General features: G+C 68.7%; 107 protein-coding genes and 16 pseudogenes (2 of these 123 running past the window's edge). 73 read left to right on the forward strand and 50 right to left on the reverse strand.

Going from position 1 to position 113,109, the window contains the following annotated elements; genetic code table 11:
• Together CCN51_RS57220 and CCN51_RS11230 are read right to left on the reverse strand one after the other, a co-directional pair.
• Positions 1–8: pseudogene (locus CCN51_RS57220) on the reverse strand (hydrolase); its annotated part reaches 100 nt to the left of the window's first position; the annotation flags it as partial.
• 167 nt (positions 9–175) lie between these two features.
• Positions 176–1,267: pseudogene (locus CCN51_RS11230) on the reverse strand (transposase family protein).
• Positions 1,268–1,521: 254 nt separating this feature from the next.
• Between CCN51_RS11230 and CCN51_RS11235 the strand changes: the two are divergent.
• The 4 genes from CCN51_RS11235 (at position 1,522) to CCN51_RS11245 (ending at position 4,099) form a co-directional block, all read left to right on the forward strand.
• Positions 1,522–1,938 (forward strand): MmpS family transport accessory protein, encoded by a 417-nt coding sequence (locus tag CCN51_RS11235; protein ID WP_014182434.1) that lies wholly within the window; start codon positions 1,522–1,524, stop codon positions 1,936–1,938.
• Positions 1,939–2,069: 131 nt separating this feature from the next.
• Complete coding sequence (locus tag CCN51_RS11240) at positions 2,070–2,810, forward strand: helix-turn-helix domain-containing protein (protein WP_319637704.1); 741 nt, start codon at positions 2,070–2,072, stop codon at positions 2,808–2,810.
• Entirely contained in the window at positions 2,800–3,162 is a 363-nt protein-coding gene (locus CCN51_RS59605) for an integrase core domain-containing protein (RefSeq protein ID WP_319637705.1), read from the forward strand. Before CCN51_RS11240 ends, CCN51_RS59605 begins: the two co-directional genes overlap by 11 nt.
• Positions 3,163–3,535: 373 nt before the next feature.
• Positions 3,536–4,099 carry a DinB family protein gene (locus CCN51_RS11245; protein WP_014182433.1) on the forward strand — a complete coding sequence of 188 codons (564 nt, stop codon included), beginning with the start codon at positions 3,536–3,538 and terminating at the stop codon, positions 4,097–4,099.
• Between the two features lie 176 nt (positions 4,100–4,275).
• On the opposite strand, the gene CCN51_RS11250 is transcribed toward CCN51_RS11245, so the two are convergent.
• Positions 4,276–5,076, reverse strand: coding sequence for a transposase family protein (locus tag CCN51_RS11250; protein ID WP_014182432.1), 801 nt, complete (start codon positions 5,074–5,076; stop codon positions 4,276–4,278).
• Between the two features lie 91 nt (positions 5,077–5,167).
• Positions 5,168–5,368 (reverse strand): hypothetical protein, encoded by a 201-nt coding sequence (locus CCN51_RS57225; protein WP_014182431.1) that lies wholly within the window; start codon positions 5,366–5,368, stop codon positions 5,168–5,170.
• 417 nt (positions 5,369–5,785) lie between these two features.
• Between CCN51_RS57225 and CCN51_RS11260 the strand changes: the two genes are divergently transcribed.
• Positions 5,786–6,109, forward strand: a complete 324-nt coding sequence (locus CCN51_RS11260; protein WP_014182430.1) for a hypothetical protein — start codon at positions 5,786–5,788, stop codon at positions 6,107–6,109.
• Positions 6,110–6,987: 878 nt separating this feature from the next.
• Here the strand turns inward: CCN51_RS11260 and CCN51_RS54865 are convergent.
• Together CCN51_RS54865 and CCN51_RS11270 are read right to left on the reverse strand one after the other, a co-directional pair.
• Positions 6,988–7,158, reverse strand: coding sequence for a hypothetical protein (locus tag CCN51_RS54865; RefSeq protein ID WP_014182428.1), 171 nt, complete (start codon positions 7,156–7,158; stop codon positions 6,988–6,990).
• Positions 7,159–7,296: 138 nt separating this feature from the next.
• On the reverse strand, positions 7,297–7,557 hold the full coding sequence (locus CCN51_RS11270) for a hypothetical protein (RefSeq protein WP_014182427.1): 261 nt from the start codon (positions 7,555–7,557) through the stop codon (positions 7,297–7,299).
• An 811-nt stretch (positions 7,558–8,368) separates the two neighbouring features.
• Here CCN51_RS11270 and CCN51_RS11275 point away from each other — a divergent pair.
• The 4 genes and pseudogenes from CCN51_RS11275 to CCN51_RS11285 form a co-directional block, all read left to right on the forward strand.
• Positions 8,369–8,788: a hypothetical protein gene (locus CCN51_RS11275; RefSeq protein WP_014182425.1), complete on the forward strand. Its 420-nt coding sequence runs from the start codon at positions 8,369–8,371 to the stop codon at positions 8,786–8,788.
• Between the two features lie 191 nt (positions 8,789–8,979).
• A complete protein-coding gene (locus CCN51_RS11280) occupies positions 8,980–9,327 on the forward strand; it encodes an IS5 family transposase (RefSeq protein WP_014182424.1) in 348 nt (115 codons plus the stop codon).
• A gap of 156 nt (positions 9,328–9,483) precedes the next feature.
• Positions 9,484–9,651 carry a hypothetical protein gene (locus CCN51_RS54870; RefSeq protein WP_158104660.1) on the forward strand — a complete coding sequence of 56 codons (168 nt, stop codon included), beginning with the start codon at positions 9,484–9,486 and terminating at the stop codon, positions 9,649–9,651.
• 38 nt (positions 9,652–9,689) lie between these two features.
• Positions 9,690–10,268 (forward strand): annotated as a pseudogene (locus CCN51_RS11285) (MFS transporter); the annotation flags it as partial.
• On the opposite strand, the gene CCN51_RS11290 reads toward CCN51_RS11285, so the two are convergent.
• Genes CCN51_RS11290 through CCN51_RS11300 form a run of 3 tightly spaced genes read right to left on the reverse strand, consistent with a single transcriptional unit; the run spans position 10,222 to position 13,234 of the window.
• Entirely contained in the window at positions 10,222–10,980 is a 759-nt protein-coding gene (locus CCN51_RS11290; protein WP_014182421.1) for an SDR family NAD(P)-dependent oxidoreductase, read from the reverse strand. The pseudogene CCN51_RS11285 and the gene CCN51_RS11290 sit on opposite strands and share 47 nt — an antisense overlap.
• A 29-nt stretch (positions 10,981–11,009) precedes the next feature.
• The gene (locus tag CCN51_RS11295; protein WP_014182420.1) at positions 11,010–12,035 is read right to left on the reverse strand and encodes a phosphotransferase family protein; all 1,026 of its coding nucleotides are present in this window, start codon (positions 12,033–12,035) and stop codon (positions 11,010–11,012) included.
• Positions 12,032–13,234: an acyl-CoA dehydrogenase family protein gene (locus CCN51_RS11300; protein ID WP_055414373.1), complete on the reverse strand. Its 1,203-nt coding sequence runs from the start codon at positions 13,232–13,234 to the stop codon at positions 12,032–12,034. The genes CCN51_RS11295 and CCN51_RS11300 overlap by 4 nt, the downstream gene beginning before the upstream one ends.
• A gap of 133 nt (positions 13,235–13,367) precedes the next feature.
• Between CCN51_RS11300 and CCN51_RS11305 the strand changes: the two genes are divergently transcribed.
• Positions 13,368–14,036: a TetR/AcrR family transcriptional regulator gene (locus CCN51_RS11305; RefSeq protein ID WP_014182418.1), complete on the forward strand. Its 669-nt coding sequence runs from the start codon at positions 13,368–13,370 to the stop codon at positions 14,034–14,036.
• 188 nt (positions 14,037–14,224) lie between these two features.
• Complete coding sequence (locus CCN51_RS11310) at positions 14,225–15,535, forward strand: MFS transporter (protein WP_014182417.1); 1,311 nt, start codon at positions 14,225–14,227, stop codon at positions 15,533–15,535.
• 37 nt (positions 15,536–15,572) lie between these two features.
• Here the strand turns inward: CCN51_RS11310 and CCN51_RS11315 are convergent, their stop codons facing one another.
• On the reverse strand, positions 15,573–16,322 hold the full coding sequence (locus CCN51_RS11315; RefSeq protein WP_014182416.1) for an SDR family oxidoreductase: 750 nt from the start codon (positions 16,320–16,322) through the stop codon (positions 15,573–15,575).
• A 57-nt stretch (positions 16,323–16,379) separates the two neighbouring features.
• Entirely contained in the window at positions 16,380–17,420 is a 1,041-nt protein-coding gene (locus CCN51_RS11320; RefSeq protein ID WP_043492847.1) for an NAD(P)-dependent alcohol dehydrogenase, read from the reverse strand.
• Between the two features lie 232 nt (positions 17,421–17,652).
• On the opposite strand from CCN51_RS11320, the gene CCN51_RS11325 reads away from it, so the two are divergent.
• Positions 17,653–18,798, forward strand: coding sequence for an acyl-CoA dehydrogenase family protein (locus tag CCN51_RS11325; RefSeq protein ID WP_014182414.1), 1,146 nt, complete (start codon positions 17,653–17,655; stop codon positions 18,796–18,798).
• A gap of 93 nt (positions 18,799–18,891) precedes the next feature.
• On the opposite strand, the gene CCN51_RS11330 is transcribed toward CCN51_RS11325, so the two are convergent.
• Complete coding sequence (locus CCN51_RS11330; RefSeq protein WP_014182413.1) at positions 18,892–19,755, reverse strand: 3-hydroxybutyryl-CoA dehydrogenase; 864 nt, start codon at positions 19,753–19,755, stop codon at positions 18,892–18,894.
• 189 nt (positions 19,756–19,944) lie between these two features.
• Between CCN51_RS11330 and CCN51_RS11335 the strand changes: the two genes are divergently transcribed.
• The 17 genes from CCN51_RS11335 (at position 19,945) to CCN51_RS54875 (ending at position 34,518) form a co-directional block, all read left to right on the forward strand.
• Positions 19,945–20,733 (forward strand): enoyl-CoA hydratase/isomerase family protein, encoded by a 789-nt coding sequence (locus CCN51_RS11335; RefSeq protein WP_043488367.1) that lies wholly within the window; start codon positions 19,945–19,947, stop codon positions 20,731–20,733.
• A 5-nt stretch (positions 20,734–20,738) separates the two neighbouring features.
• On the forward strand, positions 20,739–21,119 hold the full coding sequence (locus CCN51_RS11340; protein ID WP_043492845.1) for a Zn-ribbon domain-containing OB-fold protein: 381 nt from the start codon (positions 20,739–20,741) through the stop codon (positions 21,117–21,119).
• Complete coding sequence (locus CCN51_RS11345; RefSeq protein ID WP_014182410.1) at positions 21,116–22,261, forward strand: thiolase family protein; 1,146 nt, start codon at positions 21,116–21,118, stop codon at positions 22,259–22,261. Before CCN51_RS11340 ends, CCN51_RS11345 begins: the two co-directional genes overlap by 4 nt.
• Before the next feature lie 31 nt (positions 22,262–22,292).
• On the forward strand, positions 22,293–23,495 hold the full coding sequence (locus CCN51_RS11350) for an acyl-CoA dehydrogenase family protein (protein WP_014182409.1): 1,203 nt from the start codon (positions 22,293–22,295) through the stop codon (positions 23,493–23,495).
• A complete protein-coding gene (locus CCN51_RS11355; RefSeq protein WP_014182408.1) occupies positions 23,492–24,466 on the forward strand; it encodes a phosphotransferase family protein in 975 nt (324 codons plus the stop codon). Before CCN51_RS11350 ends, CCN51_RS11355 begins: the two co-directional genes overlap by 4 nt.
• A gap of 26 nt (positions 24,467–24,492) precedes the next feature.
• Positions 24,493–25,734, forward strand: coding sequence for an acyl-CoA dehydrogenase family protein (locus tag CCN51_RS11360; RefSeq protein ID WP_043488365.1), 1,242 nt, complete (start codon positions 24,493–24,495; stop codon positions 25,732–25,734).
• Positions 25,731–26,507 (forward strand): SDR family oxidoreductase, encoded by a 777-nt coding sequence (locus tag CCN51_RS11365; RefSeq protein WP_014182406.1) that lies wholly within the window; start codon positions 25,731–25,733, stop codon positions 26,505–26,507. The genes CCN51_RS11360 and CCN51_RS11365 overlap by 4 nt, the downstream gene beginning before the upstream one ends.
• The gene (locus tag CCN51_RS11370) at positions 26,504–27,283 is read left to right on the forward strand and encodes an SDR family NAD(P)-dependent oxidoreductase (RefSeq protein WP_014182405.1); all 780 of its coding nucleotides are present in this window, start codon (positions 26,504–26,506) and stop codon (positions 27,281–27,283) included. The genes CCN51_RS11365 and CCN51_RS11370 overlap by 4 nt, the downstream gene beginning before the upstream one ends.
• Positions 27,280–28,074 (forward strand): enoyl-CoA hydratase/isomerase family protein, encoded by a 795-nt coding sequence (locus CCN51_RS11375; RefSeq protein ID WP_043492842.1) that lies wholly within the window; start codon positions 27,280–27,282, stop codon positions 28,072–28,074. Before CCN51_RS11370 ends, CCN51_RS11375 begins: the two co-directional genes overlap by 4 nt.
• 28 nt (positions 28,075–28,102) lie before the next feature.
• Positions 28,103–29,251, forward strand: a complete 1,149-nt coding sequence (locus CCN51_RS11380) for an acetyl-CoA C-acetyltransferase (protein ID WP_014182403.1) — start codon at positions 28,103–28,105, stop codon at positions 29,249–29,251.
• A 91-nt stretch (positions 29,252–29,342) separates the two neighbouring features.
• Complete coding sequence (locus CCN51_RS11385; RefSeq protein WP_014182402.1) at positions 29,343–29,966, forward strand: TetR/AcrR family transcriptional regulator; 624 nt, start codon at positions 29,343–29,345, stop codon at positions 29,964–29,966.
• A 226-nt stretch (positions 29,967–30,192) separates the two neighbouring features.
• Positions 30,193–30,567, forward strand: a complete 375-nt coding sequence (locus CCN51_RS11390; protein ID WP_014182401.1) for a nuclear transport factor 2 family protein — start codon at positions 30,193–30,195, stop codon at positions 30,565–30,567.
• Positions 30,564–30,941, forward strand: a complete 378-nt coding sequence (locus CCN51_RS11395) for a hypothetical protein (protein ID WP_014182400.1) — start codon at positions 30,564–30,566, stop codon at positions 30,939–30,941. Before CCN51_RS11390 ends, CCN51_RS11395 begins: the two co-directional genes overlap by 4 nt.
• Positions 30,942–30,998: 57 nt before the next feature.
• Positions 30,999–31,319 carry an EthD family reductase gene (locus CCN51_RS11400; RefSeq protein ID WP_014182399.1) on the forward strand — a complete coding sequence of 107 codons (321 nt, stop codon included), beginning with the start codon at positions 30,999–31,001 and terminating at the stop codon, positions 31,317–31,319.
• Between the two features lie 74 nt (positions 31,320–31,393).
• Positions 31,394–32,911 carry a class I adenylate-forming enzyme family protein gene (locus CCN51_RS11405; protein WP_043488363.1) on the forward strand — a complete coding sequence of 506 codons (1,518 nt, stop codon included), beginning with the start codon at positions 31,394–31,396 and terminating at the stop codon, positions 32,909–32,911.
• Between the two features lie 79 nt (positions 32,912–32,990).
• The gene (locus CCN51_RS11410) at positions 32,991–34,031 is read left to right on the forward strand and encodes an MBL fold metallo-hydrolase (RefSeq protein ID WP_014182397.1); all 1,041 of its coding nucleotides are present in this window, start codon (positions 32,991–32,993) and stop codon (positions 34,029–34,031) included.
• A gap of 172 nt (positions 34,032–34,203) precedes the next feature.
• Positions 34,204–34,518 carry a hypothetical protein gene (locus tag CCN51_RS54875; protein ID WP_014182396.1) on the forward strand — a complete coding sequence of 105 codons (315 nt, stop codon included), beginning with the start codon at positions 34,204–34,206 and terminating at the stop codon, positions 34,516–34,518.
• A gap of 280 nt (positions 34,519–34,798) precedes the next feature.
• On the opposite strand, the gene CCN51_RS11425 is transcribed toward CCN51_RS54875, so the two are convergent.
• Positions 34,799–35,893, reverse strand: a complete 1,095-nt coding sequence (locus tag CCN51_RS11425) for a hypothetical protein (protein ID WP_014182395.1) — start codon at positions 35,891–35,893, stop codon at positions 34,799–34,801.
• 234 nt (positions 35,894–36,127) lie between these two features.
• On the opposite strand from CCN51_RS11425, the gene CCN51_RS11430 reads away from it, so the two are divergent.
• A complete protein-coding gene (locus tag CCN51_RS11430) occupies positions 36,128–36,307 on the forward strand; it encodes a hypothetical protein (protein WP_014182394.1) in 180 nt (59 codons plus the stop codon).
• Positions 36,307–37,413 (forward strand): IS21-like element helper ATPase IstB, encoded by a 1,107-nt coding sequence (gene istB / locus CCN51_RS59185; RefSeq protein WP_014182393.1) that lies wholly within the window; start codon positions 36,307–36,309, stop codon positions 37,411–37,413. Before CCN51_RS11430 ends, istB begins: the two co-directional genes overlap by 1 nt.
• Positions 37,414–37,430: 17 nt before the next feature.
• On the opposite strand, the gene CCN51_RS11440 is transcribed toward istB, so the two are convergent.
• From CCN51_RS11440 to CCN51_RS11450, 3 genes are read right to left on the reverse strand one after another with little or no spacing between them, the layout of a single operon-like run.
• Positions 37,431–39,071 (reverse strand): site-specific integrase, encoded by a 1,641-nt coding sequence (locus CCN51_RS11440; RefSeq protein ID WP_043488361.1) that lies wholly within the window; start codon positions 39,069–39,071, stop codon positions 37,431–37,433.
• Between the two features lie 15 nt (positions 39,072–39,086).
• Entirely contained in the window at positions 39,087–39,401 is a 315-nt protein-coding gene (locus CCN51_RS11445; RefSeq protein WP_014182391.1) for a helix-turn-helix domain-containing protein, read from the reverse strand.
• Positions 39,398–40,462: a tyrosine-type recombinase/integrase gene (locus CCN51_RS11450; protein ID WP_014182390.1), complete on the reverse strand. Its 1,065-nt coding sequence runs from the start codon at positions 40,460–40,462 to the stop codon at positions 39,398–39,400. Before CCN51_RS11450 ends, CCN51_RS11445 begins: the two co-directional genes overlap by 4 nt.
• A gap of 130 nt (positions 40,463–40,592) precedes the next feature.
• Here CCN51_RS11450 and CCN51_RS54275 point away from each other — a divergent pair, with 130 nt between their 5' ends.
• The 3 genes from CCN51_RS54275 (at position 40,593) to CCN51_RS11460 (ending at position 42,525) form a co-directional block, all read left to right on the forward strand.
• A complete protein-coding gene (locus CCN51_RS54275) occupies positions 40,593–40,760 on the forward strand; it encodes an ATP-binding protein (protein WP_014182389.1) in 168 nt (55 codons plus the stop codon).
• Positions 40,761–41,047: 287 nt separating this feature from the next.
• Positions 41,048–41,212, forward strand: coding sequence for a hypothetical protein (locus CCN51_RS54880; protein ID WP_014182387.1), 165 nt, complete (start codon positions 41,048–41,050; stop codon positions 41,210–41,212).
• Positions 41,213–41,832: 620 nt separating this feature from the next.
• Complete coding sequence (locus CCN51_RS11460; protein ID WP_014182385.1) at positions 41,833–42,525, forward strand: DUF4232 domain-containing protein; 693 nt, start codon at positions 41,833–41,835, stop codon at positions 42,523–42,525.
• Between the two features lie 180 nt (positions 42,526–42,705).
• Here the strand turns inward: CCN51_RS11460 and CCN51_RS11465 are convergent, their stop codons facing one another.
• Positions 42,706–42,936 carry a bacteriocin immunity protein gene (locus CCN51_RS11465; RefSeq protein WP_043488360.1) on the reverse strand — a complete coding sequence of 77 codons (231 nt, stop codon included), beginning with the start codon at positions 42,934–42,936 and terminating at the stop codon, positions 42,706–42,708.
• Positions 42,937–43,084: 148 nt separating this feature from the next.
• On the opposite strand from CCN51_RS11465, the gene CCN51_RS11470 reads away from it, so the two are divergent.
• From CCN51_RS11470 to CCN51_RS11510, 8 genes and pseudogenes are all read left to right on the forward strand, one after another.
• Entirely contained in the window at positions 43,085–43,621 is a 537-nt protein-coding gene (locus tag CCN51_RS11470; RefSeq protein WP_143675769.1) for a hypothetical protein, read from the forward strand.
• A gap of 262 nt (positions 43,622–43,883) precedes the next feature.
• Positions 43,884–44,087: a hypothetical protein gene (locus tag CCN51_RS11475; RefSeq protein WP_014182381.1), complete on the forward strand. Its 204-nt coding sequence runs from the start codon at positions 43,884–43,886 to the stop codon at positions 44,085–44,087.
• A gap of 335 nt (positions 44,088–44,422) precedes the next feature.
• Positions 44,423–44,893, forward strand: a pseudogene (locus CCN51_RS59915) (single-stranded DNA-binding protein); the annotation flags it as partial.
• The gene (locus tag CCN51_RS11485; protein ID WP_014182380.1) at positions 44,886–45,383 is read left to right on the forward strand and encodes an SET domain-containing protein-lysine N-methyltransferase; all 498 of its coding nucleotides are present in this window, start codon (positions 44,886–44,888) and stop codon (positions 45,381–45,383) included. The pseudogene CCN51_RS59915 and the gene CCN51_RS11485, both read left to right, overlap by 8 nt.
• A gap of 164 nt (positions 45,384–45,547) precedes the next feature.
• Complete coding sequence (locus tag CCN51_RS11490; RefSeq protein ID WP_086859516.1) at positions 45,548–46,561, forward strand: DNA-directed RNA polymerase subunit alpha; 1,014 nt, start codon at positions 45,548–45,550, stop codon at positions 46,559–46,561.
• Positions 46,562–46,704: 143 nt separating this feature from the next.
• Positions 46,705–47,010 carry a hypothetical protein gene (locus CCN51_RS11495; protein WP_014182378.1) on the forward strand — a complete coding sequence of 102 codons (306 nt, stop codon included), beginning with the start codon at positions 46,705–46,707 and terminating at the stop codon, positions 47,008–47,010.
• A gap of 169 nt (positions 47,011–47,179) precedes the next feature.
• Positions 47,180–47,401, forward strand: coding sequence for a hypothetical protein (locus tag CCN51_RS11500; protein WP_014182377.1), 222 nt, complete (start codon positions 47,180–47,182; stop codon positions 47,399–47,401).
• A 1,072-nt stretch (positions 47,402–48,473) separates the two neighbouring features.
• Positions 48,474–48,941: a PH domain-containing protein gene (locus CCN51_RS11510; RefSeq protein WP_014182376.1), complete on the forward strand. Its 468-nt coding sequence runs from the start codon at positions 48,474–48,476 to the stop codon at positions 48,939–48,941.
• On the opposite strand, the gene CCN51_RS11515 is transcribed toward CCN51_RS11510, so the two are convergent.
• Positions 48,942–49,244, reverse strand: a complete 303-nt coding sequence (locus CCN51_RS11515; protein ID WP_162097959.1) for a hypothetical protein — start codon at positions 49,242–49,244, stop codon at positions 48,942–48,944.
• On the opposite strand from CCN51_RS11515, the gene CCN51_RS11520 reads away from it, so the two are divergent.
• Positions 49,228–50,070 carry a quinone oxidoreductase family protein gene (locus CCN51_RS11520; RefSeq protein ID WP_014182374.1) on the forward strand — a complete coding sequence of 281 codons (843 nt, stop codon included), beginning with the start codon at positions 49,228–49,230 and terminating at the stop codon, positions 50,068–50,070. The genes CCN51_RS11515 and CCN51_RS11520 overlap by 17 nt on opposite strands.
• A 461-nt stretch (positions 50,071–50,531) precedes the next feature.
• Here CCN51_RS11520 and CCN51_RS11525 read toward each other — a convergent pair.
• The 6 genes and pseudogenes from CCN51_RS11525 to CCN51_RS11550 form a co-directional block, all read right to left on the reverse strand.
• Positions 50,532–51,338, reverse strand: a pseudogene (locus CCN51_RS11525) (NAD(P)-binding domain-containing protein); the annotation flags it as partial.
• Between the two features lie 184 nt (positions 51,339–51,522).
• Positions 51,523–51,948, reverse strand: a complete 426-nt coding sequence (locus CCN51_RS11530) for a nuclear transport factor 2 family protein (RefSeq protein WP_043488359.1) — start codon at positions 51,946–51,948, stop codon at positions 51,523–51,525.
• A gap of 7 nt (positions 51,949–51,955) precedes the next feature.
• Positions 51,956–52,642, reverse strand: a complete 687-nt coding sequence (locus CCN51_RS11535; RefSeq protein WP_014182372.1) for an SDR family NAD(P)-dependent oxidoreductase — start codon at positions 52,640–52,642, stop codon at positions 51,956–51,958.
• Positions 52,643–52,708: 66 nt separating this feature from the next.
• On the reverse strand, positions 52,709–53,101 hold the full coding sequence (locus CCN51_RS11540) for an ester cyclase (protein ID WP_014182371.1): 393 nt from the start codon (positions 53,099–53,101) through the stop codon (positions 52,709–52,711).
• 115 nt (positions 53,102–53,216) lie between these two features.
• Positions 53,217–53,876 (reverse strand): NADPH-dependent F420 reductase, encoded by a 660-nt coding sequence (locus CCN51_RS11545; protein ID WP_014182370.1) that lies wholly within the window; start codon positions 53,874–53,876, stop codon positions 53,217–53,219.
• Between the two features lie 15 nt (positions 53,877–53,891).
• The gene (locus CCN51_RS11550; RefSeq protein ID WP_014182369.1) at positions 53,892–54,632 is read right to left on the reverse strand and encodes an SDR family NAD(P)-dependent oxidoreductase; all 741 of its coding nucleotides are present in this window, start codon (positions 54,630–54,632) and stop codon (positions 53,892–53,894) included.
• Between the two features lie 93 nt (positions 54,633–54,725).
• Here CCN51_RS11550 and CCN51_RS11555 point away from each other — a divergent pair, with 93 nt between their 5' ends.
• A complete protein-coding gene (locus tag CCN51_RS11555) occupies positions 54,726–55,334 on the forward strand; it encodes a TetR/AcrR family transcriptional regulator (RefSeq protein ID WP_014182368.1) in 609 nt (202 codons plus the stop codon).
• A 998-nt stretch (positions 55,335–56,332) separates the two neighbouring features.
• Positions 56,333–56,818 (forward strand): transposase family protein, encoded by a 486-nt coding sequence (locus CCN51_RS11570; RefSeq protein WP_086859518.1) that lies wholly within the window; start codon positions 56,333–56,335, stop codon positions 56,816–56,818.
• 446 nt (positions 56,819–57,264) lie between these two features.
• Here CCN51_RS11570 and CCN51_RS11575 read toward each other — a convergent pair whose 3' ends face one another.
• The 3 genes and pseudogenes from CCN51_RS11575 to CCN51_RS57235 form a co-directional block, all read right to left on the reverse strand.
• Positions 57,265–58,158 (reverse strand): alpha/beta fold hydrolase, encoded by an 894-nt coding sequence (locus CCN51_RS11575; RefSeq protein WP_014182366.1) that lies wholly within the window; start codon positions 58,156–58,158, stop codon positions 57,265–57,267.
• An 815-nt stretch (positions 58,159–58,973) separates the two neighbouring features.
• Positions 58,974–59,600, reverse strand: a complete 627-nt coding sequence (locus CCN51_RS59920; protein WP_078610819.1) for a tyrosine-type recombinase/integrase — start codon at positions 59,598–59,600, stop codon at positions 58,974–58,976.
• 276 nt (positions 59,601–59,876) lie between these two features.
• Positions 59,877–60,413, reverse strand: a pseudogene (locus tag CCN51_RS57235) (glycoside hydrolase domain-containing protein); the annotation flags it as partial.
• A 258-nt stretch (positions 60,414–60,671) separates the two neighbouring features.
• On the opposite strand from CCN51_RS57235, the gene CCN51_RS11590 reads away from it, so the two are divergent.
• The gene (locus CCN51_RS11590; RefSeq protein WP_043488355.1) at positions 60,672–61,505 is read left to right on the forward strand and encodes a PIG-L family deacetylase; all 834 of its coding nucleotides are present in this window, start codon (positions 60,672–60,674) and stop codon (positions 61,503–61,505) included.
• A 652-nt stretch (positions 61,506–62,157) separates the two neighbouring features.
• On the forward strand, positions 62,158–62,406 hold the full coding sequence (locus CCN51_RS11600; RefSeq protein ID WP_238545555.1) for a transposase: 249 nt from the start codon (positions 62,158–62,160) through the stop codon (positions 62,404–62,406).
• Positions 62,407–62,490: 84 nt separating this feature from the next.
• On the opposite strand, the gene CCN51_RS11605 is transcribed toward CCN51_RS11600, so the two are convergent.
• On the reverse strand, positions 62,491–63,387 hold the full coding sequence (locus tag CCN51_RS11605) for an aminoglycoside phosphotransferase family protein (RefSeq protein WP_014182363.1): 897 nt from the start codon (positions 63,385–63,387) through the stop codon (positions 62,491–62,493).
• A 168-nt stretch (positions 63,388–63,555) separates the two neighbouring features.
• On the opposite strand from CCN51_RS11605, the gene CCN51_RS11610 reads away from it, so the two are divergent.
• Positions 63,556–63,753 carry an integrase gene (locus CCN51_RS11610; protein ID WP_202948326.1) on the forward strand — a complete coding sequence of 66 codons (198 nt, stop codon included), beginning with the start codon at positions 63,556–63,558 and terminating at the stop codon, positions 63,751–63,753.
• Positions 63,754–64,023: 270 nt separating this feature from the next.
• Here the strand turns inward: CCN51_RS11610 and CCN51_RS59610 are convergent.
• From CCN51_RS59610 to CCN51_RS11625, 3 pseudogenes are all read right to left on the reverse strand, one after another.
• Positions 64,024–64,119 (reverse strand): annotated as a pseudogene (locus CCN51_RS59610) (AAA family ATPase); the annotation flags it as partial.
• A gap of 14 nt (positions 64,120–64,133) precedes the next feature.
• A pseudogene (locus CCN51_RS57240) lies at positions 64,134–64,241 on the reverse strand (integrase core domain-containing protein); the annotation flags it as partial.
• A 165-nt stretch (positions 64,242–64,406) separates the two neighbouring features.
• A pseudogene (locus CCN51_RS11625) lies at positions 64,407–64,734 on the reverse strand (ABC transporter substrate-binding protein); the annotation flags it as partial.
• Between the two features lie 83 nt (positions 64,735–64,817).
• Between CCN51_RS11625 and CCN51_RS11630 the strand changes: the two are divergent.
• The gene (locus tag CCN51_RS11630) at positions 64,818–65,834 is read left to right on the forward strand and encodes an acetylxylan esterase (RefSeq protein WP_014182360.1); all 1,017 of its coding nucleotides are present in this window, start codon (positions 64,818–64,820) and stop codon (positions 65,832–65,834) included.
• A gap of 223 nt (positions 65,835–66,057) precedes the next feature.
• Here the strand turns inward: CCN51_RS11630 and CCN51_RS57245 are convergent.
• From CCN51_RS57245 to CCN51_RS11645, 3 genes and pseudogenes are all read right to left on the reverse strand, one after another.
• Positions 66,058–66,246 (reverse strand): annotated as a pseudogene (locus CCN51_RS57245) (LacI family transcriptional regulator); the annotation flags it as partial.
• 342 nt (positions 66,247–66,588) lie between these two features.
• Positions 66,589–67,653: a hypothetical protein gene (locus CCN51_RS11640; protein ID WP_143675770.1), complete on the reverse strand. Its 1,065-nt coding sequence runs from the start codon at positions 67,651–67,653 to the stop codon at positions 66,589–66,591.
• Positions 67,654–67,701: 48 nt separating this feature from the next.
• Positions 67,702–69,711 (reverse strand): beta-galactosidase, encoded by a 2,010-nt coding sequence (locus CCN51_RS11645; protein ID WP_014182358.1) that lies wholly within the window; start codon positions 69,709–69,711, stop codon positions 67,702–67,704.
• A 1,072-nt stretch (positions 69,712–70,783) separates the two neighbouring features.
• On the opposite strand from CCN51_RS11645, the gene CCN51_RS11650 reads away from it, so the two are divergent.
• From CCN51_RS11650 to CCN51_RS11710, 13 genes and pseudogenes are all read left to right on the forward strand, one after another.
• Positions 70,784–72,319: an ABC transporter substrate-binding protein gene (locus CCN51_RS11650; RefSeq protein WP_014182357.1), complete on the forward strand. Its 1,536-nt coding sequence runs from the start codon at positions 70,784–70,786 to the stop codon at positions 72,317–72,319.
• 44 nt (positions 72,320–72,363) lie between these two features.
• Complete coding sequence (locus CCN51_RS11655) at positions 72,364–73,368, forward strand: ABC transporter permease (protein ID WP_043492825.1); 1,005 nt, start codon at positions 72,364–72,366, stop codon at positions 73,366–73,368.
• A gap of 6 nt (positions 73,369–73,374) precedes the next feature.
• A complete protein-coding gene (locus tag CCN51_RS11660) occupies positions 73,375–74,274 on the forward strand; it encodes an ABC transporter permease (RefSeq protein WP_014182355.1) in 900 nt (299 codons plus the stop codon).
• Positions 74,275–74,332: 58 nt separating this feature from the next.
• On the forward strand, positions 74,333–75,412 hold the full coding sequence (locus tag CCN51_RS11665; protein WP_014182354.1) for an ABC transporter ATP-binding protein: 1,080 nt from the start codon (positions 74,333–74,335) through the stop codon (positions 75,410–75,412).
• Complete coding sequence (locus tag CCN51_RS11670) at positions 75,409–76,512, forward strand: ABC transporter ATP-binding protein (protein WP_014182353.1); 1,104 nt, start codon at positions 75,409–75,411, stop codon at positions 76,510–76,512. The genes CCN51_RS11665 and CCN51_RS11670 overlap by 4 nt, the downstream gene beginning before the upstream one ends.
• The gene (locus CCN51_RS11675) at positions 76,509–77,552 is read left to right on the forward strand and encodes a LacI family DNA-binding transcriptional regulator (RefSeq protein ID WP_043488352.1); all 1,044 of its coding nucleotides are present in this window, start codon (positions 76,509–76,511) and stop codon (positions 77,550–77,552) included. The genes CCN51_RS11670 and CCN51_RS11675 overlap by 4 nt, the downstream gene beginning before the upstream one ends.
• A gap of 141 nt (positions 77,553–77,693) precedes the next feature.
• A complete protein-coding gene (locus CCN51_RS11680) occupies positions 77,694–79,295 on the forward strand; it encodes an FAD-dependent oxidoreductase (protein ID WP_014182351.1) in 1,602 nt (533 codons plus the stop codon).
• Positions 79,296–79,405: 110 nt separating this feature from the next.
• A complete protein-coding gene (locus CCN51_RS11685; RefSeq protein WP_014182350.1) occupies positions 79,406–81,577 on the forward strand; it encodes a glycoside hydrolase family 3 N-terminal domain-containing protein in 2,172 nt (723 codons plus the stop codon).
• Positions 81,578–81,799: 222 nt separating this feature from the next.
• Positions 81,800–83,503 carry a right-handed parallel beta-helix repeat-containing protein gene (locus CCN51_RS11690; RefSeq protein WP_043488350.1) on the forward strand — a complete coding sequence of 568 codons (1,704 nt, stop codon included), beginning with the start codon at positions 81,800–81,802 and terminating at the stop codon, positions 83,501–83,503.
• Between the two features lie 341 nt (positions 83,504–83,844).
• Positions 83,845–84,285, forward strand: a complete 441-nt coding sequence (locus tag CCN51_RS11695; protein ID WP_014182348.1) for a hypothetical protein — start codon at positions 83,845–83,847, stop codon at positions 84,283–84,285.
• A gap of 5 nt (positions 84,286–84,290) precedes the next feature.
• A complete protein-coding gene (locus CCN51_RS11700; protein ID WP_043488348.1) occupies positions 84,291–85,856 on the forward strand; it encodes a multicopper oxidase family protein in 1,566 nt (521 codons plus the stop codon).
• Between the two features lie 93 nt (positions 85,857–85,949).
• The gene (locus CCN51_RS11705; RefSeq protein WP_014182346.1) at positions 85,950–86,480 is read left to right on the forward strand and encodes a TetR/AcrR family transcriptional regulator; all 531 of its coding nucleotides are present in this window, start codon (positions 85,950–85,952) and stop codon (positions 86,478–86,480) included.
• 67 nt (positions 86,481–86,547) lie between these two features.
• Positions 86,548–86,856, forward strand: a pseudogene (locus CCN51_RS11710) (transposase); the annotation flags it as partial.
• A gap of 25 nt (positions 86,857–86,881) precedes the next feature.
• On the opposite strand, the pseudogene CCN51_RS11715 reads toward CCN51_RS11710, so the two are convergent.
• Both CCN51_RS11715 and CCN51_RS11720 read right to left on the reverse strand, forming a co-directional pair.
• A pseudogene (locus tag CCN51_RS11715) lies at positions 86,882–87,313 on the reverse strand (ATP-binding protein); the annotation flags it as partial.
• 97 nt (positions 87,314–87,410) lie between these two features.
• Positions 87,411–88,430, reverse strand: coding sequence for a LacI family DNA-binding transcriptional regulator (locus CCN51_RS11720; protein ID WP_238545752.1), 1,020 nt, complete (start codon positions 88,428–88,430; stop codon positions 87,411–87,413).
• A gap of 203 nt (positions 88,431–88,633) precedes the next feature.
• Here CCN51_RS11720 and CCN51_RS11725 point away from each other — a divergent pair, with 203 nt between their 5' ends.
• Complete coding sequence (locus CCN51_RS11725) at positions 88,634–90,838, forward strand: alpha-galactosidase (RefSeq protein ID WP_014182343.1); 2,205 nt, start codon at positions 88,634–88,636, stop codon at positions 90,836–90,838.
• 6 nt (positions 90,839–90,844) lie between these two features.
• Here the strand turns inward: CCN51_RS11725 and CCN51_RS11730 are convergent, their stop codons facing one another.
• Positions 90,845–91,858: a hydroxyacid dehydrogenase gene (locus tag CCN51_RS11730; RefSeq protein ID WP_014182342.1), complete on the reverse strand. Its 1,014-nt coding sequence runs from the start codon at positions 91,856–91,858 to the stop codon at positions 90,845–90,847.
• Between the two features lie 277 nt (positions 91,859–92,135).
• Here CCN51_RS11730 and CCN51_RS11735 point away from each other — a divergent pair, with 277 nt between their 5' ends.
• A complete protein-coding gene (locus tag CCN51_RS11735; protein ID WP_014182341.1) occupies positions 92,136–92,444 on the forward strand; it encodes a beta-xylosidase family glycoside hydrolase in 309 nt (102 codons plus the stop codon).
• Positions 92,445–92,796: 352 nt separating this feature from the next.
• Positions 92,797–94,113, forward strand: a complete 1,317-nt coding sequence (locus CCN51_RS11740; protein WP_014182340.1) for a hypothetical protein — start codon at positions 92,797–92,799, stop codon at positions 94,111–94,113.
• A gap of 38 nt (positions 94,114–94,151) precedes the next feature.
• Here the strand turns inward: CCN51_RS11740 and CCN51_RS11745 are convergent, their stop codons facing one another.
• Positions 94,152–94,730 carry a beta/alpha barrel domain-containing protein gene (locus tag CCN51_RS11745; RefSeq protein ID WP_014182339.1) on the reverse strand — a complete coding sequence of 193 codons (579 nt, stop codon included), beginning with the start codon at positions 94,728–94,730 and terminating at the stop codon, positions 94,152–94,154.
• On the opposite strand from CCN51_RS11745, the pseudogene CCN51_RS11750 reads away from it, so the two are divergent.
• The 6 genes and pseudogenes from CCN51_RS11750 to CCN51_RS11780 all read left to right on the forward strand — a co-directional run.
• Positions 94,714–95,401 (forward strand): annotated as a pseudogene (locus tag CCN51_RS11750) (ATP-binding SpoIIE family protein phosphatase); the annotation flags it as partial. The gene CCN51_RS11745 and the pseudogene CCN51_RS11750 overlap by 17 nt on opposite strands.
• A gap of 169 nt (positions 95,402–95,570) precedes the next feature.
• Entirely contained in the window at positions 95,571–98,417 is a 2,847-nt protein-coding gene (gene uvrA / locus CCN51_RS11755) for an excinuclease ABC subunit UvrA (RefSeq protein ID WP_014182338.1), read from the forward strand.
• On the forward strand, positions 98,414–99,424 hold the full coding sequence (locus CCN51_RS11760; protein WP_014182337.1) for an RNA polymerase sigma factor: 1,011 nt from the start codon (positions 98,414–98,416) through the stop codon (positions 99,422–99,424). Before uvrA ends, CCN51_RS11760 begins: the two co-directional genes overlap by 4 nt.
• Positions 99,425–99,743: 319 nt before the next feature.
• A complete protein-coding gene (locus tag CCN51_RS57255) occupies positions 99,744–100,067 on the forward strand; it encodes a WCX domain-containing protein (RefSeq protein ID WP_014182336.1) in 324 nt (107 codons plus the stop codon).
• A 182-nt stretch (positions 100,068–100,249) separates the two neighbouring features.
• Positions 100,250–100,507: pseudogene (locus CCN51_RS11775) on the forward strand (2Fe-2S iron-sulfur cluster-binding protein); the annotation flags it as partial.
• A 34-nt stretch (positions 100,508–100,541) separates the two neighbouring features.
• Positions 100,542–100,691 carry a carboxymethylenebutenolidase gene (locus CCN51_RS11780; protein ID WP_014182334.1) on the forward strand — a complete coding sequence of 50 codons (150 nt, stop codon included), beginning with the start codon at positions 100,542–100,544 and terminating at the stop codon, positions 100,689–100,691.
• A gap of 247 nt (positions 100,692–100,938) precedes the next feature.
• On the opposite strand, the gene CCN51_RS11785 is transcribed toward CCN51_RS11780, so the two are convergent.
• The 9 genes and pseudogenes from CCN51_RS11785 to CCN51_RS11835 form a co-directional block, all read right to left on the reverse strand.
• On the reverse strand, positions 100,939–102,081 hold the full coding sequence (locus tag CCN51_RS11785) for a hypothetical protein (RefSeq protein ID WP_014182333.1): 1,143 nt from the start codon (positions 102,079–102,081) through the stop codon (positions 100,939–100,941).
• An 83-nt stretch (positions 102,082–102,164) separates the two neighbouring features.
• Positions 102,165–102,367, reverse strand: a pseudogene (locus tag CCN51_RS57260) (integrase); the annotation flags it as partial.
• 272 nt (positions 102,368–102,639) lie between these two features.
• Positions 102,640–102,864 carry a translation initiation factor IF-1 gene (infA, locus tag CCN51_RS11800; protein ID WP_014182332.1) on the reverse strand — a complete coding sequence of 75 codons (225 nt, stop codon included), beginning with the start codon at positions 102,862–102,864 and terminating at the stop codon, positions 102,640–102,642.
• Positions 102,861–103,652: a GNAT family N-acetyltransferase gene (locus CCN51_RS11805; RefSeq protein ID WP_014182331.1), complete on the reverse strand. Its 792-nt coding sequence runs from the start codon at positions 103,650–103,652 to the stop codon at positions 102,861–102,863. Before CCN51_RS11805 ends, infA begins: the two co-directional genes overlap by 4 nt.
• A 1,531-nt stretch (positions 103,653–105,183) precedes the next feature.
• Positions 105,184–105,399, reverse strand: a complete 216-nt coding sequence (locus CCN51_RS11815) for a hypothetical protein (RefSeq protein WP_078610815.1) — start codon at positions 105,397–105,399, stop codon at positions 105,184–105,186.
• A 234-nt stretch (positions 105,400–105,633) separates the two neighbouring features.
• Positions 105,634–106,317, reverse strand: coding sequence for a DUF169 domain-containing protein (locus CCN51_RS11820; RefSeq protein ID WP_014182328.1), 684 nt, complete (start codon positions 106,315–106,317; stop codon positions 105,634–105,636).
• 10 nt (positions 106,318–106,327) lie between these two features.
• Positions 106,328–107,872, reverse strand: a complete 1,545-nt coding sequence (locus CCN51_RS11825) for a linalool dehydratase/isomerase domain-containing protein (protein WP_014182327.1) — start codon at positions 107,870–107,872, stop codon at positions 106,328–106,330.
• 38 nt (positions 107,873–107,910) lie between these two features.
• Positions 107,911–108,528, reverse strand: a complete 618-nt coding sequence (locus CCN51_RS11830; protein ID WP_148276957.1) for a hypothetical protein — start codon at positions 108,526–108,528, stop codon at positions 107,911–107,913.
• A complete protein-coding gene (locus CCN51_RS11835) occupies positions 108,525–109,403 on the reverse strand; it encodes an alpha/beta fold hydrolase (RefSeq protein WP_014182325.1) in 879 nt (292 codons plus the stop codon). The genes CCN51_RS11830 and CCN51_RS11835 overlap by 4 nt, the downstream gene beginning before the upstream one ends.
• Positions 109,404–110,033: 630 nt before the next feature.
• Between CCN51_RS11835 and CCN51_RS11840 the strand changes: the two genes are divergently transcribed.
• Positions 110,034–110,720, forward strand: coding sequence for an SDR family oxidoreductase (locus CCN51_RS11840; RefSeq protein ID WP_014182324.1), 687 nt, complete (start codon positions 110,034–110,036; stop codon positions 110,718–110,720).
• A gap of 329 nt (positions 110,721–111,049) precedes the next feature.
• Positions 111,050–111,274: pseudogene (locus CCN51_RS11845) on the forward strand (integrase); the annotation flags it as partial.
• 270 nt (positions 111,275–111,544) lie between these two features.
• Here CCN51_RS11845 and CCN51_RS11855 read toward each other — a convergent pair.
• The 3 genes in view from CCN51_RS11855 to CCN51_RS11865 are tightly spaced (at most 51 nt apart) and all read right to left on the reverse strand, a layout consistent with a single transcriptional unit that may run on beyond the window.
• Entirely contained in the window at positions 111,545–112,288 is a 744-nt protein-coding gene (locus CCN51_RS11855) for a cation efflux transmembrane domain-containing protein (RefSeq protein WP_014182321.1), read from the reverse strand.
• Positions 112,288–112,623, reverse strand: coding sequence for an ArsR/SmtB family transcription factor (locus CCN51_RS11860; protein ID WP_014182320.1), 336 nt, complete (start codon positions 112,621–112,623; stop codon positions 112,288–112,290). The genes CCN51_RS11855 and CCN51_RS11860 overlap by 1 nt, the downstream gene beginning before the upstream one ends.
• A 51-nt stretch (positions 112,624–112,674) precedes the next feature.
• Positions 112,675–113,109, reverse strand: partial view of a cation diffusion facilitator family transporter gene (locus tag CCN51_RS11865; RefSeq protein WP_014182319.1) — the 3' end only. Its footprint extends 579 nt past the window's final position; the window shows 435 of its 1,014 coding nt (coding positions 580–1,014); the start codon falls outside the window, past its right edge; the stop codon is at positions 112,675–112,677.

Raw genomic sequence — 113,109 nt, forward strand, 5'->3', positions numbered from 1 at the left:
GGGGCGGGCCTGCCCGATCCTGTTGCCTATTTACTTTTGGGCTGGTCGGGGTGTTGATCGTTGCGGCAGGCTGGTCTGGTGGCCGCTCCTTCTCGTTCCCGGTCACGGAGCGGGAGGGGCCCGGTGTCGATGGAGCCGCAGTCGTTGTAGGTGCCAAGAACCTCGTCCGTGCTGGTCACGCGACATGTTGGTACTCGTGCAGGATGCCGCTGAGGCGGTCGCGTCGATGGATGTGGAGATGGGCGAGCTGGTCGGGGTCGGTAATCGGTTCGGGTAGTGGGTGGAGCGGTGCGGCGCTTGCGAAAGTGCGGTGAGGCCTGTGCTCGTTGTAGAACGCCTCGTACTCGCGTGGCGCGTGGTGGAGATGGGTCTGGTTCCAGATGAGGGTGCGGCCTGGGAGTTCGGTTCGGCATGATCGCACCCAGCGTTTCGTGGTCGTGTTCATGCGCGGTATCTGGACGCCGGTCTGGATGACCTTGATGCCCTCGGCTTGCGGGACGGTGTCGAAGGATGCCGGGTAGCGAACGTCACGGTCCCGGATCAAGAACTTCGTTTTGATGCCTGCGGCTTGGAGGTCCATGGCCATATTGCGGGCAGCCTGGGTGACGCAGGCCGCGGTGGGGTGTGCGGTTGGGCCGAGAATTCGCACGCGGCGGGTGGCGTGCTCGATCACCGCGAGGACGTACGGTGTCGCTCCGGTCAGGGTTTTGGTCTCGAAGAAGTCGGCGGCGAGGATGGCCTGGGCCTGGGAGTGCAGGAAGGTTGCCCAGGTGGTGTGTTGGCGTTCGGGTGCGGGGTCGATGCCGTGGTCCTTGAGGATGTTCCACACGGTGCCGGCGGCGACCTTGATACCGAGGACGGTGAGTTCGCCGTGGATGCGCCGGTACCCTCAGCTGGAATTCTCTCGTGCCAGCCGTAACACCAGGGCGCGCACGGATCGTACAGTGCGGGGTCGTCCCGGCCGTTTGGGGCGGGAGGCCTTCGCGTGGCGGCGGCGCTGCAGCTCACGGTGGAGGCGCAGCACGGGGTCGGGCGGGACCATCAGTGGTGGTTGACGAAGATGGACCTGGGGGAGGCGGTGCAGGAGGGCGGCGAGCAGCGCATGGTCTGGCCAGGTGAGTTTTGGTTTGTCGGTCTGTCGCTGCAGCACGGCCAGTTGATGGCGTAGCGCCAGGATCTCGGCGTCTTTGTCACGATCACGCATAGGCCGAAGCCGTGGCGGCGTGAACACGTTCGTCAAGGCCAGGTAGGACAGTCGCAGCAGCACCGGACCATGCTGGTATCGGGGAGGTCGCGTCGGCAACGGGGGATGGATCCTCTACCGTCACGGTTGACCGGCGGGCCCCGCTGCAGCGCTCAGGCTCCCTGACCAGCACGGACGAGGTTTCTGGCACGTGCAACGCCCCCGGCGCGCACCGAGGGTGTGTGACCTGCGGATTCGTTAGGTCTCATGACGGTTTGACTTTACTTTCTCTTTGCGATTGGCTGCGGATCCAACCTTCACGATCCGGGGGGATCCCTTTGAACCGCACTATCCGCACCGCCGTCTGCGCCGTCGCCGTCGCCGTCGCCGGCCTCGCGCTCGGCCTCATCTCCTGTTCCGAGGCGGTTGACCAGGTCGACAAGGCAGTGGACGAGACGTACGAAGTCACCTACGAGGTCACGGGGAAGAACGTCGACTCGATCGACTTCCACGGCGGCGGTGGCAAGGCCATGGAGCCGAAGATAGAGTCGGTGTCGAAGCCCAAGCTGCCCTGGACGAAGACGGTCACGCTGCGCGGCATCATGCCCGCGGCGGTCATGCCGGTCGCCGCAGACCCCGAAGGCGCCCAGGTCGCGTGCAAGATCACCTACAAGGGCAAGGTGCTCGAGGAACAGAGTGCCGATGGCCTGGCGGCCGCTGGCGGCTGCATCGCGGAGTCCCCGATCACGGGATAACCCTGAGGCCGGCACAGCGCTTGTGCAGGAGGTCCACTGCCTTGCTCCCTCCCGGCGTACGGCCCAGCGGTCTTGTGCGCTCGAAAAGTCATCGTCGCAGGTGAGCGGGGTGCGGTCAGTCCGCTGGGATCATGTCCTCCGTGATCGTGTCCTTGTTGTACAAGGTGATCCGGAAGCTGCTGACTGTTCCAGCGGTGCTCCTGCGTCGTGGGACGGTGAAGGACGCGGAACTGCTGGTGTTGCGGCAGGAGAACGCGGTCCTGCGCCGCCAGTTGACCGTACCGGTCCGCTATGGGCCCGCCGACCGGTTCTGGTTCGCCGCCCTGTCCGGGCTGATACCCCGGCGCCACTGGTTCAGGGTCTTCCCTGTCGCCCCCGGCACCCTGCTGGCCTGGCATCGCAGGTTCATCGCCGCGCAGTGGGACTACACCGCGCGCAGGCGCACCGGACGCCCACCCACCACGGCAGCGATCAAGAAGCTCGTCCTGCGGTTGGCCCGGGAGAATCCGCGGTGGGGGCACAGGCGGATCCAGGGGGAGCTGACCCGACTCGGGCATCGGATCGCCGCCTCGACGGTCTGGGAGATCCTTCAGGCAGCCGGCGTCGACCCCGCTCCACGTCGCTCAGGCCGCACCTGGCGCGAGTTCCTGACCGCGCAAGCCGAGGGCATCATCGCGGCAGACTTCTTCCATATCGACACAGCCCTCGGCGGGCGGTTGTACGCGCCGGTTCTTTCTCGAGCACGGCACACGGCGGCTGCACATCACCGGGGTCACCGCCCGCCCGACACACGACCGGGCGGTGCAGCAGGCGCGGAATCTCACCGCCGCCCTGGGCATACGCATCGAGTCTCTGCGCTTCTTGCTGCGTGACCGCGATGGCAAGTACGGCGAGGCATTCGATGCCGTCTTTGAGGCCGAGGAGATGGAGATCGTCAAAAGTGCGCCGCAGGCTCCTCGTATGAACGCGCACTGCGAACGCATCATCGGCAGCATCCGACGCGAAGGCCTCGACCACGTCTTGATCATGAACGAGGCCCACGCCTGCCATGTCCTCGCGGCCTACGAGCAGCCCTACAACGAGCACCGACGCCACCAGGCGCGCAATCAGCTACCACCCGGCGCTCATAAAGAACCCGCCGCGGCGTATGCCCTCAGCACCAGCAAAGTCCTGCGCACCCGGATCCTCGGCGGCCTCATCAACGAGTACAGATGTGCGGCATGACATGCAGCGCTGACTTTTCGAGCGGCACAGGTTCACCGAACTGGGGATCTTCACTGAGTCTTCGCCATCTTCGAACATGCAGGTCGGAGGCTCTGGCGTGGCGCTCGCTCGGGATACTCATGCTGATCTCGGGCGGGAGTCTGCGGTCTTGATCATCCGTCATGTCATCGGTCGAGGCTGTCACATTTGGGTCATTGAACCCAACCCAGCCAGCCGGGTTGTTAATGTCAAACAGCCGCTCGCGGCGGCGCGGCCCGAAGGGCACATCAGCCCCCAGCGTCATCTCCCGGTGCGGTATGCTCTCGCGGCCCACGGCCGGCGACGGCGTCCGCGAGGGGCGCAGCCAGGTCTCCGTTGTATGTAGTGTGCGGAAATGACAAGAAGCGAGCGACTCGCGGACCAGCTGGACCGGCACTGGCACAAGAACCTGCGGCCGCGGCTGCACGGTCTTGCCGATGAGGAGTACTTCTGGGAGCCGGTGCGCGGCTGCTGGAGCATCCGCCCACGTGGCACGTCGGCCGCACCGATGTCGGCAGGTTCGGGGGAATGGACGATGGATTCCGCGTCCCCTGACCCGGTGCCGGCGCCGGTGACCACGATTGCCTGGCGGCTGGCGCACATCATCGTCTCCTGCCTGGGCTATCGGGTCGGATGGCACTTCGGCGGCCAGGACGTCGACTCCCAGACATTCGCCTACGCGGGGACCGCTGACGAGGCGCTAAAACAGCTCGATGAGATGTATGGGAGATGGAACGCGGGGGTCCGCGAGCTCTCGGACGCTGACCTGGAGAATCCGCCCACGGTGGGTCCCGAGCGGTTTCCCATGGAGGGCATCGTCCTGCACGTCAACAGGGAGCTGATCCATCATGGCGCCGAGATTTCCCTGCTGCGCGACCTCTACCGCTGGCAGGACGGAGCCGTACCGCGCCGAATATGACTTTCCGGTAACCGGCGAACGAGCTTCGGAAACCTACGTGGACTCCGTGACGCTCCGTGGCTGCGAGCTTCAGTGAAGCTGCGCCCTCTTGAAGTAGCTGGTCAGGGTGGTGGCGTGAGGGTCGTTCGGGGTGGTCATGCTGGTGTTGGGCGGATGTCTCGGGTGTAGATCATCTGTCAGCGGGCTCCTTCGAGGTTCGTCAGGACGAACAGGGCGCGCAGCAGGCCGGTCGCGCGGGCGGGATCGGTGCGGAGCTTGGTGAGGATCCGCCAGTTCTTGAGATGGGCGAAGCCGTGCTCGACCGGGGCGCGTGCGGCGGCGAGCGCCCGGTTCGCTTCCTTTTCGCTGGTGGTGAGCTTGCGGGCGCGGGTGGCCTTGAGGCCGGTGACGACTACGGGGTCATCCGGGTCGTCGTCCAGGCCGAGGAAGCCGAGATCGACCAGGGCGCCGAGGCCGGCGGCGCGTAGGTGGGACAGGATGCGGTCACGGCGGGCGGCGGTGATGTCGTGAGTGCGGCCGGGCCGAGCCGCGGAGATCCAGATCATCCGGCCCCGTTCGTCGGTCAGGCGAGGATGTGCAGGCCGTGGCGGTGGTGTTTGCCGGAGTAGTTCGGCCGGTTCGCCGTCCCGGTGCGGCGGCTGGGTGGGGATCAGGGTGCCGTCGATCAGGACGACCTCGCCGCCCCGCCGGGCGATCTTCTTCAGGGCGCGGTCCAGCCGTGGGGCCTTGGCGGCCAGCAAGGTGATCAGCTCGTCGCGCCAGCGCCGGATGGTGGTGGCGGAGACGTCGTTGCCGCCGGCCATGTCGGCCAGGCGCTGATCGTGCCGCAGCACGGCCAGCACGATGGTCGCGATCCTCCCGGCCGGCAGTGCCCGCCACCTGGACCGTATCGACTTCAGGTGGCCGCGCAGCAGATCGGCGAGGTAGTTCACGGTGCGCGTGGACAGCGGCAGGCGGCACTGGTAGACCAGGGACACGGTGTCCCCGGCATGTTTATTGGTTTTCGTCGCACAATTCCAACAGCCGCCGGGGGCACCTTGGTTACGCCCTGCCGTCCGTGCGGGCCGGTCACGGGCGGACGGTGAACTTCCCGTCGGGCCGTTTGTGCAGCCAGCCGCGGTCGGCCAGCTTCGTCAGCTTCCCGCGCAGCGGCTCCAGCTTGCCCCGCACCCCGGTGTCCACGCCCAGCGCCTCGCCGATCTGCCGGGTAGCGACCGGACTGCCGGCCGCCCGCACGGCAGCCAGGATGCGCTGATACTCCGCCGGCAACGCGGACTCCAAAACTCCCGGCCCACGCCCGGGACCACCCTCACTGCCCGACCCGCCACCTGAACCACCGGCGATCCGGCCTGGGCCCGCTCGTCGGCGAGCTGCTCACTCATCCGCTGCCACACCCGCTCGGCCACGGCAAGCTCATCCCGCTCGGCCCGCACCGCCGCCAGCTGCTTGACCAGCTGTTCTTCGAGTCCGTCCAGCTCCGCACGACGCGCGGCGATCCGTTCCTGTATCTCGGGGTCCATCATGCGCCGGAGCGTACGAGCGGCGCCGATCCCGACGGACGAGAACCCGCAAAACCAACCCTGCCAGACGATCTACACCTCGACTGCCGCCCACCACCAGCACGAGCACCCCGAACGACCCTCACGCCACCACCCTGATCAGCTACTTCAAGATGGCGCAGCTTCTATGATGTTCAGCGAGGACCGTACGCCGCCCGGTCCGCTCCCGTCGTTCAGTGACCGGTCCATCGACTTCGTGGTGGAGCACGGCCGAGCCGTGGATCTGGCGAGGACAAAGCCTCTCGCCAGCCGGGTGGTCCGGCCGATCCTGGAGATTGATCTCCCCTTCATCAACGGGCTCAGCCTCAGCGACTTCGTACAAGTCACCAGCGAGGAGTTCGACTCCTACAGGCAGTACCGCGACTTCATGCGCTCCCGGCTCCTCGAACTCGACGACGCACTCGAAGCGGTCGACTCCCAAGTAGCTCTGGTCCAGTGGGGCAGCCGTTAACGGCTGGACCCCACGGCCGGTAAGCACGGACTGGGCGATCAATGCGGCGGAAACCAAGGCACAACCGCCCCGCGAAGTCCATGTCAACCTGTTGCAAGAGTCGGCCACAGCCCGATACGGCATGACCAGCAGAACTGCGCTCCCACCGAGAAGCACAAACAACAGGTAAAACATGCGCGAGAACCTTGGGCACCGGTCCTCGTCTCGGTGAGCCGGAGTCGTCGCCGACTGGGGATGACCGTGAGCGCGCCCATACGGTTGCGGAGCGCGCCGCTGTCGAGCCTCCTGTCCCGTTCCTCGAGGACCAGATGGAGACGCGGCCGCCGGGCCGCCGTCGGCTGGGCACCGGCGGTCCCCCTCAACAAGGGAGCCGGGGCCCGCGGTGCTGTGCTGCTGCACCGCCGTGACCCTCAAAGTGAGGGTTCTTTCTGCTGGTCATGACGGGCCGCCTCGAGGTCTCCGCGGCGGCCTTGGGTCACCTTCGGGCAGCGGCCAGGATTTGGGCGAGTCGGATGAAGAACATGATGGCCGCCATGACGAGTCCCGCGAGTATGCAGGCGCCTGGCTGGAGGCCGCCGCCTGCGATCCAGGCGCCAAGGGCGCCAACGGCGCCGAAGACGATCCCGAACAGAGCGGCCCTGCCGACACTGGATGTGGTGCTTTGGGACACCTGGACTCCTCCCCGGCCCCGGCGCACCGCCCGGGGCTTCTTCACTCCAACTGGGCCCGCCCATTGTGGCGGCGCGGCCGACGGGCGGGCCCATTTTGGCATGGGAGGCGCCGGCCCCTGAAAGTCCAACTCGCCCGGCACCAGGGGATATCCGTACCATCACGATCAGGAGCGGCGTACGTCGGCCGCTGGGCCGTGGACCGCATCTTCAGCCCCCGTTGTCCAGCAGTCCGGCACGGGCCCGGTCCACCGCGTCAGCGCGGCCGAAGCCGACGTCGAGGCGGCACCGCTGTACCGGCCTGGCGGACTGGAGCACCTGACCTTGCTCCGCGAACGCGGTGTACTCGGCTCCCCGCCCCAGTCCGCTTGAGTGAGCCAAGCGTTCCGCCAGTTCCGGTGTCCTCCTGTTCCGGCCCCTGCGGGATGCCCCAGCGGAGGCACCCCGCAGGTACGACGTCAGCGGCCGACGCCATCGGCGACCCGCTGTATCCCGCCGCCTGCTCCTGCCTTGCGAGGCTCAGTCGAGGATGCTGGCGAAGAGCATGTAGGGGATGAGGGCCGAGGGCGGAGCAAGGAAGGCCAGCCACAGCCGGGCGGCCTCGCGCCGCCGCCACGTCGCGATGTAGTCGGCGAGCAGCAGGCCGACCGGCAGTGCGAGGCCGAGCCGGTAGACAGTCCAGGCGACACTGAGGCTTTCCTCGAAGCGTTTGAGCTGGGCGCCCTTCCACCCTCGGTACGTGCGTGTTTCCGGAGGCTCCTCGGTCATGTCCTCGGCCATGTCCGACATCCAAGGGCGCAGGAGTTGAGGGGCGCATGGGCGGTCCTACTCAGATGTGCGTGGTCTTCCGGAACGCCGCCGCCACACTCGGTAGCGATCGGTCAGCCGAACTCCGCCGCTACATGGAGTGGTACGTCGGCCGACCCGGCGCCGAGCTGCCTCAGCGTCCCGATAAGACCGAAGCTGAGACCAAGGGCTCGGGCGAGTTGCGCGAGTCCTTCCGCGCCCAGCATCGCGCCGACGACGTCCTGCTGCCGGGCCTCGGCGTCGGCACAGAAGCCGGCACCGTTGCACGGCGATCGATCAGCGGCTGCGCCTGGCCTTCACCGCGGCCGCGAGCGCGGCTCGGCGTCGAGCAGCGGGTGCAGCTCGACGCTCAGCGCCTCGGGCCTGCTCGCCCTCGATCTCCCTCGCGCCGGGTGGGAGCCCGAGCTTCTGCGTGCCCTGGACCGCGCAGCCCACCTCACCCCGCTGTGCAGGCCCCGGTGATCTGCGGACTACTTCCTGGCCGACGCCCCGGCGGAGTATTCGGGTGGCTGGGCGGCGAACACGTACATGCGGCAGCGCTGCCTCGATTGGCTGATCCGATCGTGATAGCGATCGGGTGCGCATGGGCTGCCATCAGCAGATTCGAGGTTTGTTCCAGGTTTCTGCAAACCCGGTCGTGCATGGTCGTTCCACCGCCGAACGGCGAGGACCACAGGGGGAACAGATGCATTTCCGTAATGCCATGGTCTCCGCGGGACCGGGCCAGGGGCCGAAGGGATCGTGCAGGCCGGTGACAGTCGCCAGGGCCAGCATCCAAGACAACATGGGAGCCACCGTGCGCCTACGCACCGCTGTGACAGCACTGACCGGGGCCGCAGCCCTCACCGTTGCCCTGGCCGGATCCGCCCAGGCGGCTGACGGCTCGATCTTCGGGGGGCAGTCGACTAACAACGCTTCCTACGCGTCTGTGCGCTACCACTACGAGAAAGTCGGCAGCAGCTACACCGCCTTCCTGCAAGACATCAAGGTGGGGGACCTGAACGACGGCGACGGCTGGGGCTCCAGCCTCGTCGTGCACAGCGACCAGGGCGTTCTCCGGGAGTACCGCGTCCACGACAGTCAGTTCTATTCGTTCGGCGACGAGCCCTTCTACCGCGTCAGCGGGGTGTGGTTCTCCATCTGCAACTGGAACGAGGCCACCGACGCCCTGAACTCCTGCGCGCGCCTGACCAAGGGCGGCTGACAGGAACGGCCATCGCGCCAACGGCCGCGCCCCCTTCACGCGGGCGCGGCCGTTGGCATGTCCGGCGCCTGGACTCGCCACTCTGCAGGACTCTGTCGCCCGATTCTTGAGTATCGGCTGACCTGCGGGTTCTCGGGGGTGGGATGGTGTTGGGGATCGGTCTGTTCGCGGGGAAGTGAGGAGGATCGGCGGTGTCGCTGCGTCCTGTCCCCGTTCCCGAGACCCCTGAGACGACCGCTCGGGTGGCCAGGGCGGCGTTCCCCAAAGGCTGTCTGGCGATGCGGGTCCGCAACGAGCTGGGTGTGCTGTTCCAGGACGCGGACTTCGCGGCAGCGTTCCCGGCCCGGGGCGGGCCGGGTCTTGCACCGGGGATGCCGGCCATGGTGTCGGTCATGCAGTTCGCTGAGCAGCTGACGGACCGCCAGGCTGCTGATGCCGTCCGCTCCAGGATCGACTGGAAATATCTCCTCGGGCTGGAGCTGGAGGATCCAGGGTTTCCACTTCTCCGTCCTCTCCGGCTTCCGGACACGCCTGGTTGAGCACAGCCACGAGCAGGTGCTCCTGGACCGGCTGCTGTCCCAGCTGTCCGGGCTGGGTTTCCTGCGCGCGGGCGGACGTGTGCGCACGGACGCCACCCATGTCCTGGCTCTGGTGAGGGACGTGAACCGGCTGGAGTTCTGCGCAGAGACCCTGCGGTGCGCGCTCGAGGCCCTGGCGGTCGCCGCCGTGACTGGCTGCGTGCGGCCCGGATCGCGGATGTGTCCTGGCAGGAGCGTTACGGACAGCGTGCGGACTCCTACCGGCTGCCGATGGGCGATGTGGAGCGCGGGGCGTTCGCGGTGCAGGTCGGAGTGGACGGCTGAAGCCCTCGACCACATCCTGATCACGAACGAGGCACACGCTGCTGGTCTACGGCGTCGCCACCTGGCTGCCGACCCTGATGCGCGGCGAGGGCTACGAGCTGGGCTCCACGCTGACCTTCGTCGTCCTGTTCAACCTCGGCGGCATCGTGGGGATGCTGGTCGCGGGCCGAGCCTCCGACCGCTTCGGCGCGCCGTGCATCTCGGCGATCTGGTTCGCGCTGACCGCCGCCGGTGTCTTCCTGCTCAGCATCCACATGCCACTGGCGCTGACGTTCACGGTCGTCTTTCTCACCGGCGTGTTCCTCAACAGCGCCCAGACCATGGTCTACGCGACGGTCTCGATCCGCTCCACCTCGGAGAACCGCGCCACCGCCGTCGGCTGGACCTCCGGCACGGGCCGCCTCGGCGCCGTCTTCGGGCCGTGGCTCGGCGGCCGGCTGCTCGCGGCGGGCAATGGCGACTGGGGCTTCACCGCCTTCGCACTGGCAGGTGTGTCGTCCATGATCTTCATCGGCCTCGCCGCGGTGCGCGGCTCGAAGCAGGCGGCGCGCGGCAGCACCGATTATTCGGTCAGCGTGCCGTCCAGCCGCCGTCCACGTACAACTCGGAGCCCGTGACGAAGCTCGCGTCCTGGGAGGCGAGGAACGCGACCGCCCCCGCGACCTCTTCCGGCCTGCCGAGCCGCCTCATGGGGGTGCCCTCGACCATCGCGGTGTGGCGGGGCGTGCCCCGCCACAGTTCGCGGGAGAGGGGCGTTTCGATGAAACCGGGGTGGATCGAGTTGACCCGGACGCCGCGCGTGGCCCAGTGCAGGGCGGCGTTCTTCGTCATCAGCCGGACCGCGCCCTTCGCCGCGTGGTAGGAGAACTGGCTTCCGAAGCCGCCGACCGTGCCGAATATCGACGCGATGTTGACGATCGAGCCGCCACCGGAGCGTTCGATCGCGGGTCCACCGTGCTTCATGCCGAGCCAGACACCGCCTTGGGTCACCGCGATGACCTTGTCCCACGACTCCTGGGTCTCCGTCTCCACAGTGCGCATCTCGGCGATACCCGCGTTGTTGACGAGCACCGACAGGCCACCCCATGCGGAGACCACGCGCTCGACCGCGCCGCGCCACGCCTCCTCGTCACTCACGTCCAGCGCGAGGCCCAGTGCCCGCGCTCCATCGGCCGTCAGCTCTGCCGCCAGTCGGTCGCAGCGCCCGGCGTCCACGTCGGTCACCACGACCGTGGCGCCCTCGGTGGCCAGTCGGCGCGAGACGGCGGCGCCTATGCCGCCGGTCGCTCCGGTGACCAGGGCGATCTGTCCGGACAGTCGGTCTCGCACGGGCTTTCCTTCGTTCGGTGTGTCAGTGGTCATGGCAGCAACTCCAACCCCGAGCCCAGCAGCGCGGGCACCGCGGAGCCGACCCGTTCGAATCCGGTTCCGACCGTCTGTCCCGCGCGGTAGCGGGCGTGGATGCCCTCCGCGATGACGGCGAGCTTGAAACAGGCCATCGCCTGGTAGTAAGGCAGGAGGCCGATGTCCCGGCCGGACTTCTCGGCGTATCGCTCGGCCAGCTCGGGGCCCGAGGGAAATCCGGGGTTGGCCGTCGGGACGTGGCGCGCCCCGAGGACCGGTTCGCAGGTCCGATCCCAGTACATGAGCAGCATCCCGAGGTCGGCCAGAGGATCGCCGAGCGTGGCCATCTCCCAGTCGACGACCGCGGCGATCCGCCCGAAGTCGGGCGCCAGGATGGTGTTGTCCAGGCGGTAGTCGCCGTGCACGATGGCCGGGGTGCCGCTCTCGGGCAGGGCGCGGGCCAGTCTGCCGTGCAGTTCGTCGAGGTCGGGCAGGGGCCGCGTGGCGACGTTGTCCCACTGTCCGCGCCATCGCCGCACCTGGCGCTCCAGATAGCCGTCGGGACGGCCGAACTTGCCGAGCCCGACGGCGGCGGCGTCCACGGAGTGCAGCGTGACCAGGGCGTCCACCAGCGCGTCGGTGGCGCGCCGTGCGTCGTCGGGCGGCAGTGCGGCTGCCTTGTCGCCGTCGCGCAGCACCGTGCCCTCCACGAAGCCGACGACGCAGAACGGGGCTCCGATCACCTCCGGGTCCGTGCACGACAGCACGGCCCGGGCGACCGGCACCCCGGTGCCGCCGAGCGCCGCGACGACGCGGTGTTCGCGGTCCATGTCGTGCGCGGTCGGTGTCAGCACCCCCAACGGCGGTCGGCGCAGCACCCACCGGCGTGTCCCGTCGGTCACCTCGTAGGTGAGATTGGAGCGACCGCCGTGCAGGGGCGTCACCTTCAACGGGCCCGCGCACTCGGGTACGTGGCGTTCGAAATAACGCCGCAGCGCGGCCACGTCGACTCCGGCCACCGGCGTCTCGGAGGTGGTCACCGAATGGCCCTCCGCTCCCGCGCTGCCCGCACCGCGCGCTTGGCGATGGCCCAGCGGTGGGTCTCCGAGGGACCGTCGTAGATACGGAACGGACGCACCTCCCGGTACAGCCGCGACAGCGGGGTGTCCCCCGAGATGCCGAGCGCACCGCAGATCTGCACGGCCCGGTCGACCACCCGGTTCACCGCCTCGGAGACATAGGTCTTGGCGATCGAGGTGTGCTGGGCGGCCGGGCGGCCCTGGTCCAGTTCCCAGCAGGCCCGCCACAGCACTGCCCGGCCGGTCTCGATGTCGATCTCGGAGTCGGCCAACAGCTGCTGCACCATGCCCAGTTCGGCCAGCGGCTTGCCGAAGGCCGAACGGTCCGCCGCGCGCTCCAGGGCGATGTCCTGCGCTCGCCGAGCCACTCCGAGCCAGCGCATGCAGTGGGTCATGCGCGCGGGCCCCAGGCGCACCTGGGCATACGCGAATCCCTGGTCCACCTCGCCCAGCACGGCGGTGTCCTCGACCTCGCAGCCCTCGAAGACGATCTCGCTGTGCCCGCCGAAGAGCCCCTGGTCCAGAGTGTCGATATTCCGGACGATCTTCATGCCGGGGTTGTCGGCGTCGACGAGGAACATCGTCGCGCCGCCCGCGTCGCCGGGGCCGCCGCAGGTGCGGGCCATGCAGATGGCGAAGGCCGCCCCGTCGGCGCCGCTGATGAACCACTTGCGGCCGTCGATCCGCCAGCCGCCGTCGGTCTTCGTCGCGGTCGTGGTGAGCGCACGCGGGTCGGAGCCGGCGCCCGGCGCCGGCTCGGTCATCGCGAAGCACGAGCGCACCTCACCGGCAGCCAGCGGGCGCAGGTACCGCTCCTGCTGCTGCTCCGTGGCCACTACCTCGAGCAGATGCGCATTGCCCTCGTCGGGCGCCGCGCAGTTGAGCGCGAGAGGTCCCAGAAGCGAGTACCCGGCCGCTTCGAACACCACTGCCTGCCCGCACAGGTCCAGCCCGAGTCCGCCCCACTTGGCGCCGACATGCGGCGCGAACACCCTCGCCTCGCGGGCCGCGCCCTGAAGGCGGCGGCGCAGCGGCTCGGGTCCGGCATGGACATTGCCGTCGCACGCCTGCTCCTCGGATATCACCACATCCCGTACGAACTCGGTGGTGCGCCGCGCGATCTCCGCGACCCTCTCGTCGATCTCGAACCCGATGGACACCTTCACTCCCGAGCTTGGCTACTGGGCATTAGCCATCTCATGGGCAGAAGGGCGGGCGTGTCAAGGGAGCGGGCTAGGGTGAACAGCTCGGCAAAGTGGAATAGGCTAACCATCGATAGCATCAGGAGTCCGTATGAGCTCAGCCCAAGGCGGGGCATACGAGCGGCCGCATCGGCCGGCGCGGCCGGAGGCCGCGCTCGCGGCCAACCGCCGTTCGGCCATCCGGCAGGCCGCGCTGCGGCTGTTCGCCGCGCAGGGCTACCGGTCCACCACCATGGCCGATATCGGGGCCGCCATCGGCATCCGCGGTCCGAGTCTCTACAAACACGTGGCCTCCAAGCATGAGTTGCTGGCCGAGATCATGATCGGCACGATGGAGCAGCTCATCGCCGGCAACATCGCGGCCGTCGCCGGCGCGGACGACGTGCGGGAGCAGCTTCGCCGCTCCGTGGAGGCGCATATCCGTTACCACGCCCGCCACCGCCTGGAGGCATTCGTCGGCAACCGCGAGATCGGCAGCCTGGAGCAGCCCGCCCAGGATCGGGTCCTCGGCCGCCGCAGCGACTACGAGCGCCGCTTCCGTGAACTCATCGAGCGGGGTGCCGCCGAGGGGGCCTTCCGTGTGCAGTCGGCCAGGATCGCCTCGTACTCGATCCTCGACATGGGGATCGGCGTCTCCAGCTGGTTTCACGAGGGTGGCGAGTTCACCGTCGATCAACTCGCCTACCAGTACGGCGACATCGCGCTCCGCGTCGTGGGCGCGCGACCGCTCGGCGGCTCGCCCGATCCCCTGTGTGAGTAAACCGAATCCAATTCAAATCCTCAAGGGGTAGGCGCCGCTTTCGGCCGCGCGCACGTCATTCCACCGGGTATCCGTCGCGCACTCCGAGGAAACCCTTGCTCAAAGGCTAGCTGTACTGAGTTCAGTTCTGTACCGTCCCGGGCGTCGGCAGGGTTACGGGACCGTGCCGTCGGAAGGAGGGCCGGATCGTGAGCACCACACAGCAGCCCGCCCCGCCGGGGTCGGAGTCGGCGCCGTACGCTCCACGTACAGTGCGCCGCGCGATGCTCGCCGGAAGCATCGGCACCCTGATCGAGTACTACGACTTCAGCGTCTACGGCTATCTCGCCGTGGCGATCGCTCCGCAGTTCTTCCCCAGCGACGATCCGGCGGCCTCGACGCTGGCGGCGCTTGCCGTGTTCGCCACCGGCCTCGTGGTACGACCGGTCGGCGGTGTCTTCTTCGGGTGGATCGGCGACCGATGGGGGCGTCGCAAAGCGCTGGTCTCCTCCGTGCTGTGCATGGGAGTGGCCAGCAGCATCACGGGACTGCTGCCGACCTACAGCCAGATCGGCGTGGTCGCCGCGGTGCTCCTGTTCCTCACCCGGCTGGTGCAGGGCGTCTCCTCGGGGGGCGAGTCGGTCGGCGCCTACACCTACATCTACGAGTCGGCGCCGCCCCGGCGCAGGGCCTTCCTCGGTGCCGTCACACCCATCGGGTCCAACCTCGGGTTCATGTTCGCGGCCGCCACGGCCGGGGCGATCTCCGCCCTCACCACCAAGGAACAGATGGCCGACTGGGGGTGGCGGCTGCCGTTCCTGATGGCCGTGCCACTCACCCTGGTCTGTCTGTGGGCCCGGCTGCGGATCGAGGACACTCCGGAATTCGAGGAGGCCGCACGGCGTGCCGACATCCCGGCGGCTCCGATCCGGGAGGTCCTGTCCACCCACCGCGTCGCGCTGCTGCAGTCCATCGGCCTGGCCATGGCGCAGGGCGGCGCCATCTTCCTGGGGCTGACGTACATCGGTATCTACCTGTCCACCAAACTGGGTTACGACCCCACGCTGGTGTTCTGGCTGAGCGCCGGTGTCGTGCTCGTCACCGTGCTGCTCATGGTGCCGGCCGGCTGGCTCGCCGCCCGGTTCGGGTGCCGTCGTGTCCTGATGGGCGGGCTGCTGGGCTTCCTGGTGACCGCCTACCCCGCGATGATGCTCATGGGCCGGCACAGCCTGGCCCTGGCCGGCCTGGCCTATCTGCTCTTCATGCTGAGCAGCGCGTTCGTACAGGTCCCGGCGGCCAGTCTGTGGCCGCATCTGTTCGAACGCCGGGTCCGCTACACCGGCATGGCGATCGGGTACAACATCGGCACCGTCCTCGCGGGCGGTACGGCTCCGTACATCGCGGCCTTCCTGGTCGAGCGGACCGGGAACCTGCTCTCCCCGGCGTTCTTCGTCATGGTGGTCTGCCTGATCGGGATCGGTGTCCTGTTCACCGTCCGCACGGATGTGACGGATGTGTAGGGCGTCGGTTGCGGTGACCCCCGGTCACCGCATCGCGCTAATCCCCTGTCGTAGGGGAGTGGCTGCTGTGGCCGATGGTCTGGCCGCCGTCGACGAGGAACTCTCCGCCTGTGGTGTAGGAGGCGTCATCACTGGCGAGAAAGAGCACCATGCGGGTGACCTCCTCGGGCTCCCCGATGCGGGGCACCGGCTGATGGGCGAAGAGTCCGGGTGAGGCGTCCTCACCCATGGGCGTGCGGATGACGCCCGGGTGTACGGAGTTGATGCGTACCCCAGTGCCTGCCATGTCCAGTGCGGCGGCCTTGGTCATCCCTCGCACCCCCCACTTGCTCGCCACATAGCCGATGCCGCCGGCGAAACCCACGAGGCCGGCGGCCGAGGAGACGTTGACGACCGCCCCGTGGCCGCGGTCGCGCATGCCGGGGAGGACGGTGTGCATGCCGATGAAGGCGCCCACCAGGTTGACGTCGAGGATCCGGCGGAAGTGTTCGGGCGACTGCTCCACCACGCCGCCGAAGTGAATGATCCCGGCGTTGTTCACCAGGACGTCCACGGGGCCGAAGGTGTCCTCGACTGTGCGGACGACGGATTGCCACTGCGCTTCGTCGGTGACGTCGAGGTGGCAGTACCGCGTGTGGGGGAGCTCATCGGCCAGGGCCTCTCCCTCGTCGTCCAGCAGATCGCAGACGGCGACCCGGGCGCCTTCGGCGGCCAGGCCGCGTACGTGCGAGGCACCCATGCCCCGGGCCCCGCCGGTGACGATCGCGACCTTTTTGTCGAAGCGCATCTGGGGTTTCCCTTCCGTGTCCATGAGTCAAAGTCGCCAAGCCGTCTGTGCGTGTGGTCAGTCGGGGACGAGCACGGTCCGGCCCCGCACCTGGCCCCGCCGAAGCCGGCCGATCGCTTCCGGTGCCGCGGACAGCGGGAACCGTTCCGATTCGACGTGGAGGGCTCCCGAGCGTGCCAGCGTGACGACCTCGGCGAGCTCGGGGCGGGTTCCCCAGAAGGGCAGCGAGAGCCGGAAGCCGGGTGGGAGAACGCCCGGTTTGGAGACCGTCAGGCAGCCGCCTCCGCTTCCGACGAAGGCGAGTTCACCGCCGGGGCGCAGGACGCCGGTCGCGAGTTCCAGGGTCTTTGCGGTGCCGACGAAGTCGAGCACGGCGTCGGCTCCCGCGTCACCGGTCCGTGCCCTCAGCACGCGGGCGGTGTCCGGCCGCATCAGGGTGCCGAAGTCCGCGCCGGAGCGGTCCGCGAGAGCCAGGGCATCCTCCCGGACATCGACCGCCAGTACGCGGCTCGTGGTGGTCGCGCGGAGGATCTGGACAGCCAGGTGACCGAGCCCGCCGACACCGATGACGACAGTGGAGGTGCCCTCACGGAGTGCGTGCCGGAGCCCGGCCACGGCGTGGTAGGACGTCAGACCCGCGTCGGAGAGCGGGGCCGCCTGATCGGCCGGCAGGTCGCCGATCGGCACCAGATGGCGGGCGGACGGGACGAGGAGGTACTCGGCCATTCCGCCGTCCCGGCCGAGTCCGGCCCCATGCCATGTGAGGGTGTCACGCCGGTCGCAGTAGTTGTCCCGGCCCGTGGCGCAACGGTCGCAGGCGCCGCAGCCCCACGGTCCGTAGAGCACCACGCGTTCACCGACCGCCACCCCGTCGGCGTCGGGACCCAGGGCCGCGGCCCGCCCGGCGACCTCGTGGCCGAGGGTGAACGGCAGACGGTAGGGGAGCGACCCAGGGGCCCCGTCGATGACGTGCAGGTCGGAACGGCACAGCCCGGCGGCTTCCACCTGCACCAGTACCTCGGTGCCACGGGGCGTGGGCCGCTCGACTTCGGCCGGTGCCGGGGGCTCGCCCCACGCCGTCAGCCTCAGTGCCCTCATCTTCACCGTCCCAGGTCTCGTCAGTCCCGAGGCCGCCACGTTAACAGAGGTGAAATTGGTTCAGTAGATGGGGAGGGCGATCGGCGTGACGCGTGGAGGCGTCCGGACGGGGTCGGAGATGCACGAATCGGCCCGTGTGGAGGTCTTGCCCGCGCGGGGCTCGGTGTCTACGGTCATGAATTGAGTTCAATTCTCAGATGCCACCCCGTCGTACGAGCACGATGGAGACCCCATGCACCGTCGCCACCCCGAGATCGACCCTCAGCTGCTGTCCGAATCGGACGAACAGCGGCAACTGCGTACCGTCCTGCGGGACCTCTTCACCGAGGCCAGTGGCGCCGAGGACGTACGCAAGCATCTGGCCACCGCGCGCGGATACGACGAAGCGCTCTGGGTGCGGCTCGCGGGCGAGATCGGGGTCCATGGGCTGGCCGTTCCGGAGGAGTACGGCGGGTCGGGTTTCACCTTCGCCGAACTGGCCGTGGCCCTGGAGGAATCCGGGCGCGCCCTGTACTGCGCGCCGCTGCTGCCCACGGTGGTCCTGGCCGCACACGCCCTGCTGTACAGCGCTGACCGTACGGCATGCGAGCGCTATCTGCCCCGGATCGCGGACGGCACGCTCACCGCGACCGTGGCCGGGTTCGGAGCCGACGAGCCCGGTGTCACCGCGGAACAGGAAGGCAAGGGCTGGGTGCTGCGTGGGCGGGCGGATTTCGTGCTCGACGGCGCCGGCGCGGATCTCATCGTGGTGCGGGCCGGAACACCCGCCGGACCTCGGCTGTTCGCCTGCGAGCCCGCCTCCGGCGCCTGTCGGCGAACTCCGCGCCGTGTCCTGGACGAGACGCGGCGCCAGGCGCTGGTGGAGTTCCGAGGCGCCCCGGCCACCGCCGTGGGCATGGCGGAGGGCGCCGAGGACACGGTCTCGGCGACTCTGGACGCCGGGCGGGCCGCACTGGCGGCCGAACAGGTCGGCGGCAGCGGGCACGCGCTGGACGCCACGGTCGAATTCGCCGCACAGCGCCACCAGTTCGGGCGCCCCATCGGCTCCTTCCAGGCCGTCAAGCACCGGCTGGCCGACGTGCTGGTCGCGCTGGAAGCGGCGCGCTCGGCGTCCGCGTACGCGACTGCCTGCGCCGCCGTCGCCTCGCCCCAGTTGCCGGTGGCCGCCTGCGCCGCCGCCGTGGTCTGCTCCGAGACCTTCCGTCTGGCGACAGCCGAGTACGTCCAACTGCACGGCGGTATCGGCTTCACCTGGGAGCACCCGGCCCATCTGTACATGCGTCGCGCACGCGGCGGCGAAGTGCTGTTCGGCACGGCGGACCGGCACCGGGTCCGCCTCGCCGGACTCATCGGTCTCGCCACCCGGGCCGCCGCCTGAACGGCGGCGGCCCGGCACCGGTTTCGCGATGAGTCCGTCTCCGGAGAAACGACGTCATTCCGGCCGCCCGCCGGACCGTCGGTGCGGAGGGTGTCATCCGTCGTACACGTAGAACCCCCGGCCGCTCTTGCGGCCCAGATGTCCCGCGGCGACCATGCGCCGCAGCAGCGGGGGAGCGGCGTACAGCGGTTCCTTGAATTCCTCGTACATCGACTCGGCGACGGCCTGGGCCGTGTCCAGGCCGATCAGGTCGAGCAGCCGCAGCGGACCCATCGGGTGGGCGCAGCCGAGTTCCATGCCGCTGTCGATGTCGTCCGCGCGCGCCATTCCGGACTCGACCATGCGGATCGCGGAGAGCAGGTACGGCACCAGCAGCGCGTTGACCACGAAGCCGGATCGGTCGGGCGCCTGGATGACCGTCCTGCCCAGCCGTTCGGCGGCGAAGTCGCGGGTGCGGGCCAGGGTTTCGGCGCCGGTGGTGAGGGCGGGGATCACCTCGACCAGCTTCTGCACCGGTACGGGGGTGAAGAAGTGCAGCCCCACGACATGGGAGGCCCGGCCGGTGGCCACGGCGAGGTCGACGACGGGTATCGAGGACGTGTTGGTGGCGAGGACGGCCTCCGGGTCGGTGACCACCTTGTCCAGTCGGCGGAAGACTTCCAGCTTCACCTCCCGGTTCTCGGCGACGGCCTCGACGACGAACTGCCGGTCGGCCAGTTCGCCCAGGTCGTGGGTGAAGGAGAGCCGGGCCAGGGCCTGATCCCGGTCGGACTCGGTGAGCTTGCCGCGCCGCAGGCCGCGGTGGAGGGAGGCGGTGATGCGTGCGCGGCCGGCGGCGGCCAGCTCCGGGGTCGATTCGGCGACGGTCACATCGAGACCGCGCAGGGCGGCGACCTCGGCGATGCCGGAGCCCATGAGGCCGCAGCCGACGATGCCGAGACGGGAAATGCGGGGCATGGAGGTCCTTCCTCAGCGATCTGGACGGCAGGGGGTGCCGGCGCGAGGCGCTCCGTCATATTGAACTGAAGTAGGTGATCTCATCAAGAGCGAGTCTGAATCCATAAACCTGCCTTGGTGAAGGGGTTGACAGGGTCTCTTCGTGGTTCCAGTGTTGTAGTGAATTCAGTTCAGTTTGAGGGGTGAGAGATGACAGTGGAAGACGAGATCCAGTTCGAGCGTGACGGCCACGTCGCCCGTGTGTGGCTCAACCGCCCATGGAAGAAGAACTGCGTTACCGTGCCGATCCTGGACCGGCTCGACGAGATCATCACGGAGGTGGACGAGGACCCCGGGCTGCGGGTCCTGGTGGTCCGCGGCCGCGGCGGCACCTTCTGCTCGGGCTTCGACCTCGACAGCCTGAAGGCCGACTACGTCGGCAAGTCGAACGCGATCGACGTCGCGGTGAAGTCCGCGAAGGTGTGCGACCGCCTGTACTCGATGAAGACCCCCTCGGTCGCGGTCCTGGAAGGCCACGTCACCGCCGGCGGCTTCGAGATCATGATCTCCTGCGACTTCGCCATCTCCGCGGACGACGCCAAGATCGGGGACTTCCACATCCGCCGCGCGCTGTTCGGCGGGGCCGGCCCGATCTACCGGGTGCCGCGCATGATCGGCATACGCAAGACCAAGGAGCTGATGCTCACCGGCAAGCTCCTCTCCGGCGTCGAGGCCGCCGAGTTCGGGCTCATCAACAAGTCGGCCCCGGCCGACAAGCTGGACGAGACGGTCGAGGACTTCATCGGCGACCTCGCTGACAAGAGCCCCTTCACGATGTGGCTCACGAAGATGACGATCGACCGCAGCCTGGATGCCGACACCCAGTCGTTGATGGTGATGGAGCACCTCGCCGTGGGCGTGGCGCTCAACTCCGAGGACGCGAACGAGGGCGTGTCGGCGTTCCTGGAGAAGCGCGAACCCAAGTGGCAGGGGCGCTGATCCGGATGGCCACGGATCCGCGGAGTCCGGCCGCCGGGCTCCAGGGCTCACGCTGCTCCGGCTGCTCGGTGGCGGTCTACCCCGCGGACGACGCGTGCCCGCGCTGCGGGGGGCCCGCCCGGCCGGCGGCCCTCCAGGGCACGGGCACGCTGTGGACCTGGACGGTGCAGCGGTACGCCCCCAAGTCGCCGCCCTACCGGGCCCCGGCCGGAGGCTTCGTGCCGTTCGCGCTCGGCTACGTCGAGCTGGCCGAGGGCGTGCGGGTGGCCGCCGTCCTCGACGTCGACGACTTCGAAGACCTCCGCATCGGCATGCCCCTCACCGTGACCGCGGGTGCCGGTGTCCCGAGGGCCAGGCCCACGACCCCGGGCGAGGAGGGTTCATGAGCACCGACGTCCTGATCTGCGGCGCCGGGCGAACCCCGTTCGGCCGGTCCGAGGCGACCGGCCGGCAGCTGGCCGTCGGCGCGGTGAACGCGGCCCTGGCGGACGCCGGGATCGAGTGGTCGCGGGTGCGGGCCGCGTTCGGCGGCAGCGACAGCGCGGGCCTCGCCGACACCCTGGTGGCCCAACTCGGCCTGACCGGACTGCCGTTCGTCAACGTCAAGAACGGCTGCGCAACCGGCGGCAGCGCGCTGGTCTGTGCCGTGAACGCGATCCGCTCCGGCATGGCGGACGTCGTCCTGGCCGTCGGCTTCGACAAGCACCCGCGCGGCGCCTTCGACCCGAGGCCGGAGGACTGGGGCCTGGGATCGGAGTACGGCAGCGACGGGCTGATGGTGACCACCCAGTTCTTCGGCATGAAGATCCAGCGCTATATGCACGACCACGGGATCACCCCGCGGACCCTCGCCCTGGTCGCCGAGAAGGCGTACCGCAACGGCGCCCTGACCCCCGAGGCGTGGCGCCGCACACCGCTGTCCGCCGAGGAGATCCTCGACTCCGGCATGGTGAGCGATCCGCTGACCCGGTACATGTTCTGCTCCCCGGGAGCGGGTGCCGCCGCGCTGGTGCTCTGCTCGCCCGAGGCCGCCCGCACCATGGACGGCCCGCCGGTCACCCTGCGCTCGGCGGCCGTTCGCACCCGGCGCTTCGGCTCCTTCGAAGTGTTCAGTCCCTGGATTCCCGGGGGCGAGCCGACCAGTGTCAGCCGGGATGCCTCGGCCGCCGCCTTCGAAGAGGCGGGGATCGGCCCCGGTGACGTCGACATCTGCCAGTTGCAGGACACCGAGAGCGGCGCCGAGGTCATGCACATGGCCGAGTGCGGATTCTGCCAGGACGGCGAGCAGGAGCGGCTGGTCGCCTCCGGTGGCACCGGAATCGGTGGGACGCTGCCCGTCAACACCGACGGCGGCTGCATCGCCAACGGCGAACCCATCGGCGCCTCGGGACTGCGCCAGGTCTACGAAGTCGTCCAGCAACTGCGCGGACGGGCGGGTGAACGCCAGGTCCCCGGCGAACCCCGGGTCGGCTTCACCCATGTGTACGGCGCCCCCGGCGTGAGCGCCTGCACGGTGCTGTCCCGCTGAAACGTCCCGCCGATCGGAGGTGGAAGAAGAGATGAGCGGCATCCCGGGACCTAAGGAGTTCCGCGCCCAAGCCCGGCAGTGGCTCGCCGGCGTCGGCAGACCCCGCGCCGCCGACGGGGAGTGGGGCAGCGGCTCCGACTCCGTCGCCGTGTTCGAGAACTGGACCGAGGAGCAGGAGCGCGAGCACACCGCCCGTGTCCAGGAGTGGGAACGCACCCGCTACGACCAGGGGTGGTCCGCGCTCGACTGGGAGGAGACATACGGAGGGCGGGGTCTGCCCGCGTACTACGAGCAGCTCTACCGCGCCGAAGAGGCGGCCTTCGACGTGCCGCACCGCACCGAGATCTTCCCTGTGACGCAAGCGCTCGTCGCCCCCGCGGTCGGCATCTGGGGCACCGAGGAGCAGAAGCGGCGCTGGCTGCGGCCCATGCTGCGCACCGACGAGCTGGCCTGTCAGCTGTTCTCGGAGACCGAAGCCGGCTCCGACCTCGCCGCGGTGCGGACCAAAGCGGTGCGCGAGGGCGACGATTGGGTGCTGACCGGGCACAAGGTGTGGACCTCCGGAGCCCGCGTCGCGACCTGGGGCGTGGCGGTGTGCCGCACCGATCCGGAGGTACGCAAACACGCCGGCATCACCGTCTTCCTGGTCCGCATGGACGCGCCGGGCGTCACCGTACGGCCCATCCGGCAGATGACCGGCGGCACCAGCTTCAACGAGGTCTACCTCGACGGCGTGACGGTGCCCGACACCGACCGGCTCGGGCCGGTCGGCGAGGGCTGGCGGGTGACACTCAGCGTGCTGGCCGCCGAGCGGCTCGACTCCGGCGGCCTCGGCCTGGACAACGCCGACCGGGCGCTGGAACTGGCCGGGCACCTGCCGCGCCCCCTCACCGGCAGCGAACAGCAGCGGGCCGCCGACCTTCACATCCGCACCCTCGTCCAGCGGCTCATCGGACTGCGGGTGACCGCGGCCCTCGTCGCCGGGCGCGAGCCCGGCGCGGAAGCCTCGGTCGGCAAGCTGTACGCCACCGAGACCATGCGGCGCACCAGCGACCTGGTGTCCGAGCTGCTGGGCCCGAGCCTCGTGGCGGACACGGGGGCATGGGGCAGCTTCGCCTGGACGGAGCACCTGCTCGGCGCCCCCGGCTACAGCATCGCGGGCGGCACCGACGAGATCCAGCGCAACATCCTCGCCGAACGCGTACTCGGCCTGCCCAAGGAGCCCGTCCGATGAACACGGCCACCCAGGCGCCGGAGCCGGCCGCCCGGGTCCGCGACCGGCTCGCGCGCCGCCACCCGGGGGCGCTGATCGGCGAGTTGACGGTGTTGCCAGGCGGCCACTCGGGGCTGACGTACTCGGTCGCGGCGGGGGGCGCCCGGTATGTCGTCAAGGCGGTGCCCCCGGGGCAACGGCCCGTAGGACGCAATGACGTACTGCGCCAGGCACGGGTGCTGCGAGCGCTGGCCGGGTCCGCGGTGCCGGTTCCGGGCGTCGTGGCCGTCGACGAGAGGCCACCCGCCTGGTTCGCCATGGACTTCGTCGCCGGGGAGGCCGTCGAGCCGGTACTCGACGAGAACGAGGTGCCCGCCGCGACGGCTCGGGCCCGGATGCTGGAGATCGCATCCGTCCTGCGGCGGCTGCACGACACCGATGCCGACACGCCCGGGCTCGACGCGCCCGAACCGCTCGACCCCGTCGGCGAGCTGGAGCGCTGGAGCCGCACCCTGCACGCCGTCCCCGCCGAACTGCGCCCCGGTGGCCAGGAGCTGCTGGCACGCCTCGCCGACGACGTGCCCCGCGGCCTCCCGCCGGCGCTGCTGCACGGGGACTTCCGGCTCGGCAACGTGCTGTGTGCGGGCGAGCGCGCGGTGGCCGTCATCGACTGGGAGATCTGGAGCGTCGGCGACCCGCGCATCGACCTCGGCTGGTTCCTGCTCTTCGCCGACCACCACAACTTCCCCGAGCTGGGACACGCCGTGCCCGGCCTGCCCGGCGAGGCCGAACTGCTGGACGCCTACCGTGACGACCGGCCCGCGCCGCCCGCGATGGACTGGTTCCGGGCGCTCGGCCGCATGAAGATGGCCGCGATCATGGGCCACAACCTGCGCCGGCACCGCGAGGGCAAGCACCACGACCCGGACCAGGAGCGTCTGCCGCCCACCATCGCCGCCATGATCCGCACGGCACGCGACATCCTCGGCTGATCCGGCCCCACCGAACAGGAGCAATCGTGGATTTCGGATTCTCGCCCCGGGCGAGTGAACTCCTAGGCCGCATGCGGTCGTTCATGGACAGCTATGTCTTTCCCGCGGAAGGGGTCTACGACCGGCAGCTCACCGAGGCGCATGACCCGCATGCCCTGCCGCCGGTGATGGCCGAGCTGAAGGAGAAGGCCCGCGCCGAGGGCCTGTGGAACCTCTTCATGGCGCACGGCGACTGGGGCGCGGGGCTCAGCAACCTGGAGTACGCGCCGCTCGCCGAGCTGGCGGGCCGCTCCGTCATCGGCCCCGAGGTGTTCAACTGCTCGGCGCCCGACACCGGCAACATGGAGCTGCTGGCGCTGTACGGTACGCCCGAGCAGCAGGAGCGCTGGCTGCGTCCCCTGCTCGAGGCGGAGATCCGCTCGTGCTTCGCCATGACCGAGCCGGAGGTCGCCAGCTCCGACGCCCGCAACATCCGCACCCGCATCACCCGCGACGGCGACGTCTACGTCGTCAACGGCCGCAAGTGGTACACCTCCGGGATCCTCGACCCCGACTGCAAGCTGATCATCCTGATGGGCAAGACCGACCCCAAGGCGCCCACCTACCGGCAGCAGAGCATGCTGCTCATCCCCCGGGACACCCCGGGCGTCACGGTTCTGCGCGACCTGCCGATGTTCGGCTACACCGACCGGCTCGGACACGGCGACGTGCTCTTCGAGGACGTCCGCGTGCCGGTGGAGAACATCCTCGGCGGTGAGGGCGAGGGCTTCGCGCTCGCCCAGGGACGGCTGGGTCCGGGGCGGATGCACTACGCGATGCGCGCCGTGGGCTTCGCCGAGCGCGCCCTGCGGCTGATGTGCGAGCGCGTCACCGAACGCGTCGCCTTCGGCGCGCCCCTCGCCGACCGGGGGGTGGTCCGGGAGTGGATCGCCCGTAGCCGCATCGAGATCGAGCAGGTGCGTCTCCTCGTCCTCAAGTCGGCCTGGCTGATGGACACCGTCGGCAACGCCGCCGCCCGCATGGAGGTCGCCGCGATCAAGGTCGCGGCGCTGGAGGTCGCGCACAAGGTGGTCGACCGCGCGGTGCAGGCGCACGGCGCGGCGGGGGTCAGCGACGACACCGTACTGGCCCGGCTGTACGCCATCACACGGGCGCTGCAAATCGCCGACGGCCCCGACGAAGTGCATCTGCGGACGGTGGCCCGCCAGGAACTCGCGAGGTACGAGAAGACCGGCACGAAGACCGACACGAAGGCGGGGGCAGTGTGAGCGCCAACAGCCTCGACGGCAAGGTCGCCGTCATCACCGGCGGATCCCGCGGCATCGGCCTGGGCATCGCCACCGCCTACCGGGCGGCCGGCGCGCATGTGGTGCTCGCGGCCCGTAAGCCGGCCGGACTCGCCGAGGCGTGCGAGGAGTTGCTGCGCGTCAAGGGCGACGGCGACGTTCACACGGTGGTGGCGAACGCTGGTGAACCGGAGCAGGCCGAGGCCTGCGTCGACGAGACCATGTCCCGCTTCGGCCGGGTCGACGTGCTCGTCAACAACGCGGCGACCAACCCGTACCACGGCGATCTGCTCGACCTGGACCTGCCGCGCGCGGAGAAGACCGTCCGCGTCAACCAGTACGGCATGATCTCCTGGACCCGGTACGCCTGGCGGGCCTGGATGGCCGAGCACGGGGGAGCGGTGGTCAACATCGCCTCCGTCGGCGGGCTCATCGTCGATCCGCATATCGGCTACTACAACGCCACCAAGGCCGCCATGCTGCACATGACCCGGCAGCTCGCCTACGAACTCGGGCCACGCGCCCGCGTCAACGCCATCGCCCCCGGACTGATCAAGACCGAACTGGCGCGGGCGGTGTGGGAGGTCCGCGAGCCGATCCTCACCGCCAAGCTGCCGTTGCGGCGCCTCGGCACGGTGGAGGACGTGGCACAGGCGGCGCTGTTCCTGGCCTCCGACGCCTCCTCATGGATGACCGGCCAGACCCTGGTGCTCGACGGCGGTGCGACCGCTCTGCCGATCGGGGTGGATGGATGACCGCGCCACGACCCGCCGCGGAGCTGTTCTCGCTCCAGGGCAGGACGGCCCTGGTCACCGGCGCCTCCGCCGGGCTCGGCGCACGCTTCGCCGCCGTCCTCGCGCGGGCCGGCGCCACCGTGTTCGCCGCCGCCCGGCGTGTCGACCGGCTGAAGGAACTCGCCGACGGAGGCGAGCGCATCCACCCCGTCGCCTGCGACGTCTCGCTTTCCGCCGACCGTACGCGGCTGGCCCGGACCGCGCGGGCCGCCACCGGCCGCATCGACATCCTGGTCAACAACGCGGCCACCTCCGGCGAGACCCGCGCCGAAGACGAATCCCCGGGCGCCTTCGCGGATGTCCTCGGCGTCAACCTCACCGCGCCCTTCCACCTGGCACGTCTCGTGGCGGAGGCACCCGCCGGGGACCACGCGCCGAGCAGGAGCGTCATCAATGTCTCCTCCATCCTCGGCCTGGTCACCGCCGCCCCGCTCGGCGGCGCGAGCTACGCGGCGTCCAAGGCCGGACTGATCGGGCTGACCCGGGAGCTGGCCGGACAGTGGGGCCCGGAGGGAACCCGGGTCAACGCGCTCGCCCCGGGCTGGTTCCGCACCGAGATGACCGCGGACCTCTTCGGCGACGAGCGCTCCAGCCGCTGGGTCGAGCGCAACACCCTGCTGCGGCGCGGCGGCGGGGAGCATGAACTCGACGGCGCGCTGCTGTTCCTCGCCTCGGACGCCTCCTCGTACTGCACCGGGCAGGTCCTGACCGTCGACGGCGGATGGACCGCGCGATGAGGGTCGGCATCGAGATCGACGACGGCGGCCTGGCCCGCGTCACCCTGCGCCGAGGTGAGGCGGGCAACGCCATCGACCTGGACATGGCGCGCGGACTGCTGGACGCGGCACGGACCTGCGCCGCCGAGGCCGTACGGGCCGTGCTGCTGACCGGGGAGGGGAAGTCCTTCTGCGTCGGCGGCGACCTCAGGGAGTTCTCCCGGCTCTCCGGCGAGGCACTGCACCAGCACCTCACCACGGTGACCGCCGCGCTCCACGACGCCCTGCGTACGTTCGCCGCGAGCGACGCGCCCGTGGTGGCCGCCGTGCAGGGAGCCATCGCGGGTGCGGGCATCGGCCTGGCCGCGTCCGCCGATGTGACGCTCGCCGCCGCCGACGCCTCGTTCACCGCCGCCTACACCGGCATCGGTTACTCACCGGACGCCGGGGTCAGCTGGTTTCTGCCCCGTCTCATCGGCCCCAAGCGAGCACTGGACCTGCTGCTGACCAACCGCCGCATCCCGGCGGCGGAGGCCGCGGACATCGGACTGGTGAGCCGGGTCGTCGCCGCCGACCGGCTGGCCGCCGAGGCCGCGCGCACGGCCGAGGCCCTGCGGCGCGGACCCACTGCCGCCTTCGGTGCCACCCGCCGGCTCGTCGCCGCCGGGCTGACCGCGGACCTCGGTCCGCACCTGGACCGCGAGGCCCGTGCGATCGCCGCCGCGGCCGCCTCCGACGCGGGCCGTGAGGGTGTCGCCGCCTTCCTGGGCAAGCGGACGCCCGACTTCACGCGCGTCGCGCTCAAGCCCTGAACTCCTTCCCGAAACCCATGGAGCCACCATGTCCGAAGCGTTCATCGTCGGAGCCGTCCGTACCCCCGTCGGCCGCCGCAAGGGCGCGCTCAGCGGCGTGCACCCCGCCGACCTCGGCGCCCATGTGCTGCGCGCCCTGCTGGAGCGCACCGGCGCCGACCCGGGCGCCGTGGACGATGTGTACTTCGGGTGCGTCAGCCAGATCGGCGCGCAGACCGGCAACATCGCACGCACCGCCTGGCTGTCGGCGGGCCTGCCGCAGCACGTCCCCGGCACCACCATCGACCGCCAGTGCGGTTCCTCCCAGCAGGCCGTGCACTTCGCCGCCCAGGCGGTCGGCTCCGGAACCGCCGACCTGGTGGTCGCCGGCGGGGTGGAGACGATGAGCCTGGTGCCCATCGCCGCCCCCATGACCGTCGGCGAACAGGCCGGCATGGGCAGCCCGTACGCGGGGAGCGGCTGGCGCGAACGCTACGGGGACCAGGAGGTCTCGCAGTTCCGTGGAGCCGAACTGATCGCCGAGAAATGGGGCATCTCCCGCGCGGACATGGAGGAGTTCGCGCTCACCAGCCACCAGCGGGCCCTAGCCGCCCAGGCCGACGGCGCCTTCGACGACGAGATCACCCCGGCCTTCGGGCTCACCGCCGACGAGGGCCCGCGCGCCGACACCACCCTGGAGAAGATGGCCGGCCTGAAGACCCTCACCGAGGACGGCCGGCTGACCGCCGCCGTCTCCAGCCAGATCTCCGACGGCGCCGCCGCCCTGTTGATCGCCTCCGAGGAGGCGGTGCGTCGGCACGGTCTGACCCCGCTGGCGCGCGTGCACACCATGGCCGTCGTCGGCTCCGACCCGATCCACATGCTGACCGGTCCGATCCCCGCCACCGAGAGGGTCCTGGAGAAGGCCGGGCTGTCGATCGACGACATCGACCTGATCGAGATCAACGAGGCCTTCGCCTCGGTCGTCCTGGCCTGGCAGAAGGAGATCGGCGCTCCCCTGGACCGCGTCAACGCCTTCGGCGGCGCCATCGCGCTCGGGCATCCGCTCGGCGCCACCGGGGCCCGGCTCATGACCACGCTCGTCCACCAACTGCGCAGCACCGGCGGACGCCATGGCCTGCAGACGATGTGCGAGGGCGGCGGCATGGCGAACGCGATCGTCTTGGAGCGCCTTTGACCCGAGCCACCCCCGAGCCGATTGGCAACCGAGTTCAGCTTGGGTCTACTCTCGGGTATCGACGAGGCGGGCGGCGGCCAGGAGACAGGACATGGCGACGAGGATCGTTGAACCGGAAGCGGGACCGAGGTCCAAGCGTGCCGCCATCCTGGCGGCCGCCGTCGACTGCTTCGGCGAGACGGGCTTCGAGGCCACCAAGTGGTCCATCGTGGCGGAGCGGGTCGGCATCGGACAGACGGCGCTGTATCACTACTTCGAGTCCAAGACCCACTGCCTGCTCACCATCATGCGGCTGGAGCTCAAGCGGTCCCACGACAAGTTCACGGAGACGACCGCGGACGTCACGGACCCGGTCGAGGCACTCCGGGCGGCCGTACGCGCGGCGTATGACGTCTCCGACCACGAGGTCCTGCAGATGCGCATCCTGCACAACCACATGGACCTGCTCGCCGGCCCGCGCAAGTCCAAGCGGGAGGAGGCCGAGCGCGTCGAGGCCCGCCGGCTGGTCCAGCTCGTCGAGCGGGACTGGACGAACCTGCTGGTGCGGGGCATGTCCATGGGCGTGTTCCCGCTTCGGGACGCACAACTGCTGGGCGCGGGCGTGCTCGGTCTGATCGTCAGCGTCTGGCGGTGGTACCGGCCGTCGGGGCCGACGCCGCTGTCGGAGATCAGCGAGCTGATCGAGGGTGCCTGTGTGCGGATGGTCGCCACGTGACGCCGTGAGCCCTGATCCCTGAGCCACTCTGCCGTTTCCAGCCCCCGGACCTCCGCCGGGGGCTTTGTGCTGCCCGGGTTCGAGGCACCGCCGATGGCATGGACGGTTGCGGTGCACGGACTCTTGTCAGCCGTGTTTCTCCGGGATTACCATCCAAACTGAATTGAACTTGACTCAGGTTGATCTGAGGTCCTGGCGAAAGGCCGCCAACTGAAAGGGCGCACTCATGGCGTTGCGCGCATATATGGCCGGTATGGACAGCCGGTATCCGGAACGGACGCTGGACCTGCTCGAACCCGACTTCCGGTTCCTCATCGCCCTGCCGGGCCGTGAGGTCACCGGCAAGTCCAGGGAGGACTTCGCCGCGTACATCGCCGGCCGCAATCCCGTGGACCGGGCGCACGAGATCCTGCGCCACAGCCGGGACGGCGACGTCGAGACCGTGTACGGAGTGGTGACGGAGGGCGGGCGGTACACCGGCTCCTTCCTCTCGGCCGCGGTGATCTCGCCCGGCGGGCTCCTGGCGCGCTACCAGTCCTTCTTCACCACGTCGTTCGAGCTGGTCGACTGGGCCCGGCCGGATGACAGGAGCCGGGTATGACGGGCACCCCGACCGCGGCCCCCTTCCTCACCGCGTGGTTCGAGATCCTCGACGGCGATGAGCCGTCCCGGATCCTCGACCTGATCAGCGACGACTTCTCGCTGTCCATCCTGTTCTCCACCGGCGACGGCAACGCCACCGACTTCGCCGGGGACCGCGCCGCCCTGGTGGGCTACCTCGAACAGCGCGAAAGGGGCACCCGCACCCACCATCTGCTGTCGGCGACCACGCTCGGCCAGGACGAGCTCTTCCTGGGCGAGGTACGGCGCGCCGGTGTCCCCGAGGCCAGCTTCGTCGCCGCCGGGCGGGTGAACGGCGAAGGACGGCTGCAGCGCCTGCTGATCGGGCGCTCGTCCGAGATCCGCTTCACCTGACCGAAGGTCCGTCCGACCGATCGCCCACATTCCATCGACCCCGTGCGGAGCACTGTCATGTACAACCTTGTCCTGCTGGCGGCCCGGCCCCCGGAGTGGACGCACGAGCGGTTCATCGCGTGGTGGCGCGGCGACCACGCGGAGCTGACCTGCCGCCTGCCTGGGCTGCGTGCCTGGCGGCACACCGAGATCGATGCCGCTCTGGAGCCGCGCTCCGAAGGCTGGGACGGGATCTCCGTGCTCGGCTTCGACTCCCCTGAGGACCTGAAGAAGGCCCTCGCGAGCCCCGAGTGGGCCGATGCCGTCGCCCAGGTCGGCGACATGAAGGGCCGCCGCGTCGCGGTCATGGGGCACGAGGCGGAGATGTTCACCGCCTGAGAACTGAGACCCCGGCACGGTAAGCACCGCAGCGTTCAGTACACGGAGTTCGGCACAGCGCAGCGAGGGGCAGGATGCGACAGGTAGTGCGGGAGTTCCAGCAGAGGGCGGACGAAGCCGACTTCGTCGCCGTGATCGACGACTTCGGCAGCCATACGGCCCGGCAGCTGCTCGACGAGGCCACGCGGCTGGCCGGAGCGCTCTCCGCCGGCACGGCCGACGGAGCGGTCGGCACCGTTCTGGTCCAGGCGGACAACTCATGGCGTACCGTGGCCGCCACCCTTGCCGTGGGCCTGGCAGGCGGGGACGGCGGCGTCATCGCGCTGATCAACCGGCACACCACAGCTGCCGAGTTCACCGCCGCCTGGGAGGACATCCGCCCGGACGCCGTCGTCGCCGAGGCCTCGGCGATGGACGAGTGGGCGGTGCGGACACGGCTGCCCGGCCCGGCGCGGACGGTGCTCGACGGCTGGACGTGCCTGTCCACACCCCACAGGCGTGAGGTGTCGCGGTGGTCGGGTGGCGTCCTGATCGGCCTGACCTCCGGGTCGACCGGGCGGGCCAAAGGCGTCGTACAGTCCGAGCGGGCCCTGCGCTATGCCGCCACGAGCACCATCACCGTCAACGGCCTGTCGCCGGGCGACGCCGTTGCCGCGATCGTGCCCCTGTCGTCGACGGCGGCGTACTGCTTCGGGGTCTACCTCTCCCTCCTGCTGCGCGGGCCGCTCGTCATGACAGGGAAGTGGGACAGGGCGGTCGCACTGCGGCGGATGGCCGACACCGGCGTCAGATGGACCATGTGCGTACCGACCATGGCGCTCCAGATGGGCGCGGAGGCGGCCGGCTCCGGCATCCTCCGGGGCGTCCGGTCGATCACCGTCGGCGGCGGGCCCATGGACCGCGGAGCCCTGGCCCGCGCCGAGCGGTCCCTGGGCACGAAGATCCTCCGCGTCTTCGGCATGTCCGAGTGTCTGGGCCACACCTCGCCGAGCCCCGACGACGCCGAGGAAATCCGGCTCGGCAGAGACGGCCGCCCCTTCCCGGGGACGGACCTGCACGCGCTCACCCCCGACGGTCAGGTGGCCGGCACCGGTCTGACCGGCCGGGCACATGTGCGCGGCCCTTCCCTCTTCCTCGGCTATGCCCGTGACGGGAAGGCCGATCCGCCGACGCTGACCGAGGACGGCTATCTGTCCACCGGCGACCTGCTGATGGCCCACGAGGACGGCACCGTCACCATCATGGGCCGCGAGAAGGACATCATCATCCGAGGTGGCCGCAACATCGACATCACCGAGATAGAGCGCGCGGTCGCCGGCCACCCGCGGGTGGCCAGGGTCTGTGTCACGCCGGTCCCCGACGATGTCCTCGGCGAACGCGTGGCGCTGCTCGTCGTCACCGAAGACGGCGGCGGTATCGACCTGGCCGAGGTGACCGGCCACCTGGAGAGCGCCGGTCTGTCCAAGACCAAGTGGCCGGAGTACGTGTACGGCATCGAGGAGCTGCCCCAGACGAAGGTCGGCAAGCTCGACCGGGGCGGGGCCCGGGACCTCGCCGTCAGGCTGCATGCCCGTGGGACCGACCGGCCCTGACGAGTCAGCGCATGCGCGGGCGGTGCCGCCGGGCATGTCACCCGGCGTGATCCAGGCCGGTACACCAACAAGGAGGATCATGACAACGCGGTTCGGCCAAGGCCCGTGGGCGGCTTCCGGAATCCAGACGGTACAGCCCGGGGTGCACCGCGTGCCCCTGCCGCTTCCGGGTGACGGCCTGCACGCCGTCAACGTCTACCTCCTGGAGGACCTGGCCGACGACGGCGGCATCGTCATGATCGACGGCGGCTGGGCGATCCCCGAGGCGCGCAAGGCGCTCGAGGAGGCCCTGGGCGCCATCGACCGTGACCCCCTCGACATCAGCCACATCCTGGTCACCCACATCCACCGCGACCACTACACGCATGCGGTGGAACTGCGCCGGTCGCTGGGCTCGCGCGTCTACCTCGGCGCGGGGGAACGCCCGGGCCTGGAGATGCTCGACCGACTGCGCAGCGACCAGCCCGTCGGCTCACTGCGGACCCTGCGTGCGGCGGGAGCCGGGGAGCTCGCCGACCGTATCGAGGCGATGGACCACGGCGGCTACGACCCAAGGGTGTGGGAGGCCCCCGATCGCTGGCTCGACGCCGGGACCCTCCGCTTCGGCGACCGCGAGCTGCGTGTCGTACCCACTCCCGGACACACCAAGGGCCATGTGGTCTTCCTGGACGAGCAGCGGGGGCTGCTGTTCTCCGGGGATCACGTCCTGCCGCACATCACCCCGTCCATCGGCTTCGAACTGGCCGAGCCCGGTGGCCGTCCGCTCGCCGACTACCTGAACTCGCTGCGGCTGATGACCCGCTACGCCGACGCCCGCCTTCTGCCCGCGCACGGACCGGTGGCCGACAGCGCCCACACCCGGGTCGCCGAGCTGCTTGTGCACCACGACGAACGGCTGGCCAGGAGTCTGGCGGCGCTGGGCGAGGACACGCTCGACGCCCACGAGGTGGCGCACAAGCTCGCATGGACGCGCCGGGCAGTGCCGTTCGGCGAGCTGAGCGCCTTCAACCAGATGCTCGCCGTCAATGAGACGGCCGCGCACCTGGATGTTCTGGTGCTGCGGGGGCGGGCGACGGTGGCGTTCGCCGGCGGTGTGAACCAGTACACGCGCGTACGGTGACCGTACGGGCGCAGCGAAGCGCGGGTGGTGCCGCTGGCACGAACCCTCCCGCTCACTGGAACACGTGGTCAATGCCCTGGGGGCGAACCGGTGTACTGGCGGGGTGCCGCCGTCGAGCCGGGGGTCCGGGTCGGGCGACTGCTCCGGGACGGACCGCTCCAGTGGAGGGAACATGGCTGTTGAAGGCCAGGGCTTCGTATTCGCCAAGATCGTGGTGCGCGACCTCGATGCGCAACTGGCGTTCTACTCCGAGGTGCTCGGCCAGGTGGTGAAGCACCGGGTCTCCGGGTGTGCGGGCGAACACGCCTTCGAGGAGGTCGTCATGGGGTCGACCGACGGTGATGGTCCCGTCGATCACCTGCGGGTGATCCCGCCACCTGCCACAACGCCTGCTGCTGACCGGCAGGAACGGCCGCAGCCGTTCCCACTCGGCGTCCGTCAGATCACTCCGCCCCATGTCCACATCAACAACCCGAAGGCGCAGTAGTCACATGATCGGCCGGACAAGTCCTAGTTGGCCAGTGAGCATTGCACTCGGCCGTTGAGCGCGGAACTGTCCAGCGCAACTGGTGCTGCGTACCGGACGTGGCTGACTCGGCACGCTCGATGTCGCGATTGGCGTCGTCTACTGGCTGGCGCTCGTGCACGTCGCCGCCCGGCTGCGCGCGGTGCTCGGCCGACCGGCCTGGCGCCGGCGCTGGGAGCGGATCGGCGGCTGGATGTTCATCGCCCTCGGGGTTGGGGTGGCCGCCACCGAGTGCCGCCCGCTAGGACCGTGTCGCCCTCCTGCACTCGTCCCCAGAGGACTTGCCCTGCCCGACCGGCGTGCTGCGGTCGTACGGGTCGACCTCCGTGCCGGCCTCGTCCGCCGGGCGGTCCGTGCCGAAGGGCGGGATGAAGTAGCCCGTGGGGGCGCCGCAGCCGCCGTTGGTCATGTCGTACTTGTACGAGACGATCGAGAACGTGCCCGGCTCGGTGATCACCTTGTCGGGGTCGTCCCAGCTCAGGACCAGCTCGCGCCGGACGATCGTGCGCACGATCTCGTCGCCGCCCGCGTCCGCGCGGGTGACCGGGTAGACGAAGGTGACGTCGGCGGTCACCTGGAGCGCGCCGCGCTCGCCCTCCCGGTAGGTGAGCCGGCCCCGGGTCTTCACGACGTCGCCGACCAGGTGGGTGCGGGAGGGCTGGAAGCGGCTGAAGAGGAGGAGGGGGTCGTTCTTCTCGCTCGGGGTTCGGAAAGCGGTTTTCAGAAGGTCTTGGACGTCCTTCTGGTGCGGGTTGATCAGTGCAATCGCCTTCTCGGGGCGCTCGCCCCGCAGCACCCCGCGGTCCAGGCCGGACGCGACGAGGAAGTCTCGGCTGCGGGCGAGGGCCCGCTTGACCTCGGCCGCGCTCATCCAGCCGACCGCCCCGGCCTTCGGCACGGTGATCCCCGCCGCTCCGCTCGCCCAGCTCGCCGCCGGCGAGCCGCGGAACGGCTCCTCCACGGTGGGCTGTTGGGCTGCCTCCGCCGGGGGTGCCTGGGTCGGGCGGGCGGTCTCGGCCGCCTGCGGCGGGGAGTCAGTGGTGCCGGCGAACAGGTCCACTATCGGCCCCGGCGCGAGCGCCACCACCAGCAGCACCAGCGAGGCCAGCAGCCCGACCACGTACCAGCCCGTGCGCCGCTTGGGCCGCGCGGGCGTGTAGCTGCGCCAGCCCTCCGGGTCGCGGCCGGGCTCCGCGCGCAGCCGCTTTGCCACGTCGCGGGCCCGCGCCGACGGCTCCTTGGGCGCGTCGGCGGCACCCGCCACCGACTCGCGCAGAAACCGCTCCCACTCCTCGTCGGACCTGGACGAGCCGTCCGGCTCCGTACCCGCGCCCATCCCCAACCCCCTGGCAGTCAGTAGACCGCGGCCCATTCCCCTGGGACGCGTCCGCATAATGACACAGAGCGCTGACAGCGAGGCCGGCTGGGTGGACGGTGTGGGCGCGCCACCCTTTCTCAACTGGCCAACTGAAGCACTCAGTCACAGCATTCCAGCTGCCGGGGGCGAGGAATTTCGCATCCTACGAGGGTCGGGCCCTGCTGCCCTGGCTCAGGGAGGATTTTGAGCCCGGTGAGCCTGTCCATCACCGACCCCACCCATGCGGCCGCGGCGGCAGCCGGCCGGGCGGCAGCCCGACAGCGGCCGGTGCCCGCGGACCAGCTGGAGGTCGAGCAACGGCCCCTGGAGACCTACGACCGGATCTTCGGCGTCATCGACGGCGGACTGACCACAGGCGAAGGAGTCGCGTGATGTCCCCGACCAGCAGCAACAGCACGAAGTCCGCGAAGAGGGGCCGCGACGTCACCTCCGAACTGATCTATCTCACCAAGGCGCTGAAAGCCCCGGCTCTGCGGGATGCTGCCGGCCGGCTGGCCGAACGGGCCCGGTCGGAGGAATGGAGCCACGAGGAATACCTCGCCGCGTGTCTGCAGCGGGAGGTTGCCGCCCGTGACAGTCACGGGGCCGAGGGCCGTATCCGGGCTGCCCGTTTCCCCTCCCGCAAGTCGATCGAGGACTTCGACTTCGACCATCAGCGGTCGATCAAGCGGGAGACGATCGCCCACCTGGGCACCCTCGACTTCGTGGTGGGCAAAGAGAACGTGATCTTCCTGGGGCCGCCGGGGACCGGGAAGACGCACCTGGCCACCGGTCTGGGGATCCGGGCCTGTCAGGCCGGTCACCGGGTCGCGTTCGCCACCGCCGCCCAGTGGGTCACTCGCCTCGCCGAGGCCCACCTGGCAGGCAAGCTCAGCGACGAGCTCACCCGGCTCAGCCGGATCCCGCTGATCGTGGTGGACGAGGTCGGCTACATCCCCTTCGAACCCGAGGCCGCGAACCTGTTCTTCCAGTTCATCTCCGGCCGCTACGAACACGCCTCCGTGATCGTCACGAGCAACAAGCCCTTCGGCAAAGCGCACATGTTCCGGCGAACCCGTGCGAGGCGGTGCCTGAACAGCAAAGGTTCAAGCGGAGGGCGAGACCGTTGTGGCCACCGCATCGGGGATCAACGCGATCAGCTGTTGAGACCAGCAGTCCGACTGCTGGGTGGCGACGTCGGCTCCGCAGGCATCGCAGACGAGGTTGGGGCCGTCCAGGCCATCGAGGCCGCAGCATCCGTTGAGGCGCCCACGGTCAGGGTGTCTGGTCACTCCCGAGACGTCGTCGGGATTGAGGATGAACACGCCAGTGTGAGGGCTGATCGCATACGACCCATGCGGCATCAGCGGTGGCAGGAACCTGTGTCCCGGGGCTTCCTCTGTCACCGGCGGCGGCATCGGTACTTCCCGGAGGTGGGGGCTGATTCGTTGCTGACAGGCGATGCAGGAGAAGACGGCCATGGCCGCAATTCTGCGTGATTCCCTGATGCTGTCTCCTATCTTTTCCGGCTCGGCTCCGAGGCCGGGAGACGTCCCTCGTCGACGCGGTCGGCGAGGTAGATCAGAGTGGCCTGCGGGTCCATGCCGAAGGCGGCGGCGACGAGCTTGGGGTCCAGGGTGTTGACCAGGCCGAGGAGGCGGGTGCTGCGGATAGTCCGTGGCGGGTGTCCGCAGTCGTCAAGGACGTGGGAGAGATAGGCAGTTGAGGCTGGGTTCCGCCCGGCCTTGGTCCCTTTGGTGACCATCACGTGGGGGTTGGTCGTTGGCCAGGCCTCGCGGTGGGCTAGGCAGCGTTGCAGGACCGTCCAGGAGGCGGGATCCAGCGGGACGGGATGGGGCCGCTTGCCGAGCCGGACCGTCTGGGCCGCCGCGTCGATGTCGGCGATCTGCAACTGCCGCACCTCCGTGCTGGAGGCGCCGTGCAGCAGAGCGAGCATGCCGAGCAGAGCCTCGTGCGGATGGACGCGTTTGTCGGTCGTCCAGCGGCGGAAGAGCTCGCGCTGCTGGTCGAGGGTGAGAGTGCGGCCGCGGAAGCCGTTCGGCTCCTTCACGATCAGAGTGCGGGTCGGGTCGACCAGCACGAGGTGATTGGAACGGGCGAAGCGGAAGAACTGCCGGAGTACCACGAGCCGGCGTTTGCGGGCCTTGGGCACGGTGGCGAGGAAGGTTTCGACGTCGTGCACGTCGGCCAGGGCCCAGTCGTCCTTGCCGCGCTGCTCGACGAGGAAGCAGGCCAGGTCGCGCAGGATGCTCAGGGCGGTTTCCAGGGTGTGGTCGCTGCGGGGGCGAGTGCCGGCCCGGCGGGCCCGGTCCTGGGCCCGCATCCGGGAGGCGTCGAACGCCGTGACGGCCAGCCGCAGGGGCACGGGAACGGCGTCGATGCGGCGCTGGCGCCGCCCGGCGGCGAGCCGTTCGGCCTGGTCGGTGGGCAGGGCCAGGCCGCGGAGGGTGAAGAAGTCCTCCAGTGCGCGGGCGAAAGAACCCATCGACCGTCCGGGCCTGCGGGATCGCTCCAGCAGGGCCTGGGGCGAGTTGGAGTGCTCGTCGTTCAGGAGCCGGCCCAGGTCGGTGACGAGGCCGCAGGCCCGGGCGACGCAGAAGCGGGCCGCGACATGCGCGACGTAATCGGCGAGCCACACGGGCGGATCGGCGAGCACTTCGCGGAGGTTGTCGCCGCGGATGAAGGGCCGGCCGGGATGCCTTTGCCAGCAGGCCGAGCACAGACCCAGCCCGGCATGCCGCCGCAGTCGGCCGCACTCGCGGCAGACCTGCGGTGGCTGCTTCGGCGGACCCGGACGCGAGCACGAACCGCACCACCCGGTGTCCTCCCGCACATAGCCAAGCTTGCCGCAGCGCGGGCAGGGCTGTTGGGCGGCGAGCCGCTCGGCCTTGCGGCGGCAGTCTCGGCACAGCCGGTTGACAGCCGCGCGCACCGGATGGCCGCACTGGTCGCACACGCGTGAGCAGGTGATGCACCGGCCGGTGTCCGCCTGGAGCACCCGGTCCTTGCCGCAGGAAGGACAACTCGCCTTCGTGGTCTGCTCTTTCAGCTGACGCCAGCACCGGCAGCAGTACAGGCGGTCGCGATAACCGACCGGCCCGCCGCAGCTGACGCAGTCCCGTTGTCTCTTGCCCACCGCAGTCTCCGCCGGTCACAGGGGCGGCATCGACCGGCCCCGAGCAGAGACGGCCTGCGGGAGATCGGCGATGGGCCGGGGCGGTGCGGCGGGCCGCTCGACGGGGGTGGTGTCGACCTCGATCAGGTCGCTCGGGGTGCACTCCAGCGCGGTGCACAACGCGGCCAGGGTGGTCATTTTCACCTGCGAGGGCTCCTTGGTGAACAGCGCGGACACCGACGCGGAGGACAGTTCAAGGCCGGCCTTCTCAGCCAGTAGTCGGCGCAGCTCGGTGCCGGTCCACACCTCGCGCTGGGCAGCGGCCATCCGCAGCCGCCATCGGATCTTCATGCCGTGGTGTCCTTCTCGGTCAGCTCGGCCAGGGTGCCGGCGACGGCCCGCTGATAGGCGTCCTCGATGAACGTCGCGGAGGGCCGGACATAACGCATGGTCGAGCTGACCGTCCAGTGCCCGAGCATCTGCTGGATGGCCACCAGGTCGACGCCGCGTTCGTAGTTGTGGGTCGCGCATGCCCTCCGCAGGGCATGCGGGCTGAACCGCTCGGCAGTCGGGCGCCCTTCGAGCTCCATCAGATAGCGCAGCCGGTTACGGATCGTTCCACGATGCAGGCTGCCGCCGGACTCGTCGGCGAACAGTACCGGCGAGTCTGGGAACTTGGGCCGCACGTCCTCCAGGAACCACCGCAGCACCAAGTCCAGGCCGTCGAGCATGGGCACCCAGCGCGGCCGCGGCCCAGAGGTGTGGGCTCCCTTACCGAAGCGGACGTGCAGCTTGCCGAACGGGCCGCGGCTGAAGTGCGCGTCCGGCTTCTCCAACAGCGATGCCTCCTCCGACCGAAGCCCGGCGTGATACAGCGTCCGGAACAGCGCATAGTCCCGGGCTGCGGGTCCGTACTTTCTCGCGGTGGCAATCCGCTGCTTCATGAAGTCGAAGAACTCCGTCACCCGCTCCGGTGTCGGCGGCGGCACCAGGGCCGGCGAGTCGTCGCCGACATGCCGGGAGGCGTTGAACTCGTCAACCGGGCAGACCAGCCGGGCACCGAACGCGGCCTCGATCTCGGCTGCCTTGCGGGCCTGCAGGAACCGGTGGAACCCCTTGAAGATCTGGACGTACTCGCGCCGGGTGGAGGTCGCCCGGCCCTTCACCGCCAGGTCACCGACCACGCGGTCGATGTCCTCCGGCGTCACCTCCCACGCGGGCCGACCCAGCGCGGCCAGTGCCCGTTCGAGCAGGCCGATGTCGTTGTCGATGGTCACAGGGCTGAACCCGCGGGCCCGCCACGAGGCGACGAACGCATCGACACACGCGGCCTGGAACTGCCACGGATCCGTCGTCAGCGGCTCCTGCGGGACGACCCCACCCGCGATGACCTGGAGTCTCGCCTCGGCCACCGGCACACCTTCCTCGCACCTGAACGGTCAAGGCAGCACCTTGAAAACCGGGCCGCTGCCACGAGAACCAACGAGGACCGTAGGAACGGGATACGGCCAGGTGGCAGCGGCAACTCTTCTGAGGGAACAAGTGCCAGCCCCAGATCGCTGGGGAGAGGTCTTCGGCGACGACACCGTCGCCGCCGCCGTGATCGACCGCCTCGTCCACCACGCCGAAGTGATCTCACTCAAGGGCGACAGCTACCGCATGCGCGGACCCGACCTCGGACGGACTCCACCCGCCAACACAGGGGAATGAACAACATCAACCAACGGACCGGGGGCCCGACTTCGGAGACCAGCACCGGGTCACCTTTGAGAAACCACCGACAGTGACGATGGTAGACATGGCACGCCGGTATGCCGCCGAAGGCGACCTCCAGCAGGCCACGGTCCCCCTCGGCTACGCCGAGGCCCTCGCCCTCCGGCTGTGATGACCGCCCGGCAGGGCGCTCGCGGCCTGCGGCCCAGCTGAACGCGCCGCTCCCCTCGACACCGGAGCAATGCGCCAGTGATGCCGAGACGGGTGGATTCGACCGGTTGGCCATGGACGACTGGACGGTCAAGCCCAAGAGCGGATTTTGCCTGATCACTGATCAGGGCAACGTGGTGCGGCCTGAGATCACGCGGTTCGTGGGCGGAGGCCCGGACCTCATCTGGGATCCGCCGGAGCGCATCGAGTTCGCCGCGACCATGTGGCAGGCCTCGTAACCACTCGACAACGGCACCGGCCGGCCGGGCCCGGCTGGCCTGGTCGTCCCTGCGAGGCGGTGGGCCTTCGTCGCGGTGGTCGCCACCACGGCGGTGACGGCGGTGACGGCGGCCACGTGGATGGTCCACGCGATGTCAGGCATGGGAAGGGTGCTCTCGTACCGTGCGGGCCGGGATGGGTGCTCTCAGGACGACGGGCCCTCGACTTCGCCCCGTGCGGTCCAGATCTTGTGCACGCGCCGACGGCCGTCGGTCTCCTCGATGAGCTGGATCACGACGGCCGGGTTGGTTCCGCATTCACTGAACTCAGCAAAAGAAAAAGAAGGCGAACAGGGCGGCCCTGTGCCCGGAGGGGGCGTGGACACCCTTGGAGCGGGGACGGTGCTGCCGGTCGGTGGTGGCCATGGGGCAGGTGAGACTGTTGGGGGCCGCGTGCGGCGCCGGATCCGCGGTGAGGAACTCCAGGCCGCCCGCGGCTGGGCCTCACCCGTTCGCGCGCGGTGTGTTTTCGGGACGTGAGTGAGACGTTTCCAGAACGTCAGTGGCCCCGGGAAAAGTGGTGTCCACACCGCGGGAACCGCCAAAGAAGACTCCCGCACGAAACGCAGAGGAACCTGATCATGCGTACTTCCCGGATTCGTACCGCCACCCTGGCCGCCGTCACCGCCGCGCTGGCGCTGGGCCTGACCGCCTGCGGAGGCGCCGACGGCGGCTCGAAGGCGGCGGGCGCCGACAACGCCGCCGGTACCGCGCAGAGCCGGCCCGCGTCCAACGGGGACGGCAAGGGCGGCGCGGAGCAGGCCAACAGCGGCGGTGACACCAAGGCGGGCGCGCGCTCGGCGACCGCCTCGGGCGGGTCGGACGAGGTCGCGAGCAAGGGCACAGCGGTCGCCGCCCGGCAGTGCCGCGGCGACGAGATGCTGGTCACCGCGGTGCACCGGTTCGCCGGGCAGCAGGGCGACCACCTGCTGGTCACCGCGTCGAACGAGGGCACCAAGCCATGCTGGGTCATCTCGTACCCGGCCGTGAGGCTCGGCGACGACGGCGCCGCACTGCCGCACTCGAAGAAGGACAACCCGGGCGGCGACAAGCGCATCACGCTCCAGCCCGGCGGCAGGGCATACAGCGCGGTGAACCTCTTCGACTACGGCTCGCAGAACCAGACGGCGCAGTCGTTCGCCATCGCGCTGCGCGGCGCGGACGGTCACGACGGCCCCTTCTACTCCGTCGACGCCAAGGGCGAGAAGCCGCAGTTCAGCTGGAACGAGGCCGACGTGTTGAACTGGAGCACCGAGAAGCCGTACGACTTCTGACGGCCCGTCGGCCAGTGAGGCGTCATCCCGGACGTGCCGCACCGCGCGTCCCGCACTCCGCCGGCACGGCGTCGGTGTGCTGGCGATCATGTCCGGCTGGTCGTGGGAGGGGACGCCGAGCCTCCCGACCGTGGGCGTCATACGCGTCGGCCGTGACAGCGGAATGGAAGGGAAGCGTCGTCACAGGGCGATCGGCCGATATGCCAGGGAGTGATCGACTACCTCGTCGGCGGAGAGCTCCCGCTCCGGTGGCCAGAAGATCAGGCCGCTGACGTGTCCGGCCGGACATGCCAGGGCCCTGTCGAGCGTGTCCAGCCAGCTGTCCGCCTCCTCTTCGGAGGCGTAGTCCGCATCCATGATCCTCTGCACGAGGGCAACTGCCTCGGCTCGGCTCATCCCCGCTGCACTCATCGGGCCCTCTCCACGAGGTCACCTTAGCGAGACGCATGATCGGCGGGGTAAGTCTGCGCCACGCTCCTGCCAGACTGGCGTGGACATGATATCGGGCCGTAACAGGTGGGGTGATGGGATGTGGTTGCGGCAGGACAAGAAGCGTGGCGTGGTCACCTTCTCGGTTGCGGTGGTGGTGCTGGGCACAGCTGCCGCTGTTCTGGTCCCGACACTGGCTGACGATCGTCCTGACTGCCGTTCCGCGCCCCCCGCCACCGTCGCTCTGGCCGACGATCCCCAGGCGGCCACGCGTGCCCCGGATCCGGGCGAGGACCTGTCCCGGATCGGGCGGGTGAAGGATGTCCTCGGATTGCGCGGAAAGGAGCTGTGTGCGGGGAAGGATGGCGTAGAGGTAGCGGGGCGTGCGCTGGTCGCGGCCACGGCTGATGGGTGGCGGTCGCGCAGCCTGGCGATGGCCCGTGTCGCTCACGCAGCAGTTCTGGCGCTCGGTGAGGAGTTCGATCGCCGGATTCCTGACGGCCTGGAACCGTACCTCGCTCGCATGCTCGCCGCGTACATCGTCGACGCCAACCGGGACCTTTCCAGCGGCAGGGGCTCTGATGCCGGCGGCCGCCCTGCCATGCTCACCGAGGAGGCGTCTTACTCGGACGGCGGTAGCTGGCTGGCCGCCTACGCGCGTCCATGAGAAGCCCACGCCATCTTCTACTATGAGGAGAGCGGCCCGGGTCCGCTCAGGCGTGGCATGTACCACCTGGCCGCTGACCCGGAATCCTTCGCCGTCCTCTACGACGCCGAGCGCGCCTATCTGGCCTATTACCTCGAACGGCTCGGTAGAGACGGGGTCAAACGCCGAGGCCATTGAGGAAGGCGACATCCCCGACGCCGATGCTTTCGACCGCTCCGTCCACCACCACAGCAAGGGCACCTACCGGACCGCGGCGCACCGCGTGACCAGCCACCCGGCCCAGGAAACCATCGCCCGGCGCAAGGCGATCCCAGCGCGTGAGGACGGCTTCCTCGACGGCTCCGAACAGCTGCTGCTGATCTACAACCGGTGGGTATGCGAGCGAGGCATCAAGGCGGTCCCCGCTTCGCTGCTGCGCTCCAAGATGGAGGAGGCGTACCGCATACGCCTGCGCCTGAACTCGTAGTACCCCGGGCCACCGACGGAATTCGCTGACCTGGTGGAACGCGGCTCTTGTCGTGTGGGGATGCCGCGTTGATGTGCGAAGAGTCCCGATAACCCCAGCCCGCTGGCGTCGCTGGTGCGGGTGGTTCCGGCGGGTTCCTGAATTGGGAACCCGCCGTCCCGTCTGACAGGAAATTGATCAGTCTCATCAAGGCTTGAGCGAGACGGCATCCGGCTGAAGCGAATAATCCTGCCTCCACCCCCAGGGTCTTCGACCGGGAACGCAGCGAATTCGTCGACGAGGAACCGCTGTTCCTACGCTGCTCACCGTGGTGACAGGCCGGCGAAAATTCCGCACAGTCCCTCTCCAGAGGCATGCGGGTCATCGTCACCGGACGGCTCAAGCAGCGCACCATCGACGACAAAGAAAGCCAGCGCCGCACCACCGTCGAGATCGACGCCGAGGAGATCGCCGCGTCCCTGACGTACGCGAGAGCGACCGTCACCAAGACCTGCCGCCCCGGCCCCGCAGCCAGGACCGGCCCCCGTGGCGAGCCCGGCCTCCGCCTCCACGGGGCAGGCCCAGGGCCCGGCGCCTGCCGAGCCCCACCCGTTCTGATCGCCACGGCACAGCTCCGGCACACTCCAGCATTGCCCTCGATGGGGATCGGCCCCCGGATCTCGAAAAGGCCATGGCCGCTCGGGTGTGCTGCAAGGATGAGCAGACCGCGGTCGAGGAGCCCCTCGGCGGCGCGTCGATTTGTCGTGCCCGTAGCTTGGTCACCCGCGGGCGTGCTGATCCGTCAGAGAGCAGGCGACGATGGATAACGGCTTCGAACTCCGGAGAACTGACGGAAAAGGGGAAGGCGTTTTCGCCACCCGGCCCTTCCTGATCGGTGAGACGGTGATGGTTGGTGTCATCGACTGTGAACTGGACCGCAACCACTCCCACGCCTCCCAGGTCGGTGCGGAACGTTTCGTGTTGCACGGCGGGCTTGTCCCGAAGGTGAACCACTCGTGTGAACCGAATTGCGGGATCCGCCTCAATTCCAGCGGCGCTCACGACTTCGTCGGCCGCGCACCCATCGCCGCCGGTGAAGAGATCACCTTCGACTATGCGATGCGGAACTACTCGGTTGACCACTTCGCCGCCCGCTGCCGGTGCGGCTCGCGCCACTGCCGCGGCCGCATCACCGGTTGGCAGGATCTACCGACCCAACGCAAAGCGGACTACTACGGCTTTGTTGCCCCCTACCTCATCGAGATCGACGACCAGGCCCACACAGACCTGTCCGCCCGCCGAGACCACCGCAGCTAACCCGCCCGGCACCTCGCTGACCAGGCACTCCTGCTCACCGTTCAATCCTGCGTAAATCTACGCCCCCCCGAGCCGGGTGGTGCGGCCTCTTGTGAGGCCGCACCACCCCTATCCTTGCCGTGCCGCATCAAAGAGCGGGCACCGAACATCGGAGGCACCACCTCATGCTGATCGCTCAGCGCCCGTCTCTCACCGAAGAGGTCGTCGACGCATACCGCTCCCGGTTCGTCATCGAGCCGCTGGAGCCGGGCTTCGGCTACACCCTCGGCAACTCCCTGCGCCGCACCCTCCTGTCCTCGATCCCCGCCGCTGCCGTCACCAGCATCCGGATCGATGGCGTGCTGCACGAGTTCACCACCGTGCCCGGCGTCAGGGAGGACATCACCGACCTCATCCTCAACATCAAGCAGCTGGTCGTCTCCTCCGAGCACGACGAGCCGGTCGTGATGTACCTGCGCAAGCAGGGCCCCGGCCTGGCCACCGCCGCCGACATCGCCCCGCCGGCCGGTGTTGAGGTCCACAACCCCGACCTGGTCCTGGCCACCCTCAACGCCAAGGGCAAGCTGGAGATCGAGCTGACCGTCGAACGCGGTCGCGGCTACGTCTCCGCCGTGCAGAACACACAGCAGGGCCAGGAGATCGGCCGGATCCCGGTCGACTCGATCTACAGCCCGGTGCTCAAGGTCACCTACAAGGTCGAGGCGACCCGTGTCGAGCAGCGCACCGACTTTGACAAATTGATCGTCGACGTCGAGACCAAGCCGGCCATGCACCCGCGCGACGCCATCGCGTCGGCCGGCAAGACCCTGGTCGAGCTGTTCGGTCTGGCCCGCGGGCTCAACATCGACGCCGAGGGCATCGACATCGGCCCGTCCCCCACGGACACCGCCCTCGCCTCCGACCTCGCGCTGCCGATCGAGGAGCTCGAGCTCACCGTCCGCTCGTACAACTGCCTCAAGCGTGAGGGCGTCCACTCGGTGGGTGAGCTCGTGGCTCGATCGGAGGCGGATCTGCTCGACATCCGCAACTTCGGTGCGAAGTCGATCGACGAGGTCAAGGCGAAGCTGGCCGGCATGGGCCTGGCTTTCAAGGACAGCCCGCCCGGATTCGACCCCATTGCTGCCGCCGACGCCTTTGGCGCCGGCGACGCCGGGTTCGTCGAGACCGAGCAGTACTGACAAGGTGGTTCGCGAGGTTCGGCGCTGGCGGGGCACGAGCCGCCAGGGACCGGCGTTCGGCACCGCAGCCACGGCAGCAGGCGGTGAACAGCACGGCCACCGGTGGCCGCCGGGCGAGCCGGTAACGGGGTGCCGTCGACGACGTGGTCCATGACGGAGACCAGGTCCTCCTACGGCTCGGCGAACCGCCATCCCCGGTCCCCGCCCCGGTCGCCGATCTCCTGCTCAACCGGATCGGCAACCGGGACAACATGAACACCGCGACGAATGGCGATTCGCGCTGGCTTTTCCCCGGGCGCCGGGCCGGACAGCCGATGCACCCCGACGCGCTCGCGGCGCTGGTCAACAGCCTCGGCATCCCCACCGTCGCAGGCCGGGCCTCCGCCATCGGCCAGCACGTCCCCTCCGCGGACTGCAGGTGCACGGCATGGATGCCAGCCACCGCCTGATGACCGACCACGGCGTTCGGTGACGACGGCGCTGAGCTCATCGAGCTGTGCCCGCTGCGGCACTCCCGTTCGCAGATGGCCCGGGTGATCGCAGGTGAGCAGCCGGATCAAGTCGACGTTGGCGACTCCCGGACCGTTCAGGAACCTCGACGGCGCATAATGGCCCCATATGACGAAACGACCCGCGCTCCGGCGCCACCTGTCCACGAGCCCCTTCAAGGCCCCGGTTGCTCCGCTGGCCAAGCACTTTGCCCTAGGGGAACGGGTCTCACACGACCGGTACGGCCTGGGCAAGGTCATCGGTGTCGAGGACAAGACCGCGATGCTCGTCGACTTCGGCTCGCACGAAGTCCGCATCGTCAGCCCGTACACGGGACTACACAAGCTATGACCTCGTGAGCTGGCCTGTCACCGATCAAGATTCGATGCGTGAAGGGTGTCTTTATTGCCGTACGGTGGTTGACCTGGGGCTTTTCGATTGCCCAAGTTTGGGCATGATCATTGATCGTGGGTCTGCGACTGCTCTACCTGATCTTCTGCCGACTGCTGGGCTGCTTCCTTTTGCTGGGCCGGTCGGCCGCCGCGAACAACGCCGAGATCCTCGCTCTCCGCCATGAGGTCGCTGTGCTGGGCCTACAGGTCGAGCGGCCGTGGCTCTCATGGGCTGATCGTGCCGTGCTCTCCGCTCTCGCACGGCACCTTCCACCCGTCTTACGCCGCCACCGGCTGGTCACCCCGGGCACACTGCTGACCTGGCACCGCCGTCTCGGGCGCTGGAAATGGCGCCAAACCCCGACCGGACCCGGCCGGCCACCGCCGGCGGAAGAGACGGTCGTGCTCATCCAGTGCCTGGCGCGAGAGAACCCGACCTGGGGATACGTCAGGATCCAAGGCGAACTCCGACGGCTCGGTCATCGGGTCGCCGCCGCCACGATCCGGCGTGTCCTGCGCCGCTCCGGTCCGCCGCCCACACCGCAGCGCGCCTCCCAGCAGACCTGGCGGTCCTTCCTCCGTTCCCAGGCCCACACGTTGCTCGCCTGTGACTTCATGCACGTGGAGACCGTCTTCCTCAAGCGTCTGTACGTCGTCTTCGTCATGGAGATCAAGACTCGGCGCGTCCACGTTTTGGGCGTCACCGCCTACCCTACGGGCGCACGGGTCACCCAGCTCGGCCGCAACCTGCCCATGGACCTCGAGGGGCATAGCCGTCATCCCGACTCCGCCGCAAAGCCTCCGGTCCCTACTCGGCGGCCTGCTCGACGAGTACCACACCACGCCACCCCAACGACTTCTCCATCCACAAGAAACACCCAGCTCAACGGCCTGATCGGGATATTGACACCCTTCAAGACGCTGAGATCAGCCGTGGACGACCGTGCCGTCCCGCACCGGGGGGCATGGTCATCAAATTGCGGCCTGACGGGATCTACGCACGGCGGCAGGCGGATGGAAGGATCACGAGGATGACAAGCAATGCTGAGCTGTCCTTCCGCATCATGGGCGCGTCCGCACGCTGGACGACCGCGCTGGCCGCGCTAGCGGCGATCGGGGCAGGGGTCGCGGCCGGTCTCGGTGTTCCGGGGCACGACCAGTGGGTGGGCTGCTCCTCGGTCCTCGCTGTGGGGACCCTGACGGCTTTCGGGTTCCTCCGGCGCCGCCTGGAGGCGGGCCAGGACGGGCTGCGGTACCGCACAGTGCTGCGGTGGCACCGACTGGAGTGGGACGAGATCGACCGCTTCGAGGACGTGCGGGTACAACCCGGCGACCGCCGCCTCAGCACCCACAACCTCCGTGTCGTGGCCAAGCTGCGCAGCGGCGAAGTCGTCTGGCTTCCGGCGCCGTACGCCGGCTCCGTGGACGCGTTCAGCTTCGAGGACCAGCTGCGCGCCCTGCGCGCAGCACACCATCACTACAGGCCCGGCACCCCATGACTACCTGGATTCCGCGTGCAGTTCCAGCTCGGCGACAAGACCCCGATGGCCCGAGCCCGGCAGCGAGGCGAAGTGCCACTGGGCCGTCTCCAACTCAGCCGCCCGCAGCAGGATGAGGCCGATGGCGTCGGTGATGGCCCGGCGGTGGTGCGGGGTGTCCGGGCAGCGCATGGCCGCGTGGGCGACGTCCAGGGGCCGCAGGCGGCGGCCGATCGTGTGCCACTCGGGGGCGTCGCGGTCGTAGGAGCGGCGGCGCCGCAGGTTCATGCCGAGGTGGCGAAGCGCCGTGAACTTCTTCGACACCGCCATCCGCAGCCAGGCCGTGGCCGAGGTACCCGGCGCGGAAGGCGTCGGCGTGGTGGCACAGACGGGCGAGGGCGTGCACGATTTCGCCCCGGGTGACCGTGTTGCATGGCTGACCATCAACACCCACGGCAGCTACGCCGAGCAGATCGTGCTCCCGGCGAATGGTGCCGTCCCGGTGCCCGACGCCATCGACGACGAGACGGCCGCGGCCCTGCTCCTGCAGGGCCTGACCGCGGACCACTTCGCCACCGCGTCCCACCCGGTACGGCCGGGGGCCGTCGCGCTCGTGCACGCGGCCGCCGGCGGGGTCGGGATGATGCTCACCCAGATCGTCAAGGCCCGCGGAGGCACGGTGATCGGCCTGGTGTCACGACCGGAGAAGGTCAAGTGGGCCACCGACGCCGGTGCCGACCACGTCCTGGTCTCCACCGGTGACGCGTTCGTCGGGCCGGTGCGCGAGCTGACCGGCGGCGAGGGGGTGCACGTGGTGTTCGACGGTGCGGGCGCGAGCACCTTCGCCGCATCACTGCAAGTACTGCGCACGCACGGCACGATGGTCTTCTACGGACCGCTGATCGGTGACGTGCCGACCATCGCGATGAACGACATCCCCCGCAGCACCCGCCTCACCTACGGCGTGACCGAGGACCACATCCGCACACCCGAGGAACTCAGGGCGCGCACGGCCGAGCTGTTCACCCTTGCAGAGAAGGGCGAGCTGGTCGTCCGGATCGGCGGCCGCTATCCGCTGGCCGAGGCCGCGAAGGCGCACGCGGACATCGAGTCGCGCACAACCACGGGAAAACTCCTGCTGATCCCGTGACCGCCGACCGGTGCGTGGCGCCGTTGGCCCCGTTCGTCAGCGCGAGCTCCTTGGGGGAGAGCACCGGCGGGCGTGCGGCCTGGTAGTCGGCAACGCCGGGGTGAGCCGAGAGGGGCTGGAGCCGTCGTCCTTGATGCCGTGGTCGCCTGGCGTAGAGCCGGGTGACCACGGCCTTTCAGGTAACGGGTGTTCCACAGCACCACCTTGAGGACGACGACGTTACGCTTTCGGTAGCTGTCGTAATCGGACTGCGGCGGCTGCGGTGGCGTTTCTGATCCCGCCTCTCCAGGACGGTGGGCCGGGAGCCGTTGAACTCAGTGCAGGAGTAGGGTCCTGCCTGCGACCTGCGGCGTCGACTGGACTGCGGACTTCCAGGGCCTGCTTGCCCTGCTGGCCGAGCACAGGGAGCCCCTGACCAACCGGCTGCGGTGGCGCTGGAGGTCACGTCACAAGGAAGAAGAGGCGGCAGGGGTGCCGCATACCGGGACACCGAGTCTGGCCACGTTCTGCACGGCCCAGGCGCCGGTGCCCTTGGCTCCGGCCTCGTCCAGGATGACGTCGACGAGCGCCTTGTACGTCTCCACGTCCTGCTGCTTCAGCACTTCAGAGGTGATCTCGATGAGGTACGACTCCAGATCACCCTCGTTCCACTTCGTGAACACCTCGGCAAGATCGTCGGTGTCGTATCCGTCCAGCCGACGGAGCAAGTCGTATGACTCGGAGATGAGCTGCATGTCGGCGTACTCGATGCTGTTGTGCACCATCTTTGCGAAGTGTCCTGCGCCGTCGTGCCCGACGTGTGTGACGCACGGCTCGCCCTCGGCGACGGCGGCGATGGACTCCACGATCGGTTTCAGCGTCTTCCAGGCTTCGTCCGAGCCGCCCGGCATGATCGAAGGGCCGTTGAGAGCGCCTTCCTCACCGCCAGAGATAACGCCGTGCTCACGACGGATCGTGTCCTGGAAGTTCGCATTGCCGCCGTCGACGATGATGATGTCTCCCGGCTCGAACCGTTCGGCGAGCTACTCGATCACCGTGTCGGTGCCCTTGCCAGCCTGGACCATGATGATGGCGACCCTGGGCTTCGCCAGCGAGTCCACGAACTCATCGATCGTCTGTGCCGCGATGAAGCCCATGTCACCGTGCTCCCTGGTGAGCTCTTCGGTGCGGGCATAGGTGCGGCATGTAAGTCTGTGCGGTACAGGCTGCCCACGGTTTGACGCGCCAAGAGCTTCTGCGGATCGTCGACCTGGCCCTCGTGGCGCCACCGCGGGAACAGCCCATAGCGTGTGCTTCCGGCCCCTCTGCTTGACAGCAGGCATGCGCTGCCGTGCCACACCCAGCACGCCGCCCAGCTCACGCTCTGGGCGAGCAGACAGGGCTCGTCAGCAAGCTGACGAGCCCTGTACAGATGGAGGCGGGAGGCCCGGTTCGCCTAGGGAACCATGAAGGTCAGCCGCGGTGGAGCTGCCGAACCTTCTCCTGGTGGCTGCTGGTGAAGTCCGGGTCTGTGTAGACGTGGAGCTTGCTGATCAGGTGGCCCTGGAACGTGAACACGTTGCAGAACAGACCTCTGGAGATTTCGCCGTCGGGCCACGCGTGGCCGTCGCGGGTGGTGCCCCACTCGCGGCCTTCGACGATCACGCGATCTCCGCTCGTCATGATGTCCAGGCCTTCGATGTCATGTTCGAGGTGTTCGAGATCGAGCCGTCGAGCCAACTCTGCGATGGCGTCCTGGCCGTGCCCGAACCCGAACTTGGGAAAGTAGAACTCGATGTCATCGGTGCAGATGTCGGCGAAGCCCGGGTCTCCCCGGTCCACTCGCCTGAAGTACTCTCGGACGGTCTCATGTCGCTGAGCGAGCGTTTCATCGTTCATGGGTGTGCTACCAGGGCACTTCGCCGTTCTCATCCTGGAACGTTCCTGTGGGGCCGTCCGCGTCGAGAGTTGCGAGACGCACGACGACCCTGGCGCTCTCCTCCGGCGTTCTTCCGATTCCGAATGCCGCGGTCAGGTCGGTCGCGGTGGTGCCGGGCTCGACCGCGTTGAACCTGATGCCCGGCTGGGACTTGGCGTACTGGACCGTGAGCATGGTGGCCGCGGACTTGGAGGCGGAGTAGAGCGCCAGCGGCAGGTTGAACTCCGGCCGGTCCGGGTTGGTCACGGCCCAGAACGACCCGGCGCTGCTCGAAACGGTGACCACGGTCGGGGCGGAGGACTTGCGCAGCAAGGGAAGCGCCGCCTCTGTGACGCGCACGATTCCGACCGCGTTGGTGTCGAAGGCCCGGAGTGCCGTGGGGCCGTCAAGGACTCCGTCTGCCAGGATGCCGGCGTTGTTCACCAGGATGTCGAGCCGGCCCTCGGCCGAGTCGATCGTCGCCAGCGCGCTCTTCACCGATGCGTCGTCGGTGACGTCGAGCTGTACGAATCGTGCGCCGAGCGCTGCCGCGGCCTTCTCGCCTCGCTCGGCGTCACGCGCGCCGATGTAGACGACGTGGCCCAGCTCAAGGAGCTGTTTGGCTGTCTCGAAGCCGATCCCCTTGTTGGCCCCGGTGATCAGTGTGACGGTCATTGCCTGTCCTCTCGAATGATGTGGCCCGAGTGGGCCGTTGACGGCGTCCGGACTGTTTCTTCCGAATCAGCCGGTCAGCTGCCGGTGAAGTTCGCCGGCGTCGCGCAGGGCGGTCATGTGCACGAACCGCCCGTCGCGGAGCTGGTAGATGGCGTACTCGACGATCTCGAAGGAGGCGCCGGTGGGAGCCACGCCGAGCCATTCCTTGACCGGGGTACCCGTGTTGATCAGACGCGCAGCTAGACGGTCACTGTCGAAGAGCAGTTCCTTGAGCTCCCAGTGGAGGTCCGGGACCGCGTCCACGTCTTGCTTCTGCACCGCGATGAGGTCGTCCCGGGTGGCCGGCTCGCCGTTCAGGGTCGTCCGGTCGTTGATGAACTTGCCCATGCCGTCGAACTTGTGGGCGTTGAGTTCCTCGATATAGCGAAGGTAGAACGCGCGCAGATCACCGTCGGACATGAGGTGGCCTTTCTGTGCGGCAGTTCCAAATCGGAGCTGCACTTGGATGTTGATGGGACGCGACGCACTTTGCGGCCTCGCCGTGCCGGCCATCGCTGAAGCGGGTATCCGCCGGTCAGGAGGGCGCCTGACTGATACGCCGTGCTCTCGTCAGATTGACGGTCAGCTTGTCGCGGGTCTGGTGCGCGAGCTCGGTCCAGGCCGGCTGGCCGGGAGCAGTGCGCCAGGATTCGCTCAGCGGACTGTTGTCCACGGTGTCGAAACCGAACTGGTCGTACAGCCGCGTCACGAGTGCAACGGCTTCCGGGAAATTGCTCGAGGTCGGCAGCGCCAGTCGGTCGGGAGTGCCAGAGGGACGGCCGGCGGTGGTGATGCGGGGGGCCTGAATATGAGTGAATGCCTGAACGACTTTGGACGTCGGGAGGTGCTCCTGGCGCAGTTCGAGCACGGTCTTCTCGCCCGAGTCGATGACGTCGAAGTGGCCGTCGCGCCAGATCATGTAGTTGTTCGTATCCAGCACGATCTTGCCTGCCAGCCCTTCCACCGGCATGTCGTTGACAAGTTTGAGCGGGACGGCCACGACGGCGAAGTCGCCGGCTGCCGCGGCATCCGTAGCGCGTGCGGCGCGCGCTGACGGGCCGAGTTCAGCGACAAGGTTCTCCAGGGTCTCGGGGCCCCGCGAGTTGGCGATGACGACTTCGTATCCGTTTGCCAGTGCCGCACGGGCGATCTGGCTGCCGACCTCGCCTGCGCCGATGATCCCAATTGTTGTCATGGGTGGTTACGCCTCTCAGATCTGGTTCAGGCCGCCGTCGACGTACAGGCTCGAACCGGTGATGAAGCTGCTCTGCTCGGAGGCGAGGAAGGTCACGGCAGCGGCGATCTCTGCCGGGCGCCCGAGCCGGCCCAGCGGCACACGCGTCGCCAGTTGCTGCTTGAACCGCTCCGGGGCGGGGGTGAGCCCCGACAGTGCAGGGGTATCGGTCGGGCCGGGCGTGATGGTGTTGACCCGGATGCCGCGTCCCTTGAGTTCGTTGGCCCAGGTCCGGGAGAACGATCGGGTGGCGGCCTTGGTCGCTGCGTACACGCCGAGCGCCTGATCGCCGACGTCCACGTTGGTAGAGCCGTTCAGGATGACCGAAGCGCCGTCGTTGAGCAGTGGCAGAGCCTTCTGCACGGTGAACAGCGTGCCCCGGACGTTGATGCCGAAGAGGGTGTCGAAGTGCTCCTCGGTGACCTGCGCGAGCGGCACGAGCGAGGCGACGGAGGCATTGGCGAACAGGATGTCCAGGCCCCGTTCCTGGCTGCGGATCGTCTCGTAGAGCCGGTCCAGGTCGGCCAGGTTCGAGATGTCACCGGTCACCGCGGTAGCCGCTGAACCGATCACTTCGACGGCCGCGTCGAGTTCAGTCTTGCGTCGGCCGGTGATGAACACGTGTGCGCCCTCGGCCGCCAGCCGCACGGCACTGGCCAGGCCGATTCCGGTGCTGCCCCCGGTGACGAGAGCGGTCTTTCCCTCAAGTAGTCCCATGTGAGCAGCCCCTTCGATTTCCGTAGCGATCGCTGCGGAAGTCGAACGTTAGCACTTCTGCAGCGATCCCTGCAGAAGCGGTAGGCTGCGGGGGTGGAGACGAAACAGACCGGCCCGATCGGCCGACCGCGAGGATTCGACGCCGACGAAGCTCTCGAGCGCGCCATGCTGGTCTTCTGGAAGCATGGCTACGAGGGGGCCAGCACGGCCTGCCTGACGAACGCGATGGGCATCTCCACCACGAGCATGTACGCAGCCTTCGGCAACAAGGAGAAGCTGTTCCGCAAAGCCCTGGAGCGCTACACCGAAGGCCCGAGCGCATACCTGGCCCGAGCCATGGAGGAGCCGACCGCCCTCGGCGTCGCCACCGCGATCCTGGCCGGCACCGTTCGAACCACCACCCGCCCGGCCCATCCCCACGGATGCCTGGGCGTCCAGAGCGCCCTGACCACCAGCGACTCCGGGCAGGAAGTCCGTGACCTCCTCGTCGCCTGGCGCCAAAACGGCCACTCCTGCATCCGGGAGCGGTTCCAGCGTGCCGTCGACGACGGCGACCTGCCTCCGCAGACCGATCCGGGGCTACTGGCCCGCTACCTCACCACCTTCGCCTACGGCATCGCCGTACAAGCCGCGAGCGGTGTCGGCCGCGACGAACTCCAGGAGATGGCCGACGCCGCCCTGCGCAACTGGCCACTCTTCTGAGACCCGCCGACGTGCGTCTTTCGGCCACCCTCGGAGGGCGACCGCCACTCGCGCCGTCAACCGCTTGCGAGCCCAGCTCACGGGCATTTTCCCCGGGCTGGAACGGTCGCTGGACCTGACCAACACCGGACCGCTCACCCTGCTGACCGGCTACTGTGCGACATCCCGTGAGTTCTCCTGAGCCCCGCTGAGTTCCTGGCCCCGTGGCCAGGGGGTTCTTCCTCCTTCGTGTCCTCTGCCGGCTTTTGACGTAACTTCGGGATTCCTGAACCGTTCTCACGTCATCCGACCGATCCGCAGTCGGGCTGAAGGTGAGGGGGCTTGGGTTGGCGCCGGCGGTCGTACGGGACCTGCCGCACGCACCGGCTGCCGCCGCATCCAGCCGCTGAAGTGGAACTACTGCCGCCTGTACTGGTGCCAGGCCCGCCTCAGTGCGAAGAACGTCGCCGGCCATCCCGCGGACGAGACGGACGTGCGGGACCGGCTCGCCGCCATCCGGCATCACCAACTGTTCCTCGTCGGGATGCACTACCGCAGAAGACCGACCCCGTCGGCGCGGAGGCGCGGAGGACGGCGGAGAGCCCCGCGCAAGCCGCCTCCTGCACCGGCCTGGCGCCCGGGTCCCGGCTGGCGGCAGCTACCGCTGTTCGCACAGATCCCCGTGACTACAGCGGAGCGCCGATCACAAAGCCGCGGTCGTATCTGCCGTAACCGGACTGGTCCGGCCTCGAACTCAACCCCAAGGACACCAGGGCTGATGCGTTCCCAGCCTGCGAGATGGGCTGGTCGCCGGTGTACATGCCTGTGCGTGTGGTTCGCCCGGTTCGGCAACGAGAGACGCGACCCCTGATGATCAAGGTTGCCGAAGCCTTTGATCATGGGCAGGGGTCGCGTTCGCATGCCGTCCTTCCTGACCGGGTGTCCTGCAGCGCCACTGCGGAGACACCGACTCCATCTGCCCGGATCCGGAACCGCCGCAGCTCGCCTGCCTGGCCGAGGTGTTGGGCCGGATACCCGATCCCCACCAGGTCCGAGGCCGCCGCTACCGCCTGGGCTCCCTGCTCGCGCTGTGCCTGCTCGCCGTCCTCGGTGGAGCCAAGCCGTTGGCCGCCATCGCCCGCTTCGCCGCCGCCACCGACTCCGAACTGCGAGAACGGCTCGGGCCGGCCTCCACCACGCCGGACGCCTTCACACTGGGACGGCTCCCGGCCCGCCTGGACGGCGACGCGCTGCACCCCTGCCAGACCGTGATCGCTCAGCGCCAGGTCGCCGCGAAGAGCAACGAAATCCCCGCCTTCGCCCCACTGCCGGAACGGATCGACCTGCACGGCGTCGTCGTCACCGCCGACGCGACAGCACCAGCTGCCCGGTGTTCGTTAGCTCCAGCGCGTCTGCGCGATCAGGCCGACCACCAGACCGGTGAACGTCCGGTACGTCGGAGCGGTGAAACACCTGCGGAACACCATCAGCACAGCGGCAAGTGACGGTAGTGTCTCGTCCGGAAGCATCGGCGGATCACTCTCAACTCAGGGTGAATCAGACACCGTCGATGCTTCTGCATTCACCCCATCCTCAATCCGGGACCGAACCCGCTCACCACAACGAGCCACACACCTCACACCAGTTCACACACGACTCGATCGCGAAAAGTGCGAAACACGAGGCGTGTGTCATGCATGTGATAGTGCCCGGTCGACGGCGGCGATAGGTGAGGACTTCGTGTGGCGGCATGAGCAAGCCGCCGCAGAGCAGGCCCGGCGGGCTGTGCCCGCGCGGCTGCTCAGGAACGGGCGGCGTCGGCCTTCTTCGGAGCCGAGACCGCCGTCACTCAGAGGTGCCCGGAGGCCCGGTCCAGGGCACCTCCCCGTCCACCCCGCCCGGATCGATCAACAATCACGCAGAAGATCAACCGGCCGACGCACAGGTGGCTTCAGGCTCGGGCCCAGCGCTTCAGGAACTCGATCGCTGCGGAGCCGACCTCCGCGGGATGCGAGGCGCTCAGGAAGTGCTGCCCGCCCTCAATGATCTCCAGGCGCGCCTCGGGGGAGCTGGTGAACATCTGGATCTCCTCCTGGGCGTTCGGCACGGAGTACACCTGGTCCGCGGTACCGTGCAGCCACAGGACGGGGCAGCGGACCTCGTCGAGTCTGCCGTGGAGCCCGTCGCGGTCCCGCAGGTTCACCGTGCTGAGGCGCAGACGGTGGCGTCCGGCGTCACCGCTGTAGTTTGCACGGTAGGCGGTGAGCCAGAACTCGCGTTCCTCGGCTGAGACGCCGCCCAGGGCCGCGGCGAAGACGGCGTCTACGACCTCGTCCGGCACGACCCAGTCCTCGCCGACCGGGTCGGCGAGGGCGTCGACGAGCGGTGTGTTGGACCCTATCCCGTCCCAGCACCCCAGGTCGCGGCTGCGCGGGCTCTCGAAGTCCATCGACGTGCCGAGCGGGATGAGGCCCTTCACGACGTCCGGGGCGAGCAGCGCCATGCGGACCGCCACCCAGCCGCCCTGCGAGGTTCCCAGTACGAAGGCCTCGTCGATCCCGAGGGCCTCGAGGGCCTGCAGGTTCGCGACCGCGCTGTCCCAGTAGGTGAAGTGCTGGTACGCGGCCCTCGTGCGGCCGTGCCCGTAGGGTTCGAGGGCCAGCAGGTTGGCCGCGGACCCGAGCTCCGGGTCGGCGAACTGCGGCCGGTACAACTCGGCCGAGGTGGTGTACGAGTTGATCAGGACCAGCGTTGGGAGTGCGGGGTCGTACGGCTTGCCGAAGGTGTACCCGACGGTCGATCCCCCGAGGTGAGGGATCTCGACGGTCTGTCCGGGCTTGCTCACGGTGTACTCCTCGATTCGTATGCGGGGGTCTCTGAGAACGAGGCGTCGGAGCGGAGGACGGGAGTCCGGAGACGTCCGGCAGTCTCCGGTCCGCTCCACGCTTGCCAGCGGGTGGCGATGCAGGCGGTTCCAAGGCGCTAGTCGATGCCCTCGAAGCCCACTCGACGGAAGTCCCCACGAAAGAGCCGAGCACGGCTCGACGCGCCTTGCGCTCGGCGCTGCACCTGGGCCTGTCATGGTCACGCAAATATGCCCCTTCGGAGGACGGCTCCGGTCGAGTCCACTGCCATGATGGGCAGATGATCCACATGATGTCGAATAATGGTTCGGCCTCGCCCTGTTCGCATCTTTCGTAGCCGTGGCCCAAGAGGGCTCGATCTCGGCGGGCGCCCGCCGACAGGGAGTCACACAGCCAGCGATGACACCTGGTGCGCGGCACCGGACCGTTGCGGACGACACCCACGGGCGTCAGGTTCCACGACCGCCAATCGAGCCGCCAACGGTCAGCGGCCACTGCGCGATCTCCGGCGGCGTGTGGCACTCGTACTACGACGCCACCGATGTCTCAAACGCCCGCGTCCTGGGCATTGACCACCTCGTGAACGCCAGAACTACGCCAATGACCTGAGGGATGCGAGGTCCCTGGCGACAGTGAGTGCTCGGGAGAATCGCAGCAAGGCTGACCAGGACCCCGCGAGTAGCTTCCCACCGATTACCGATCGGGGAGCGCGCTTCCGGTGGAAGCTTCAGTCAATCAGTTCACCCATGGGACACACGATGCCAGGAGTTGCTCGCGGCAGAGCCCGCTTAGAGGATCAGGCCCGGCAACTCCACGCCATGCGGCAGATGAGTACTGCAGACGCCGTCCAGTCGCCCGCGATTCGAGTGCACGCTGAGGTCTCTCGAGGCCCTTGATTCGGTCTACTTACCCATTGCGCGGTGCCTGCGTCGATTAACCCTAAGCCTCGATCCACCGGGTGTCGGTTCGTCCAGTGTCCGGACATGAAAGCGGAGATGCACTCTGACCTGGGAAAATAGGAGTTCTCTAGGCTTCTACTCGACCAGTTCGGAGGTGCATCTCCGGGATGCATTCTTCCATGCCGCCACGTGCGGTGTCCGCAGCGTTCGATGATCCCAACCTGGTCGCGTGTGCGCACGGCGTGGCTGAGTGCGCTGGAGAAGGTGGCGCCGATCCGGTAGACGGCGGTGCGCCCGCGTCCGCGGGCGAGTTCGGCCTCACTCCAGGCGGTGATGTTCCGGGCCCGCAGATCGGTCAGGGGCAGTCGGCCGAAGGAGGGGATGAGGTCTGTGTGCACGTGGTCGCGGTAGTGGGCGAACGTCGTGGGCTTGAGCGTCTTCTCCCAGAGACGGAGCCACTCGGCGTGATACGTGGCAAGGGCGAGATCCTCGCTGCAGTCCAGGCCGGTCCGCTCGGACTCCATGGCACGCTCGAGCGCTGTCCCGGCGGCCTTCCGCGTGGCAAATCCGCCACGGCACAGGGGATGGCGCTTGCCGTCGGCCGAGGGCAGGTCGACGGCAAAAGCTCAGGACCCGTGCCTCGAACCATCCTGGAGTCGGGGGCAGCCGGCACCGAACTGCCGGCCGTCCGGGCGACGGCAACCGCAACGCCGGAACACCCGGCCGCGTTCAGGAGACTGAGAGGTCACTGCGTTCACCTCCGGTGGGGGAGTGCGTGACTCCACCATGGAGGCACCGGTGCCCGGCGAAAATGGTGGCTGATCACGTCCAGAGGCGATGTTGTTGTCGATCTCGATCCGACCATTACCGGAGCCGACCCACTTGGTGACGATCTGGCCGAAGGCCCAGTTTTCCGGCATCGCGTAGCCGAGGTTGCCGGAGAAGCCGGACGACATGTCGGACACGAAACGGGTGTCCGCATAGCCTTCCTCGGAGATCCGGGAGCACGCGTTGCGAGGGCCGTAGACCCCGATCTTATAAGGGCTGCCCAACCGGCCCATCTGCTCCTTGATACTCCGGAAGTACGGCAGGATGTACGAGGTGACCTTGTCGTTCACCGCGTCGTAGTCAACCGCGAAATAGATGCGTGAGCCCGGTTTGTACCCGTGCTCCTCCGCCTTGGCCGCGGCGTGCAAACAGTCCGCGGCGCCCTGCTCCACGCTGTAGTACAGGTGGCGGCCGATGTACTTGTAGCCGGCGTCCTTCAGGGCCTGCGCGCGGGCGGGGGTGATCTTCGTGACGCCATCGCACGCCTCACCCTGCCGGGCCTGGCCGCCACCCTGGCCGCCTCTTCGTTCTCGTGGGAGTGGCACAGTTCCGGTGTGCGGCGGGAACAGCCGGTCCGGCCGCCACTGTTGCACTGCCAAGAGAGCGGCGCCGCGCGGGCGGGGAACACAGAGACCAACAGCCGACGTGATCCGGGGCCCTCGGGTCCGCGGTACGCCCGGTCATCCGACATCCGATATTGAAGGGAGACCGCTCATACGCCCGCCACGGACTCGGACCAATGCTTTTTCACACAGGAGGACCGTTTCATGAATGACTTGCCCTTGACGCTTATGGCGGTACACGCCCACCCCGACGATGAGGCCACTGGAACAGGAGGTGTCCTCGCGCGGTACGCGGCGGAGGGCATTCGCACGGTCCTCGTGACGTGCACCGACGGTGGTTGCGGTGACGGACCGGGGGGTGTCAAGCCGGGCGATCCCGGACACGATGGGGCGGCCGTCGCCTTGATGCGGCGTCAAGAACTCGAGGCAAGCTGTGAAGTCCTGAAGATCAGTCATCTGGAGATGCTGGACTACGCCGACTCCGGGATGATGGGGTGGCCGACCAATGACGCCCCAGGCTCCTTCTGGCAGACACCCGTGGAGGAGGGCGCTGCCCGACTCGCGGAACTCTTGCGGCGCTACCAGCCCGATGTGGTCGTCACGTACGACGAGAACGGCTTCTATGGCCACCCGGACCACATCCAGGCCAACCGCATCACGATGGCGGCGCTGGCGATGACCGCGCTGACACCGAAGGTGTACTGGACGACGGCGCCCCGCTCGATGATGCAGCGGTTCGGGGAGGTCATACGCGAGTTCGGTGCGGACGGGCAGGAGCCGGATCCCGCTGAGGCCGCCGCGATGGCCGAGATCGGACTGCCCGACGAGGAGATCACCACCTGGGTGGATACCACCGCGTTCGGCGGCCAGAAGTTCGATGCGCTGGCCGCGCACGCCAGCCAGGGCGAGAACATCTTCTTCCTCAGGATGGGCCAGGAGAGGTTCACCGAGTTGATGGGCGTCGAGACCTTCGTACGTGTCCAGGACACCACCGGCGCGGCCGTGCCCGAGAACGACCTCTTCGCCGGACTGCGCTGATCCGCCCGCCCACCGGGGTCAGAGAGCTCATGGTCCGTACGGCTCGATCGGGCGTGTTCGCACACCCGGAGCCTTGTTCACGTGGGTTCCGCTCCGGTGGCCCTTGATCATCAGGGTGGCCCTGCTCGGTCGCGTGGCGGTTACGAAGACGCCAGTCCCCCCCACTCACCCGGGCAGGGCGGTTGAGCGGGAACGTTCGGCACTACGCTTGCCGAATACCTCGTCCGTGCAGGTCACGCGGCATGTCTGTATTCGGGGAGGATGCCGCCAAGGCGGTCGTGGCGTCGTGTGTTGAGGTGGCTTAGCTTGTTCGGATCGTCGATTGGTGTGGGCAGTGGGTGTAGCGGTCGGGCGTTCGCGATGCCCTGGTGCGGTCGATGGGAGTTGTAGAACTCCTCGAATTGCCGGTAAGGACGACCTCGATCCCCGTGCCCTTGAGGACAGCGTCGAACAGGGCGGGGAACTTCCCCGTCTCTGTCTCTGATGATGAATCGTGCCCGGCAGCCGACGTCCTCAAGGTCCATGACCAGATTCTTCGCATCCTGGGTGGCGCAAGCGGCAAAGAACCTGGTCATGGCCCCCGAGGACGCAGGCAGCTGCCGGTTGCGGTTCATGATTGGGGACAGCGATGAGAAGTTCCCTACATTGTTCGATGATACAGACCTGCAGACGCGAGTTCCTGGACCGAACCTTGATCGGGAACCAGCGCCACCTCCTCCACGCCTTACAAGAGTTCGAGCCGTTCTACAACGAACACCGCCCGCACCAAGGCATCGCGAACACCCGACCGCTACACCCACTGCCCGCACCAATCCACGATCCGGACAAGTCAACCCACCTCGACATACGACGACGAGACCGCCTCAGCGGACTCCTCCATGAATATCACCATGCTGCCTGATCTGCATGGATGACGTTCTCGGCAAGGGCAGGGCTGCCGCATGGCCCTCAATCAAGATCGAGAACAAGTTCAAAGAAGCGTGCATCAAACGCCCTTCAGAACACGATCAAGTGCCGCCCGGCCTGCAGGTCCCCAGTGCGGCTTGCCGCCGGGAAGGCCCCGATCTCCGTTCTGCCCCATGAGCATCAGGAAGAGGCTCTTCATAGCGGCCAGCCCGCGGGCGCGCCGGATCGCCGCCTCGTCTGCATGCGCGTACATGTCGAAGAACCGTGAGGCCGTGCCTGCGGGTAGCAGTACCCATGCGGCGGCGAGGTCCCACGCCGGATCGCCGGCGAACATGGCACCGAAGTCGACGATGCCCGAGAGCGTTCCGTCCGAGACGACGACGTTCGCGGGATGGAGGTCGCCGTGCACCCACACGGGCGGGCCCTCCCACGCGTGGGCCGCAACGGCATCGTCCCACACGGCCCGGACGTCGGCAGCGATGTCGTCGGGGGCAACGGCCTGGAAGAAGTTCTCGAAGCCGTCCGTGCAGTTCCGGGGATGGGCACCGCGGTCCGTAGCGATCGGCGCCTCGGCGGGCGCCTCCACATGGAGCGCCTGGAGGAAGCCCGCCAGCGTGTCGGCCGCGTGGGCGCCGCGGCTGATCGAGCCGTGGTCCAGCGGCTCGCCGGGAACCCACGTCATCACGGTCCAGTGCTTGGGGAAGCGCTCGGACGGTTCGCCGAACCGCACCGGGGTCGGCACCGGCAGCGGCAGGCGCGGGGCCAGCACGGGTAGCCACCGCCGCTCCTTGAGCTGGAGCTCCGGGGTGGGGTCCATGCGCTGCATGCGCACGGCCAACTCGTCCCCGAGACGCCACATTTGGTTGCCCCAGCCGCCCGCCACCTCGCGGATGGCCAGCCCTGCAAGGTCTGGATGTTGCTCCTGCAGCAGGTCGCGGACCAGGTCTGCGGTGATCTCGATCTCGGTGTCGGTCATACGAAGTCACAGTACTGAGGCGGCACGTGGAGCGGCTCTCGCTCTCCGGAACTTCTCGCTGTGATTCCTCTGGCATCACCAATTCGGATTCAGAGAGCTGCAGATCAGAGGCTTCGGGACGGAACGGCCCCAAAGTCCAGAGAAGCCTGTTCGACCTGCCCGATGTGCGTGACCACTCCCGAGTTCCTGCCCCAGCACTGGCAGCAGCGCGAACAGCTCCTGCAGATCGTCTCGGCGGCCGAGGCCTGCGGTCAGCTCCGCGTCGTCGAGATGAACCAGCAGGTCCTCGGCAACCTCGACCGGATCATCACCGCCCTGGAGGACGACGAGACTCCCGGCGGCACGGAGGTGGCCGATGCGGGCTGACAACTCGCGTCACATCGTCGCTGCCGCCCGCAGCCGCCACGAGTGCACCCGGGCCAAGTCGATCCGGGCCCTGCGCGAGATCGACGCCGCGGGCACGTGTCGGCGTACTCCTTTGAGCGCTTCAGCAAGTACACAGGTATGTACACCAGGTCTGGCACCAGCCAGTGTCATCCCGTAGGCATGGTGGCGGTGGCGATCTCTTCCGGGACCAGGAGAGAAGCCGATTCGAGCAGTTCGGGGACATCCACGCGCGTATTGTCGACCACGCTGTCAGGCGGCGTCGTCCCGCCCACGTTCGATGGCGGCCAGAGGGTTCTTGAGACGGTAGCTGGGCCCGTTGCTGGAGATGACTTCGCAGTGGTGGAGGTCGCCCCTTGTGGTTCGCGTCGTAGCACGGCGTTTTCATGGCGCATGACGAGAAGTTCGGCCTCCTTCGAGGTGTCCCGCCGCAGAAGCACCGCCGGGACGGAGAGAAGACGTCGAGTCACCTGGTACCGCCGCCAATGCCTCGCGTGTCGGCCCCTGCTCGGCGGACCGGGCGCGCAGCACGGTGAGCGCAGGGTCCCGACCGGAGAGCCACGGCAGCAGCCCGACGCCGGCGGTGACGGCGGCCAGTGCCGCCACCCGGGTCAGCCCGGCCCTCAGGGCGGCGGTCACTTGACGTACGTATCGACGGTGACCAGCTCACGTTCGCGTGGATCCTTGGCGGAGCCCACGACGTCCACCGCATCCCCCGGCGTCGGTGTTGAGGATCGCGGTCTCGGCCTTGAGGACCGCCGCGCGCCGGGCGTCGCCGGCCACGGTGGCCTCGGCTTTCCGTCCCGCCCCGTCGACCGTTTCGTCGCTGAGCTGGGCGATGTTGAAGGAACCGTCGCCGGCGAAGTCGCTGTGCAGATACGCGGCCGGGTCACCGGTGTCCAGCACCGTCGCACGGGAGAGGACGAAGGCGTCGAACTTCCCCGCCAGGGCGTCGGATTCGATAAACGAGACACTCCACCAGACCGTGCGTGTGCCTAGGCGAATTGCTCTGCGGCGGCCGCACCTCCTGACCTAAGGTCGCGGGCATGACAGCCAGCACGGATGGCGCCCGTTCCGCCCGCGCCTTCGCACACGACTTTCCCTTCGACCCCTCCTACGGCCGTGGCCTGGGCGAGCTGTTGCGCATCCCCGCGCCCGAGGGCCCCGCCGACTTCGACGCGTTCTGGCAGGGCCGGTACGAGGAGGCCCGTGCGGTGGCGCCGCAACCCGAGGTCGGGCAGCTCGTCGAGGAGCGGGACGGGGTGCGGATCCACGAGGTGTCGTACGTGTCGGTGGGTGGTGTCCGGCTCGGCGGCTGGCTTGTGCTCCCCGCCGAGGGGGAGGCTGAGCACGGCTTCGTCATCGGGCACGGCTACGGAGGCCGCGATCAGGTGGGCCCCGACGTACCGCTGCCGCTGCCAAGGTCGGCGGCGATCCTGCCGTGCGTACGGGGCATGGCGGGTCGCAGCTTGATGCCCTCCGTGCCATGCGTCTCCGCCGAGCACGTGTTGCACGGGATCGCCTCGCGGGAGGCGTACGTCATCGGGGAGTGTGTCGCCGACCTGTGGTGCGCGGCGTCGGCGCTGCTGGAACTCGTCCCGGTACTGGGCGAGCCGGAGCCGCGGATCGGGTACCGCGGGGTGAGCCTCGGTGGCGGGCTCGGTGCCCTGGCGCTGCCCTGGGACGACCGATTCGCGACCGGGCAACTCACGGTGCCGACGTTCGGAAACCATCCGCTGCGCCTGACCCTGGACTGCGTCGGCAGCGGAGCGGCGGTGCGCCGACACCACGCGGACCACCCCGAAGTCGTTGATGTATTGGGCTACTTCGATGCGGCGACGGCGGCGGGCCGGCTGCACAAACCGGTACTGGTGGCTGCAGCGCTGTTTGACCCGTCGGTGCCACCACCGGGCCAGTTCGCCGTGTACAACGCGCTGGCCGAGGCGGGCGAGCTGCAGGTGCTGGAAGCCGGGCACTTTGAGTACGAGGGGACGCAGGCGGAGCAGGCCGAACTGGATGCGGTTACTGCTGAGTTCTTCGGCCGCATGCTCAGTGCTCCGTGAGCCGTCCGCGGCCCGGGAACCTCAGCCGTCCCGGGTGCTCCGCGGCGTGAAGCGGGCTGTGTCGACGGTGAATGTGCCGTCAACGGGCCCGCTGCCGCCGTTCAGCGATTACGCCGACTCCCCGCCACGGAACGTCGCCGCCTCGTGCCCCGTTGGTCGGCGGCTATGTCCCGTGGCCTGCGCATCCGCAACTGCCCCGGCGAGTGATGGACACCGGCAGCACGGCGCGCGCACCCTCGGCCTGCGTCATCATGCCGACGCGCAGATCGGGTTCTTCGGGCACGAAGACTCCGGCAGCGCGGCAGGCTTTGACGTACCCGCGGAAACGGGCCTCCACGTCCGGCGACTCCTCCGCGAACCCGACGTAGGCGAGGCGGCGCAGCCCGTGGTCCTCGAAGAGGTGGCGGGTGAGTAGCGGGACTGCGATGGCGTCGTGGTCTTCGACTGGTGGGCGGCCCGTACCACCGGGGCGATCGATGCCGCAGCCGCCGGCTTCGTCCTCGTCCGTAATGAGGGTCGACTCCCTTGACCAAGCCTGAGTTGGCGCTTGTCGCGGTGATCGGGCACAACACCTCCCTCGCCTGGACCCAGGGCGGCGGCAGCGCGAGTGTGGAACCCGGTGCGGATCGGGGTCGCGACGGCCGGCGAGCTGTGGCTGGGGCGGACGGCCGTGAGGTGCTGTATGAGGAACTGCTAGCACACGGGGCAGGTCTTTGTTCGGCGGGGGCCACGCTCTGTAGACGGCCGCTCCGGATCAGTCAGAAGGTATCGAATCCCTGCTGGTCACAGTGAAGGAGTACGACACTGCGAATGGCCCATGGCCGTACGTCACGGTAATGGCATCGAGAGGTTTGGCACCCAGCGTCGCCAGGTTGAGGGAGGCGCTGAACGTCTTCGAGTTCTTTTCTGTCTGTGTGACGGTCACATGCTTGGTGACGCGGTCGCCCACTCGTACATCGACTGTGCCTTGACCGAGGGTGTCGGCGTCCAGGTTCAGGGGTGCTGCCAGGTCGATTCGCACCTGCGTATCGACCTGTACGACACGCGCAGGGACACGGCCTCGCGTGCTGACCTTGAGCTCTGTCTGGTCGGCTGCCCGCCAGGCCAGTGATTCGTTCCATGCGGTGTTGAAGGCGACCCAGCCCTCAGTGTGGCCGATATTGCCCTGCTCGGGATTGAAGGGATAGTGCCCGTTCTTGGGACTCCCGTCGAGCACACCGGGAACATCTTCCAACAGCCCGGCGCCGCCGTAATATTCGGAGAACCATCCGTGCTCCACGCCCTCGAATCCCACCTTCTTGCTGGGCGCATCGTACGAAGCGTGCCGCCCAGTGGGGTTGCGGCCGAAGATGTTGTCCACCTGTGCTGTGGCGATCTCACGGAGTCGGCCGGCCAGTGGATCGTTCCCCAACAGTCGCGCCGCAGCGAGTGCCGGCGCGGAGAAGCCGGCTACGTTTCCGACCTCGTTGGGGTCGTCAGCGCCGCCCCCGCTGAAGGCTGGAATGGTCCAACGGTCGTCGGAGTACCGGCGGAAGTCCCAGAGATTGTCCGAGCGGTCGACTGTTATGCGAGCCCAGTCCCTGACGAACTGCTTCGTGCCATGGGGAACCTTGTCCGGATACATTTCGGCGAATTGCACCAGGCCGGTGATCAGTACGTATTCGCTCTGTCGCTGTCCCTTGGTGACGCGCGGGTCCTTGAGGTCCAAGTTGTTGATCAGCCAGGCGGCCTGGTTCTGAGCGGCCTGTGGATAGCGGCTGGCATCATCGCGCCCTTCGCGCTTCGCCACCTCGTACATCATCAGACCTTCATGGGTCACCTCACTGTTGGATGTGATGGTTGAGATGCGGCGACTCGACTGGCGAGGTTACTGATGACCCTCTGCCAATACTGCGACCTCGCCCGCCGGAATGGTGATCACGCCCGGTGAAAGGGCGCCTGATATGACCTCGACACCGGTCGTGGCCACCTGTGCGGGGTTACTGGTGTGGTTCACGGCGAAGAGCCAGGTCTTGCCGTCGGGGGTGCTTCGGCGCATGACCTCCACTCCATGGCCGGCCCCCTGCAGCGGAGTTGCACAGTCGGCCTGTGCGGCCCACTGGGGAAGGAGCCGCAGGAGGGAGGAGATGTCCGGGCGAGTGGCCAGGTACCGGATGTTGCCGCGACGGAGGACAGCTGGGCCTCCTTGCGCAGGCCCGTCGACGAATCGGCTCTCCACCTCGGTTCCCGGGTCGGGCAGCACACGCTCGGCCCACAGGTGGCCGGTCGAGTCGTCGTCCAAGCCAACCGATTCACCGGCAGCGAGCGGAAGGTACTCGTCCACCCGCAGGCCGAGCAGGTCACGCAGCGCGCCGGGATACGGGCCGGGGTGGATGCGGTCGTGCGGGTCGACCAATCCGCTGAACGGGCCGACGACCAGATGGCCGCCGCGTGCCGCATAGTCCTCCAGTGCCCGGGCCGTGTCGGTGGACAGGGCGTAGAGCGAGGGCACCAGCAGGAGGCGCTGTTCTCCGGGGACGGGCACCAGGTCGCAGGGCAGCCCGAGGCTCCACAGAGCGCGGTGCCAGTCGCGAAGAATGCTGGAGTACGTCATGTCGCTGCTGGGCCGGTGGGGCAGTTGCAGGGCCCACATGGCTTCGTAGTCCAGCAGCAAGGCTATGTCGGCCGGCGGACAGGTGCTGCCGGCGATATCGGCGAGACCGGCCACGGTGTTGCCGAGGGCTTTGGCCTCCCGCCAGATTCTGGTGTCCTCACCGCTGTGGGGAAGCATGGCCGAGTGCCACTTCTCCGGTCCGTATGCGGACTGGCGCCACTGGAAGAACAGGACGCCGTCCGCGCCGCGGGCGAGGTGGGTCAGTGTGTTGCGGGCCATCTCCCCGGGGGCTTTGGCGATGTTGCGGGGCTGCCATTGCACTGCGGAGGTGGAGTGCTCCATGAGCATCCAGGGCCGCCCGTCCGCGAGACCACGGGTGAGGTCAGCGGCGAAGGCGAGGTCGGCGGCGCGGTTCGGATCCTCGGACGGGAGATAGTGGTCGTTCGAGACGATGTCGACCTCGCGCGCCCACCGCCAGTAGTCGCTCCAACGAAGCGCGCTCGCCATGAAGTTGGTCGTGACGGGTCGGCCGGGGGAGTGGGCGCGCACGATGTCGCGCTCGGCGCGGAAGCAGGCCAGATGTTCGGCGTCGCTGAAGCGGTAGAAGTCCAGCCACAGCCCCGGCGAGAGGCTGCTGGTGCTGGTGCGTGGCGGGATGACATGTTCCCAAGCGCTGTATTGCATGCCCCAAACAGCCGTACCCCACTGGTCGTTGAGCGCGTCAAGGTCGTTTCCGTACGTGGTGCGCAGCCAGTTGCGGAATGCGTCGGCCGAGGTCGGGCACCAGCAGTGCGCGTTGGCGTTGGCGTACTCGTTGTTGATGTGCCACATCACCACGGCCGGGTGGTCGCCGTAGCGTTCGGCGAGGCGGCGGGTGACCAGCGCGGCGCGTTCCCGATAGGCCGGCGACGATGGGCAGTAGGCCTGACGGGAACCGGGCGCCAGCGTTCGCCCGTCGGCTGTCACGGGCAGCGCTTCGGGGTAAGCGTGGGAGAACCACAGCGGCGGAGCGGCGGTTGGTGTGGCCAGGTTGGCGGCGATGCCCGACTCGTGCAGGAGGGCGATGACCTCGTCGAGGCCGGAGAAGTCGAAGGCGTCCGGTTTGGGCTCGATCCAGGACCAGGCGAAGACACCGAGGGTCACCAGGTTGACGTTTGCCTCGCGCATCAGGCGGACGTCGTCTTTCCAGGTCGCTTTGTCCCACTGTTCCGGGTTGTAGTCGGCGCCGTAAGCGGGGCGCGGGATGCGGCTCCATGCGAGGTGCGGGTGGTCGGATCGCGGCATGGGGAAGCTCCTGAGTCCTGAGCTGCGAAGCGTGGGGTCGATTGGGCAGCGCTCGGCGGGGGTGGGTCGAGGTGTGGGATCGATCGGGTCTCGTCCGGACCATGGATGCCAAGGGGAGGGGGCAGCGCGACGGCGCCGCCGCATTCGCGCAGGGACACCGCGCTGTGTCGGTTCGGGGCAATATCAGGAGGCCGTGCACAGAAAGTTTCGAAAGCACCCCTGCTCACGGCCATGGGAGAGGTGTGCGCTCAACAGCTGAGGCTGGGCTGGTGCGGCCAGCAGGGGAGGTCGGGGCCGGGACAAGCGATTCCGCAGTGATGCCTCCGGTAACCCCGGGGCGTGGAGCTGTCGCTTGTCCATGAGAGCGTGCGGGATCGGGCCATCGGACATCAGCGGGAGGTGGGAGGCATGCACGACATCCCGTCGTGGTGCGCAACGCAGGTCCTGGGAGGCGGCAGTCGGTGCTGCGCTCCGCAAGTGCGCTCAACTTAGGGGGGCCACACGGGGGTGTCAATGCGGGTGCGCGCGCCGGGAGCGGCACCACGGAACGGGTTTCCCCTCTGCCGCCGGTCGAACCCCGCAGGTCGACCGGGTACGCGACGCTTCTTCGGCCGTGACCCATGACCTGCTCCACTTTCCCGAAGCTCCCCGCACTTCCGGCCGACGAGTCGCGGGCTGCGTCCAGTAGTACCGGCAGTTCGTTGACCGACAGCGGTCCGGTTCGGGGGCACCCTCGTGCGCGTCGGCCTCCCGCTGAGCCCGCTACCGGACAGGAGGTGGCCCAAAAACCCATTGTGTTCACGCCCTTGACGCATCCTTGCAACGTCCGTACGTTCCCTGGTCATACGTAGAAGCCATAGATCCAGGGCCCTTCTTGCTGTTGCTCATACGTATGAGCGGCGATTTCATGCCCTGTCCCGCCCTCACGAGGAGTCAGGAGTCAGCCATGCCGACGAGAAGAGCTTTCCTAGCGCGGACCGGCGCAGCGGTTGTTGCGATCCCCCTGGGAGCGAGTGCCTGCACCACCGGCACTGGCGGAACCGGGGCGGGCGGCAAGGACACGAAGGCACTCGTGTTCGGCAAGACCGACGGCGGGACGACATTCGTCCGCAACTACAACATGTTCGGCCCCGCCACGCAGAAGTCCCCCAACAGCGAGATGATCTACGAGCCGCTGGCGCGGGTCGACTACAACGACGGCGCGAAGGTCAAGCCATGGCTGGCCAAGAGCCTGGAGTTCGACGGGGCCGGCACCACGCTCACGGTGAAGCTGCGCGACGATGTGACGTTCTCGGACGGCAAGCCGATGACCGCCGACGACGTGGTGTTCTCGCTGGGCATCCCGCTGAAGGACCCCTCGTTCAACGTCGGTGGCACCACCTACGAGCGCGTCGCCAAGAAGGACGCCACCACCGTCACCGTCCACTGGAAGCAGCCGGCCTTCAGCGAACTGAATCAGCTCGCCTCGATCCAGGTTCCGATCGTGCCCAAGCACATCTGGGAGGGGAAGGACCTCAAGAGCTGGTCCAATCCCGATCCGGTGGGCACCGGTCCCTTCACCCTGGAGCGGTTCGTGGCTCAGCAGGTGACCCTCCGCGCCAGGGATGACTATTGGGGCGGCAAGTTTGCCTTGAAGGAGCTCAAAGTCGTGCCGACCAGTGGCGATGCCGTGCGGGCCCAGCTGCTGCGTGGCGACGTGGACTGGGCGCTCGTCGCCTGGAACGGCGCGGAGAAGGAGTACGAGGCGAAGGATCCCAAGCACCACCTGTATCAGAAGTACGCAACCGGTGGCACCTACGCTCTTTTCTTCAACACCGCCAAGGCTCCCTTCGACAATGTCCATCTGCGGCGGGCGCTGGCGATGACGATTCCGCGCAAGGACATTGTCGCCACGCTTCAGCGTCCCGGTACGGAGTCGGGTCCCACCGGACTGGTCGACGAGGTTTTCGGCGATGCGATCCTGCCCGAGTACCGGCACAAGGTGCAGCCGGTGGACGCCGCCGGAGCGCAGAAGGAGCTGGCGCTGAGCGGCTTCAAGGTCCAGGGCGGCAAGCTGGTCAAGGGCGGCAAGTCCTACGCTCCGAAGCTCTCGTTCAACCAGGACTACGGCTGGGACCCGTACGCCAACATCATGATCCGCAGCTGGCAGAAGCACCTCGGAATCACGGTGAAGCAGGTCGGTGCCCCCGGTGCCAACCTGTTCGAGCAGCAGCAGTCCGGCGACTTCGACCTCACCATCAACTACACGCTCGGCGCCGGCATCGGCGGCATCTACAGCGGGCTGAGCAGCCGGGCCTACCGCCCGCTGGGTGAGAAGGCCTCCACCAACTTCGGGCGTTGGAAGGACCGGGCCACCGACGCCGCGCTCGGCAAGCTGCTGGGGGCGAACGAGCCCGCGGTGACGAAGAGCGCCGGGGAGAAGCTCCAGAAGATCGTCGCGGAGCAGGTGCCGTACAGCCCCATCTACAACAGCTACTGGTTCATCGCCATCAACGCCTCGCACTGGGAAGGCTGGCCCGCCCCCGAGCACTTCTCCTATGTGCCGTTCCCGGGCCTGGGCCCCGACACCACGCTGACCCTGATGAACCTGAAGCAGGCCGCCAAGTGACTGCGGCGACCGTTGCCGCCGGGCCTGCCGCGCGCCCGGCCAGGGTGCCCCGCCGCTGGGGGTTCCTGGCGCGTCGCCTCGGCTTCTATCTGGCCGCCGCCTGGTCTGCGATCACCCTGAACTTCTTTTTGCCCCGGTTGATGCCGGGCGACCCGTCGGCCGGTATCGTCGACAAGCTGCAGCGGGTCAGCGGTCAGCAGGTGTCGCCGAGCGCCCTGGAGTCGATCCAGAAGGTCTTCGGTGAACCGGATGCCAATCTGGGCCGCCAATACCTCGACTATCTGGGCCAGTTGGTACACTTCGATCTCGGCATCTCGGTCAGCAATTACCCCGTGCCCGTGAGCGACCTGGTGTGGCAGGGGCTGCCCTGGACCTTGCTGCTGGTCGGCTCGACCACGGTGATCGCGTTCGTGCTGGGCACCGGTATCGGCGCGGTGGCGGGCTGGAAGGCGGGCGGCCGTTTCGACACCGTGGTCAGCCCGCTCACCACGTTCGTCTCGGCCATTCCGTACTTCTGGATGGCGCTGCTGGGGCTGTGGCTCTTCGCCTTCCTGCTGGGCTGGTTCCCGCTGGCCGGCGGATACGACGCCGACATCCCGATCGGCTTCTCCCCGTCGTTTCTGCTGAGCGTGCTGCATTACGGGGCGCTGCCCGCCGCCACCATCGTCTTCTCGGCCTTCGGCGGCTGGCTGCTCGGCATGCGCAACATGACGGTGACCACCGTGCGTGAGGACTATGTTCTTCTCGCCCAGGCCAAGGGTCTGTCCAGCCGCAGGGTGATGCTTCGCTACGCGGCACGCAACGCCGTCCTGCCGAACTTCACCGGGTTCGCCCTCGCCCTCGGCCATGTGGTCGGCGGCGCCCTGCTCACCGAAGTCGTCTTCAACTACCCGGGCATCGGCTATCTGCTCTACACCTCCCTCCAGCAGCGCGACTACCCGGTCATGCAGGGAGTCTTCTTCCTCATCATGCTGACCGTTCTGCTGGCCAACCTGCTGGCCGACTCGGTGTACGCCTTGCTCGACCCGCGCATCAGAGAAGGAGGGTGACGGGCGTTGAGCACCGCATTCCTCTCCAGCTGGAAGGTCCGCGTCGGCCTCGGCATCATGGCCTTCTTCTGCCTCCTGGCGGCACTCGGCCCCTGGGCGGCGCACACCCTGCTGGGCCTCGACCCACGCGCCAACGACATCAGCTTCATCGCCCAGCCGCCCAGCTCCCAACATCTGCTGGGAACCAACCAGTTCGGGCAGGACGTCCTCGCCCAGGTCATCGCGGGTGCCCGCGGCTCGATGTACGTCGGGCTGCTCGGCGCGGTGGTCGGCACGGCGATGGCGATCCTGGTCGGCGTGCCGTCCGGGTACTACGGCGGCAAGGTGGACGCCGCCCTGAACTTCCTGACGAACCTCTTCCTCGTCCTGCCGGTGCTGCCGCTCATCCTGATCGTCGCCGGCTATCTGGAGGGCACCGGACTCACCACCATCGCCCTGATCATCGGCTTCTTCGGCTGGTCCGGCGGGGCACGTACGCTGCGCGCCCAGGCCCTCAGCATCGCCAACCGCGACTTCGTACGGGCCATGCGCATGCTCGGCGAGCGAGGCCGCAGGCTGGTCTTCGCCGAAGTGCTGCCCCATCTGACCGGCCTCATCGCGTCGATGTTCCTGCACGCGATGATCGGCGCGGTGATGGCCGAGGCGGGGCTCGCGTTCCTCGGCATCTCCGACTCCTCGGCGATCAGCTGGGGAACGATGATCCAGTCGGCGCAGCAGCAGAGCGCCGTGCTGCGCGGCCTGTGGTGGTGGTTCGTCCCGCCCGGCCTGTGTATCGCCCTGATCGGGACGGCCTGCGCCCTGGTCAACTTCGGCGTCGACGAAATCGCCAACCCCAAGCTGCGGGTCGCCCGCCCCGTCTCGGTGCGGGGTGCCAAGCGGCTCGCCCGAGCGGGTGGTGGGGCGTGATGGCCATGTGTCCCGTGCCGCTGCGCTCGATGACCGTTCCGCCCGGAGGTGGATCCCGATGACCGTACAGGCCGAGCAGCGCACGCCGTCTGTGGCCCCCGCCGGACAAGCCGTCCTTGAGGTACGTGGCCTGACCGTCGAATACGCCACCGGCAGTATCCCCGTACGCGCCTGCTGCGATGTCTCCTTCACCCTGCGCCGGGGCGAAATCCTCGGCATAGCGGGGGAGTCGGGCTCCGGGAAGTCCACGCTGATCACCGCGCTGACCCGGCTGCAGCGTCCGCCGGCCGTCACCACTGCCGGGGAGATCCTTTTCCACGGCCGGGACGGCGCCCCGCCGGTCGACCTCGTCGCGCTCGACGGCAAGCAGCTGCGCCGCTACCGGTGGACGGCGCTGTCCATCGTGCTGCAATCCGCGATGGACGCGCTCAACCCGGTGATGCGGATCGGCGCCCAGTTCGCCGACGTCCTGCGGGCCCGCGACCGCTCGCTGAGCAAGCGGGATGCCTGGACGCGAGCCGCGGAACTGCTCGCCCTGGTCGGCATCTCCGCCGACCGCGTCCGCGACTACCCACACCAGCTCTCCGGCGGCATGCGCCAGCGCGCCGCCATCGCCCTGGCCCTGGCCTGCCGACCCGAACTGGTGGTGATGGACGAGCCGACGACGGCCGTCGACGTCGTGATGCAGCGGCAGATCCTGGCCCAAGTACTGCGCCTGCGGGGCGAGTTGGGCTTCGCGGTAGTCTTCGTCACCCATGATCTGTCGCTGTTGCTCGAACTGGCGGACCGGATCGCCATCATGTACGCCGGCCGCATCGTCGAGGTGGGCGAGGCGACAGCCCTCTACAGCGCCCCGAAACACCCCTACACCCAGGGCCTGCGGGATTCCTTCCCACCGTTGCGTGCCCCGCTGCGTACTCTGCGTGGCATCCCCGGCACCCCGCCCGACCTGCGCCGCCCACCGTCCGGTTGCCCGTTCCACCCGCGCTGCGCTCAGCGGACGGGGGGCTGCGACGAGCGGCTGCCGGCCCTGCTTCCCGTAGGGCCACAAGCAGGTCATCAGGCGGCGTGCCTGCTCCACGAGACCGAGACCGAGACCGAGACCGACAGCGGCGAGACGAAAGGCGGGATCCGATGAGCAAGGTCCTGCGCGAGAAGGCATCCGCGGCGGAGGTGCCGGACTACGTCCTGGAAGCACGGGACGTCTCCAAGCACTTCACCGTCCGCGGCCCGCTCGGCCGTACCTCCGTCGTCCGCGCCGTCGAGGACGCCACCGTTCGCCTGAGGCCCGGTCAGATCCTCGCGCTGGTGGGGGAGAGCGGCAGCGGCAAGACCACGCTGGCCCGCATGCTGGCCCGCTTCCACGAACCGACCCAGGGCGAGATCGTGCTCCGGGGCGAGCCCGTGAGCGGCAACCGGCGGGCCCGGCGCGCCTACCACTCCGAGGTACAGCTGATCTTCCAGGACCCCTTCGGATCGCTGAACCCGCTGCACCGCGTGCGCTACAACCTCGACCGTGCGCTGCGCCTGCACCAGCCGCACCTGACCGCCACCGGGCGAGAGCGGCGGCTCACCGAGCTGCTGGAGCGCGTCAGCCTCACCCCGGCCGCGGAGTTCGCGGCGAAGTTCCCGCACGAGCTCTCCGGCGGGCAGCGCCAGCGTGTCGTCATCGCTCGCGCGCTCGCCGTGGAGCCCAAGGTCCTGCTCGGCGACGAGCCGATCTCCATGCTGGACGTGTCGATCCGGCTGGAGATGCTCAACCTGCTGCAGCGGCTGCGCACCGAGGACGGCCTCGCGCTGCTCTACATCACGCACGACATCGCCAGCGCCCGCTACCTGTGCGACGAGATCGCCGTGATGTACGCCGGACAGATGGTGGAGTCCGGCCCCAAGGAGGAGGTGATCGCGTCTCCGCAGCACCCGTACACCAAACTGCTCATAGAGTCCTCCCCGGACCCCGAGCGCGGGGTGGGGGACCGCGAAGCTCTCTTCGCGGGCGCCGACGAGCTGGGTGAGCCGCCCAGCCTGATCGACCCGCCGACGGGCTGCCGGTTCCACCCCCGTTGCCCGTTCGCGATGCGAGAGTGCATCGATGAGACCCCGCCGCGCACCGAGCTGGGCGAAGGCCACTGGGCGACGTGCTGGCTGCACGTCAAGGGCCGGGCCGGGGAACTGGCCGAGACGACACACGCCGCGGCGGCCGCCGCCCGGCGCGAGACGATGCAGGGAGCATTGTGACAGCACGACGGCGTGAGAAGGCGCCCAGCCAGGCGGACGTGGCGCGACTGGCCGGCGTGTCCCAGTCGGCGGTGTCCCGGGTGATCAGCGGGAACGCGGCGACCGCGCGTATCCCGGAGGAGACCCGGCAGCGTATCTTCGAGGCGGTGCGCGAGCTGGGCTACGTCGCCAATCCGGCTGCCCGGGCCATGCGCAAGCAGCGCAACAACCTGCTGGGTGTGCACACCTTCGAACGTGTCTTCCCGCGCGTCCACGATGACTTCTACTTCGAATTCCTGCTGGGGATCGAGGAGCGTGCCGAGGAGACCGGCTACGACCTGGTGCTGTTCACCTCGACCGGGGCCGGTACCGACGGCGAACGCAAGATCTACAGTCACGGCACCAACCGGCTCAACCTCGCCGACGGCAGCATCCTGTTCGGTGTCGCCACCGACCGTGGCGAACTGGCCCGCCTCTGGTACGAGGGCTATCCGTTTGTCCACATCGGCCGCCGCGACGTGCCCGGCGCGGAGATCCCGCAGATCATCCCCGACTACCGATCGGCCAGCGGACAGATCGTCGAACGGCTGGTGCGGCACGGCCACCGGCGACTCGGCTACGTCCGTGAGTGGCTGCAGATGGAGCCGTACGACGACCGCCGCCTCGGCTACGCGGAGGCCGTCGAGCGGCACGGGATGACCGACACCTCCCCGGGATTCCACGGTGCCATAGGCATCGACGAGGCCTGGCTCGACGAGGTGGCGCGCGGTGCGGTGACCGCGATCGTGGTGGAGTCCGTGGGGCTCGCGGTGTCCCTGCGCGAGCAACTGGCCGCCCGCGGACGGAAGATCCCCGACGACGTGTCCGTCGCGGTACTGGAGGCGGCGCCCGCAGACCCGTCGGGGCAGTGGGACTCCCTGGTGATTCCGCGCGTCGAGATCGGCCGTCTCGCCGTGGATCGGCTGCAGGCCATGCTCGACGACCCCGATCTGCGTACCGGCAGCCTGTTGGTGCCCTGCCCGCTGATTCCCGGCACCACCATCGTGGACGCGAGCGAGTAGGCCGGCGCACCGCCCGACACCCGACACCCGGCACCCCGGACGCGCCGACGCACGAGCGGCGCCGTCCGTCGGTCCCGGCTGCCTTGACACCGACGACCGACCACTGTGACCGGCGGAGCCGGTGGAAGGAACCCCAACCCCATGACTGAGATACGAACCGAGGTCCTCGTCGTCGGAGGCGGCCTCGGCGGCGTGGCCGCAGCACTCACCGCCGCCCGGCTCGGCCGCACCGTAGTGCTCACTGAGGTCACCGACTGGCTCGGCGGGCAACTCACCGCACAGGCCGTACCACCTGACGAACATCCCTGGATCGAAGGCCCGGCCGCCCCGCCCGGCTACACCGAACTGCGCCGCCGTGTCCGCGACTACTACCGCCGCAACTATCCCCTCAGACCCGATGCCGCACAGGACCCGCTGCTCGACCCCGGGCTCGGCATCGTCAGCCGGATGTGCCACGAACCGCGGGTGGCGGCCGCCGTCCTCGAAGAGATGCTCGCCCCGTGGCGGTCCTCCGGCGCGCTCACCGTCCTGACCGGATACGAGCCGGTTGCCGCACACACCGACGGCGACCGCATCGAGGCGGTCACGCTCGCCGGCCGGCACGGCGAACGCGAGATCACCGTTCAGGCCGACTACGTCGCCGACGCAACCGAACTGGGCGACTTGCTGGTACTGGCCGGTGTGGAGCATGTGATCGGCGCGGAAGGTCGCGACGAGACCGGGGAGCTGCACGCCCCCGAGACCGCCGACCCCCGCGACCAGCAGGCCGTATCCTGGTGCTTCGCCCTGGACCACCGGCCGGGCGAGGAGCACGTGATCGACCGGCCCGCCTCCTACGACCACTGGCGCACCACCGTCGCCCCGTTCTGGCCCGGTTCGCAGCTCTCCTTCACCGACGTCGAGCCCATCACGCTCCAGCACCGCACGTGGGCGCTGATGGGCGCCGACCGGGCGGCGGGCGAGCACTTCGACCTGTGGCAGTTCCGCCGCGTCCTGGCCCGCGAACAGTTCGCGGCCAGGGCCTTCACCTCCGATGTCACCGTGGTCAACTGGCCGCAGATCGACTACTGGGAGGCGCCTGTGCTGGGCGTCGACGACCAGGCGCGACACGCAGCACTCGAAGCCAGCCGCGATCTGTCACTGTCCTTCCTGTACTGGCTGCAGACCGAGGCTCCCCGCCCCGATGGCGGCACCGGCTGGCCCGGCCTGCGGCTGCGGCCCGATGTGACGGGCACCTCGGACGGGCTGGCGAAGACGCCGTACGTTCGGGAATCGCGCCGCATTAAAGCGGAATTCACCGTTCTTGAGCAGCATGTGGGCGTCGAGGCCCGCCCGGTGGGCGCCGGAGGCGAGGTGTTCCACGACAGCGTGGGCCTCGGTAGTTACCGCATCGACCTGCACCCCAGCACCGCGGGCCGGTCGTACATCGACATCGAGTCCTACCCGTTCCAGATCCCCCTGGGCGCACTGATCCCTGTCCGCGTCGACAACCTTCTGCCCGCCAACAAGGACATCGGCACCACGCACATCACCAACGGCTGTTACCGACTGCACCCTGTTGAGTGGGCCATCGGCGAGGCGGTCGGCGCCCTCGCCGGATTCTGCCTCGACCGGTCCCTGCCGCCCCGTAAGGTCCGCTCCGATCAGCACCATTTGGCCGACTACCAGCGCCTGCTCAGCCACACGCTCGGTATCCAACTCGCCTGGCCGGAGGAGATCCGTTCCCGGCCGCACCACTACTGACGCTCCACCCAACCCGACAGCCGTCGCCCGACGGCCAGTTCAGCTCCCGTGCCCCCGGCTCCCTGACCACCGGGGGCGCGGGACCGATCCCCACCCGAGAGGAATCCGCCATGAGCGGCCATGACCACGAGTCCCGTATCGAGGAACTCCTGGGACAGATGACCGTCGAGGAGAAGTTCGGCCAGTTGCAGCAGCTGGCCTGGGCCTGGGACACCGGGCCGGGTGGCGGCGACACCGCCGCGGCCGAGGCCGCCGCTCGTAAGGGCCTGCTCGGCTCGGTGCTGAACGTCGTCGGTGCCGAGGCGAGCAATGCGCTGCAGCGCATCGCCGTGGAGGAGTCCCGCCTCGGGATCCCCCTGGTCTTCGGTCTGGACGTGATCCACGGTTTTCACACCACGTTCCCGATTCCGCTGGCCCAGGCGGCCGCTTTCGATCCGGCGGTGACGGTTGCGGATGCGGAGGTGTCCGCGCGTGAGGCGCGGTCCAACGGGATCCACTGGACGTTCTCCCCGATGATGGATGTCACCCGGGAGCCGCGGTGGGGCCGGATCGCGGAGAGCATCGGCGAGGACCCCTGTCTGACCACCGCTTACGCGGCGGCCAAGGTGCGTGGCTACCAGGGCGACGACCTGTCTGCCGGGGACCGGATCGCCGCCTGCGCCAAGCACTTCGTCGCCTACGGCGGTGCGGAGGGCGGCCGCGACTACAACACCGTCGACGTGTCCGAGCAGCGATTGCGCAACCTCTACCTGCCACCGTTCAAGGCCGCCGTCGACGCCGGCGCCGCCACCGTCATGGCCGCCTTCAACACCATCAACGGCATCCCGGCCCACGCCAACGAGCACACCCTGACCGACATCCTCAAGGAGTCATGGGGCTTTGACGGTGTGGTGGTCAGCGACTGGACCGGCGTCCTGGAACTGATCACGCACGGCGGTGCGGCGGACGAGGCCGGGGCAGCACGGCGGTCACTGACCGCCGGAGTCGACATGGAGATGGTCTCCACCACCTTCGTCGAGCATGGCCGCGATCTGCTGGCCTCGGGGGCGCTGACCGGGGAGCGGCTGGACGACGCGGTGTCCCGGGTGCTGCGGCTGAAGCTGCGCCTGGGCCTGTTCGAGCGTCCCTACGTCGATGAGTCCGCGGCTCTGACCGCCCCGAGCGCGCAGGCGCGGGCCGCGGCGCGCGAGGCGGCCGGACGGTGCATGGTGCTGCTGAGGAACGAGAACGCCGTCCTGCCTCTGGACGGGTCGGGCCTGGGTTCGTTGGCGGTCGTCGGCCCATTCGCCGACTCCGTCGACCTGCTGGGTACCTGGTCGCTACCGGGCGCGCCCGAGGCGGTCCCGGTCCTGGCCGGGCTGCGGGAAGCGCTGCCGGACACGGACGTCCGTCACGCGCTCGGGGTGGCAGCGGAAGGGACCGACACCTCCGGCGTCGCGGCGGCGGTGGCTGCTGCCGAGGCTGCCGACGCCGTGGTGCTGGTGGTCGGCGAGCCGTCCGCGATCAGCGGGGAGGCGGCCGTACGCAGTGAGCTGGGCCTGCCCGGCGCCCAGGAGGAGTTGATCGACGCGGTGGCCGCGACCGGCACGCCCTGCGTGGTGGTGCTGGTCGGCGGACGCCCACTGACGATCGGCGGCTGGGCGGACAAGGCGGCGGCGATCGTGATGGCCTGGCACCCGGGCATCGAGGCCGGCCCTGCCGTCGCGGATGTCCTGACCGGCGCCGTCGTCCCGGGCGGCAAGCTCCCGGTGACGTTTCCGCGGGTGGTGGGGCAGGTTCCGCTCTACTACAACCACGAGCGCACCGGCCGCCCGTACGACCCGGCTGGGCCCGAGGCGAAGTACGTCTCGAAGTATCTCGACGTGGCCGACGGCCCGGAGTTCGCCTTCGGCCACGGTCTGAGCTACACCACCTTCGAGGTGAGCGAGCCGCAGCTGAGCCGCGAGCGGATCGCGTCGGTGGAGTTGCGGGCGGGCGCGACCGTCGAGGTGACCGTCGCGGTGCGTAACACCGGTGATCGGGAGGGCGAGGAGGTGGTCCAACTCTACGTCCAGGACCCCGCCGCGACCATCGTCCAGCCGGTCCGCCGGCTCCGCGGCTTCCAGCGGGTCCGGCTGGCGGCGGGGGAGGAGCAGCACGTCCGCTTCACCTTGGGCGCCGACGACATCGGCTACTGGACCAACGACCCGTACGGCGTGTTCATCGTGGAGCCGGGCGAGATCCACATCCACACCGGCAACAGCTCACGGACCCACGCCCGGCGCACCCTCCTGATCACCTGACAACCGAGCCGATGCGGGGCACGCGAGGACCATCCCGCCCCGGACGACGAAGCCATCCACCGAAGGGAGCGATGCACCGAGGAGACTCCCCTCACCTGCTCTTCGATCCACATCGCCTGGGCGCCGCGTCGGCTGTGCCGCGTGGTTCGCCGAGGCATGCCTCATCCACGAGTCGACATCTGCGTGTCCGTGCGTCGTCACGGTCACGCAGTGGGGAGAAGCATGAGAGCAAGGATTTGTGCGGCAGTGGTGGCCCAGGGAATGCTGGGACTGCTGCTGGCGGGCGCCGCCACGGGCACCGCACACGCCGCCACCACCACGTACTATGTCTCGCCCTATGGCAGTGACAGCAACAGTGGAACGTCGCCGGACCAAGCATGGAAGTCGGTCGGCAAGGTCAACGGATTCGCCTTCCCGCAGGGCAGTACCGTCGCGTTCCAGGGCCAGGAGTGGTTCTCCGGCTGCCTGGTCTTCAACTCGACGAACGTGCCGGTGTCGTCGGCGTCCACGCCGTTCAAGGTGACGTCGTATGGCACCGGAAAGGCCACGCTGAAGTCCACCTGCACGGGGGAGTACTCGGCGGCGGTCACCGCGGATGCCGTGAGCGGCTTCGAGCTGAACAATCTGACGCTGGTCAACGGCACCACGACCGCGGCCGGTGTGCTGCTGCAGAACCAGAAGTCGGCGACGGCGACCAAGGGCCTGAAGGTGACCGGTTCGGACATCTCCGGGTTCGCGACGCCCAGTGGCAGCAGCAGTACCTTCGGCGGACAGATCATGGTCCTGGGCTACGCGGTCAACGGCAACAGCGGGCCGTTGGACGATGTGCAGATCCTCAACAACAAGCTGCACGGCTCCAGCGTGACCTCGGGCGCCGGCCCCGGCATCTACGGCTGGGGCTCGGGGGTGAACATCACCAATGTCCGGGTCGCCGGCAACACCGTGTACAACCTGGGTATGGCCCCCCAGAGCACTGGGGCCGGGCTGACCGGGAACGGCTGGGACGGCGCGGTCATCGAGCGCAACGTGGTCCATGACATCGGGGCGAACGTCACCTCGTGCGGCGGCGCGAGCGGCATCATGACGTACACCTCCAATGATGTGACGATCCGCCACAACGAGGTGTACAACGTGCAGCCGTCGCCGGCGTACACGGCCGGCTGCGACTGGGACGGCATCGACCTCGACGGCGGCACCACCAACTCGGTGGTGGAGTACAACTACACCCACGACAACGCGGGCAGCGGCTACCTGGCCTACACCTCGACCGCCAGTTCGAGGGTGTGGGGGCCGAACACCTACCGCTACAACATCTCCGAGAACGACGACTGGGCGAACGCCCAGGGCGGCCTGTTCGACGTGGTGCCCAGCGCACCGAAGAACGCTCTGTCGATCTACGGCAACACCTTCTTCACGAACAAGGACCAGAGTGCCAACAAGAAGGCCGGCGCGAGCGCATGCTTCCTGTTCGGCTATGCCTCGGGCACGTGGGCCAGTGGTTCGCAGATCAAGGACAACATCTGCCACATGGCCAACAAGGGCACGTATGGCAAGACCGGCCAGATGTACTACAACCCGTACGGGCAGACCGGCATGACGCTGTCGAACAACCTGTACTACGGGACGAACACCGGCGGTTGGCGCTGGAGCGGCACCACCTACAGCGACTTCGCCGCGTGGACGGCGGCCGGCAAGGAGACCGGCGCGGTGTGGGGCGACCCCCTGTTCACCTCGCCCGGCCTGGGCGGCACCTGCTCGTGGTCGCCGACCTCAGGCACCGGACCGCAGCCGTGCCCGCAGGCATACACGCTCAAGTCGGGCTCCCCGGCCCTCCAGGCCGGTACGGCCGTGTCCGGCAACGGTGGTGTGGACTACTACGGCACGTCCATTCCCGGCACACCGAACATCGGAGCCGATGCCGGATAGGCGCTGCTCGGCCTGACTGACCCCCCCAATTGGCAGTCGGCACCGGTCTCTCGCGCCCGGAGTGGCGAAGCCCGGTGCCGTCTGTGGGACGCACCTTACGTCGGCGGCGCCGGACACTTCAGCAGAAGGGCAAAGGGCAAGCTGAAGCAGGAAGGCGCCGCTCGTCACTTACTGCAGTCGGGCTGCATGAGCCACCTTGCAGTTACTGTACCTTCTGGATGGTAAAGTTTGCTCGCCGGGTCTGGCGTGCTCTCTGCCGACCAGGTCGTCGGCGATCGCCCGATGGAGCTGTGAAAGCGCCGCCGGTCTTGGTGTCCGACTATGTGACAGGAAAGTTGCCCATGTCCTCCGAGACGACTCAAGCGGTTCCCTGGACAACCCAGGTGCTGCGCGTGACCTCGTCCCTCGTCCTGCTGTGCACGCTCGGTCAGGGTTTGCTGGCCGGGCTGTTCGTGACCGGTGACGTCGATCTCCTCACCGTGCACAGCGCCCTTGGCAGCGCGATCGCCCTGGTCGCGCTTGTCCAATTCCTCACCGCGCTGCTGGAGAGGCGCGCGCGGAAGAGGATGGGTGAGGTGATCACCTGGCGGCTGACGGTCCTGTGCGGCTTCGTCCTGGTGCTGGTGAGCGTGCAGATCGGCCTCGGTATGGCCCGTGTGGTGGCTCCCCACATGTTCCTCGGAGTGGTTTCCGCGGCGGTGGCCATGCTTGTCCTGCTCGTTGTGCTCATGGAGGCGAGCCCCGCCCCGGTGGTGACGGTGCGCCCGGGTGAAGGGAAGTGACGCAGATGAACGCGTTGAGCCGTCGTGGATTCCTCGGCGTGGCGGGAGGGACGGCGGTGGCTGCCGTCGCCGGTGGCGCGGCCGGTCTGTGGGCCGCCGGGCGCGAGGAGAGCGGCCACAGGCTTGTGAGCAAGGCGAAACCGGTGGCGCCCTACCAGGTGCCGCTCCCCGTGCCGAAGACCGCCCGACCGGTGAGCACCACGGGCGGCGTGGACCGGTACGAGATCGTGCAGCGAGCCGCCGACGTGGAGATCCTGCCGGGGCTGCGTACCAACGTATGGGGATACGACGGGCAGTTTCCCGGACCGACGATCGTCGGCCGGTCAGGGCGCGAGGCGGTGGTGACCGTGCGCAACGAACTCCCGGTGCCCACGTCCACTCACCTGCACGGCGGGGTGACCCCGCCCGGTTCCGACGGATACCCGACCGACATCGTCGTTCCCGAGGGGTGGCGGCAGGACAAGGAGCACGCCGGCCACGGCGGTATGTCCATGACGGCGGACTCCTGGCGCGTCTCGGACCTCGCCAAGGACTATGTCTATCCGATGGACCAGCAGGCGGCGACGCTCTGGTACCACGACCACCGTATGGACTTCAGCGGCCCCCAGGTCTGGCGCGGGCTGGCCGGCTTCTTCCTCGTCCGTGACGACGACGAGCAGGAGCTGCCCCTGCCCGCGGGCGAGCGGGACATCCCCCTCATGATCTGCGATCGTGCCTTCGACGAGGACGGAGCCTTCCGCTACCCCTCCCTCGACCCGTCACTGCGGGGCAAGCCCGGTGTTGAAGACCGGTACATGGAAGGAGTGATGGGCGACGTCACGCTCGTCAACGGCGCACCCTGGCCGGAGCTGGAGGTGGACGCCGTCCGCTACCGCTTCCGGATACTCAACGCCTCCAACGCCCGCCGCTACCGGCTCGCACTGGAACCGGGCGGACCGCTGACTCAGATCGGCAGCGACGCCGGACTGCTCGACCGCCCGGAGGAACTGGAGTCGCTCACCCTGGCCCCAGCCGAACGAGCCGAGGTCGTCATCGATTTCTCGCGTTGGAGGCCCGGTACCACGATCCTGCTCGCCAACACCTTGGCCGGCGGGCGGATGCGGGCCGTGATGCGCTTCCGGGTGGCACGCAAGGCGCGTGACGAGTCGCAGGTGCCCCATCGGCTCGTCGATGTGGAGCCCCTCGGCCGGGCGAGGGCGGTGGCCACGCGGGACTTCGACTTCCGCCTGACCGGGGCGGGCGGCTCCCGCGCCTGGACGATCAACGGATACCGCTTCTCCACCGACCGCGTCCTTGCCACTCCGCGGCTGGGCACCGTGGAACGGTGGCGGTTCACCAGCGACTTCCACCATCCGGTGCACCTCCACCTGGCCCACTTCCAGGTGGCGGCCCGAGACGGCCGGGAGCCGGGAGCCCATGAACGGGGCTGGAAGGACACGGTGGACGTGCGGCCTTATGAGACCGTGGACGTTCTGGTCCGTTTCCGCGGGTATCCCGGCCGGTACATGTTCCACTGCCACAATCTCGAGCACGAGGACATGGCCATGATGGCGAATTTCCGCATTGCGTGAAGCCCCGCATGAACGCGTCGAGCTTTCAGATCGCGCACCGAAACTTGACCTTCTGGAAGGTATGGTTGCGGTATGCGACCGAGTCAACGAAACGTGATTCTGGATGCCGCAATCCGCGTAACGGAGCGTGACGGCATTACCGGTCTCACCCTGGAGTCGGCGGCTGAGGAGGCCGGCGTCACCAAGGGTGGTCTGATGTATCACTTCCGTACGCGGGTCGAGCTGCTGGTCGCGATCCAGAAACGCCTGACAGAAGCCTGGGAGGAACGGCTCGTAGCGGAACTGGGCAAACCCCTGGCCGAAGCGACCCCACGGGAGAGCACGGCGGCCTACCTGCGCGTCGGGACACAGGGCACAACGAGCAAGGCGGACCTCGCCTTCATGGTGGAGGCCGCGGCCAGTCCGGAACTGGGCGCCGTCTGGGGCGATTTCTTCGGCCGCTGGTTCCCATCGTCCGCTTCCACCGGGCCCGTTGACCTCGACTTGTTGCTCGTACGACTGGTTGTCGACGGCTGGTGGCTGCTGGAGGCCACCAGCGGCAGTGCGCTGCCGGAACCCGTCAAGGCGGCCCTGCAGGATCGGCTGGCGGAGCTGATCGAGACAGACGCTCCGAGGGATGAGTAGTCCAGCAGGCACCCAGGCGGCTCCCTCGGATGAACTGGCCTCAAACTCCGCAGGCCCTGGCGCGGTCATGGAGGTCTGGGAAACCGGCAACGGACGGTTCCGCAGGAAGGGAGCCAAGGCCGCCGTCCTGGTCGTGCTTGGCGTGCGCGCCGATGGCGCCAAGGGACTGGTGGCCATGACAGACGGCTATCGGGAATCGTCCGAGGCGAGGGCCGGCCTGTTGCGAGACGGCGCACGCCGGGGCATGCGCGCCGGTCCTGGACGTCGGCGATGGCGCGCTCGGGTTCTGGAAGGCCTGCGCGAAGTTTTCCCCGCCACCCGCGCACAGCGGTGCTGGGTTCACAAGACCGCCAACGTGATCGACTCCATGCCCAAGTCCGCCCAGGCCCGCTGGCGCGCGGTCAACGGCGCCTATCTCGTTCCGCTCGTCCGCGTCGGGCCCGCTTTGCCCAGATCACCTTTCCGTCGCGGGTGTATCGGGTGCCCCAGTTCTCGGCGAGTTGGGCGACGAGGAGCAGGCCGCGGCCGCCTTCGTCGAAGGTCCTGGCCCGGCGCAGACGGGGAGAGGTGCTGGAGGCGTCCGCGACCTCGCAGGTCAGCGTGGACTGGAGGATCATCCGCAGCCTGATGGGTGGTCGTCCGTAGCGGATCGCGTTCGTGACGAGCTCGCTCACCATGAGTTCCGTGCTGAAGGCCAGGTCGTCCAGGTTCCAGGCGGCCAGTTGGTCGGTCGCGTGGGCGCGGGCTCGGGAGACCACCGACGGATCGGAGGGCACCTCCAGGGTGCTGACGTGGTCCGCGTCCAGCCCGTGTGTGCGGGCCAGAAGAAGGGCGCAACTCATGGACCGCCGCCACGCTCGCCCGCGCCGTCTCCAGACTCCGTACCGCCTCACGGGCCGGCTCGACGGGCCATGAGCCGCGCGGTGGCGGTCAAGGCCGCGGACGCACTGACTGCCGGATCACCAACTGCGTGCTCAGCACCACATGGTCGTCCCCGGCGACCCGCTCCTCGCGCTCCAGCGCCAGCCGTACTGCTGAGCGGCCCAGATCCTCGTACGGCACCCGTACAGTGGTCAGCGCCGGGGTCAGGTCGGCCGCGAAGGGCACGTCGTCGAACCCCACGACCGAGACGTCGCCGGGGACGTCGAGACCGGCCTCGCGCAGCGCGGCCAGCGCGCCCAGCGCCACCATGTCGGTGCCGGCGAACACCGCGGTGAACTCCACTCCGGCCCGCAGCGCGTCACGTGTACGCACGTAGCCGGAGCTGCGTGTGTAGGCACCTGGCAGGTCCAACTCCTCGGCGTAGGGCACCCCGTGGGCGCGAAAGGCGTCCAGATGGCCGGTCCGTCGCTGCACGCCGGTGTTGATCTCGCGCTCGGCCCCCAGGAACAGGATACGGCGGTGCCCGGCGGCGAGCAGGTGCGAGGACGCCTGGAAGGCGCCGCCCCGGTTGTCGTACTCGACGATCGTGGCCGGAAGCCCGGCAGGCAGCGGCGGACGGCCGACCAGGACCAGCCGGGAGCCGGCCGAGTCGAGAGCCGTGGCGTACTGGGCCATCCGTTCGTGGTACGCGTCGTTCAGCTCGGCGCCGCCGACGAGGACGACTGCCGCCGCGTGCTGTTCGCGCATCAGCTGCACCAGATCGTCCTCGCGCGCAGGGTCGCCGTGTGTGGCGCAGACCAGGCTCAGCCGGCCCCGGGCCGCCGCCTCCTGCTCCACACCGGCCGCCACATGGGCGAGGGAGGGTCCCGTGATGTCCCGGATGACCAGCGCGATGGGTCCTGCGACTCTGCCGGAGAGTGCCTTGGCGTGCACGTTCACCACGTAGTGGAGGGACTCCACCGCCGCCATCACCCGGGCGCGGGCCCCCTCGGAGACCGGATAGTTCCCGGCCAGGGTACGGGAAACGGTTGCTACGGACACCCCGGCTTTCGCCGCGACATCGCGGATGGTGCTGGGCTTGTCCTTTCCCGCATCACCTTGCCGCCTCTTCGGTCGAGGTCTCGTCCCACCGCCGGTCGTCTGCTCCGTCACGCCTCGACGTTACTGCATCTGACGCCTCTTGCAGGTAGGGAAGCAGAAGTCATAGCGTCCTGTCTGCTAGAAAACGATTACTGCCAACGCCCCCTCCACCCCGTCAGGAGCCCATTCCCATGCCCATACGTCACCTCCAGTGGGGAACCGACGCCCTTTCGCTGCTCCTGTGGCTCGCCCCATCGGGCCCGCCTCGCTTGCTTGCCGTCGGCGCCGCGGATTCGTTGCCCGACCCCGTGCGTGAGCCCGACGCCTGCGCGCGGCTCGCGCACCGCTCGTTGCCCCTCGTCGAGATCCAGACCACCGACAGCGGACGCATCGGCACCTCCGGGAAGCGCCATGTGGACGGGGCCGCCTCGCGTGCGCTGCGCTACGTCGGGCACGAGGAGCACAGCCAGGGAGGGCGGGCCCTGCGGGTCAGGATGGCCGACGAGACCGGAACGCTGCGGGTCACCGCCGAGTACCGGCTGGTCGACGACCTGCCGGTGCTGCACGCCGAGGCGAAGGTGGAGAACACCGGTGACCAATCAGTCATATTGGAGTACGTCTCCTCCTTCGTGTTGTCCAACCTGGCTCACCGCCTGCCCGAGGACCGGCACTGGGAGGACGGCCTGTCTCTGTGGCTGGCGGCGAACCCCTGGAGCGGGGAGTTCCGCTGGTCCAGGGCCACGCTCGCCGAACGAGGCCTTCACGATGTCGGCATGGTGGCGTTCGGGCAGACCGGATCGAAGAACCGCATCGCCGTGACGAGCACCGGTTCCTGGTCGTCGTCGGAGTTCCTGCCGATGGGGTGCCTGGAGGAGAAGGCGACCGGCCGCGCCCTGCTGTGGCAGATCGAGCACAACGGTTCCTGGCACGCCGAACTCGGCGACCGCTTCGACGACGTGTATCTGGCGCTGTCCGGCCCCACGGACCGGGAGCACCAGTGGCGCCGCCGGCTCGCGCCCGGCGAGTGCTTCCGCACGGTCCCGGCCGCTATCGCGGTCGTCTGCGAAGGCGGCTTCGAGGCGGCCCTCGCCGCGATGACCGGCCATCGCCGCGCCGTCCGCCGCCCGCACTCCGACCACCGCCGACTGCCCGTGGTCTTCAACGACTTCATGAACAGTCTCATGGGCGAGCCCACGACCGAGGCCCTCCTGCCGCTGGTGGACGCGGCGGCCGCCGCCGGGGCGGAGGTGTTCTGCGTCGACGCCGGCTGGTACGACGCCGAGCCCCCGGGCGCTGCCGGTCCCGGTGGTGTGCCGGGCTGGTGGGATGCCGTGGGGGAGTGGCAGGAGTCGGCGTCACGCTTTCCCGGAGGCCTGAGGAAGGTACTGGACCGCATCCGCGGGGCGGGCATGGTCCCGGGCCTGTGGCTGGAGCCGGAAGCGGTCGGCGTACGCAGCGCGGTGGCGGCGGCGCTGCCCGACGAGGCGTTCTTCCGCCGGGGCGGCGTCCGCGTGGCCGAATGGGGCCGCTACCAGCTCGACCTGCGCCATCCGGCCGCGCGGGCCCACCTCGACTCGGTCGTGGACCGGCTGGTGCGCGACTACGAAGTCGGCTACCTCAAGCTCGACTACAACATCGACATCGGCGCGGGCACCGATGGCCCGCACGGTGACGACAGTCCCGGTGACGGTCTCCTCGGACACAACCGTGCCCACCTCGACTGGCTCGACGGTGTCCTGGACCGGCACCCGTCCCTGGTCCTGGAGAGCTGCGCGGCCGGCGGCAGCCGCACCGACCACGCGATCCTGTCCCGGTTGCCCATCCACTCCGTCACCGACCAGCAGGACTTCCGCCTGCTGCCGGCGATCGCCGCCGCGGCGCCCACGGCCGTCACACCGGAACAGGGTGCGATCTGGGCGTACCCGCTGCCGGAGCACACCGACGCCGAGCTGGGCATGGTCATGGTGTCCGCGCTGCTCGGCCGGGTTCACCTCAGCGGCCGACCCGACCTGCTGACGCAGGCTCAGCTGGGCATTGTGCGACAGGCACTGGACGTCTACAAGACCTACCGGCACTCGCTGCCCGGGGCCCGGCCGCACTGGCCGCTGGGACTGCCGGGCTGGCGCGACGGATGGCTGGGGCTCGCGCTGAGGACGGCCGACGATTCGACGTTGTTGGCGCTGTGGCGGCGCGATGGCGCGCCCGAGAAGGTGAAGCTGCCGCTGCCGTGGATGGACGAACGGGCCCGCCCTCGCGTGCTGTTCGAGGCGGGCGTGCCGGCGAGCGTCGAATGGGACGTGGACGCGCGGTCCTTGCGCGTGGGCCTGCCCGCCGAGCGGTCCGCCGTCCTGCTCGCCTTCGGACCGCTCGCGGCCTCGAACCCCGCCGGCCGGTAACGGGTGTCAGGCGCTGTTGACCAGGTGGGCATGGTTCACCGTGTGCAGGAGTGGCTCTCCGGCGACGAGCCGTTGCAGTTCGTCCACGACCGTTCGGCCGAGCCGCTCCAACTCGTTGCCGAGCGAGCCGGCGAGGTGGGGGGTGAGGAAGACGTTCGGCAGGTCGTACAGGGGGGACCTGCCGGGCAGCGGCTCCGGTTCGGTGACATCGAGGATCGCGCTGATCCGCCCGCTGACCAGCTCCTTCGTAAGCGCGTCCGGGTCGACCAGGGCGCCGCGCGCCGTGTTGATGAACACCGCGCCGTCCGGCATGAGGCCCAGCAGCCGCTCGTCCAGCATGCGCTGAGTCTCGGGAGTGTCGGGGGCGTGCAGACTGACGATGTCGCTCGTCGCCAACAGCCGGTCGAGAGGCAGCGCTACGGCGCCGAGCGCCGCGGCCGTGGCATCGTCGACGTAGGGGTCGTAAAGCGCGATCTCGAACTCGAAAGGGGCCAGCAGTTCCAGCACCCTGCGGCCGACCTGCGAAGCGCCGATGATTCCGACGCGTCGGCCGAGGTTGCCGATGCGCGCAAGGGCATCGGCGGGAGGCGGCGCCTGCTCCGCTCGGAAGCGCTCTCGCAGGCCGAACACGCCCTTGCCGGCGAACAGGATCGCGGCGAGGGCGTATTCGGCCACGGGTAGTGCGTTGGCCCGCACCGCGCTGGAAACGGTGAGCCCGCGCTCCCATACGGCGTCGGCCAGCCAGCCGCGCACGCTGCCTCCGGAGTGCAGGACGGCTCGCAGGTGGGGCGCCCGGTCCAGCACGGCGGAGTCGACGTGCGGACAGCCCCAGCCTGTGAGGAGCAGCTCGGCCTCGGCGAGAGCCCCCGCGATCGCCGGATCGCCGAAGTCCCGGACGACGAGCGCCGCATCGACGACGGTCAATGACTGGAGCCGATGCATCAGCCGAGGCGGGAAGAGCTCTGAGAGGTGCGCCGGGTCCATGGCGAACAGGGCGCGGGGCAGCTGTGAGGTGGGCATAGGACTCCCGCTTCGGGAAGGGAAAGAGGCGACAGGATGCAGTAAACGTATTCCAAGCTAGAGAGGCGAGCCAGATCGGTCAACGCTCTTCGTCCGGGCTCGCTGAGTGCGACAGTCAACCTCCAGAATGCCGATTCCGGCTAAACTCCCAGCTCAGCCACGCCTGTGAGGTAACACGGACGAAAGGTCGATGAAACGTCTGTGTCCACACCCCTTGTCGTCGGCGCCGTTGAGGCTCTACGGTCCATAGCAAACGGTTACTGATCCGGCCTCGGCCGTGGCCCACCCGGTCACCGTGCCGCTGGAAGCCGGGCACCCGATCGTCCTGCGCGCCGTACTCGACGGCCCGAGCCTGTGCCTGTCGTACGACACGGGCGACGGCGCGCATTCGCTGCCCCTCACCCTGGACGCCACGGTTCTCTCCGACGAGCACGCGGACGAGTTCCACGACGGTCAGCTCCGGGTGCTCGGTTTCACCGGCGCCATGCTGGGCCTGTGGGTCCAGGACCTGGACGGAGCGGGCGTGCACGCCGATTTCGCGTACGCCACGTACGAGGAGTGGGCCGACGGAACCGTTCTTCGCTGACACGAACCGACTGGTACGCCCCCCGCAACCGCCTCACTTCCAGAGCCGAAGGGAACCTTGTCATGTCCGAACCCATTCACCGTAGATCCCTGCTCAAGCTCGCAGCCGGAACTGCCGCCACCGGATGGCTGTGGCAGGCCGGCGTCGCACAGGCCGCCGAGCCCGAGGCTCCAGCGGCCTGCCCGGGGCCGCTGGACACCCTCGTCCTCGGCGACACCGCCTCGGAGACCGCACACGCGCTGACCGCGACCCGCTCCGACACCGTCACCGGCGGTGGTTCGACGACGTCACCCTCGTCGCGCCCGCCGGGTCGGACCTGGCTCCCGTCGTCCGCCGCGACGCCTGGGCGAAGATGCTGCTGGACAGCCGCGAGTACTGGCGGCAGAACTTCCCCCAGTACACCAACCAGGCCATCATCTGCGCCCTCGGCCTCTACCTGGCCGACCGCGGGATGACCTTGCTCGGCGCCAAGACGGCATGGGGCGAGACCAAGGCCCGCGGCTACCTCTATCAGTCCCTCGGCCTCGCCCCCTGGCTCGGCCCGGAGGACAAGGACGGCCATCCCGCCAAGCCGCTGGGAGGCTCGTACTACCAGGTCAGCGGAGAGGGAATCTCGAAGGAACTCGGATTCGCCGGCAACTACGGCGAGCTCCAGGACTGGCTGGCCCTGGTCTACGACGCGGTGATCGGCATCGGGGGCGTCAAGGACACCAAGCTTCGTGACCACCTGATCAAGATGGTCAAGGCGCGTGCCGTCTTCCACCACCCGGCGCTGGATGCCGACGGCTACAACGCCATGCGCTACGAAGCCGTCATCGGCTGGCGCGACGGCGGATACCCCGGCAAGGTCGCATACGACGAGGGCAACAAGTGGGACGGCCACCCGATGCGTCTCGCGACCCTGCTCAAGGACCCTGACCTGACCTCGTACGCGCGACAGTCCGTCTCCGACAACCAGGTCTTCCAGGTGCTGCAGGAGGCGTACGACCTCGGTGCGTCCGCCCGCACCAACCTCCAGATGCTGTCCACCGCCGACGACTACTCGTACATCACGGGCTCCACCGGCAGCAGAGCGCTGCTGCCGATGACGCCCGGCCAGCCGGACTTCGTGTTCTCCGACGAGGAGAACGGCTTGGTCGCCGTCAAGCACGGCGACGAGATCCTCTACGCCTCCCTGTACTGGCGGGCCCGTTGGGGCATCAACCGGCTCGCCCGCGTCCACCTCATCACCGCCGAGGGCATCGAGAGGTCCGCGACGGTGTGGCAGGACGTGCGATACGACGCCGACGGGCGCTCCTTCACCGAACCCGACTGGATCAACTGGGAATTCACCACGCCCGATCTACCCGTCCCGGCCGGCGGTTACAACCCGCCCGGAGACGTCCCGCACCAGGCGTTCGCCGGTCAGGTGCTGCCGCTGGCCAAGGCGCCCGCGGACGTGCCGAAGCTCACGCCGGGCACAGAGAGCCCGTACGCCGGACGCGCGTCCTTCTACCAGTGTGAGTACGGCCCGTACCTGATCGCCATGAACACTACGGCGGATCGCACTTACACGTTCTCCACGAAGGGCATCGGCGCCTCACACAACCTGCTCACCGGCACGAAGGTGCCTGGCAACACCACACTCTCGGTACGACCGGGTACCACGGTGGTGCTGCGCAAGCGCTGACAACGTCGGGCAGAGAGCTGGCCGGCGAGGTCGACGGGTCAGATGCGCGGGCCGACTGCCCAGGGAAATGCGCTGCTCTTCGAGCGGATACCCTGTGCAGCCTTCGAGCGGTTCGGTTCCCCCAGTTCCATGAGCAGATCCTCTCCCTCGGCCACCAGGTCCGCGAGCACCTGCGGTGTCAGCCAGTCCGGGCGCAGCGCGAACAGCAGATCCTCCGAAGCGGTGTTCCCGCTGGCTCCGGGCGCGAAGGGGCAGCCGCCGAGACCGCCGAGGGCGCCGTCGAGCAGGGTCGCCCCGTTTTCCGCGGCGGCCAGGGCGTTTGCGACGCCCTGGCCCCACGTGTCGTGCCCGTGAAGGGCGACCCGCCGGTCGGTGACCGCCGCGACCCGCGGTCCGGATCCACCGGCCCCTCGAACGGGCAGGTGAACGCGGTCGCGAGGCAGAGCTGAATCCGGGCGCCCGCCGCGAGCGCGATCGACACGGCCTCCGGCATGGCATCCAGGGAAACCTTCGTGTCCCGGCCGATGTTGGCGTTGTTGTGTGTGTCGGAGACCGAAAAGCAGTACTGGACGTTCCTCCGCCAGCGGCGGCACCAGGTTCGTCGCGCCGGACGGCACGGCGTCGCTGCTTGAGCTGCCTGCCGGGCCGCCGCTTGGCCTGGGGGGGCCTGCCGTTCGAGTCGACGACCGTGACGCTACCGGAGGGAAGCCTGCTCGGCCTCTACACCGACGGCCTGGTGGAGTCCCGCCGACTGGGTATCGACGTCGGTCTGGACATGCTGTGCGGAGCTCTGAACACACCAGGTGACTCGCTGGAAACGCTGTGCGACCGAGCAGTCGCTGCGCTGCTGCCCGACCGCCCGGCTGATGACGCCGCGCTGTTTCTGGTGCGGTCCCGGCGACTGGACGCCGGACGAGTCGCGGTGTGGGACATTCAGCCGGAGCCGGCCGCAGTGGCCTAGGCCAGGGCCGATAGTGTCCGCCAACTCGCTGCGTGGGGACTGGAAGAGAACGCGTTCGTGACCGAGCTCGTGGTGAGCGAACTGGTCACGAACGCCCTCCGGTACGGCAGCCCGCCCATCCAGCTCCGGTTGATCAACGACCGTCGGCTGCTCTGCGAAGTCTCCGACGGGAACAGCACCGCACCCCATATGAGGAGAGCGCGTGCCTTCGACGAGAACGGGCGGGGCCTTCTGCTCATCGCGCAGCTCACCGAGCGGTGGGGCACCCGGCAGACCTCCACAGGCAAAACGATCTGGTGTGAACAGGGATTGCATTGCTCAGGATGAGCGCGAGAAGTCAAGCATGTCGCAGGCGGCATTTTTCGTGCGCAATGCAATCACCGTGCCCTGTATTGCTCACACTCTCGAAGCACCCGTCAAGGGCGATGTTCATCACAGGAAATCCGGCGACGATGTGGGCCTTCACCAGCGGTAACGCGGTGCTACCGTCGAGAAAGTGAGAAATCGCCTCGTCGTCAAAGGTGCCCGTCAGCACAACCTCCGAGACGTCTCGGTCGAGCTCCCGAGGGACGCGCTCATCGTATTCACCGGTGTGTCCGGATCCGGGAAATCGAGCCTCGCGTTCGATACGATTTTCGCGGAAGGGCAGCGGCGTTACGTCGAATCCCTCTCGGCCTATGCGCGGCAGTTCCTCGGGCAGCTCGACAAGCCGGACGTCGACGTCATCGAGGGGCTGTCGCCGGCGATCGCGATCGACCAGAAGACCTCAGGGCGCAATCCGCGCTCCACCGTCGGCACGATCACCGAGATCTACGACCACCTGCGCCTGCTGTATGCCCGTATCGGCCGTCCGCACTGCCCGGAGTGCGGCGAACCGGTGAGCCGGCAGACGCCCCAGCGCATCGTGGACCGGCTGCTCGAACAGGAGGACGGCACCCGCTTCCTGGTGCTCGCCCCGGTCGTCCGTGAGCGCAAGGGCGAGCACGCGGAGGTCTTCCGGCAGCTGTCCGCCGACGGCTTCAGCCGGGTACGAGTCGACGGGCAGGTGCTGGCCCTGGCCGCACCTCCCGCGCTCGACCCGCGCAAGAAGCACTCCATCGACGTGGTGGTGGACCGCGTCGCCGTCCGGCCGGGCATCCGGCAGCGGCTGACGGAGTCCGTGGAGACGGCGCTCGGACTCGCGGGCGGTGTCCTGAGAGTGGAGTTCGTGGACCGGGACGGTGGCGATCGCGAGACGGTGTTCTCGGAGAAGATGGCCTGCCCCCGTTCCCACGACATCGGGCTGGAGTCGCTGGAGCCGAGGCTGTTTTCCTTCAACGCGCCATGGGGTGCCTGCCCATCGTGCACGGGCCTCGGTTCGCGCACAGAGGTCGACCCCGACCTGGTGGTGCCCGACGACACCAAGTCGCTGGCCGAGGGCGCGATCGCGCCCTGGACCAACACCAGTGGGGCCGACTACTTCGCCCACCTGCTTCAGGCCCTTGCCGCGGAGCTCGGGTTCAGCACCGCCATGCCCTGGCGTCAACTGCCCGCCGTCGTAAGGAAGTCGGTGCTGTACGGAACGCCGCGGCAGCTGCACATCTCGTACCGCAACCGCTTCGGTCGCGAACGCTCCCATCTCGCCCGCTACGAGGGCGTCGTCCCGCACATCGAGCGCCGCAGTGCTGAAGCCGCCGACGGCGGGACCGGGGCGCGGGACCGGTTCGCCGGATACCTGCGCGAGGTGCCCTGCGCTGCCTGCGGAGGCGCCCGACTGGCCCCGGGAGTCCTGGCGGTCACGGTCGGGGGTCGGAACATCGCCGAGGCATGCGCCCTCCCCCTCGACCAACTCACCGATTTCCTCAAGGACTTGCCGCTGTCCGCGGGAGAGCGTCGGATCGCCGAATCCGTCCTCTCCGAGATGGGGGAGCGGCTGCGGTTCCTGCTCGACGTAGGCCTCGACTACCTCTCCCTCGACCGGCCGGCCGCCTCCCTCTCCGGCGGGGAAGCACAGCGGATCCGCCTCGCGACCCAGATCGGGGCCGGGCTGTCCGGAGTGCTGTACGTCCTGGACGAACCGTCCATCGGCCTGCACCAACGGGACAACCAGCGGCTGATCGAGACGCTGAAGCGGCTGCGCGACCGCGGCAACACGGTCATCGTGGTCGAGCACGACGAGGAGACCCTGCGGGCCGCGGACTGGGTGGTCGACATCGGCCCGGGCGCCGGCATCGAGGGAGGCAGAGTGGTGCACTCCGGAACCGTGCCGGAGCTGCTGGACCACCCCGACTCCGTCACCGGCGCCTACCTCTCCGGACGCCGTGCGATACCCGTCCCCGCACGGCGGCGAGCGGTGGCCGAGGACCGCACGCTCACCGTGCACGACGCCGTCGAACACAATCTGCGGAGCGTGACGGTGTCCTTTCCGCTGGGCCTGTTCACCGCGGTCACGGGTGTCTCCGGTTCCGGCAAGTCGACGCTCGTCAACGACATCCTGCACACCGCCCTGGCCCAGAAGATCCACCGTGCCCACAAGGTCCCCGGACGGCATCGCACCATCACCGGGACCGAGCACATCGACAAGGTGGTCCAGGTCGACCAGTCGCCCATCGGCCGCAGCCCCCGCTCCAACCCCGCCACGTACACCGGTGTCTTCGACCACCTGCGCAAGCTGTTCGCGCAGACCCCGGAGGCCAAGGTGCGCGGCTACCAGCCCGGACGGTTCTCCTTCAACGTCAAGGGCGGCCGCTGCGAACACTGCTACGGCGACGGCACGATCAAGGTGGAGATGAACTTCCTGCCCGACGTGTACGTGCCGTGCGAGGTCTGCCAGGGCGCCCAGTACAACCGGGAGACCCTGGAAGTGCACTACAGGGGCAGGTCCATCGCCGACGTCCTGGGGATGACGGTCGCCGAGAGCCTGGACTTCTTCGAAGGCCACCAGATCATCTCCCGCCACCTGCGTACCCTGCACGACGTGGGACTCGGCTACGTCAGGCTCGGCCAGCCGGCCACCACCCTCTCCGGCGGCGAGGCACAGCGCGTCAAGCTCGCCGCCGAACTCCAGCGCCGGACCCGCGGCCGCACCCTTTACGTCCTCGACGAGCCGACCACCGGCCTGCACGTCGCCGACGTCGACCGGCTGCTGACGGCGCTTCGACGGCTGGTCGACGGCGGCAACACGGTCGTCGTCATCGAGCACAACCTGGACGTGGTCAAGACGGCCGACTGGCTGATCGACATGGGGCCGGAAGGCGGTCACCGAGGCGGCCGCGTCGTCGCCGAGGGCACGCCGGAACAGATCGCCACCCACCCGCAATCACACACAGGACGTTTCCTGCGCGACCTCCTGGAGACGTCATGAGCATCATGGTGGAGACGGAGTCCGGGCTGGAGAACCCCGCGGACCTGCCGGCGGCGGAGGACGACGAACCGACCGCGCTGCTCGACACCCCGGTCGGCTCGACCGACCCGGTGAAGGACTACCTCAAGCTCATCGCCCGGGTGCGGCTGCTCACCGCCGAGCAAGAGGTGGACCTCGCCAAGCGCATCGAGGCCGGACTGTACGCCGAGCGGCTGCTCCGAGAACGGCCCGGCCTGGACCGGCACTCGCGAGGGGAGCTGGGCGCTCTCGCGGAGGACGGCCACCGGGCGAAGACCCACCTCGTCGAGGCCAACCTCCGCCTGGTCGTCTCCGTGGCCAAGCGGTACACCGGCCGGGGGCTGGCGTTCCTGGACCTCATCCAGGAGGGCAACACCGGGCTGATCAGAGCAGCGGAGAAGTTCGACTACGCCAAGGGCTTCAAGTTCTCCACGTACGCCACCTGGTGGATCAAACAGGCGGTCAGCCGCGCCCTCGCCGACCAGAGCCGCACGATCCGGGTGCCGGTGCACACCGTCGAACTCATCAACCGGATCGCACGGGTACGCCGGGAGCTGATCCTCGACACGGGAGCCGAACCCACTCCTGAACAGGTCGCCGAGAAGGCGGAGGTCCCCGTCGGGCGACTGGCCGAACTCGACGGCTACACCAAGGAACCGGTGTCCCTGCATGTCGCGCTGTCCGACGAGGGGGACAGCGAGTTCGGCGACCTCATCGTGGACAGTGACACACCCTCGCCCTGGGACATGGTCACCTTCTCCCTCCTCCAGCAGGCCCTGCGGACCCTTCTGGCGGAGATGACACCCCGCGAGGCGGGGATCATCTCGCTGCGCTACGGGCTCTTCGGCGGCCGGGCCCGAACCCTGGAGGAGATCGGCCAGGTCTATGGCGTCACCCGCGAACGCATCCGGCAGATAGAGTCCAGAACGATGAGCAAGCTGCGGCACCCGTCCCGCTCTCAGGCGCTGCGCGACTATCTCGACGACTGACGCGGAAGCCCGGAGAGCACGGCTTTTCGGGATGACGGCTCCAGGCGGGGAGTCGGCCCTGTTCGGCGGATGATTGCGCCGACTGGAGAACTTGTCGGCGGTAGTGTCGCGGCGGACGCCGCCATCGTGGGCGCCGGCTTCGCGGGTTGTGGGCGGCCTACTACCTGCTGAAGGAGGACCCCACTCTCAAGGTGGTCCTGCTGGAGCGCGAGCACGCGGGGTTCGGCGCCTCGGGCCGCAATGGCGGATGGTGCTCGGCAATCTTCCCGGTCTCGCTGGACCGGGTGCGCAAGCTGAGCCGGTGCAGCGTCGTCGCGGCTTGGAACTCACCGACGTGTGGGAGGAGTTGCGCCGCAACATCGACGATGCCCCGGCCCATCTGCGCGTCGTGGTGCGGGTCCGGAGCAGCGTCTTGGGACGCTTCCTGCGGCTGCACCAGGCCGACCTGGCCGGGCCACCGCCGGCCGGGGCCCGGGGAGAGGGCGACTCGGAGTGGGTCGAACTGGAGCTGCGCTTCCGGGAACTCGGTGCTGCCAGGCCATTGCTTGCCTTCGGTACCAGGGTGGAGGTCGTCTCGCCGCCGGAGCTGCGCGAGGAACTCGCCGGTGTTGCCACGGACATCGCAGCCCTTTACCGGACTTGACCATGGCGCTCGGCACTGGCCGGAAAGCGCTGGTCAGGCGCATCTGAAAGATAACGATTCGGTAACCCGTCGGCTCTGTATGCGTTAGGGTTCACATCGGAAACGTCGTCCGTTGCCTTGCCTTCCGTCGGGCGATCAGTTGCGGAAAGGGTGCAACTCTCCGATGCCGTAGTCGGTCTGACGAAGTCGTCTGCGCCCAGTCCGAGCTCACGGTCCAAGTTTCCCCGGAACACAGCGTGTTGTCGGCACTGAGGGCAGCCGGCATTGACGTCCCGTTCTCGTGCACCGAAGGCATCTGCGGCACCTGTGAGACGGAGGTTCTGGAGGGCGAACCCGACCACCGGGACTCCGTGCTCAGTGCCGAGGAGCGGGCGGCGGGCGAGACGATGATGCTCTGCGTCTCCCGCGCCCGCGGCCCGCGCCTCGTCCTCGACCTGTGACCGCCGCACCGCCCCAGAACCCGGGAGAACCCCCATGTCCCATGTCGAACAAGTCGACTTGACCGGTCTGAGCGACTGCAGCGGCGGCTCATGCCGGCTGGCCGGCTACCTCGCCCGGCCCGAGGGCGACGGCCCCTGGCCCGGCGTGGTCGTTGTCCACGAAGCCCTCGGCTCGACGACGTGATGCTCCGCCAGGTCCTCACCCGCACCTTTCTACGGAGCAAGCGCGAGCAAGCCAGACGCCGCGGACACCACGGGCCTGTCTCGCTCGGGCTTCCTGTGGTTCCCCGGCAAAACGCCAGGCCACAGGCGAGTGATCAGGAGCGCGGAGATGAGAAGCGCCCTCGAATGCAGGGCCTGATCTGCCAAATACAGCCCAATATATATGCGGGTGTTCGGAGTAGGGTCACGATCGAGGGGCCGGGTTTCCGTCAGGCGAGTCGCCAGTGACACAGCCGCGCACTCTCGCCGCCCGGCGGCCAGCTGGTGGTAACCCATGTGCCGTCTCCGGCGGCGGTGAGCCAGTGCCACCTCTCGCCGCTGAAGGGGTACGTCACACGGGCGATGCGCTGCAGGGTGTCGACAGCCAGCAGTTCGTGGGTGAGGGGTTCCCGGGTCGCTGCCAGGACCATGTTCTGGTCGAGGAAGAACGCCTCGTCGTACCTGTCGTGGTCCGTCTCGACCTCGTCGTCCATGTCGTCCATGTCGTCCGTGTCGTCTGACTGCTCGAAAAGGTTCATGCGGAGGTAGCCGAACGCTCCGCCAAGCCACATGGTGCCGTCCGGGTGAACGTCGAGCGGGCGGCTGGAACCCTCCGAGTCCTCGCCCTCATTCCAGCGCCCGCACCACCCCGATATGTCATGCCCGTCGAAGGAGGACGAGCCCATGTGCCGTCCGTCCGGGAATATGACCCAGCGGTCCTGGCCGTATGGCCCGTCCTTGGTGACAGTCATGTCGGACAGGGAAACCACCCACGACGCGCTGTAGTGCCCGGCATCTTCGACCTCTGACCCGTCGTCGTCCTCCATCCCCGGAAACACGCGGAGCTCGTCGCGGTCGGGACGGAACCCCGCGCAGGCCAGGACCGGGTCTCCGTCCACATTGAGCCGAGCCGGGTGGTCGGCTTCCCAAACGATGTCGCCGTCGGGCCCGACGCAGGTGGTGTGACGCATGCCGGCGAAGACCGCCCAGCGTCCGCCGGGGTGGACATCCCAGTTGTACGTGCCGCGACCGCGAAAGCTGTCGGGAACCGGGAAGCGCCGACAGACGCGCAGGTCCGAGTCGAACAGGAGAACGTGACCGGAGAGGTCATGAACGGCCCAGCCGCCCCCGGCTCTCCGCACTTCGCCCGCAACGGGCTCGTCCGACTCGAGTATCAACTCAGCACGCCTAAGAGGGAGATCCATCACGGCGCACAGCTTAAGTGCCGGGCCCGACACTGCCCCCTGTCGAGCGTCGCCGGCGCGCTGAGTCCGAGGGGATGGCTGGGCGAGATCGAAGGCGTCGACCAGACACTCACCCGCCTGGGCAAACGCGTGGAAGTCCAACGCGCCCTCGAACGCACAGCGGTCCATCTTGGACTCCCGGCCGTCCGCACATGACACTCACCAGCGTCCGATGCCCATCACCCCGACCCGTTCGAGTGAAGTGCAGAGAGGGGTATCAGCCCGGACAGGGCAGCGAACCAGAACCGGTCAGCGGGCTCATAGCGGACCGTTCCGGCCAACTGGCGACGCAGGACGGCGTTCTCGTGCCGCAGAGCACCAGCAGTTCCGCATCCCTCGTCGTTCCACGACGGAGGAGCACCGCTGGAACCATCAGCAGCTTCCGAGTCACGCTGTACAGCAAGGACGCGATCACGGAAGACATCATCCCAGCGGACGGACCGCTACCCTGCCTACCTGCGGCGATGACTTTTCGAGCGGCACAGCCTGCAGGGCATCCTGTACGTGCTGCACAACGACATCGCTTGCCAACTGCTGCCCCTGGAGATGAGGTTCGGCTCGGGCCGGACCTGCCGGCGGCTGGAGCGGTGGCCGTCGCGGCCGTGCGAGCCAATATCGGGGCCCCGGTCACGGATACGACGTGACCGGGGCCCCGGGATCAGCTACCGCGGAAGGTGCCGACCGCCGCTAGTTCCGGTACCGGAACACGATCCGGCCGCGCGTCAGGTCGTACGGCGGGAGCTCCACCAGCACCCGGTCTTCCAGGTAGATCTTGATGTAGTGCTTGCGTATCTTCCCGCTGATGTGCGCGAGCACCTGGTGGCCGTTCTCGAGCTCCACGGTGAACATGGCGCTGCGCAGGCACTCGACGACCTTGCCCTCGACTTCGATGACGTTCTTGTTCTTCGTCATCGCACCAGCTCCAGGTTGCTGCTCATCGGCCGGGCGCCGATGCCCTCGAACAGCGCCGAGGCTGCTTGGTTGGACTCGTGGACTTCGGTCCAGGCTGCGGTGAACCCGGAGCGGTGGAGCGTCCCCAGCGCGTGGGCCAGCAGCGCCCGTGCGATGCCGCGGCGCTGCTCGCCGGCCCGGACCGCGACCAGCCCGATGCGCGGCCGGTTCACCGTCACCACCCGGATCAGACCCAGGTAGCGGTCAGGCGCCGCGGCCACCGCGTACTTCGACGGGTCGACGATGGTGTCGCCTTCGGGGCGGGGAATTACCTCCGCGGGCATCGACTGCCACCCGACGGTCGCCTCGACTTCGTCACGGATCGCGCGGTCCACCGCCCGCAGCAGACTCTCGTCGGCCTGACCGGCGGGCACGATCGTCACGCCCGAAGGTGGCAGGACTACTTCGAGCCCTGTGACCTGCGGGTCGGTCGGCACGACGTACTCCCACTCGCGGCGCCGGATCGTGAAACCGGCCCGCCGCCAGCCGGCCGTCAGCTCGACGTCGGCTTCGTCGACCACTGTGTACAGCGGCGTAGGCAGTTCCGCCAGCATCGCCTCGGCGAGCCGGTCGAAGGTGGCGTTGTGCCAGGCGTCGATGCTGACGAACAAGCGTCCGTCGGGCCGGTGTTCCGCATGCCCGCGGCCGACCACCAGGTCGTCATCCAGGGCATGCCATTGCCTGTCCGCGACGCGCGTGATCATCACCGCGTTCTCGCTCAGGCCAGATGTGAAAGGCTTCGTGTTCATCGGAGTCTCCTTCCAGGAGTGCCTCGATCTCAGGCGCTCCTGGCGACACCGAACGTCAGCCGCCGGACCGTGACGGGTTGAGGGAGCACCCACGGGTAACTGTGTTCACGGGGCTCACCTCCATACGACGACTCCACGGTCCACCACGAAAGTAGCAGCGGGGCACCGCCTCGCTCCAATCATTTCCGTAGGCCTACAGCGCCGTACCGTGCCCCCGTGCGCCGTCGTCAACCGCAAGCCCTCGAGGTCACCCCATCGATTCGGATGCTCTCTGCATCGAGAGGCATAAGAACCCCTTGTCGGCTCTCGACCCCCTTTCGAGGTGGGAGCACGATCTCGTGCTCCCCATGCGACAGGGGGGAAGCTGTGGGCTGAGGGCCTCGGTCGGCGTGTTTCCGCAGGCAGCCGGTGCTCGGGTGTCCCGACCGCAAGGTGCCTGCTGCGTCAAGACGAGGTAATGCCCCTTGGCGTCTGCCGGCAGGCGGGGCACTCCCAGGGCGTGGGCGCCCTATCGGGCTCTGTAGCGCCGTAGCGAGACAGTCGGCAGGTGCCCTCGCGCGCTAAATAGTGTGCCAAGTGACTGCTGGACTGGCTGCCCCGATCGTGCTGCTGCGACTGGCTTACTTGGGTGTGACGAACGCGTTCGCGATGCTTCGCCTGCTGCCGATGACCGACCGGGACAAGGACGCGGAGATCCTCGCCCTGCGCCACCAGATCACCGTGCTGGAACGCCAACTCGGCAAGGACAAGATCCGGTTCAGGCCGAGCGATCGGGCGTTCCTGGCGGCGCTGCTGCACCGACCTGCGGGGAGCGACCGGACCAGCCGCCTCATGACCACCTACACCGTTCGGTCGACCCGTACGCCGGCTCGGCGGTCGGCGAAGGCGCCTCCGAGCGGGCCAAGGCCCAGGCCGAGAGGTGAAGGCAGCCGAGTCCGGTCGTACCTGATCGCGGTGGTGAAGCCCCGGCATCACCAAGGGCACCGACGAGAGGCACGACATCACCGCACCGCCACCGGCCTCCTCATCGGCACCCCCGCCTACATGGGCCCCGAGCGCTTCTCCGGCACCTTCGACCACGCTCCGGCCGTGTACTCGCTCGGCTGCACCGCCGCGACGGGCGGCATCGACACGCTGCTGGACGCGGGTGCGCCGTCGGCACCCGCAGCCTATCCACGTGAGCAACACCCCCCGGCGGTCCCCGCAATGCTCATATTTTTCAGGAGTTGTTTTTTCGGCACCAGGCTTCCGATCCATGGGGGCATTTCGGTGGCGATCAGCAGACCGCGTGCCGCAAATGCGATGAATCGGCAAGGGTTCAGCGTGCGAAGGGCAGGATCTCTCCGTATGCCTGCGAGTACAACGGTTCGGTGGGTGAGGCCTGGGCGTCGGTCATCTGGACATGCCCGTGGCCACTAAAGCCTCCGTGCGCGGCTTGATCCGAAACCCAGTGCGGGGCGGCCTTCGGCTCAGAGGCACGAACCCAGTCGTACAGCGGATCAGGTCGCCTTCGGAGAAATAGAGATCAGCTTCATGGCGTCCAGGGGGAGATCCATGCGCATGCGGGTGGTGAGCTGCCATCCGACGAAGGGGCGGAGACCGCCAAGCCCAGCAGCCTGGAGCCGTCCGGGGTGGTCTCGAACTGCTGGGTGGCCAGGTGCCGGCCGATGCTGTCGATGACCGCGGCCTGGTGGAGGTCAGCGTGGGTGTCGATCCCGCCGACCACCGTTATGTCCTGTGCTGCCATGCTGTTGTGTGCTGCCCTTCCAACGCGCGCCGATGGGAGGGCGCGGGCCGGTCGGGCAGACGGACAGGACAGTGATGGGACCTTTGGCCGGGCTCCTATGAAGTCACGGACGCCCGACCGGCCACACGCCGGGCGGCACCGCCCGGCAGGCCGACGATTCCAGCCAAGGACAACCGAAGCGTCAGTCAGTCGGAGAGTCGGACCCCCGAGCGATGCCATGACCAATCCTCACTGTCAGTCGAGCGCGGCGAAACGTCGGCGGTCGGTGGCGGCATAGCCGGTGGCCGCCTGGTCGGCGGCAACGGCCTGCCGCAGGCGGTCGATGACCGCGGGCAGGCTCGCGGAGGGCAGCGCGCAGGTCATCTCCTGCGCGGGCAGGCCGGTACGGGCCCGGCTGACCGCGCATCCAGGGCTGACCGCGATCTGGCCGCTGTAGGCCAGCGGAATGATCTGGCATTGCGGCCTGGTGGCGAGCCGCAGGTCCGGGCACGCGCCCTGGAGTGTCATGAGCGAGGAAGGTGAGAGCCGGACGAGCACGACGTCCGGGCTGGTTGCGTCGGTGAGCGGTTCGTAGCGGATCGACGTTGGCCGGAACGGCAGGTGTGCGACGAGGCCGAAGTCTGCTGGGGTGATCCATCCACTGCTGATCAGGGTGGCGGTGTCGGCCCCGGACGCGGCGGTGGCCATGTCGATCAGGCCGTGTGTGTAGCTTCCGGTGCTGCAGTTGGCGTGGTCCGCGGCGCGCGTATCGAGGGGTTGCCGCTGGGCGGGTTCCCAGAAGCAGCAGCCCGCGGGCTGGGCGGGGAGACTCCTGTCGCTGGAGGTGGCGGGCTCGGTGCCGAAGGTGATCGCGACTGGCGGGTGCGCGAGGCCGAGGAGTTCGATGAGCGGGACCGCCGGCGCGGATGCGGGTGTCATTGGGCACCTTTCATGTGCGGGGACTGCTTTGCCGGGAACTGCCGCCCGGGAAGGCGACCCGGATCTGATGGTCGCCGATGGTGAGGTCGAGCCGGATGGAATCGCTACCGGTGACGAGCCAGCCGGTCGAGTCCTGGTTGTCGACGGTGACCGAAACCTCAGCGGGGCCGGGGAGCTGATCGATGGTGAAACTGGTGGGTTGTCCTCGCCGTGACGGTGTGGCGCCCGTGGTCTCGATACTAAGGACGCGGTGGGCCATGTCATTCTGGGCGCGCCGGATGCCGATGTTGGGATAGTCGACGCCGTGGAGTCGCGGTTCCGACGCCGACGCGAGCCGGGAATCGTTGAAGATCCGCCACCACGCTCCCGGGCTGCCGCTCTCGACCAGCATCAGGGTGGCGTTGACCTGCCCGCGGGGCCAGGTGGAGTCGTAGCCGAACCAGAATGCGAAACGGTCATTCTCCTCGCCGAAGAACCGGGGCTGGAATTCACTCTCGATGAAGTCCCGGATGCGATCTTCGGTGGCGGTGTCCTCCACCTCATGTGCCATCCACATGGCCGTGCTGAGGTGGTTGGGGTCGGCGTGGAGCCTGCTCAGCGACAGATCCGGGTCGGACCAGCCCAGTCGCCGCATCGCCAGCTCGTAGATCCACAGAGCGAACTCGCGGTCCTGCGGGTACAGGTACAGCAGGCAGGGGAACACCCCGTGGGCTACGGAGGGTCCGGGCATCGAGTGGAGGCGTTGCTCCATCGGGTCGTAGTAGAGCGCGAAGGTGCGCAGCTCGCCGGAGCGGGTCAGGCTCATGTAGTGCCGGCGGAGGTAGTCGATCCAGCGTGGGAACGGCTCGCTGAGGGTGGTTCCGAGCTGCGCGTCGTAGAGTTTGAGCCCGAGCCCGGCGGCGCTGACGCAGAACGGCCAGATCTTGGTGTTCTCGCAGTGCGGGCCCTGAGGGCGGCTGCGGAACTGGGCGGAGATGAATTCCGCGATCCGCGCGTGGGTCCAGGTGAACTGGCGGTTCTGGTATCCGGTGATGTCGAGTGACTGGTGCTCGGTGGCCTCTCCGGAGACGTAGCGGCGGATGCCGAGGAGCAGGTTCAGCCAGCCCCGGTAGAAGACGTTTCCGTCGGCGCCGACCGGGTCGGGCTGCAGTCCCCATGGTTCGAGCCCGTTTCCGGTCCATCCCGGTACCGTGTAGCGGCCGCGAAGTGGTTCGGGGATGAAGGTCTGCCACGCGGGGGGATAGCGGTCCGCACCGGGATCGGGCCCGATCAGTGTGCACCAGTCGACTGCGCCCCAGAACGAGGTGTAGCGGCGGACGAGTTCGTCCGAGATGCGGGTGTAGACCTCCCGCCATGCCGGGGTTGCTTCGAGCATGACCGGGAGGACGTATGACATGTAGTGGAGGTCGAATCGGGGGAAGGAGCACATGGGCGGCGCGGTGTAGCGGTCCCACCACGGGTGGGGTTCGCCCTGGTCGCTCCAGTCGTCCGGGGTGGTCGCCTTGTCCCATATGAACCGCAGCCAGCCCAGAGCGCGGTCGTTCAGCCCGGGCATGGGCGTTGCCTCCGCAGAGGGCTGGGCGCGGGTGCTCATCATGGCTCCCGCAGCGGTTCCCCGTTGGTCCCGCGTACGATCCACAGTTTGGTCCGCGCGTTCCAGGCACCGGTCCACTGCGGGTCCAGTTGCCGCACAGCCGGCTCGATGGTGATCTTCTCGACACCGTTCGCGGCCGGGTCGTGTGCCACGTAGGCGCCCGGGAGGGCCTGCCGGGGAGGACCGGCCCCGCCGATGGGCACCACTTTCCGGATCAGGCCGCGGAACCACATCAGCAGCAGATGGTTGCCCTCGACGCGGACGGTTCCGTGGATGCGGTCGCGCATGATGGCGTCGATGGCATCTGGTGACGTCAGGTCGCGAAGCGCGTGACCGCTGCTGGTGAAGCGGACCGCGAAGTCGGGTGCCGCGGCCCGGCCGGCCGAGGTGGAGACGCGGCGCCGCTGACCGTCGAAGTCCCAGTGCCGTGCGGGACCGTCGTCGGCGGAGATCTCGACCGTGAGACTGCGTGTGATCTGGGACCGGACCGGTGCGCTGAACCGCGACGCCAGCACCAGCCCATGCCCGAGCCACCACAGCAGCGCCCGCAGCGCGGTGGCCGGCGCCACGTGTGATGCTCGCTGCCGCCTGCGCACCTGGTTGCTCATGTCCATCATGGGGCCTTTTCTTCACCGGCACCGGACAGGAAGCTGTGGACCAGCGCGGCGAATTCCTCGGGCCACTGCCAGAGGAAGCCGTGTCCGGAGTCGGGGTAGATCCTGACGCGTGCGTTGGGCAGGTGCTTGGCCAACAGCCAGGAGTTCGGCGTCGGGATCATGATGTCGTTGTCACCGTTGGCGACCAGCACCGGCTGGGTGATCCCGGCCAGCCGATCCAGCTGGGACGGGTCGGGGATACCCCATTCGGTGATGGCGTCCATCTGGGCGTCGCGGGCCTGCAGACCGGCGGGCTTGTCGCGGTCTTCGGTGCGGGAGGCGCGCCGCTCCAGGAACTCCCGCCCTTTTTGCTGGCTGGTCGGGGTGACTTCGAAGAACAGGGAGAGCAGATCCTCGGGATGATTGTCGGCAACGTTGGCGAGGGCCTGGACGTCGTTGATCCAGCCGTGCATCAGCACGCCGCTGCGCGGCCCGGTGCCGGCCAGTACGAGCCGGCGGACGAGCTGGGGACGGATCAGGGTGAGTTCCTGGGCGACCATCCCACCGATGGAGAATCCGAGCAGGTCGATCCTGGTCAGCCCGAGCGCGTCGACGAAGGTGATGGCGTCGCGGGCCATCTCGGTGATGGTGCGCGGCACCGTCCCGGAGGACAGGCCGACGCCGGCGTTGTCGACCGGGATGACCTCGCGGTTGGATGCGAGGGCGCCGAGCAGCAGCGGATCCCAGTTGTCCAGGTTGCCGCGGAAGTGCTGCAGCATCACCAGCGGAAGCACGCCAGGGGCGGGAGTCCCGAACCGCCGGTAGGCGTAGGTGACCCCGTTGGCACCCTCAACGAACTGGTTCGGGGCGGTCAGCGCGACGTCGGCGGTCGACATGATCAATCAACCCTTCTTTCGGCCGCTTCTGGATCCCTGCCTCCGCAGCAGGCAGGCTCGCCATGCCCCCACTAGGTGACTGAGCTAGGTGGCCGAGCGTGGCCCGCCGTGGCCGCGTTGTACCTGAATATGAATTGAGGCCTCAAGCCGCCTCCCCGTGTGCGGGCCGACCTCTCGCTTTCGTGAGGTGGGTTCACCGACGTAGCCCGCGGCCGGGGCACAAATCAAACCTACGGCGCAGCCCGCCACGTCGCATGTCGAGCTGGTCCGGGTTTCGCGGAGTCCTTGAGTCGCGGGGCAGCTCATCCGGCAAGAGGGCCACTGGCCTCCTGGCTCGGCTGACAGCGTCGCCTCCTGTCGATGGATGACCCGGGGTATGCCATCGGGGCCCGATGGGTGCCCGTCGCGTACGCTGATGAGTGACCCGGCTACCGCCCAGCCAGATGCTGTGTCCAGCCGCAATCGGACGACAGCTGCCTCGCCGACGAGCACCACAAAACGCGAGCTTGTCCCCGCGGCGGTCGTATGCGGCCACCGAGCACCTGAAGCTCGGTCCGGCCACGCAGGCACCCTTATCGACCTCATCGACAGGCCTACCCGAAGAGGGCAGGCAGGCGGCAAGGAAACATGATGGACATCAAGGGTTCGGTTGCCCTGGTAACGGGAGCCAACCGCGGAATCGGCCGCGCATTCGTCCGCGCACTGATCGAGCACGGAGCAGCCAAGGTGTACGCCGGCGTCCGGGACCCGGCAACCGTGACCGGCGAGGATCTCATCCCACTCCGCCTGGACGTCACCAGCCCCGACGACATCGCCGCAGCCGCAGCGACCGCAGATGACGTCACCATTGTCATCAACAATGCGGGTATCTCAAGCGGCGACACCGGCCTCCTGGAGGGTCCACTCGACGGTGCGCGCCAGGCCATGGAAGTCAACTACTTCGGCACCTGGGCCGTCTCCAGGGCCTTCGCCCCCATCCTTCAGCGCAACGGCGGCGGTGCACTGGTCAACATGCTCTCCAGGGCCTCCTGGGCCGGGCGGCCCGACTTCCCCGGATACGCGGCCTCCAAGGCAGCCCAGTGGTCCCTCACCGACTCCCTGCGCCAAGGCCTGCGGGAGCAGGGAACCCTGGTGGTGGGTGTCCACGCAGGCTTCGTCGAGACCGACCTCAGCGCCCGGATCGACGAACCCAAGATCACCGCAGTCGACGTGGCAGAGCAGGCCATGCAAGCCATTGCCGACGGCCGGACCGAAGTCCTCGCCGACGAGCCCACCAGGCAGCTCAAAGCTGCCCTCTCCCAGCCTCCTCAGCCCTGAGCTGGGGGTCGTCGGGCAGTCAGGGCGTCCGATCACTTCGATGCAAGGGCTCTGTCGCGGGGTTCTCCTGGTTTCGCCCGCGTCGTGCGAGGTGTTCGTGGACGGTTGCGACCAGGTGGGAGTCGTCCACAGTGGCGTGCGTGGTGGCCACGTCCACGATCAGGTGGGGCAAATCCTCGCAGGTCTCGCTGTAGTGGACCTTGTAGCCGTCCCAGATCAAGCCGGTTTGATCGCGCGGCGTGCGTCCGTATCGTGTGGGCTGACCAGCCGGAGTCTGCCCGGCGGGAGGTCTTTGCCCTCCCGCCGGCGCATACTCGCCTTGCGCCACCATGGTGCTGGAACGCCAACTCGGTGAGGAGCGGGTGGGGTTCACCCCGAGCGAGCGGGCATTTCTGGCGGCGCTGCTGCACCGGCTCCCCACGGACGTGTTCCGCAGAGTGCGGCTGCTGGTGGCCGCTTCCACTGTCTGGGAGATCCTGCAAGAGGCCGGCGTCGATCCAGCACCCGAGCCCTCCAGCACGTGGGCGGACTTTTTACGCTCCCAGGCCGACGCAGGTTGACCTTAACTAGTCCGGAGGGTCGTGCACCGCCGGGATGTTGTCGATGAGGAACTGGCAGGCCCGCCGGTGTCGCGGCCAGTGCGGCGGCGCCGAGAAGTGCGACTGCGAAGAGCACTCCGGCCCGCCAGGAGGCCGAGCTTGGGGTGCCCGACAGGCCGCGGAAGCCCGAGTCGCCGGTGTGGCGGCGCTGGATCAGTGTGCGCACGCCGAAAGCGGAAAGCAGTCAGATTCCGTACAGCGCCAGTGCCGCCCAGGCCCAGCCGGTCACCGGGCGCTCGTCTCCTTCGAGGGGGCGCAGCACGAGCAGTCCGGGCCGCAGCCGCAACCGCCCTGCTCCGTCGCGGCCGTCGCGTCGGCCATTCCCCCGATGGGCACCGCGCAGCAGCTGTCGCCCCGCCACGCCTCACGGCCCTCTTTGACCGCGACGACTGCGATGACGAGGGCGGCGATGGGGTCGGCCCAACTCCAGCCGAGCAAGGAGTTGGCGAGCAGTCCGACGAGGAGAACGGCTGACAGGTACGTGCACAGCAGGGTCTGTTTGGAGTCGGCCACTGCTGAGGCGGACCCCAGTTCGCGGCCGGCGCGGCGCTGAGCTGCGGACAGGAACGGCATGATCATCAGAGAGAGGGCTGCCAGCACGATGCCCGGCGTGGAGTGTTCGGCATCGTCCGTGCTCGCCAGTGCCCGTACGGAGTCGACAGTGACGTAGGCGGCGAGGGCGAAGAAGGACAGAGCGATGATCCGCAGCGCGTTTTTCTCCCGCGCCTCCTGTACGGCGTGGTCGGCGGCGGAGAATTGCCAGGCGACCGCCGCAGCGGAGGAGACCTCGATGACCGAATCCAGACCGAAGCCGATCAGGGCGGTGGATGAGGCGAGGGTGCCGGCGGTGATGGCGACGATCGCCTCGATGACGTTGTAGGAGATGGTGGCGGCGACCAGCAGGCGTATGCGCCGGGCCAGTCGGGCGCGGCGGTCCGGAGTCGGACTGAGGGAGACGGACGTTGTCATCAGCAGCAGCCCTTCTCTTCGGCGTCCGGGCAGGTGCGGTCGGCTTCGACGGCGAGGATGGCGCCGCGCAGGTCGTCCAGGGCGTGGCCGAGGCGGGTGTCGGCCAGTTCGTAGCGCACGCGTCGGCCCTCGGGGACGGCGACGACGATGCCGCAGTCGCGCAGGCAGGCGAGGTGGTTCGACAGCCGGGTGCGGGAGATCTCCAGCCGGTCGGCGAGCTCGGCCGGGTGGGTGGGCGCCTCGCGGAGGGCGAGGAGGATGCGGCAGCGGATGGGGTCGGCGAGGGCGCGGCCGAAGCGGGTCAGCGCGTCGATATCGGAGGCAACGGTCAGCACAGCTTCGATGATACAGAGATTCCTGAATTCAGGGAATCGTGGATTATTGATTCAGTGCTCGTGCGGCTCATCCCGGTGGACTGGCCCATGCGGGTCGTTGCAGTGCCCTGTCTCGTCGACCGTCACGTCACTGGTCAGGGCGACCTGAAGCACTTGTTGCGGGGTGTGGTCGACCTGCAGGGTGGTGTGGGTGATGCCGTAGTCGTGGTGCAGGAGTTCTTCCAGGTCGCGGCGGACGGCGTGGCAGTCGCCGCCGGGCTGCACCAGGACGTGCGCGGACAGGGCGGCCTGGCCGGAGGTGATCTGCCAGACGTGCAGGTCGTGGACCTCGACGACGGCCGAGCGGGCGACGAGTTTGTCGCCGAGGACGTCGGGGTCGACGTCGGCGGGGGCGGCCTCCAGGAAGATGCGGCCGGACTCGCGCAGCAGCCCGTATCCGGCTTTCACCATGAGAGCGACGACCACGAGCGTGGCGATGGCGTCGGC

This window comes from Streptomyces milbemycinicus (assembly GCF_002154605.1).
Classification (GTDB): domain Bacteria; phylum Actinomycetota; class Actinomycetes; order Streptomycetales; family Streptomycetaceae; genus Streptomyces; species Streptomyces milbemycinicus.

Excerpts from the sequence above, each read along its gene's own strand:
- CCN51_RS11370 (WP_014182405.1), top strand. The coding sequence starts at position 26,504 with ATGACCGCGCCACGACCCGCCGCGGAGCTGTTCTCGCTCCAGGGCAGG.
- CCN51_RS11350 (WP_014182409.1), top strand. The coding sequence starts at position 22,293 with ATGAGCGGCATCCCGGGACCTAAGGAGTTCCGCGCCCAAGCCCGGCAG.
- CCN51_RS54880 (WP_014182387.1), top strand. The coding sequence starts at position 41,048 with ATGGACGACTGGACGGTCAAGCCCAAGAGCGGATTTTGCCTGATCACT.
- istB (WP_014182393.1), top strand. The coding sequence starts at position 36,307 with ATGTCCCCGACCAGCAGCAACAGCACGAAGTCCGCGAAGAGGGGCCGC.
- CCN51_RS11490 (WP_086859516.1), top strand. The coding sequence starts at position 45,548 with ATGCTGATCGCTCAGCGCCCGTCTCTCACCGAAGAGGTCGTCGACGCA.
- CCN51_RS11780 (WP_014182334.1), top strand. The coding sequence starts at position 100,542 with ATGTCCCATGTCGAACAAGTCGACTTGACCGGTCTGAGCGACTGCAGC.
- CCN51_RS11275 (WP_014182425.1), top strand. The coding sequence starts at position 8,369 with ATGGGAGCCACCGTGCGCCTACGCACCGCTGTGACAGCACTGACCGGG.
- CCN51_RS11645 (WP_014182358.1), bottom strand. The coding sequence starts at position 69,711 with ATGCCGCGATCCGACCACCCGCACCTCGCATGGAGCCGCATCCCGCGC.
- CCN51_RS11270 (WP_014182427.1), bottom strand. The coding sequence starts at position 7,557 with ATGGCCGAGGACATGACCGAGGAGCCTCCGGAAACACGCACGTACCGA.
- CCN51_RS11545 (WP_014182370.1), bottom strand. The coding sequence starts at position 53,876 with ATGACAACAATTGGGATCATCGGCGCAGGCGAGGTCGGCAGCCAGATC.
- CCN51_RS11390 (WP_014182401.1), top strand. The coding sequence starts at position 30,193 with ATGGCGTTGCGCGCATATATGGCCGGTATGGACAGCCGGTATCCGGAA.
- CCN51_RS11700 (WP_043488348.1), top strand. The coding sequence starts at position 84,291 with ATGAACGCGTTGAGCCGTCGTGGATTCCTCGGCGTGGCGGGAGGGACG.
- CCN51_RS11245 (WP_014182433.1), top strand. The coding sequence starts at position 3,536 with ATGACAAGAAGCGAGCGACTCGCGGACCAGCTGGACCGGCACTGGCAC.
- CCN51_RS11535 (WP_014182372.1), bottom strand. The coding sequence starts at position 52,642 with ATGACCGTCACACTGATCACCGGGGCCAACAAGGGGATCGGCTTCGAG.
- CCN51_RS11840 (WP_014182324.1), top strand. The coding sequence starts at position 110,034 with ATGGACATCAAGGGTTCGGTTGCCCTGGTAACGGGAGCCAACCGCGGA.
- CCN51_RS11740 (WP_014182340.1), top strand. The coding sequence starts at position 92,797 with ATGCTGCTGGACAGCCGCGAGTACTGGCGGCAGAACTTCCCCCAGTAC.
- CCN51_RS11600 (WP_238545555.1), top strand. The coding sequence starts at position 62,158 with ATGATACAGACCTGCAGACGCGAGTTCCTGGACCGAACCTTGATCGGG.
- CCN51_RS11685 (WP_014182350.1), top strand. The coding sequence starts at position 79,406 with ATGAGCGGCCATGACCACGAGTCCCGTATCGAGGAACTCCTGGGACAG.
- CCN51_RS11345 (WP_014182410.1), top strand. The coding sequence starts at position 21,116 with ATGAGCACCGACGTCCTGATCTGCGGCGCCGGGCGAACCCCGTTCGGC.
- CCN51_RS59920 (WP_078610819.1), bottom strand. The coding sequence starts at position 59,600 with ATGGAGTCCGAGCGGACCGGCCTGGACTGCAGCGAGGATCTCGCCCTT.
- CCN51_RS11760 (WP_014182337.1), top strand. The coding sequence starts at position 98,414 with ATGAGCATCATGGTGGAGACGGAGTCCGGGCTGGAGAACCCCGCGGAC.
- CCN51_RS11695 (WP_014182348.1), top strand. The coding sequence starts at position 83,845 with ATGTCCTCCGAGACGACTCAAGCGGTTCCCTGGACAACCCAGGTGCTG.
- CCN51_RS11785 (WP_014182333.1), bottom strand. The coding sequence starts at position 102,081 with ATGGACCGCTGTGCGTTCGAGGGCGCGTTGGACTTCCACGCGTTTGCC.
- CCN51_RS11510 (WP_014182376.1), top strand. The coding sequence starts at position 48,474 with ATGACAAGCAATGCTGAGCTGTCCTTCCGCATCATGGGCGCGTCCGCA.
- CCN51_RS11385 (WP_014182402.1), top strand. The coding sequence starts at position 29,343 with ATGGCGACGAGGATCGTTGAACCGGAAGCGGGACCGAGGTCCAAGCGT.
- CCN51_RS11665 (WP_014182354.1), top strand. The coding sequence starts at position 74,333 with ATGACCGTACAGGCCGAGCAGCGCACGCCGTCTGTGGCCCCCGCCGGA.
- CCN51_RS11355 (WP_014182408.1), top strand. The coding sequence starts at position 23,492 with ATGAACACGGCCACCCAGGCGCCGGAGCCGGCCGCCCGGGTCCGCGAC.
- CCN51_RS11670 (WP_014182353.1), top strand. The coding sequence starts at position 75,409 with ATGAGCAAGGTCCTGCGCGAGAAGGCATCCGCGGCGGAGGTGCCGGAC.
- CCN51_RS11460 (WP_014182385.1), top strand. The coding sequence starts at position 41,833 with ATGCGTACTTCCCGGATTCGTACCGCCACCCTGGCCGCCGTCACCGCC.
- CCN51_RS11605 (WP_014182363.1), bottom strand. The coding sequence starts at position 63,387 with ATGACCGACACCGAGATCGAGATCACCGCAGACCTGGTCCGCGACCTG.
- CCN51_RS11820 (WP_014182328.1), bottom strand. The coding sequence starts at position 106,317 with ATGACACCCGCATCCGCGCCGGCGGTCCCGCTCATCGAACTCCTCGGC.
- CCN51_RS11815 (WP_078610815.1), bottom strand. The coding sequence starts at position 105,399 with ATGGCAGCACAGGACATAACGGTGGTCGGCGGGATCGACACCCACGCT.
- CCN51_RS11375 (WP_043492842.1), top strand. The coding sequence starts at position 27,280 with ATGAGGGTCGGCATCGAGATCGACGACGGCGGCCTGGCCCGCGTCACC.
- CCN51_RS11835 (WP_014182325.1), bottom strand. The coding sequence starts at position 109,403 with ATGTCGACCGCCGACGTCGCGCTGACCGCCCCGAACCAGTTCGTTGAG.
- CCN51_RS11500 (WP_014182377.1), top strand. The coding sequence starts at position 47,180 with ATGACGAAACGACCCGCGCTCCGGCGCCACCTGTCCACGAGCCCCTTC.
- CCN51_RS11825 (WP_014182327.1), bottom strand. The coding sequence starts at position 107,872 with ATGCCCGGGCTGAACGACCGCGCTCTGGGCTGGCTGCGGTTCATATGG.
- CCN51_RS11830 (WP_148276957.1), bottom strand. The coding sequence starts at position 108,528 with ATGATGGACATGAGCAACCAGGTGCGCAGGCGGCAGCGAGCATCACAC.
- CCN51_RS11340 (WP_043492845.1), top strand. The coding sequence starts at position 20,739 with ATGGCCACGGATCCGCGGAGTCCGGCCGCCGGGCTCCAGGGCTCACGC.
- CCN51_RS11540 (WP_014182371.1), bottom strand. The coding sequence starts at position 53,101 with ATGTCCGACGGTGATCTGCGCGCGTTCTACCTTCGCTATATCGAGGAA.
- CCN51_RS11730 (WP_014182342.1), bottom strand. The coding sequence starts at position 91,858 with ATGCCCACCTCACAGCTGCCCCGCGCCCTGTTCGCCATGGACCCGGCG.
- CCN51_RS11445 (WP_014182391.1), bottom strand. The coding sequence starts at position 39,401 with ATGAAGATCCGATGGCGGCTGCGGATGGCCGCTGCCCAGCGCGAGGTG.
- CCN51_RS11400 (WP_014182399.1), top strand. The coding sequence starts at position 30,999 with ATGTACAACCTTGTCCTGCTGGCGGCCCGGCCCCCGGAGTGGACGCAC.
- CCN51_RS11240 (WP_319637704.1), top strand. The coding sequence starts at position 2,070 with ATGTCCTCCGTGATCGTGTCCTTGTTGTACAAGGTGATCCGGAAGCTG.
- CCN51_RS11325 (WP_014182414.1), top strand. The coding sequence starts at position 17,653 with ATGCACCGTCGCCACCCCGAGATCGACCCTCAGCTGCTGTCCGAATCG.
- CCN51_RS11330 (WP_014182413.1), bottom strand. The coding sequence starts at position 19,755 with ATGCCCCGCATTTCCCGTCTCGGCATCGTCGGCTGCGGCCTCATGGGC.
- CCN51_RS11805 (WP_014182331.1), bottom strand. The coding sequence starts at position 103,652 with ATGAACACGAAGCCTTTCACATCTGGCCTGAGCGAGAACGCGGTGATG.
- CCN51_RS11485 (WP_014182380.1), top strand. The coding sequence starts at position 44,886 with ATGGATAACGGCTTCGAACTCCGGAGAACTGACGGAAAAGGGGAAGGC.
- CCN51_RS11690 (WP_043488350.1), top strand. The coding sequence starts at position 81,800 with ATGAGAGCAAGGATTTGTGCGGCAGTGGTGGCCCAGGGAATGCTGGGA.
- CCN51_RS54875 (WP_014182396.1), top strand. The coding sequence starts at position 34,204 with ATGGCTGTTGAAGGCCAGGGCTTCGTATTCGCCAAGATCGTGGTGCGC.
- CCN51_RS11425 (WP_014182395.1), bottom strand. The coding sequence starts at position 35,893 with ATGGGCGCGGGTACGGAGCCGGACGGCTCGTCCAGGTCCGACGAGGAG.
- CCN51_RS11395 (WP_014182400.1), top strand. The coding sequence starts at position 30,564 with ATGACGGGCACCCCGACCGCGGCCCCCTTCCTCACCGCGTGGTTCGAG.
- CCN51_RS11630 (WP_014182360.1), top strand. The coding sequence starts at position 64,818 with ATGACAGCCAGCACGGATGGCGCCCGTTCCGCCCGCGCCTTCGCACAC.
- CCN51_RS11335 (WP_043488367.1), top strand. The coding sequence starts at position 19,945 with ATGACAGTGGAAGACGAGATCCAGTTCGAGCGTGACGGCCACGTCGCC.
- CCN51_RS11410 (WP_014182397.1), top strand. The coding sequence starts at position 32,991 with ATGACAACGCGGTTCGGCCAAGGCCCGTGGGCGGCTTCCGGAATCCAG.
- infA (WP_014182332.1), bottom strand. The coding sequence starts at position 102,864 with ATGACGAAGAACAAGAACGTCATCGAAGTCGAGGGCAAGGTCGTCGAG.
- CCN51_RS11260 (WP_014182430.1), top strand. The coding sequence starts at position 5,786 with ATGATGTTCAGCGAGGACCGTACGCCGCCCGGTCCGCTCCCGTCGTTC.
- CCN51_RS11465 (WP_043488360.1), bottom strand. The coding sequence starts at position 42,936 with ATGAGTGCAGCGGGGATGAGCCGAGCCGAGGCAGTTGCCCTCGTGCAG.
- CCN51_RS11590 (WP_043488355.1), top strand. The coding sequence starts at position 60,672 with ATGAATGACTTGCCCTTGACGCTTATGGCGGTACACGCCCACCCCGAC.
- CCN51_RS11320 (WP_043492847.1), bottom strand. The coding sequence starts at position 17,420 with ATGAGGGCACTGAGGCTGACGGCGTGGGGCGAGCCCCCGGCACCGGCC.
- CCN51_RS11405 (WP_043488363.1), top strand. The coding sequence starts at position 31,394 with ATGCGACAGGTAGTGCGGGAGTTCCAGCAGAGGGCGGACGAAGCCGAC.
- CCN51_RS11315 (WP_014182416.1), bottom strand. The coding sequence starts at position 16,322 with ATGCGCTTCGACAAAAAGGTCGCGATCGTCACCGGCGGGGCCCGGGGC.
- CCN51_RS11305 (WP_014182418.1), top strand. The coding sequence starts at position 13,368 with ATGAGCTCAGCCCAAGGCGGGGCATACGAGCGGCCGCATCGGCCGGCG.
- CCN51_RS11380 (WP_014182403.1), top strand. The coding sequence starts at position 28,103 with ATGTCCGAAGCGTTCATCGTCGGAGCCGTCCGTACCCCCGTCGGCCGC.
- CCN51_RS11855 (WP_014182321.1), bottom strand. The coding sequence starts at position 112,288 with ATGACAACGTCCGTCTCCCTCAGTCCGACTCCGGACCGCCGCGCCCGA.
- CCN51_RS11725 (WP_014182343.1), top strand. The coding sequence starts at position 88,634 with ATGCCCATACGTCACCTCCAGTGGGGAACCGACGCCCTTTCGCTGCTC.
- CCN51_RS11530 (WP_043488359.1), bottom strand. The coding sequence starts at position 51,948 with ATGAACGATGAAACGCTCGCTCAGCGACATGAGACCGTCCGAGAGTAC.
- CCN51_RS11550 (WP_014182369.1), bottom strand. The coding sequence starts at position 54,632 with ATGGGACTACTTGAGGGAAAGACCGCTCTCGTCACCGGGGGCAGCACC.
- CCN51_RS11680 (WP_014182351.1), top strand. The coding sequence starts at position 77,694 with ATGACTGAGATACGAACCGAGGTCCTCGTCGTCGGAGGCGGCCTCGGC.